The organism is Massilia sp. CT11-137, from assembly GCF_047302885.1.
Classification (GTDB): domain Bacteria; phylum Pseudomonadota; class Gammaproteobacteria; order Burkholderiales; family Burkholderiaceae_D; genus Telluria; species Telluria orientalis.
In genome coordinates, this window is record NZ_JBKYMP010000002.1 from 2,687,861 (window position 1) to 2,795,485 (window position 107,625).

General features: G+C 66.6%; 128 protein-coding genes and 1 tRNA gene (2 of these 129 only partly in view). 71 read left to right on the plus strand and 58 right to left on the minus strand.

Annotated features, from left to right (window positions below; translation table 11 throughout):
- The 29 genes from ACEN98_RS28785 to ACEN98_RS28925 form a co-directional block, all read right to left on the minus strand.
- Nucleotides 1–170 carry the 5' portion of a hypothetical protein gene (locus tag ACEN98_RS28785; RefSeq protein WP_413387712.1) on the minus strand. It extends 127 nt beyond the left edge of the window, so only the first 170 of its 297 coding nucleotides appear in the window; the start codon lies at nt 168–170; its stop codon lies off the left edge, out of view.
- 17 nt (nt 171–187) lie between these two features.
- Complete coding sequence (locus tag ACEN98_RS28790; RefSeq protein ID WP_413387713.1) at nt 188–1,402, minus strand: hypothetical protein; 1,215 nt, start codon at nt 1,400–1,402, stop codon at nt 188–190.
- A gap of 4 nt (nt 1,403–1,406) precedes the next feature.
- Entirely contained in the window at nt 1,407–1,874 is a 468-nt protein-coding gene (locus tag ACEN98_RS28795; protein WP_413387714.1) for a hypothetical protein, read from the minus strand.
- Nucleotides 1,875–1,876: 2 nt separating this feature from the next.
- Entirely contained in the window at nt 1,877–2,176 is a 300-nt protein-coding gene (locus ACEN98_RS28800) for a hypothetical protein (RefSeq protein ID WP_413387716.1), read from the minus strand.
- Complete coding sequence (locus tag ACEN98_RS28805) at nt 2,176–2,574, minus strand: hypothetical protein (protein WP_413387717.1); 399 nt, start codon at nt 2,572–2,574, stop codon at nt 2,176–2,178. Before ACEN98_RS28805 ends, ACEN98_RS28800 begins: the two co-directional genes overlap by 1 nt.
- Nucleotides 2,571–2,870: a hypothetical protein gene (locus ACEN98_RS28810; protein ID WP_413387718.1), complete on the minus strand. Its 300-nt coding sequence runs from the start codon at nt 2,868–2,870 to the stop codon at nt 2,571–2,573. The genes ACEN98_RS28805 and ACEN98_RS28810 overlap by 4 nt, the downstream gene beginning before the upstream one ends.
- Before the next feature lie 76 nt (nt 2,871–2,946).
- A complete protein-coding gene (locus ACEN98_RS28815; protein ID WP_413387719.1) occupies nt 2,947–4,221 on the minus strand; it encodes a P22 phage major capsid protein family protein in 1,275 nt (424 codons plus the stop codon).
- 154 nt (nt 4,222–4,375) lie between these two features.
- Nucleotides 4,376–5,275: a hypothetical protein gene (locus ACEN98_RS28820; protein ID WP_413387720.1), complete on the minus strand. Its 900-nt coding sequence runs from the start codon at nt 5,273–5,275 to the stop codon at nt 4,376–4,378.
- Between the two features lie 93 nt (nt 5,276–5,368).
- Entirely contained in the window at nt 5,369–7,525 is a 2,157-nt protein-coding gene (locus tag ACEN98_RS28825) for a portal protein (protein WP_413387721.1), read from the minus strand.
- 332 nt (nt 7,526–7,857) lie between these two features.
- Entirely contained in the window at nt 7,858–8,172 is a 315-nt protein-coding gene (locus ACEN98_RS28830) for a hypothetical protein (protein WP_413387723.1), read from the minus strand.
- A complete protein-coding gene (locus ACEN98_RS28835) occupies nt 8,169–8,339 on the minus strand; it encodes a hypothetical protein (protein WP_413387724.1) in 171 nt (56 codons plus the stop codon). Before ACEN98_RS28835 ends, ACEN98_RS28830 begins: the two co-directional genes overlap by 4 nt.
- Before the next feature lie 26 nt (nt 8,340–8,365).
- Nucleotides 8,366–9,595 carry a PBSX family phage terminase large subunit gene (locus tag ACEN98_RS28840; RefSeq protein ID WP_413387726.1) on the minus strand — a complete coding sequence of 410 codons (1,230 nt, stop codon included), beginning with the start codon at nt 9,593–9,595 and terminating at the stop codon, nt 8,366–8,368.
- A complete protein-coding gene (locus ACEN98_RS28845) occupies nt 9,592–9,885 on the minus strand; it encodes a hypothetical protein (RefSeq protein ID WP_413387727.1) in 294 nt (97 codons plus the stop codon). Before ACEN98_RS28845 ends, ACEN98_RS28840 begins: the two co-directional genes overlap by 4 nt.
- A 90-nt stretch (nt 9,886–9,975) precedes the next feature.
- Entirely contained in the window at nt 9,976–10,149 is a 174-nt protein-coding gene (locus ACEN98_RS28850) for a hypothetical protein (protein ID WP_413387728.1), read from the minus strand.
- Complete coding sequence (locus tag ACEN98_RS28855) at nt 10,149–10,379, minus strand: hypothetical protein (RefSeq protein ID WP_413387730.1); 231 nt, start codon at nt 10,377–10,379, stop codon at nt 10,149–10,151. The genes ACEN98_RS28850 and ACEN98_RS28855 overlap by 1 nt, the downstream gene beginning before the upstream one ends.
- 109 nt (nt 10,380–10,488) lie before the next feature.
- Nucleotides 10,489–11,067, minus strand: a complete 579-nt coding sequence (locus ACEN98_RS28860) for a recombination protein NinG (protein ID WP_413387731.1) — start codon at nt 11,065–11,067, stop codon at nt 10,489–10,491.
- A 1-nt stretch (nt 11,068) separates the two neighbouring features.
- On the minus strand, nt 11,069–11,311 hold the full coding sequence (locus ACEN98_RS28865; protein WP_413387733.1) for a hypothetical protein: 243 nt from the start codon (nt 11,309–11,311) through the stop codon (nt 11,069–11,071).
- Between the two features lie 50 nt (nt 11,312–11,361).
- Nucleotides 11,362–11,664 (minus strand): hypothetical protein, encoded by a 303-nt coding sequence (locus tag ACEN98_RS28870; protein ID WP_413387734.1) that lies wholly within the window; start codon nt 11,662–11,664, stop codon nt 11,362–11,364.
- A gap of 126 nt (nt 11,665–11,790) precedes the next feature.
- Nucleotides 11,791–11,997, minus strand: a complete 207-nt coding sequence (locus ACEN98_RS28875) for a hypothetical protein (protein WP_413387735.1) — start codon at nt 11,995–11,997, stop codon at nt 11,791–11,793.
- 2 nt (nt 11,998–11,999) lie between these two features.
- Nucleotides 12,000–12,578, minus strand: a complete 579-nt coding sequence (locus tag ACEN98_RS28880) for an endonuclease domain-containing protein (protein ID WP_413387736.1) — start codon at nt 12,576–12,578, stop codon at nt 12,000–12,002.
- The gene (locus ACEN98_RS28885) at nt 12,575–13,348 is read right to left on the minus strand and encodes a hypothetical protein (protein ID WP_413387737.1); all 774 of its coding nucleotides are present in this window, start codon (nt 13,346–13,348) and stop codon (nt 12,575–12,577) included. Before ACEN98_RS28885 ends, ACEN98_RS28880 begins: the two co-directional genes overlap by 4 nt.
- A complete protein-coding gene (locus ACEN98_RS28890; protein ID WP_413387738.1) occupies nt 13,338–14,183 on the minus strand; it encodes a hypothetical protein in 846 nt (281 codons plus the stop codon). The genes ACEN98_RS28885 and ACEN98_RS28890 overlap by 11 nt, the downstream gene beginning before the upstream one ends.
- Nucleotide 14,184: 1 nt before the next feature.
- Complete coding sequence (locus ACEN98_RS28895; RefSeq protein WP_413387739.1) at nt 14,185–14,442, minus strand: hypothetical protein; 258 nt, start codon at nt 14,440–14,442, stop codon at nt 14,185–14,187.
- A complete protein-coding gene (locus ACEN98_RS28900) occupies nt 14,439–14,930 on the minus strand; it encodes a hypothetical protein (RefSeq protein ID WP_413387741.1) in 492 nt (163 codons plus the stop codon). The genes ACEN98_RS28895 and ACEN98_RS28900 overlap by 4 nt, the downstream gene beginning before the upstream one ends.
- A complete protein-coding gene (locus tag ACEN98_RS28905; protein WP_413387742.1) occupies nt 14,927–15,262 on the minus strand; it encodes a hypothetical protein in 336 nt (111 codons plus the stop codon). The genes ACEN98_RS28900 and ACEN98_RS28905 overlap by 4 nt, the downstream gene beginning before the upstream one ends.
- Complete coding sequence (locus tag ACEN98_RS28910) at nt 15,259–15,465, minus strand: hypothetical protein (protein ID WP_413387743.1); 207 nt, start codon at nt 15,463–15,465, stop codon at nt 15,259–15,261. Before ACEN98_RS28910 ends, ACEN98_RS28905 begins: the two co-directional genes overlap by 4 nt.
- A gap of 1 nt (nt 15,466) precedes the next feature.
- Nucleotides 15,467–15,664 (minus strand): hypothetical protein, encoded by a 198-nt coding sequence (locus tag ACEN98_RS28915; protein WP_413387744.1) that lies wholly within the window; start codon nt 15,662–15,664, stop codon nt 15,467–15,469.
- Nucleotides 15,665–15,736: 72 nt separating this feature from the next.
- Nucleotides 15,737–15,991 (minus strand): hypothetical protein, encoded by a 255-nt coding sequence (locus tag ACEN98_RS28920; protein ID WP_413387745.1) that lies wholly within the window; start codon nt 15,989–15,991, stop codon nt 15,737–15,739.
- Nucleotides 15,992–16,108: 117 nt separating this feature from the next.
- Nucleotides 16,109–16,369: a transcriptional regulator gene (locus tag ACEN98_RS28925; RefSeq protein ID WP_413388282.1), complete on the minus strand. Its 261-nt coding sequence runs from the start codon at nt 16,367–16,369 to the stop codon at nt 16,109–16,111.
- A gap of 92 nt (nt 16,370–16,461) precedes the next feature.
- Here ACEN98_RS28925 and ACEN98_RS28930 point away from each other — a divergent pair, with 92 nt between their 5' ends.
- From ACEN98_RS28930 to ACEN98_RS28945, 4 genes are all read left to right on the plus strand, one after another.
- A complete protein-coding gene (locus tag ACEN98_RS28930; protein ID WP_413388283.1) occupies nt 16,462–16,959 on the plus strand; it encodes a hypothetical protein in 498 nt (165 codons plus the stop codon).
- A 271-nt stretch (nt 16,960–17,230) separates the two neighbouring features.
- The gene (locus tag ACEN98_RS28935; protein WP_413388284.1) at nt 17,231–17,608 is read left to right on the plus strand and encodes a hypothetical protein; all 378 of its coding nucleotides are present in this window, start codon (nt 17,231–17,233) and stop codon (nt 17,606–17,608) included.
- A gap of 47 nt (nt 17,609–17,655) precedes the next feature.
- Nucleotides 17,656–17,994: a hypothetical protein gene (locus ACEN98_RS28940; RefSeq protein WP_413388285.1), complete on the plus strand. Its 339-nt coding sequence runs from the start codon at nt 17,656–17,658 to the stop codon at nt 17,992–17,994.
- Nucleotides 17,995–18,026: 32 nt separating this feature from the next.
- Nucleotides 18,027–18,386 (plus strand): hypothetical protein, encoded by a 360-nt coding sequence (locus ACEN98_RS28945; protein ID WP_413388286.1) that lies wholly within the window; start codon nt 18,027–18,029, stop codon nt 18,384–18,386.
- Here the strand turns inward: ACEN98_RS28945 and ACEN98_RS28950 are convergent.
- Complete coding sequence (locus ACEN98_RS28950) at nt 18,376–18,630, minus strand: hypothetical protein (protein ID WP_413388287.1); 255 nt, start codon at nt 18,628–18,630, stop codon at nt 18,376–18,378. The genes ACEN98_RS28945 and ACEN98_RS28950 overlap by 11 nt on opposite strands.
- A gap of 221 nt (nt 18,631–18,851) precedes the next feature.
- Here ACEN98_RS28950 and ACEN98_RS28955 point away from each other — a divergent pair, with 221 nt between their 5' ends.
- The 18 genes from ACEN98_RS28955 (at nt 18,852) to ACEN98_RS29040 (ending at nt 28,688) form a co-directional block, all read left to right on the plus strand.
- Complete coding sequence (locus tag ACEN98_RS28955) at nt 18,852–19,049, plus strand: hypothetical protein (protein ID WP_413388288.1); 198 nt, start codon at nt 18,852–18,854, stop codon at nt 19,047–19,049.
- Between the two features lie 114 nt (nt 19,050–19,163).
- The gene (locus ACEN98_RS28960) at nt 19,164–19,511 is read left to right on the plus strand and encodes a hypothetical protein (RefSeq protein WP_413388289.1); all 348 of its coding nucleotides are present in this window, start codon (nt 19,164–19,166) and stop codon (nt 19,509–19,511) included.
- Entirely contained in the window at nt 19,508–19,984 is a 477-nt protein-coding gene (locus ACEN98_RS28965) for a hypothetical protein (protein WP_413388290.1), read from the plus strand. Before ACEN98_RS28960 ends, ACEN98_RS28965 begins: the two co-directional genes overlap by 4 nt.
- A 40-nt stretch (nt 19,985–20,024) precedes the next feature.
- A complete protein-coding gene (locus ACEN98_RS28970; RefSeq protein ID WP_413388291.1) occupies nt 20,025–20,471 on the plus strand; it encodes a hypothetical protein in 447 nt (148 codons plus the stop codon).
- Complete coding sequence (locus ACEN98_RS28975) at nt 20,468–20,617, plus strand: hypothetical protein (RefSeq protein ID WP_413388292.1); 150 nt, start codon at nt 20,468–20,470, stop codon at nt 20,615–20,617. The genes ACEN98_RS28970 and ACEN98_RS28975 overlap by 4 nt, the downstream gene beginning before the upstream one ends.
- A gap of 158 nt (nt 20,618–20,775) precedes the next feature.
- On the plus strand, nt 20,776–21,285 hold the full coding sequence (locus ACEN98_RS28980; protein WP_413388293.1) for a hypothetical protein: 510 nt from the start codon (nt 20,776–20,778) through the stop codon (nt 21,283–21,285).
- A complete protein-coding gene (locus ACEN98_RS28985; protein WP_413388294.1) occupies nt 21,282–22,025 on the plus strand; it encodes a hypothetical protein in 744 nt (247 codons plus the stop codon). The genes ACEN98_RS28980 and ACEN98_RS28985 overlap by 4 nt, the downstream gene beginning before the upstream one ends.
- Nucleotides 22,022–22,366, plus strand: a complete 345-nt coding sequence (locus ACEN98_RS28990; protein ID WP_413388295.1) for a hypothetical protein — start codon at nt 22,022–22,024, stop codon at nt 22,364–22,366. The genes ACEN98_RS28985 and ACEN98_RS28990 overlap by 4 nt, the downstream gene beginning before the upstream one ends.
- Before the next feature lie 13 nt (nt 22,367–22,379).
- The gene (locus ACEN98_RS28995; RefSeq protein WP_413388296.1) at nt 22,380–23,591 is read left to right on the plus strand and encodes a hypothetical protein; all 1,212 of its coding nucleotides are present in this window, start codon (nt 22,380–22,382) and stop codon (nt 23,589–23,591) included.
- Nucleotides 23,584–23,874, plus strand: a complete 291-nt coding sequence (locus ACEN98_RS29000) for a hypothetical protein (protein WP_413387761.1) — start codon at nt 23,584–23,586, stop codon at nt 23,872–23,874. Before ACEN98_RS28995 ends, ACEN98_RS29000 begins: the two co-directional genes overlap by 8 nt.
- Nucleotides 23,871–25,145: a hypothetical protein gene (locus tag ACEN98_RS29005; protein ID WP_413387762.1), complete on the plus strand. Its 1,275-nt coding sequence runs from the start codon at nt 23,871–23,873 to the stop codon at nt 25,143–25,145. Before ACEN98_RS29000 ends, ACEN98_RS29005 begins: the two co-directional genes overlap by 4 nt.
- Nucleotides 25,142–25,474, plus strand: coding sequence for a hypothetical protein (locus ACEN98_RS29010; RefSeq protein WP_413387763.1), 333 nt, complete (start codon nt 25,142–25,144; stop codon nt 25,472–25,474). Before ACEN98_RS29005 ends, ACEN98_RS29010 begins: the two co-directional genes overlap by 4 nt.
- On the plus strand, nt 25,467–26,111 hold the full coding sequence (locus tag ACEN98_RS29015) for a hypothetical protein (protein ID WP_413388297.1): 645 nt from the start codon (nt 25,467–25,469) through the stop codon (nt 26,109–26,111). Before ACEN98_RS29010 ends, ACEN98_RS29015 begins: the two co-directional genes overlap by 8 nt.
- A complete protein-coding gene (locus tag ACEN98_RS29020) occupies nt 26,112–26,630 on the plus strand; it encodes an HNH endonuclease signature motif containing protein (protein WP_413388298.1) in 519 nt (172 codons plus the stop codon). It begins immediately after the preceding gene.
- The gene (locus ACEN98_RS29025) at nt 26,627–27,046 is read left to right on the plus strand and encodes a hypothetical protein (RefSeq protein WP_413388299.1); all 420 of its coding nucleotides are present in this window, start codon (nt 26,627–26,629) and stop codon (nt 27,044–27,046) included. The genes ACEN98_RS29020 and ACEN98_RS29025 overlap by 4 nt, the downstream gene beginning before the upstream one ends.
- 170 nt (nt 27,047–27,216) lie before the next feature.
- Nucleotides 27,217–27,393, plus strand: coding sequence for a hypothetical protein (locus ACEN98_RS29030; RefSeq protein WP_413388300.1), 177 nt, complete (start codon nt 27,217–27,219; stop codon nt 27,391–27,393).
- Between the two features lie 10 nt (nt 27,394–27,403).
- The gene (locus ACEN98_RS29035; RefSeq protein WP_413388302.1) at nt 27,404–27,586 is read left to right on the plus strand and encodes an excisionase; all 183 of its coding nucleotides are present in this window, start codon (nt 27,404–27,406) and stop codon (nt 27,584–27,586) included.
- A gap of 1 nt (nt 27,587) precedes the next feature.
- Complete coding sequence (locus tag ACEN98_RS29040; protein WP_413388303.1) at nt 27,588–28,688, plus strand: tyrosine-type recombinase/integrase; 1,101 nt, start codon at nt 27,588–27,590, stop codon at nt 28,686–28,688.
- 134 nt (nt 28,689–28,822) lie between these two features.
- Here the strand turns inward: ACEN98_RS29040 and ACEN98_RS29045 are convergent, their stop codons facing one another.
- A complete protein-coding gene (locus ACEN98_RS29045; protein ID WP_413346128.1) occupies nt 28,823–29,041 on the minus strand; it encodes a hypothetical protein in 219 nt (72 codons plus the stop codon).
- Nucleotides 29,042–29,238: 197 nt separating this feature from the next.
- On the opposite strand from ACEN98_RS29045, the gene ACEN98_RS29050 reads away from it, so the two are divergent.
- From ACEN98_RS29050 to ACEN98_RS29090, 9 genes are all read left to right on the plus strand, one after another.
- Nucleotides 29,239–31,161, plus strand: coding sequence for a hypothetical protein (locus ACEN98_RS29050; protein ID WP_413388304.1), 1,923 nt, complete (start codon nt 29,239–29,241; stop codon nt 31,159–31,161).
- Nucleotides 31,149–32,273, plus strand: coding sequence for a penicillin-binding transpeptidase domain-containing protein (locus tag ACEN98_RS29055; protein WP_413388305.1), 1,125 nt, complete (start codon nt 31,149–31,151; stop codon nt 32,271–32,273). Before ACEN98_RS29050 ends, ACEN98_RS29055 begins: the two co-directional genes overlap by 13 nt.
- Before the next feature lie 97 nt (nt 32,274–32,370).
- Complete coding sequence (locus tag ACEN98_RS29060; RefSeq protein ID WP_413388306.1) at nt 32,371–33,603, plus strand: hypothetical protein; 1,233 nt, start codon at nt 32,371–32,373, stop codon at nt 33,601–33,603.
- On the plus strand, nt 33,596–33,880 hold the full coding sequence (locus tag ACEN98_RS29065; protein ID WP_413388307.1) for a hypothetical protein: 285 nt from the start codon (nt 33,596–33,598) through the stop codon (nt 33,878–33,880). The genes ACEN98_RS29060 and ACEN98_RS29065 overlap by 8 nt, the downstream gene beginning before the upstream one ends.
- Nucleotides 33,820–34,158: a hypothetical protein gene (locus ACEN98_RS29070; RefSeq protein ID WP_413388308.1), complete on the plus strand. Its 339-nt coding sequence runs from the start codon at nt 33,820–33,822 to the stop codon at nt 34,156–34,158. Before ACEN98_RS29065 ends, ACEN98_RS29070 begins: the two co-directional genes overlap by 61 nt.
- On the plus strand, nt 34,079–35,125 hold the full coding sequence (locus ACEN98_RS29075; protein ID WP_413388310.1) for a hypothetical protein: 1,047 nt from the start codon (nt 34,079–34,081) through the stop codon (nt 35,123–35,125). The genes ACEN98_RS29070 and ACEN98_RS29075 overlap by 80 nt, the downstream gene beginning before the upstream one ends.
- A complete protein-coding gene (locus ACEN98_RS29080; protein WP_413388311.1) occupies nt 35,122–36,120 on the plus strand; it encodes a hypothetical protein in 999 nt (332 codons plus the stop codon). The genes ACEN98_RS29075 and ACEN98_RS29080 overlap by 4 nt, the downstream gene beginning before the upstream one ends.
- A 35-nt stretch (nt 36,121–36,155) precedes the next feature.
- Nucleotides 36,156–38,123, plus strand: coding sequence for a hypothetical protein (locus ACEN98_RS29085; RefSeq protein WP_413388312.1), 1,968 nt, complete (start codon nt 36,156–36,158; stop codon nt 38,121–38,123).
- Nucleotides 38,120–40,315: a bifunctional serine/threonine-protein kinase/formylglycine-generating enzyme family protein gene (locus ACEN98_RS29090; RefSeq protein ID WP_413388313.1), complete on the plus strand. Its 2,196-nt coding sequence runs from the start codon at nt 38,120–38,122 to the stop codon at nt 40,313–40,315. The genes ACEN98_RS29085 and ACEN98_RS29090 overlap by 4 nt, the downstream gene beginning before the upstream one ends.
- A 188-nt stretch (nt 40,316–40,503) precedes the next feature.
- Here the strand turns inward: ACEN98_RS29090 and ACEN98_RS29095 are convergent, their stop codons facing one another.
- The 3 genes from ACEN98_RS29095 to ACEN98_RS29105 all read right to left on the minus strand — a co-directional run bounded on the left by ACEN98_RS29095 (nt 40,504) and on the right by ACEN98_RS29105 (nt 43,435).
- Nucleotides 40,504–41,997, minus strand: coding sequence for an FHA domain-containing protein (locus ACEN98_RS29095; RefSeq protein ID WP_413388314.1), 1,494 nt, complete (start codon nt 41,995–41,997; stop codon nt 40,504–40,506).
- A gap of 114 nt (nt 41,998–42,111) precedes the next feature.
- Nucleotides 42,112–43,071 carry a PP2C family protein-serine/threonine phosphatase gene (locus ACEN98_RS29100; RefSeq protein ID WP_413388315.1) on the minus strand — a complete coding sequence of 320 codons (960 nt, stop codon included), beginning with the start codon at nt 43,069–43,071 and terminating at the stop codon, nt 42,112–42,114.
- Nucleotides 43,072–43,111: 40 nt separating this feature from the next.
- Complete coding sequence (locus tag ACEN98_RS29105; protein WP_413388316.1) at nt 43,112–43,435, minus strand: MFS transporter; 324 nt, start codon at nt 43,433–43,435, stop codon at nt 43,112–43,114.
- Nucleotides 43,436–43,515: 80 nt separating this feature from the next.
- On the opposite strand from ACEN98_RS29105, the gene ACEN98_RS29110 reads away from it, so the two are divergent.
- The gene (locus ACEN98_RS29110; RefSeq protein WP_413388317.1) at nt 43,516–43,986 is read left to right on the plus strand and encodes a GNAT family N-acetyltransferase; all 471 of its coding nucleotides are present in this window, start codon (nt 43,516–43,518) and stop codon (nt 43,984–43,986) included.
- Here the strand turns inward: ACEN98_RS29110 and ACEN98_RS29115 are convergent.
- Genes ACEN98_RS29115 through ACEN98_RS29130 form a run of 4 tightly spaced genes read right to left on the minus strand, consistent with a single transcriptional unit; the run spans nt 43,960 to nt 49,127 of the window.
- Entirely contained in the window at nt 43,960–44,370 is a 411-nt protein-coding gene (locus ACEN98_RS29115) for an SH3 domain-containing protein (protein ID WP_413388318.1), read from the minus strand. The two genes, ACEN98_RS29110 and ACEN98_RS29115, sit on opposite strands and share 27 nt — an antisense overlap.
- Before the next feature lie 7 nt (nt 44,371–44,377).
- Nucleotides 44,378–45,910 carry a hypothetical protein gene (locus ACEN98_RS29120; RefSeq protein WP_413388319.1) on the minus strand — a complete coding sequence of 511 codons (1,533 nt, stop codon included), beginning with the start codon at nt 45,908–45,910 and terminating at the stop codon, nt 44,378–44,380.
- Nucleotides 45,880–48,195, minus strand: a complete 2,316-nt coding sequence (locus ACEN98_RS29125) for an FtsW/RodA/SpoVE family cell cycle protein (RefSeq protein WP_413388320.1) — start codon at nt 48,193–48,195, stop codon at nt 45,880–45,882. Before ACEN98_RS29125 ends, ACEN98_RS29120 begins: the two co-directional genes overlap by 31 nt.
- Complete coding sequence (locus tag ACEN98_RS29130) at nt 48,192–49,127, minus strand: protein kinase domain-containing protein (RefSeq protein WP_413388321.1); 936 nt, start codon at nt 49,125–49,127, stop codon at nt 48,192–48,194. Before ACEN98_RS29130 ends, ACEN98_RS29125 begins: the two co-directional genes overlap by 4 nt.
- Before the next feature lie 110 nt (nt 49,128–49,237).
- Between ACEN98_RS29130 and ACEN98_RS29135 the strand changes: the two genes are divergently transcribed.
- Nucleotides 49,238–49,633, plus strand: coding sequence for a hypothetical protein (locus tag ACEN98_RS29135; protein WP_413388322.1), 396 nt, complete (start codon nt 49,238–49,240; stop codon nt 49,631–49,633).
- A 42-nt stretch (nt 49,634–49,675) separates the two neighbouring features.
- Here ACEN98_RS29135 and ACEN98_RS29140 read toward each other — a convergent pair whose 3' ends face one another.
- Nucleotides 49,676–50,152, minus strand: coding sequence for a glycine zipper domain-containing protein (locus tag ACEN98_RS29140; RefSeq protein ID WP_413388323.1), 477 nt, complete (start codon nt 50,150–50,152; stop codon nt 49,676–49,678).
- Between the two features lie 206 nt (nt 50,153–50,358).
- Here ACEN98_RS29140 and ACEN98_RS29145 point away from each other — a divergent pair, with 206 nt between their 5' ends.
- Together ACEN98_RS29145 and ACEN98_RS29150 are read left to right on the plus strand one after the other, a co-directional pair.
- The gene (locus ACEN98_RS29145; RefSeq protein WP_413388324.1) at nt 50,359–51,501 is read left to right on the plus strand and encodes a metallophosphoesterase; all 1,143 of its coding nucleotides are present in this window, start codon (nt 50,359–50,361) and stop codon (nt 51,499–51,501) included.
- A gap of 81 nt (nt 51,502–51,582) precedes the next feature.
- Nucleotides 51,583–53,028 (plus strand): M20/M25/M40 family metallo-hydrolase, encoded by a 1,446-nt coding sequence (locus tag ACEN98_RS29150; protein ID WP_413388325.1) that lies wholly within the window; start codon nt 51,583–51,585, stop codon nt 53,026–53,028.
- 44 nt (nt 53,029–53,072) lie between these two features.
- On the opposite strand, the gene ACEN98_RS29155 is transcribed toward ACEN98_RS29150, so the two are convergent.
- The 4 genes from ACEN98_RS29155 to ACEN98_RS29170 form a co-directional block, all read right to left on the minus strand.
- Nucleotides 53,073–53,417 carry a DUF1566 domain-containing protein gene (locus ACEN98_RS29155; RefSeq protein ID WP_413388326.1) on the minus strand — a complete coding sequence of 115 codons (345 nt, stop codon included), beginning with the start codon at nt 53,415–53,417 and terminating at the stop codon, nt 53,073–53,075.
- A 187-nt stretch (nt 53,418–53,604) separates the two neighbouring features.
- Nucleotides 53,605–54,276 carry an SOS response-associated peptidase gene (locus ACEN98_RS29160; protein ID WP_413388327.1) on the minus strand — a complete coding sequence of 224 codons (672 nt, stop codon included), beginning with the start codon at nt 54,274–54,276 and terminating at the stop codon, nt 53,605–53,607.
- Between the two features lie 84 nt (nt 54,277–54,360).
- Nucleotides 54,361–54,948, minus strand: a complete 588-nt coding sequence (locus ACEN98_RS29165) for a hypothetical protein (protein ID WP_413388328.1) — start codon at nt 54,946–54,948, stop codon at nt 54,361–54,363.
- Nucleotides 54,945–55,400 carry an acyltransferase family protein gene (locus ACEN98_RS29170; protein ID WP_413388329.1) on the minus strand — a complete coding sequence of 152 codons (456 nt, stop codon included), beginning with the start codon at nt 55,398–55,400 and terminating at the stop codon, nt 54,945–54,947. Before ACEN98_RS29170 ends, ACEN98_RS29165 begins: the two co-directional genes overlap by 4 nt.
- 221 nt (nt 55,401–55,621) lie before the next feature.
- Between ACEN98_RS29170 and ACEN98_RS29175 the strand changes: the two genes are divergently transcribed.
- The 3 genes from ACEN98_RS29175 to ACEN98_RS29185 all read left to right on the plus strand — a co-directional run bounded on the left by ACEN98_RS29175 (nt 55,622) and on the right by ACEN98_RS29185 (nt 57,981).
- On the plus strand, nt 55,622–56,761 hold the full coding sequence (locus ACEN98_RS29175) for a diguanylate cyclase (protein ID WP_413388330.1): 1,140 nt from the start codon (nt 55,622–55,624) through the stop codon (nt 56,759–56,761).
- 70 nt (nt 56,762–56,831) lie between these two features.
- Complete coding sequence (locus ACEN98_RS29180; protein WP_413388331.1) at nt 56,832–57,821, plus strand: glycosyltransferase family 2 protein; 990 nt, start codon at nt 56,832–56,834, stop codon at nt 57,819–57,821.
- A gap of 73 nt (nt 57,822–57,894) precedes the next feature.
- Nucleotides 57,895–57,981 (plus strand) — tRNA-Leu (locus ACEN98_RS29185).
- Nucleotides 57,982–58,138: 157 nt separating this feature from the next.
- Here ACEN98_RS29185 and ACEN98_RS29190 read toward each other — a convergent pair.
- Nucleotides 58,139–58,396, minus strand: a complete 258-nt coding sequence (locus ACEN98_RS29190; RefSeq protein ID WP_413388332.1) for a hypothetical protein — start codon at nt 58,394–58,396, stop codon at nt 58,139–58,141.
- Between the two features lie 163 nt (nt 58,397–58,559).
- Here ACEN98_RS29190 and ACEN98_RS29195 point away from each other — a divergent pair, with 163 nt between their 5' ends.
- From ACEN98_RS29195 to ACEN98_RS29240, 10 genes are all read left to right on the plus strand, one after another.
- Entirely contained in the window at nt 58,560–59,354 is a 795-nt protein-coding gene (locus tag ACEN98_RS29195; protein ID WP_413388333.1) for a hypothetical protein, read from the plus strand.
- Nucleotides 59,355–59,368: 14 nt separating this feature from the next.
- A complete protein-coding gene (locus ACEN98_RS29200; protein WP_413388334.1) occupies nt 59,369–61,585 on the plus strand; it encodes a penicillin acylase family protein in 2,217 nt (738 codons plus the stop codon).
- A gap of 98 nt (nt 61,586–61,683) precedes the next feature.
- The gene (locus ACEN98_RS29205; RefSeq protein ID WP_413388335.1) at nt 61,684–62,235 is read left to right on the plus strand and encodes a thymidine kinase; all 552 of its coding nucleotides are present in this window, start codon (nt 61,684–61,686) and stop codon (nt 62,233–62,235) included.
- A 12-nt stretch (nt 62,236–62,247) separates the two neighbouring features.
- Complete coding sequence (locus tag ACEN98_RS29210) at nt 62,248–62,808, plus strand: hypothetical protein (RefSeq protein ID WP_413388336.1); 561 nt, start codon at nt 62,248–62,250, stop codon at nt 62,806–62,808.
- 165 nt (nt 62,809–62,973) lie between these two features.
- Nucleotides 62,974–65,238, plus strand: coding sequence for a carboxy terminal-processing peptidase (locus ACEN98_RS29215; protein ID WP_413388337.1), 2,265 nt, complete (start codon nt 62,974–62,976; stop codon nt 65,236–65,238).
- 189 nt (nt 65,239–65,427) lie between these two features.
- Nucleotides 65,428–66,315, plus strand: coding sequence for a PEP-CTERM sorting domain-containing protein (locus ACEN98_RS29220; protein WP_413388338.1), 888 nt, complete (start codon nt 65,428–65,430; stop codon nt 66,313–66,315).
- A 141-nt stretch (nt 66,316–66,456) separates the two neighbouring features.
- Complete coding sequence (locus ACEN98_RS29225) at nt 66,457–67,647, plus strand: acyl-CoA dehydrogenase family protein (RefSeq protein WP_413388339.1); 1,191 nt, start codon at nt 66,457–66,459, stop codon at nt 67,645–67,647.
- An 8-nt stretch (nt 67,648–67,655) separates the two neighbouring features.
- Nucleotides 67,656–68,816 carry an acyl-CoA dehydrogenase family protein gene (locus ACEN98_RS29230; protein ID WP_413388340.1) on the plus strand — a complete coding sequence of 387 codons (1,161 nt, stop codon included), beginning with the start codon at nt 67,656–67,658 and terminating at the stop codon, nt 68,814–68,816.
- Complete coding sequence (locus tag ACEN98_RS29235; protein WP_413388341.1) at nt 68,813–69,283, plus strand: MaoC family dehydratase; 471 nt, start codon at nt 68,813–68,815, stop codon at nt 69,281–69,283. The genes ACEN98_RS29230 and ACEN98_RS29235 overlap by 4 nt, the downstream gene beginning before the upstream one ends.
- Nucleotides 69,276–69,743: a MaoC family dehydratase gene (locus ACEN98_RS29240; RefSeq protein ID WP_413344260.1), complete on the plus strand. Its 468-nt coding sequence runs from the start codon at nt 69,276–69,278 to the stop codon at nt 69,741–69,743. Before ACEN98_RS29235 ends, ACEN98_RS29240 begins: the two co-directional genes overlap by 8 nt.
- Before the next feature lie 4 nt (nt 69,744–69,747).
- On the opposite strand, the gene ACEN98_RS29245 is transcribed toward ACEN98_RS29240, so the two are convergent.
- On the minus strand, nt 69,748–70,680 hold the full coding sequence (locus ACEN98_RS29245) for a diguanylate cyclase domain-containing protein (protein ID WP_413388342.1): 933 nt from the start codon (nt 70,678–70,680) through the stop codon (nt 69,748–69,750).
- The gene (locus ACEN98_RS29250) at nt 70,677–75,050 is read right to left on the minus strand and encodes a PAS domain-containing protein (protein ID WP_413388343.1); all 4,374 of its coding nucleotides are present in this window, start codon (nt 75,048–75,050) and stop codon (nt 70,677–70,679) included. The genes ACEN98_RS29245 and ACEN98_RS29250 overlap by 4 nt, the downstream gene beginning before the upstream one ends.
- A gap of 377 nt (nt 75,051–75,427) precedes the next feature.
- On the opposite strand from ACEN98_RS29250, the gene ACEN98_RS29255 reads away from it, so the two are divergent.
- The 11 genes from ACEN98_RS29255 to ACEN98_RS29305 all read left to right on the plus strand — a co-directional run bounded on the left by ACEN98_RS29255 (nt 75,428) and on the right by ACEN98_RS29305 (nt 86,343).
- Nucleotides 75,428–77,134 carry a GspE/PulE family protein gene (locus ACEN98_RS29255; protein ID WP_160409818.1) on the plus strand — a complete coding sequence of 569 codons (1,707 nt, stop codon included), beginning with the start codon at nt 75,428–75,430 and terminating at the stop codon, nt 77,132–77,134.
- 9 nt (nt 77,135–77,143) lie between these two features.
- A complete protein-coding gene (locus ACEN98_RS29260) occupies nt 77,144–78,391 on the plus strand; it encodes a type II secretion system F family protein (RefSeq protein WP_413388344.1) in 1,248 nt (415 codons plus the stop codon).
- Between the two features lie 10 nt (nt 78,392–78,401).
- Nucleotides 78,402–78,887 (plus strand): hypothetical protein, encoded by a 486-nt coding sequence (locus tag ACEN98_RS29265; RefSeq protein WP_413388345.1) that lies wholly within the window; start codon nt 78,402–78,404, stop codon nt 78,885–78,887.
- Nucleotides 78,888–78,933: 46 nt separating this feature from the next.
- Nucleotides 78,934–79,449, plus strand: coding sequence for a type II secretion system protein (locus tag ACEN98_RS29270; RefSeq protein ID WP_413388346.1), 516 nt, complete (start codon nt 78,934–78,936; stop codon nt 79,447–79,449).
- 217 nt (nt 79,450–79,666) lie between these two features.
- On the plus strand, nt 79,667–80,614 hold the full coding sequence (gene pilM, locus ACEN98_RS29275) for a type IV pilus biogenesis protein PilM (protein ID WP_413388347.1): 948 nt from the start codon (nt 79,667–79,669) through the stop codon (nt 80,612–80,614).
- A complete protein-coding gene (locus ACEN98_RS29280) occupies nt 80,611–81,282 on the plus strand; it encodes a hypothetical protein (protein WP_413388348.1) in 672 nt (223 codons plus the stop codon). The genes pilM and ACEN98_RS29280 overlap by 4 nt, the downstream gene beginning before the upstream one ends.
- Nucleotides 81,279–81,986: a hypothetical protein gene (locus tag ACEN98_RS29285; RefSeq protein ID WP_413388349.1), complete on the plus strand. Its 708-nt coding sequence runs from the start codon at nt 81,279–81,281 to the stop codon at nt 81,984–81,986. The genes ACEN98_RS29280 and ACEN98_RS29285 overlap by 4 nt, the downstream gene beginning before the upstream one ends.
- Complete coding sequence (locus tag ACEN98_RS29290) at nt 81,971–82,369, plus strand: hypothetical protein (protein WP_413388350.1); 399 nt, start codon at nt 81,971–81,973, stop codon at nt 82,367–82,369. The genes ACEN98_RS29285 and ACEN98_RS29290 overlap by 16 nt, the downstream gene beginning before the upstream one ends.
- A gap of 12 nt (nt 82,370–82,381) precedes the next feature.
- Nucleotides 82,382–84,208 carry a pilus (MSHA type) biogenesis protein MshL gene (gene mshL / locus ACEN98_RS29295; RefSeq protein ID WP_413388351.1) on the plus strand — a complete coding sequence of 609 codons (1,827 nt, stop codon included), beginning with the start codon at nt 82,382–82,384 and terminating at the stop codon, nt 84,206–84,208.
- Nucleotides 84,209–85,102, plus strand: a complete 894-nt coding sequence (locus ACEN98_RS29300) for an ExeA family protein (protein ID WP_413388352.1) — start codon at nt 84,209–84,211, stop codon at nt 85,100–85,102.
- 11 nt (nt 85,103–85,113) lie between these two features.
- The gene (locus ACEN98_RS29305) at nt 85,114–86,343 is read left to right on the plus strand and encodes a tetratricopeptide repeat protein (RefSeq protein WP_413388353.1); all 1,230 of its coding nucleotides are present in this window, start codon (nt 85,114–85,116) and stop codon (nt 86,341–86,343) included.
- Nucleotides 86,344–86,469: 126 nt separating this feature from the next.
- On the opposite strand, the gene ACEN98_RS29310 is transcribed toward ACEN98_RS29305, so the two are convergent.
- Nucleotides 86,470–87,627 carry a pyridoxal phosphate-dependent aminotransferase gene (locus tag ACEN98_RS29310; protein ID WP_413388354.1) on the minus strand — a complete coding sequence of 386 codons (1,158 nt, stop codon included), beginning with the start codon at nt 87,625–87,627 and terminating at the stop codon, nt 86,470–86,472.
- The gene (locus tag ACEN98_RS29315; RefSeq protein ID WP_413388355.1) at nt 87,624–88,094 is read right to left on the minus strand and encodes a putative toxin-antitoxin system toxin component, PIN family; all 471 of its coding nucleotides are present in this window, start codon (nt 88,092–88,094) and stop codon (nt 87,624–87,626) included. Before ACEN98_RS29315 ends, ACEN98_RS29310 begins: the two co-directional genes overlap by 4 nt.
- Before the next feature lie 38 nt (nt 88,095–88,132).
- Here ACEN98_RS29315 and yaaA point away from each other — a divergent pair, with 38 nt between their 5' ends.
- Entirely contained in the window at nt 88,133–88,903 is a 771-nt protein-coding gene (yaaA, locus tag ACEN98_RS29320) for a peroxide stress protein YaaA (RefSeq protein ID WP_413388356.1), read from the plus strand.
- 215 nt (nt 88,904–89,118) lie between these two features.
- On the opposite strand, the gene ACEN98_RS29325 is transcribed toward yaaA, so the two are convergent.
- Nucleotides 89,119–89,958 carry an outer membrane protein assembly factor BamD gene (locus tag ACEN98_RS29325; RefSeq protein ID WP_413343494.1) on the minus strand — a complete coding sequence of 280 codons (840 nt, stop codon included), beginning with the start codon at nt 89,956–89,958 and terminating at the stop codon, nt 89,119–89,121.
- Between the two features lie 67 nt (nt 89,959–90,025).
- On the opposite strand from ACEN98_RS29325, the gene ACEN98_RS29330 reads away from it, so the two are divergent.
- Both ACEN98_RS29330 and pgeF read left to right on the plus strand, forming a co-directional pair.
- Nucleotides 90,026–91,063: an RluA family pseudouridine synthase gene (locus ACEN98_RS29330; protein WP_413388357.1), complete on the plus strand. Its 1,038-nt coding sequence runs from the start codon at nt 90,026–90,028 to the stop codon at nt 91,061–91,063.
- A complete protein-coding gene (pgeF, locus tag ACEN98_RS29335) occupies nt 91,063–91,857 on the plus strand; it encodes a peptidoglycan editing factor PgeF (protein WP_413388358.1) in 795 nt (264 codons plus the stop codon). The genes ACEN98_RS29330 and pgeF overlap by 1 nt, the downstream gene beginning before the upstream one ends.
- An 11-nt stretch (nt 91,858–91,868) precedes the next feature.
- Here the strand turns inward: pgeF and ACEN98_RS29340 are convergent, their stop codons facing one another.
- Entirely contained in the window at nt 91,869–92,138 is a 270-nt protein-coding gene (locus ACEN98_RS29340) for a hypothetical protein (RefSeq protein ID WP_413388359.1), read from the minus strand.
- 50 nt (nt 92,139–92,188) lie between these two features.
- Between ACEN98_RS29340 and phaC the strand changes: the two genes are divergently transcribed.
- From phaC to ACEN98_RS29360, 4 genes are all read left to right on the plus strand, one after another.
- Nucleotides 92,189–93,943, plus strand: a complete 1,755-nt coding sequence (phaC, locus tag ACEN98_RS29345) for a class I poly(R)-hydroxyalkanoic acid synthase (protein WP_413388360.1) — start codon at nt 92,189–92,191, stop codon at nt 93,941–93,943.
- Between the two features lie 175 nt (nt 93,944–94,118).
- Nucleotides 94,119–94,673 carry a polyhydroxyalkanoate synthesis repressor PhaR gene (gene phaR / locus ACEN98_RS29350; protein ID WP_056131689.1) on the plus strand — a complete coding sequence of 185 codons (555 nt, stop codon included), beginning with the start codon at nt 94,119–94,121 and terminating at the stop codon, nt 94,671–94,673.
- A 211-nt stretch (nt 94,674–94,884) separates the two neighbouring features.
- A complete protein-coding gene (gene rimO, locus ACEN98_RS29355) occupies nt 94,885–96,288 on the plus strand; it encodes a 30S ribosomal protein S12 methylthiotransferase RimO (protein WP_413388361.1) in 1,404 nt (467 codons plus the stop codon).
- Between the two features lie 104 nt (nt 96,289–96,392).
- A complete protein-coding gene (locus tag ACEN98_RS29360; RefSeq protein WP_413388362.1) occupies nt 96,393–97,559 on the plus strand; it encodes a cystathionine beta-lyase in 1,167 nt (388 codons plus the stop codon).
- A 78-nt stretch (nt 97,560–97,637) separates the two neighbouring features.
- Here ACEN98_RS29360 and ACEN98_RS29365 read toward each other — a convergent pair whose 3' ends face one another.
- Nucleotides 97,638–97,991: a DUF4870 family protein gene (locus ACEN98_RS29365; RefSeq protein WP_413342687.1), complete on the minus strand. Its 354-nt coding sequence runs from the start codon at nt 97,989–97,991 to the stop codon at nt 97,638–97,640.
- A 46-nt stretch (nt 97,992–98,037) separates the two neighbouring features.
- A complete protein-coding gene (trxC, locus tag ACEN98_RS29370; protein ID WP_413388363.1) occupies nt 98,038–98,481 on the minus strand; it encodes a thioredoxin TrxC in 444 nt (147 codons plus the stop codon).
- Nucleotides 98,482–98,598: 117 nt separating this feature from the next.
- Here trxC and ACEN98_RS29375 point away from each other — a divergent pair, with 117 nt between their 5' ends.
- The 3 genes from ACEN98_RS29375 to ACEN98_RS29385 are packed head-to-tail and all read left to right on the plus strand — an operon-like array spanning nt 98,599 to nt 100,526.
- Nucleotides 98,599–99,384: a DUF72 domain-containing protein gene (locus ACEN98_RS29375; protein WP_413388364.1), complete on the plus strand. Its 786-nt coding sequence runs from the start codon at nt 98,599–98,601 to the stop codon at nt 99,382–99,384.
- Complete coding sequence (locus ACEN98_RS29380) at nt 99,348–100,106, plus strand: Mut7-C RNAse domain-containing protein (protein ID WP_413388365.1); 759 nt, start codon at nt 99,348–99,350, stop codon at nt 100,104–100,106. Before ACEN98_RS29375 ends, ACEN98_RS29380 begins: the two co-directional genes overlap by 37 nt.
- A 12-nt stretch (nt 100,107–100,118) precedes the next feature.
- Entirely contained in the window at nt 100,119–100,526 is a 408-nt protein-coding gene (locus tag ACEN98_RS29385) for a hypothetical protein (RefSeq protein ID WP_413345765.1), read from the plus strand.
- A 1-nt stretch (nt 100,527) separates the two neighbouring features.
- Here ACEN98_RS29385 and ACEN98_RS29390 read toward each other — a convergent pair whose 3' ends face one another.
- The 6 genes from ACEN98_RS29390 to ACEN98_RS29415 all read right to left on the minus strand — a co-directional run bounded on the left by ACEN98_RS29390 (nt 100,528) and on the right by ACEN98_RS29415 (nt 104,951).
- Nucleotides 100,528–101,283: a hypothetical protein gene (locus ACEN98_RS29390; protein WP_413388366.1), complete on the minus strand. Its 756-nt coding sequence runs from the start codon at nt 101,281–101,283 to the stop codon at nt 100,528–100,530.
- On the minus strand, nt 101,283–101,630 hold the full coding sequence (locus ACEN98_RS29395) for a hypothetical protein (RefSeq protein ID WP_413388367.1): 348 nt from the start codon (nt 101,628–101,630) through the stop codon (nt 101,283–101,285). Before ACEN98_RS29395 ends, ACEN98_RS29390 begins: the two co-directional genes overlap by 1 nt.
- Before the next feature lie 123 nt (nt 101,631–101,753).
- Complete coding sequence (locus ACEN98_RS29400; protein WP_413388368.1) at nt 101,754–102,329, minus strand: hypothetical protein; 576 nt, start codon at nt 102,327–102,329, stop codon at nt 101,754–101,756.
- 4 nt (nt 102,330–102,333) lie between these two features.
- Nucleotides 102,334–103,137 (minus strand): lipid II flippase Amj family protein, encoded by an 804-nt coding sequence (locus ACEN98_RS29405; RefSeq protein WP_413388369.1) that lies wholly within the window; start codon nt 103,135–103,137, stop codon nt 102,334–102,336.
- Nucleotides 103,138–103,153: 16 nt separating this feature from the next.
- A complete protein-coding gene (locus ACEN98_RS29410) occupies nt 103,154–103,573 on the minus strand; it encodes a DUF4019 domain-containing protein (protein ID WP_413388370.1) in 420 nt (139 codons plus the stop codon).
- Nucleotides 103,574–103,802: 229 nt separating this feature from the next.
- Complete coding sequence (locus tag ACEN98_RS29415) at nt 103,803–104,951, minus strand: sugar diacid recognition domain-containing protein (RefSeq protein ID WP_413388371.1); 1,149 nt, start codon at nt 104,949–104,951, stop codon at nt 103,803–103,805.
- A gap of 210 nt (nt 104,952–105,161) precedes the next feature.
- Between ACEN98_RS29415 and ACEN98_RS29420 the strand changes: the two genes are divergently transcribed.
- Nucleotides 105,162–106,499 carry an MFS transporter gene (locus tag ACEN98_RS29420; protein WP_413388372.1) on the plus strand — a complete coding sequence of 446 codons (1,338 nt, stop codon included), beginning with the start codon at nt 105,162–105,164 and terminating at the stop codon, nt 106,497–106,499.
- 9 nt (nt 106,500–106,508) lie between these two features.
- Nucleotides 106,509–107,625, plus strand: partial view of a glycerate kinase gene (locus tag ACEN98_RS29425; protein ID WP_413388373.1) — the 5' portion only. 23 nt of this gene lie beyond the right edge of the window; 1,117 of the gene's 1,140 nt are visible here — the first part of the coding sequence; the start codon lies at nt 106,509–106,511; its stop codon lies beyond the right edge, outside the window.

Here is a 107,625-nt window from a genome sequence, read left to right on the forward strand (position 1 = left end):
GCATCCTGCAATGCAGCCTCGTGCGCGGCCTTCGCTTCGGTCGTGGTCAGGTACCAGCCGGCGGCGAGCGTCGCCTCGATCTGGTCGTCATTGACGATCGTGTAGTCGAAGCGGCCGCCGTGGATTTCGTGCGGACCCGGGGCTTTGTACAGCATGGTCGTGTTGGACATGGTTCCTCCTGTGGTGATCAGTGTCGAAGCAAATGCCTCGGGTTCTTGGGTAATCGGATGAAGAAATCGGGTGCGGCGGGCGGCGTGCCAACGTAACCGCCGGCCGCGAACGTGGCACCGTCGAGAGTGCTGGCAAAGGAGCCGGATGCATTCGCATTGACGGCGCCTGACGCGGCCAGCGTCGCCCCGTCCAGCGTCGAAGCCAAGGCGCCACGGTTCGTGACTGCACCGCTCGCGACCATGCTTGCGCCCCCTAACGTGCTGGCGAAAGCACCGACGTTCGTGACGTTTCCTGTGGCCGCCATCGATGCGCCAGCCAGCATGCTCGCGATCGTGCCGGATGGAGCATTGCCGACGGTTCCCGATGCAGTGAACGCGGCGCCGCTCATGGTCGAGGCGAACGCACCTTGCGCGATGATCTGCCCAGTGGCGACGAAAGTCGCGCCATCCAATGTTGCGGCCAGGGATCCGGTCGCATCGGACGCCGAAGTGGTGGCGTACCAGAGGCGCCGCGAAGGAAGCTTCCAGAGTTGCCATGGATTGGCGCACAGGGACAGCATTTCGGCATCGGCCAACGTGCGTGACCAGCCGAGCACCATGGCCAGCCCACCGGTAGTCCATCCGCCGGCTGTGCCGCTTGCTCGCGCGCCTATGCCGACTGGCAACGCTGTAGTCGGCGCGATTAAGTTCGTTGGGGTGGCCGTTGCAATCTGGCCGTTCTGGAATGCTGCCGTGCGCGTCGCACTTGCGGTCGCACCCATTCGCACGCCACACATCAGTTCTGCCGTCGTCAGGGAATTCGGCATCACCGGCTGACCGGTAACCGCTGCACTGGTGTTGAACGGGATGAAATCAACTTTGTTTCCGCTGAGGCGGAATTGGAAATAGCGCGGGCCGCCATTGTCCATGTCGATCGCGTTTTGGGTAACGCCGGCCGACGCGGTCGCTACCGCGAATAGGCTGTAATTCGTTGTCGTCAGACCATGATTGCCGATGATCTGATATGCACGGCTCGTGCTGGAGTTGGACTTCGCTCCGATCCCTGCGGCCGTTGCCACCGGCGTCGCGCCAGCATATGGAATGTTAGATTGCCCATTGACGCAGAAACCAAATGCAAGCGCGCCGTGCACAAACGCGAACGCAAGAGACTGGGCGATTTGGTTCGACCAGTCGATCTGCACAGCCCCCTGAGGCTGTTGCGTGTAGCAGGATGACACGAGCAGGGACAGCATCGGCTTACGTGAGGTCGCCGCTCAGGTCGAGCGTGTACACGTCGTTGCCCGACGAGGCGAATGCGGCGCCGCTGTCGTTCTTCACGATCAGCTTCGTCGCATAGGGCAGCACGCCGCCGTGAGCATTCGCCAACGAGAACTTCTTGCGCTGCAGCGTAGCGTTCGAGTTGAGCGGCAGCACGCCGACGAAAATCAGGTTCGGCTCGTCCGTCGTGGTCGTGCCGCTGGTCGGGCCGGTGTCGAAGTTCGTGCCGTCGAGTGATGCCTGCGCGAACAGCACGGCCTGCTTGTTGCCGGACACGGTGCCGGGTGTGACAGCCAGTTCAACGAAGCATTCCAGCGGCACCTTGCCGCCGCTGTTGTGCGTTATCGTGCCAACGGCGACATAGGTCGCGCTGGCAAGGCTGTTGAGTGCGGCAGCGGCGCCGGAGAGCTGAGTGCGAGAGCCTTGAGAGATTTTCGCGGTCGTCATGGTCAGCTCGCGAACACGTCAACCGCAGCATCCACCGCAGTCTGTACGGTGGCATCCGTAGCACCGATGATCTGCGCAAGGGTCACACCCGCGTTCTGCGCGAGCACCGCCCATACCATCCGGTTGCCCTCGGCCTCGGGGTTGGCATAAACGGCTTTTGCCCAAGCCATGCGGGCCGCATGGTTCGTCGTGCCAGTGGCTTCGGTGCGCACCTTCTCGGCCGCGATGACGCACGCCACGCGCACCTTCTGGCGCAGCATGTCGTTAGCCGATGCGTTCAAGAGTTCTACATAGGTGGCCATTACGGATTCCCTTCCGTGAGAACAGCGCTCGTGCACGAGACCTGCACGCCGGACGTGATCGTGGTGGTATTGAGGATGTAGTCGGCGCCGGACGTGCCCACGCTGCAGTCCGCGACGAATGCGCCAGTGGAGTCGACGATGCGCCCCCACGTTGCCGTGCCGGTCGCGCCGGCAGTGGCCGATGTGATGGCGGAGAAGGTCAGCGTGCCGCCGGATGCTGACGGAGCGGACGGATACGACAGCGTGAGCTGCGCGAGCAGGTTGGTAGCGGTGCCGCCTGTCGCCGGCCGCGTGCCGTCGTAGACACGCAGGAAGCCAGCAGCGCCGCCGGCATCGATCGCCGTCTTGATCTGGTTGAGACGGTTGTTCCGCGTCGTGGTGTTGAGGCCGAGCGTCATGCTTCACCTCCCAGCTGCGCCTTGACGCGGGCGCACCACGTCAGCGCGGCATTGCGTGCCAGTTCTCGCGAATCAGCACGACCGCGCTCTTCGTTGACGGCGCCATTGTCGGCGTACACACGTGCGTGCCACGACCATTTGCCGTCGGCGTCCGGCGCGTCACCGACGAAGTACTCGTGATGCACGCGGCTACCTGGCGCCAGATTGGTATCGATCCGCACCGGCTCCGGCGCAGCTTCGGTCGCGGCCTTAGCCTGGCCGGCGAACATGTTCTTGAAAGTGCCGAGGATTCCCATGGCGATCCTAAAAAAACGACCCGCACGAGGCGGGCCGCAAAGCCCGGATAAACCGGACGGAGGAGACAACGGAGAATTACGTCTGCGAAAAAAGTTCGATCCCCGACATTTGGGGTTGCAAGTTGCAAAGGCCGTAAAAAACGTCCCAGCGGTACTTGGTCGACAGATCACCGATCGCACCCTGGCGCGCCATGGTCACGGTAATGCCGTTGTCGGTGGTGGCCGACATGACCGACATGCCCGAGTCCTGCGCCGGCTGGTACTTGCCCGGGATGATCTCGAAGGCTTCGTCTTGCCAGAACGGCGCGACGACGCTCGACACGGTGTTCAACCACGTGATGGCGGCGCCGCTGGCCGGCGTGGCGGTCACGTTCTTGTACTGCAGTTCCGGATCGGTCGGCGACGAGTCGGCAGCGATGATCGGCGGCGAGATGGTGACGACGCCCGAGCCACCCGCACCGGACACGATGGCCGTGACGCGGAAGGTCTTCAGGTTGCCGGTATCCTGCTTGGTGATGTGGTGAACTTCGTTGACGCCCGCGATGGTGAACGCGTCGCCCACCTTCACGGTGCCGCTGGTGACGGCGATGGTCAGGTTCTGGAAACGGTTGTCGACGTTGCTGATCTCGCCGGTAGCCGCGGTGCTCGTGGCCTTCGGGACGTAACGCTGGTTCGCGCCGTTGACGGTCACGGTCACGCCGGCAGCAGCGGTCAGGCGGTAGCCGTAGTCCAGCTTGAACGTGTCGAAGTTGGCGATCTGGCCGACAGCGGCCTTTTCGTACGCCGTCAGAGTCTTGCCCGACAGGGTTTGACGGCCGGCGAGGTTCGACGCCATGCTGTTGTAGTGGTTCGACGGCAGGCACAGCTTGCGGCCGTCCATCTGCACGCCCACGCGGTTGAACGCGTCGTCGATGGCCGCGACGTCGTCGTAGCCGGATGCGGCGGTCGTGCGCTTGATCACGACGGTGCCGGTCAGGGCCGCGAGGTTCGAGCAGTCGACGTTGATGTCCGATGCCAGGCGCTGCATTGCGGCCTTGCCCAGCCGCTGCTCTTGCAGCATGTCGCGCAGTTCGGTCGCGGACAGCGTCAGCGGGACCGAGTGGCTGTAGCCCAGCGTCGCCGGGACGGACAGTTGCGTGTAGTTTCGGTTGAAGTTGGCCGACTGGTCGATGCCGGTGAACGATTGCGCGACGTACGGCATCGGGCGCCAGAACGTATTGCCGGTGCGCTCGGCTTCGGTGCCGTCGAAGGTCTGCTTCTTGAACAGCTTGGAGATGATGCCGGCGTCCTGAAAGCCCTCCAGGGCCATGTCGAACGCTACCTTTTCCTCTTTCGAGAACGAATTTGCCATGATGGCTCCATGAAAACGGTTGAGTGAATTGCGCTCTGTGCGCGTGCTACTTCGCTCATCCGTTTCCGGCCGGACGGGGGCCTTTCATGTGCTGCAACTGCCCGTAGGTGGGCGAATCCTTGGTGACGCGCTGACGTGCGCGGCTTACGGCTGCTTACGCGGCTTGTGCTGCTTTACGGCGCTGCTCATCCTTGTACGCGATGATCTTCGTACGGTCGCCGGTACGATCTGCCTCGGCTTCGAGGCGTGCCAGCGTGCTATCGATGGCGGTTGCGGCGCCTGCGGTACTGCGCACCTTGTTTTCCGGTGCCGGCGGGGCGTTGCGGGGCTGAACTTTCAATTGCGTCTCCAGTTTTGCGACGGCGAACGCGAAATCGATCGGATCCTTGATGGCCGCCAGTTCCTTCGCCTTCGCCGGGTTCTTGCCGACGGCGTAGACCATCAGTTCCGGCTTCGGCAGTTTCAGGATGATCGCCTGTTGCGTTGCGCTCATCGTCGACGTCACCAGATGTTCGGCGTCGTCGAAGTCGGAGACCTTGAGCGATGCCTTGGCCGTCTGGTACGAGGTCAGCTTCGAATTCCATGCGGCCTGTGCTGCTTCCTGTTCTTCGCGCTGCTTGGCGGCCATCTCGTCCGCTTTGCGCTTCGCGTCGTTCCAGGCGAGCAGCTTTTCGCCGTAGGCTTCGGCGTCGAAATCGCAGGATTCCAGAGTCGGCTTTTCGCCAACCGGATCCACTTTCGGCGCCTCGGCCGCTTGTCGTGCTGCGACGGCCTGCTCCAGTTCGCGGTTGCGCTTCTTCAGCTCGCGAGCCTCCTTGCGCAGTTCCTTCACCCATGCGGGCGCCGGCTTGCCGTCCACTTCATCCTCGGGCGCGGGCGGCGCTTCGTCGCCAATGGTGATGACGACTTCGCCATCATCTTCGGCTTGGGCAGCGAGCTCGGCCTGCTGCTCACCTTCGGGCGTCTCGCCCTCGGCTTGCTGTTCGTCGGCCTGTGCCTGCGTGTCGTCCAGTTGCTCGTCCTGCACTACCTCGCCTGCGTTGTCGATGTCCATCAGAATCCTCGTTACTCACCGATAGGCCCGGTGGATGCCATTGGGCAAAATGATAGGCAGAAACTATCCTATCTGCAACGAAGATCAAAGGATTCAGGAAGGTTGTTGCGCATCTGGCGTTTCGCTCTGCTGTGCCGCCTGCTGGGCGGCCTGCTGCGCCGCTTGCTGGACCTGATGGGCAAGCTGAGCCTGCGCCATCTGCTGGCCGTCCACGTGCTGCACGATCGACAACGCGTGCGCTGCCTGATCCTGACCGATGCCGGCGAGAACCGCGATTGCGTCGGCGCGCGCCTTCTCGGTCTGTGCTTCGGTGAGCGCGGTCTTGGCCTGCGAGGTCTGCGCATCGGCTGCGGCCTTCTGCGCGGACGCCAACAGGAACTGGCTTTGCGGGTCCGGCGGCGCGCTGGCGGCTTGCTGCTGCTCGGCCATCAGTTCCTGCTTCTCGTCGTCGGTCGGCGCGATGACGCCCATCTTGACCAGCTTGCGACGGTAATACGTGCGGATGTCGCTCATCCCTTCGCCTTCGAGGTTCATCAGGATCATCGACGTCACGATGGTCATCGTCTCGGGGTCTTGCGTCATGCCGAGGATGCCGGTCAACTCGCGCACGAGTGCAGCCTTGCGGCTCACCGACGACGGGCCGACGTCCGGAACCACATCGAACTTGGCCTTGCTGAGATCGTTGGCGAGGTAGCGCTCGCCCGTCTCCTTGTTGATCATCGGCTTCATCAGCTCGACCGTGCCGGTCTGGTCGCCGTGGTCGATGGTCTTCATCTTGCGGCCTGGCTCGTGCAGCAGTTCGGATGCCATCGATTGCCAGATCTCGCCCATGCGCTTGACCGACTTCTTGAAGTTGTCGAGGTAGATGAACACTTGCATATCCAGGCGCTGCTGGATGAGCTCGACGGCTTTGCCCGACTGGTTCGGCTGCAACTGCTCGCCGGCCTGCTGGTTGCCGAGCATGTCTTCGAGCGCCTGCGCGGCCAGCTGGGCGAGGGCGGCCATTGCCGGCGGCATGTTCGGCGCCTTGGTGTAGCCGATCGGTGCGATGATCTGCTGGCCGCTCACCGTGTCCACGATGGGGTTGATCAGCAGGTAGGGATACTTCTCGATTGCGTCCTGTGCCCACATTTCCGCGTGGCCGTTGATCTGCTCGGGCGTGAGAATCGGCTTCTCGATGTCGAACCGGCTCGCCATCTCGGCAAGCCACGACTTGATCATGTTGTCCAGCACCTGAGCGTCGCGAGCCAGGCGCACATGACCCTGGCAACGCTCGATGCCATCGACGAACCAGCGCTTGCCGTAGAACGGAACGACAGGAATGCACGTGCCGGCGATGTAGCCCTCGTCCGACAGGATCCGCGCGCCGTTCATGATGTACTTGTGGACCTTGCGCACCTTGCGGCGCTTCTCGCGCATCCAGCGGAAACCGCGTGCCTCCAATTCGGCGCGCTTGTTCGGTTCGTCGTCAAGCTCCTTTTGCGTGACCTCCATCTCGTCAGGCTCGTCGTCACCGAGTGCCAGCCCACGGAAGAAGTGCACGAGCTCCGATTTCTCCTCGACCTCGTAGACCTCAGCGATCCACACGACGTCGGGCGTCACCCAGTCGAACATGTTGCGCGTGATGAACTGCGGCATGCTCGTTGGCGATTCGTCATACTCGTTCTCGTAGTCGTCCCGCGTCATCGACGACAGCACGTAGCAGCGGCGCGCGTCGGCTTTGTCGTACCGCTTGCCGTCCAGGCTGAAGAACACACACGAGTCCGCCTCGTAGATCGGCTCGATAGCGATGCGCTGGCGGTCGTCGTCGTCGTCAAGCTCGTCCTCATACCGCGCGCGCAGCCGGATCGCACCCATGCCGCCGCTCGTTCCTTCCTCGAAACAGTTGTCATAGGCTTCCTGCGCGCCCGAGTCCTGCTCGTCGGCGCGGAACAGCCCGTCGCACGTGTCGGCCAGTTCATCAGCCTGCGAACCGTCCTTCGGCACGAAGTCCACCGTGATCCGGTTGTTGCGGTACTCGTTGATAATCCGCAACACAGCAAGGTGAGTCTTGTTGAACTCGAAGCGCGGCTTGTTGGCAAACTGATCACCAACCGGGCCTTCCCACTGTGCGCCCGGAATCGAGTAGAAGCGGCGGTCGCTCAGGCATTGGATGCGCGTGTCCCGCGTCGCACACTGTATGGCGTCGAAGTCGCGCAGGAAGAAGTCGTGCTTCGCGCTCAGGCGCTCGGCGTTGCTGGGTCGGCTCATAGCTGATGCCTCTCGGAATGAATTTCCGATAGTCTACAGCTATGGATTGCGGAGGAGAAATAGAACTGAAAGGATTGGCGGAGTGTTTTTCAACTCACCGGCCGTGGCATACACCTGCGACCGACTACATCGCCACACGACTGCCGACTGCGGTTTGACCCGCAAACCCACGTAATTCCGTGGTGACAATCAGCATGCGTGTGGCGCCTGAACTTACATCAGGCTCCCGATTGACGGTCGGGTAGCTCGGGGTGGCAATCCGAGCAGTTGGCGGCCTCGCCAGCGTGCAGTCAACAGTATGCAGTGATTGCGCCGCGTTTACAAGCAATGGATTACATGGCCTTCCCGGTCTTGGCTGCGGCCTCGATGATGATAGGCGGAGGCGGCTTCATCGCCTCAATGTCGACTAGCGCCTTGATTATTGGTGCGGCAAGCATTTGGTATTCTTGTTGCAAGTTTTCCAGCATCTCACGCAACTGACGCTCGCTCTTCATGGCCATCTCATCGACGCCCAGTTGCCGTGAGGTGACCTGTCGCTGGCGTGCGGCCTGCTCTGCCTCGGTCGAGCCCATGTCGGCCTGACTCTTGTATGGGTAGAAGTTGCCGTCTCGCCACTCACCCTTGCGGAATGGATTCTCGTCGTTCATCGTGCGGCCTCGAACAATTCGCGCTGGAACTCCATGCTCCGCTCAACGGCCTCCACGTAAGCGCGCGTAATGCGTTCATTTCGCAGCTCTACCTGCCGCAGCACATGCCAGCGGTATAGCAAAGCCATCGCGACCACCAAGAGCGGCCAGATCATCAGAAATCCCATCATCCCTCCGTTGTAATCCAGCCATTCTACCGGCGCCTGAACGGCGAGGCTACTGGGATGGGCGTGGATGCTTGCGGCTTCTTCAGCGCCTGTGCTCGGCGTGCTCCCTCGCACGCGTAGCGCAGCGCGTCGATCACGTGGTTGTCTTTGTCGGCCAGCTTCGGCAGAACGAGGCCGGTCAGCTTATCCGTCTCGTACTTGTACAGCGTCAGCTCGTCGATCAGGTGCTGGCAGCGAGGGTGCACAACGATATCGAACGACTTCAGCCACTCGATGCCGTCTTCGAGGCTGCCCGGGCCTTTCACGGCCGGCATGATCTTCGGGAAGCCGTTCTTGCGCATGTGGCTGATCGTCTCCGGGCGCGCGCTGTCCGCAGTTAGTGGCCACTTCTCGCTGTCGGGAACGGTCATAAACAGTTCCGGCGTATCGACGATCTCGCAGCCGACGCGATATGCCTCGTATGGCACGTACAGCTTTCGGCCGATGATGTAGCACTGAATCAGCACGGTCGGGTCGACAGAGAACCCCCAGTCGGCGCCTTGGCGCAGCACGGCGGTCGGATCGACGTCGAATTCCTCGATGCTCCAGTTCTTGAATACGCGGGCCTCGCTGTTCTGCTCGTACTTGCCAAGCCACACGTGCGCGTACTTGTCCGGGTCGCGCCGCTTGTCGTACTCCATCTCGTCGCGCAGCACGTCGGGGAACCACGGATTCTCGGTGTAGTTGACCTCAACGACGGTCGAGTTCGGCGGCGGGTTCGCGCAGCGAAGCAGGGCGTCGACAGGATCAGTTGCCTCGCGCGGGTTCCACGTGAACCAGATTTCCGAGCCGGGCTTACGGATCGTAGGGCGCAGCAGGTCGAGTGAGCGCTGACTGAGCGACTGAGCCTCTTCTACCCATGCGACGTCGAACCCTTCCAGCGACTTGATCGAGTCGGCCGTGTGATTCTGCATGCCCTGGAAGATGATCTGCCCACCGTTGCGCGACTTGATCTTTGCGTCCTGCACCTCGAAGTAGGCGCCGGCATTCAGCGATTCGATCTTGCCTTCCAAGAGCTTCTTGACCGATTGCGCGAGCGACTTCTGGACCTCACGCACGCAGACAGCATCCGTCTTGGTCATCAGCGACCGCTCAATCAGCATCTCGCCGAAGAAGTGGGACTTGCCCGAACCTCGGCCACCGTGCGCGCCCTTGTATCGCGCCGGCTCAAGGAATGGCAGGTAGATGCGCGGGGTCTGTATGTCGAGAACGGTCATTTCTTGGGGACGTCGACAACCACACGGCGAATCTCGGCGATCTGGACCGGGCCACCGTCCTCGCCGGTCACCTGCAACGGCAGTAGCTTCGGATAGATCGTGCCCCAAAACACGCGCTCGTTCTGCGGTTCTTCCTGCGCCCATGCGACGAGACGATCAGCGCCGCCCAGCTTCTCAGCGGCGAGCGCGATCGCCTCCTTGGCGGTACGCGTTGTCTTATTGGGCATACCTTTTGGGCGACCCGGGCCGGGAGGCAGGTTTTTTCCCGTTTTTTTAACTGGATCGCTCATGTGTATGAATCTGACAAAAGGTGTGGAATGTGTCTCAATTTTGCCGCCAGTCAACGCGCGTAGGAAGTTTCATGAGCTTGCCGTCGTCGGTCATAGTCCGAGCGCGGCGAACGGGTTGGCAACAGGGCGCGGCGGAACGGGCTGGCCTTTGCGGCGATGCCACTCGACGCGGTATTTCTCCTTGCGCTTGCCATAACGCATCGGGTCGGCCTGGATGCGCGCGTAGACCTCGGCCGGCGTCTTGGTGAAGGTGCTCTTGGCCATTACGCGTCCTCCCGTTGCATGTTGGTCATGTCTGAGCGGATACGCAACAAGCTGCCCATAAGTTCAAGACTACGGCGCCCATCGTCGATCGAACGATGATAGGAGGCCCAGCCATGTGCAGCGACAGCTAGCAGTTCATCACGCGAGAGAGTTTCAACTGGAACGCCGAGCACCGACAGGGCGGCGGCTAATTCGAGGCCTTCATTCACGAAGTCTGCCGGAAGGTTCACGCTACGTCCTCCCGTTGCAGATCGACCATCCCTACGCGGATGAAGCTGCCGGCGAGCCAGCCGACGAGCACGGAGGCGGCGAGCCAGAGGATGCCGATTACGATTGGTTTCATGCTTGCTCCTTCAGTGCGCGCAGCTTGGCTGCGTAATGCGCCTTGATTGCCTTGGAGTCCTCTATGGTGTACTTGGCCGGCGCGTGCTCTTGCTCGAGAAACGCGACGCGCTCGGCGCCGATGCGAGCGATCAAGCCGAGGCGGTACTCGACCACGTTGCCGCTCTTGTGCTGATTGCAGGGGACGCATTGCTTGTGACAATTGTCTTCGTGGAAACGCAGCGCTGGCTGTGCACCGACCGAGCGGTAATGCCCCGCGTCATAGGCGCCCGTATGGAATCGGCCGCAGCTGATGCACGGCAGATGCGCGTCCCGTTCCCGAATGAATTTGTTGAATGCGGCCTGCGCGGACTTGAGATGGTCGCTACGCGTCTTCATGGCCTGCTTGCGGTCGCGGGTCTGCTTCGCGTCCAGGCGCTGGCGTTCGGCCGCTGCGTGGATGGCGGCGCATTCCGGGCCGCAGACCTTGTGACCCATGTTCCGGGGCTGGAAGCGGTTGGCGCAGCCCTTCACGGCGCATTTGCGCATGCGCTTGGGGGAAATGGTGCCGGAGCGGTTAAGGGCGGATCTCAGCATGTCACGCTCCCTTGCAGCCCATGTGCGTCTTACCGTCAGCGGCGATGCGCGGGACCATCGCATGACGACGGTACAGGTACTGGCAGCCCGTGGCGTTGTCCGTGATCGGATCGACGCCGCTGATTCCGTTCGGCGGGTCGGTGTCATCACGCATGCCACAGCCGCCGATCATCATCGGCACCATGCCTAGGGCGACGATCCAGCCCCACGAAGTCTTGTTCATCAGGTCGCGTATCTTGTTCATCTCAGGTTCTCCCTATCGTTGTTGTGCCGCCCGGCGGCCGGGCGGGGTGGTTAAGCTTTCGCCTCAGCCTTGTCGAGCTTGATGCGGCGGACGTCGAGCAGGGCATGCTGCTTTGCCAAGTACTCACCACGCGCCGCGATCTGAGCGCGACCCCATGCGATTGCGTCCTCCTTGCTGGCATGCATCGCTTCGGGGCGGTAGATCTTTCCCGCCTCCGTGACATCGCCGTAATCCGTGATCGTGGACCAGCCACATTTCCTCACGACCGTGACTTGCTTCACGATGTAGGCCGGCGACAGCACCCACACATCGCGGGGATATTGGCGTTGCTGGGCTTTGGATTTGGACTTCATGTGTTCTCCTTGTGGTTATCTGCGCTCTCGCGCGAAATGGTCTCTATGCCCTCATCCCCACGCCCAGCCGGGGCATGAGCATGGAGAAGTGCAGGGCGGCGATGCGTTCGTAGGCTTGCTGTTTTGTCATGTCGTCGTCTCCTTTTGTTGTTCCGCCCACCGCTTCCTGCTCGCCTCGTCCTTCGCCCGGTTGAACAGAGGGCATGCCTCGTTGGTGTCGTCGTGTCGCCTGAACTTCTCGAAGCCGTCGCAGTAGCCGTGGCCTTGAGGTGCGTTGCGGCCGGTGACGGTGAAGCGCTGGCACAGGGGGCAGGGGGTGGGAGGGCGGTTCATGGTTAGCTCGCGATCGGCCGCACGAACATGCCGGCGTCGACGAACGGACATGACTGGCCGTAGTGGATTACGCCGATAGCCTTGACGATCCCTTCAGACGTGTTGGCATACCAGTCGCGCGCGTGCGGGCCGACGATGCGAAGCGCCTCTTCCATCGAATAGTCCCGCTCGCACTTCTCGTGCAGTAGATCCAGCGGCGGTGTCACGAGGCGCTTGCATACGCGGCCGGGAATGCGGTAGATCGTCCAGCCGATTTCCTTCAGGCGGGCATCACGCTTCGCATCCTTTTCCGCGTCGTGCCACTGAGCCCCGTCGCACTCGATCGCGATCTTCTTAAACGGGTCAGCAAAGTCCAGGAAGTACTGCAGCGCCGGGATCTGCGGGTAGAAGGGCAGACAGGTGCCGCGAATGTCGCACCAGACCGAATACTCGATGGGTGTCATATCGGTGGTGAAGTCCAGACGATATGGGTCGAAGTGACAGCGTCCGGTTTCCTCGTAGACGGCCATCATGCGCGGCAGTTCGGTCTTGTAGTGCTCACGGATGCGCGCGAAACGCTGGCCCAGGGATTCGTTTTTCATGCTTTCTCCTGCGTGTTCAACAGTTGGCCGTAACGAGCCTCGGGATGTGCGGCCAGGTAGTCGCGCACCTTCTGGTCAAGCGCTTCGCGGCGCGCACGCTCGGCCTTCTCTTCTTCAGCCAATTGGGCTTCGTACTGCTCGGCCGCTTGCCGGTTCTTGTCTTCCATCTGCGCGAGGGCTTCATGGAGCTTTTTCAGTCCCTCGGGCTTTTCAGCGGGCAGGCCAGATTCGTTCGGCAGGGCCAGATGTGGCTGCGGCCCTGCGAGCAGGCCGGCGACGATTGCCTTCTTGACGGCGATCGCACGGCGCGAAGCGTCCCACCCGGCCGACACGGACCACTGCGCCGGCTTGTTGGCCGCGCGGGCATCGTCGACGAGGCGCTTGTAGGCATCCTTGAACGCCATGCGCGCGCCGATCTCGTCACCGGTGGCCAGCAGCGGGCGGGCCAGATTGAACGCCTCGGCCATCTCGCTCGTCCAAACGACGGTTTCGTGCTCGTCCTGGCTGGTGATTGCCACGGCCCACGCTTCGTTTTCGTCCGGGCGGCCGTCCAGCAGCTTGCAGCGGGCGACGATCCCGTTCGGCACAGGCGCGAAGTCCGGGCGGTCCATGCGGTAGGCTTCGAACGCTTTGCGGACAACGGCTGGTTCGAACGGCGAAAGCTGCTTGAACCAGGTGCCGATTTCGGCCTTCTCGGGCAGCGGCTTGCCGTACCCGGCCAGCACGTCGGCCAGCAGCTTGGCGAACTGGGGCAGGTCTTCAGGACGCATGGTCCACCTCCGGCATTTCGACGTCGATCACGTCGGGGTCTGTGTGCACGTCCTTGGCCATCAGCTCGGCAAGGATGCGGGCGTTACGGTCCTCGATGCTCTCCGGCCCAGTGGTCCGCTTGCTGGCCAGTTCGATGAACATGTCGATGTGCTCGGCGTCGCGCAGGATCAAGTCGAGCCCGTTGAACTTCCGGTGGCGGTCGTTCTGCCCCATGTGCCAGATGCTGCGAGAACAGCCCAGGATCGCTTCGCAGACCTGACGAGGCTCGTAGAGCTTCAGGGCGTTGACGATCGCCTTGCGGCGCTTGTCGTCCAGCTTGGAGCCAGGCGAGTTCATCGTTTTTTGCCAGTAGGCGAACACCTCACCGACGACATCGCGGTCGGGCGACGCAACGCGACGCTCGACATGGGTTTGTTCCTCCGGTTCTTTCCCTTCCTCTCCTTGATCCTTGATCCCTTCCTCCGACGACACTTCGAGAGGCTTCGCGACGATTCGCGAGGATTCGTCGAATGGTGGGATTTTCGACTTGGAAGGCTTGTCGATCTTCTGGTGAATCAACCAGTTACAGAGCTGCACGTAGCTCTGCGTGCCCGACTTGTAGCGGACGATGCACCCTTCGTCTTCGAGCTCCTTCAGCCAGCCATCGATCAGTGCCGGTGCGTCGTCGTCGTAGGGAAAAAGAAGGCTCGCGAGCATTCGCGAATTTCCGCGAAGCCTCCCCTCATCGTCGGCAATTGTCCAAAGCTGGATGAAGGTCAGGCGCGCATCCCTCGATACGTTTCCCATACTCTCCGACTGCGGGAACTCAGGTTTGATAGAACGGATACGGGCCACGTCAGTGCTCCTTGTCCAACAGGTTTGCCTGGCGCGGGTCGATTTCCTTTGCCACGTACACGACGCCGTCGTCTTCGCAGTGGGGCATATCGGCCCGCAGGGCGATTTCTACGGCACGGTTGCATGCGGACAGGGGCTGGCCGTCAAAGAGGCAGCCACGGCACGTTTTGCCGGCGCGGGTGGTGAATTGGATGCTCTCGACAGTCAGCGGATCGCCACGACGGCCGAGCCACTTCTGGACGCTGATCAGACCGTTCATGCAGCCTCCTGATACACGTTGCCCTCAGCGAGGCGCTTGTAGATCGTGTTCATCGCCGCGGTGACTTCCCAGCTCTTGGCGATCACCATCTGCTGGTCGTGGATCTGCAGGGCGGTTTCGATCTCGCGCAGCGCCTGGCCATCGAGGCGGAAGTTGCCGGACTTGGCGCTTCGGATCTTGGCGCGGAAAGCACCGTCGAGGGCGGCGACCAACTGCTGCTCGTATTCGGCGCCGATACCTTTCTCGCACAGGACGAGGCCGACGTTCAGCGCGCAGGCGACGCATGACCACGATTCCTCGTTGGCGTCACCAGCACGCAGGTTCTCGAACGAGAGCCAGTAGGCGACGCCGAGGTCCGTGACCTGATCCGGCTTGAGGGTGGATGCGTTCTCGCCGCGTGCGTGGCACATGGCGATGGCGACGAGGCCACCATGGTGCGAGACCGGGCGCGGACGATATTGCTTACGGGGGTTCTTCGAGCGACTCATTTGGATTCCCCTGCTTGGCCGAACAGGGCCGCGACGAGGTAATCGCGACGGTTGTTCGGCTCGTGCTTGGTGATGGGTTGTTGTGCAGCGGTGGCGTCAGTCTTCGGCGCGGGGCCGGAATGCCAGAGGTAGTAGTAGCCGGCAGCGCGCTTGATGCCGATGCGCTCGCGGTGGACCAACTGTTCCTCTTCCAGGCGCGCGAGACAGACACGGATGGAAGAGGACGGGTAGCCGGTAAGACGCTCCAGTTCGTCGACGACGCGCGGAGCGGTAGACAGGCAGTCTTGCACTGCCCGCTGGATATCGGTGACAGGGAAGCGGCGCGCTGTCATGGCGGCGTCATCCCAAGAGCAGCGATCAGCATCTGTTCGGCGCAGACCTGCGCGCGGCGCTGCAGCCAGCCCTCGCGCCAGTCGGCAATGGCCAGGGCGCTCGGGTTCATGTTGTGGTCGTCGATGGTCAGGCCACGATCGTACGCATCAGCTCCGCGCTCGCGCATGACCGAGGGGGTGACAGGTTGGATTGATTCATCCATGTCAGCGCCCCTTCTCGCCGGCCTTGCGGTAGTGCTCGACCGCTTCGGTCAACTCGTTGATGCTGACCTTGTACCGGCCAGCTGCACGTGCCACCTTGTCCGCCGGCGCAGCCTGCATGGCCTTGCGACGATCCGCCCAGGTGCACGCTTTCGCGATTACCTTGGTTGCTGCCTTGTTTTCAGGTGATAATGTGTCCATTCGTTTATCCTTTTCAGGCCCGGTCTCCCTCCGGGCTATTTTTTTGCCTCTTCGTGGCGCAGACGGAAGCCATTAAAGATTTCTCCGTACGCCACCCTTTGCGCCACCCGCACGACTGGCCGGGCGCCCCATACCCCGACAACCTCCGGATTCTTTCGGCTTGCCCGGGGGCATACCATGGCGTTGCAATTCGGCATTGCCGAGGTTCCGGTACCACGTCGAGACTCCGATTCCGAGCGCCTTGCAGAGCGCCTTCGCGGCGTTCTTTTCGGCCTCGTTCACGCAGACCTCAATCGTGTCGATGCGGGCTTCAGGGTTGTAAAACATGGTGTTTCTCCTTGGTGTTGCGGGTTACGTTGGTCAGCCTTGCGGCCGGCGGGTACTGCTGTTGCTAAATGGCTTCTTCCTGCGGGCAACTTTTTGAGCGCAGAAAAACCGCAGGGGTTACTGCGGCTGGGATTCAGGGTGCGGCGCGGGAGGGTGCTGAGCGGCCAGGTCGGGCCAAGTCTGGCGCCAGTCCTTTGGACGAAGTTCTTGCCGTGTCACTTTGCCGTCTGACGCTCGCTCAATAGCTGGGCAGTACTTGGGTGGCACGGGGCGGATGCCTTTCTCAAACTGGTACAGCATCGCATTCGAGACGCCAATCTCACGCGCGAAAGCCGCTTTGTTGAGTCCCGGGGTCTGGAGATAGGTTGGCAGGTTCATGCCTCAATACTAGCAAAGCTATTCAACGACCGCAAGTGCTATTCGTAGCATTGCTCGTTGATGGCATTTATAACACCGTTATGCTTGCAAAGATGAAAGAAAAGAAGCCTTTAGAGGACTGGCAGATTGAGGACGCGCGGAGCTTGCGTCGCCTCTTCGACGCCAGGACAGAGACTGTTGCCGAGGGCAAGCTGATCTCTCAAATGGAGTTTGGCGCCAAGTACGGGATCGGCAGCCAAGGCATGGTGTGGCAGTATCTGAACGCGCATCGGCCACTAAATTTGAAAGCGGCGGTTGCTTTTGCTAAGGGCCTGAACGTTAAGGTGTTGGACTTCAGTCCAACACTGGCCGCTCAAATTGACGATGCATCGAAGCATGAGCTAGAGAGGCCAGCCTTGCAGTTGACCACCTATGTAGATGAGCCACAGTTGCAATGGGTATCGAGCGCGGAAGCGGCGTTGCTCAGCGTATTCCGGGCATGCTCACCTGCTCAGCAGCAAGGCTTACTCGCTATCGCCACCAACTTTTCCTCCGCCACCGGGAATGAGTCGCAGACTGACGGGCGACCTGCGCGGAAAGACTCGCGATAGTGCCTCTAATGCAAGTAAGGCGTTGGCTTGTCCATCTTCGCTAATGTTATCGAACACCCGCAACACAGTCGTCCTGCGGTCCGTTTGTTGTTGTTTTTGCTGTTCCAAGTTGTCCTCCGTCTAGACCAGTCTCAGCGTTACATGGTTTAGAACACTGTACACCTATACAGTGGTTTTTGCCAGTGATCGACGGTGGGGGGGCTCGATAGTTACATGTGTGTATTGCCTGATGATCTTAATTTAATGGTGGTACTGAGAATCGTGAGATGAGATGAGAAAACCGATGGTATTGATATTGCTCGCGTTCATTGCGAATGGCGTGTCTGCTCAGCAGGATATGCCGTTGGAGCAGCGGCAGAAATTGGCGGACATTGAGAAAGCTGTTGCTGCCATGAATAAACTTAAGGCTATGAGCGAAGAGATAAGCCAAGAGAAGCGGCAGGCATGTCTTAAGGCATTCGGTCACACGAAATTTTGTGGCTGCCTGGCTGATAATGCCCCGATTGCACTGAGCTTTCAGCAATACATTTCCGTAGTGACTCATTCCAAGGAGGAGAATAAATACTCAACTCTGAATTCGGAAAATAAAAAGATATACGACCTTGCCCTAACTGCGCGCGATCAATGTGTTAAGCAGTTCTTAAAATAATCCCTGCTCTAGCGGGAATTATCATTAACGAAACTTGCGAGGCTTATTTGAATTCCTTCGACGAGAGCATTTACGAAAAGCTAGGCGAGGGCTTGGCTTATCAGGTATTTTGGTCTGATTTTGGCGAAGCACCTCTACTATCCCTTCTGTCGCGGCACGGATGCGCTGCCGAGCATCCCGAACAAAGTCGGGCTCTTCTGTGCTATGCGTTTTCGCAAACCCTGCGCGTGCTTCGCGCAGAAACTCAATTTCCTTTTCAGCCCGATATGCCGCCAGACGCTGCGAAGATTGCTGGGGCTGCTTTTCATAAGACATTTCGTCACCTTGAAGAAGAGTTTTGGAGAAAGGCGGCAGTGTTGTCGCCTGAATTAGTGCCGGCTAAATAATCCCCGCTCGCGGCGGGGAATGGAGAATAAACATGGATATGGGTAGCTACGTTCTTGCTGACAATGTGCTTGGATTTTCGTTTTCATACGATAGTCAGGGCAATTTATTTAATTTTAATTTCGATATTGGATCGAAACAACGCAAGATGTGGATTCAGGCGGAATTATTGATCCAAATCGGGGCCCTGTCGAAGTCGTGGAAAAATGTTGGGCAGCATTCGCCTGCGAGGATGAACTCAGAACATGAAGATCCCGTCATGACGAAGTTAAAGGCCGAAGCAACGGCTGATGACGGCGCAATACTTTATCCAGAATTTCCGAATGGCAAAAGCGTTGGGCTGGTCTTCTCGCCAATAGTATGGAGAGAATTTTTGACAGCACTTAGAAAATGACCAGCACACGCCCATTTGGCAAAGGAATCGGAATGGCCTTCTTTTCGGGGTTAGCGTCAAGCGCAGCCATCGCTTGATCCCAATGCTTCTGTCGCGTCTCTTCTGGAAGCTCATCTAGTACAGCACACAACTGCTGCTTTTCTTCATCGGTATTGACTGGGAAGCGCTGCACATCACCGTTCGGCATTTCCAGCAGCAGCGCCAAGTCATCGCTGTCCCGTGCGTCCTGTACCAACTCTTCCATCTCATTCCCCCTGCCGCGCAAGACGCGGCTTTTTCACGCCCTGACGCCGGGCCGGCGCGCCCGAGGTGTTCGGGCAGACACATCCTATCAAAAAAATAGCACTACGTACTAGCAAAGCTATTGCGCTTGTAAAATAGCGGTGCTATTATGAACTCCATCGCAACCGGCCCGCAGGCAACAGCCTCAGGGCACTGAGCCCAACGGGGCAGATGGAGAACACGATGGCATTCGGACTGTACAACGAGAGCAGCACTGCCCAAGAGCTCGCTGATGAGCGCTTCCTTGCCCGCGTCCAGGGCTTTTTCGGCCGCCCGCTGACGTTCGAAGAAGAAGAGATAGCGTTCAGCGTACGGGATCAGGGCGGCTACACCGCTGCCGAGGCAGCTGTCGAAGTGTTGGCCTGCGCTGCCGAGGCCTGACATGGACCGCACCCACAACCGCGTGACGGCCGCTGACATCGTGGTCGTCATCCTCACCGCCGCGTGCGCCGTCGGCGCCGTCTACTGCGTGCTGGCCGCGCTGGGGAGCCTGTGATGAACGCCCGCATGTCCCTCGAAGAAGCCCGCGACGCGAAGATCGCCGAGCGCACGGCCAAGAACGCTGCCTACACCAAAGCCCTGATCGCAGCTGGCGACAAGTCAGCGATCCGCGAAGTTGGCGACTGCGTTACCGACTACCTCGCGTTTGCCTACGACGACCTGAACAAGCTCGTGACCGGCGAACTGACCTTCGTGCAGCTGCGCGACAAGGTGATCGAGTCGGATGCGGAAAACCTCGCGATCAAGCAGGTCGAGCGCATGGAGCAGGTGCGCGAAGAGCAGGCGCAGTGGGCGCGTATCGAGCGTATGGCGTGGGATCGGACGATCGGGGTGCTGCTGTGAATACGGTCACCGTCGCCGGGCGCCTCGAAGCCCTCCAGCGCTCGCTGGAAGCCGCTCGCAGCACGCCGCACTCCCAAGTCCCGGCCAGCATCCGCCAGCAGCACGACCTGTACATGCAGGGCCTGAACGACGGCGTGCAGCTCGCCATCGACGCGATTACGTGGGAACTGCGCACGATCGCGGCCGGGGAGGCAACAGCGGTGGTCGCACAGACGCATGCACCGGAACCGAGAACTGCTCGCGTACCTCAGCCGCGCATGGTCGAGCAGAAATGCAAATGGTGCAAAGAGCCATTTCAGGCACGAGCTGCCGACGTCAAACGGGGCTGGGGTCTCTACTGCTCGAAGTCTTGCAAGGCAATGCGGCAGGAGAAGCGAACCGGCCAATACCGCGCTTTGCAAGACCGCGACGGCGATGACGCTGAGTGCGGTCACATTTTCCAGTCGGGCTATTTCGGCCACGGCCAGGAGTAATAAACCAACCGCCGGCGGCGCCGGCTGAACAGGAGCAGGAATGAGTAACTTGCGCAAACACGCAGAAGCTGAACTGAAAGCCGCCGGCTACAAGCTTGACGGAACCGATGAGCCTTACAACAAGGCGGCGGCCGATTCCATCTTGGAGTTGATTGACGTGTTCAGTGGCCAGGGCCACTCCGGCTTCTCGGCGAGCTACTGTCTTCAGACCTTCACCAAGCTGGCAGCATTTGAACCGCTCGGACCACTTACCGGCGCCGATGATGAGTGGGTCGAAGTTGGTGACGGAATGTTCCAGAACAAGCGCTGCTCGCACGTGTTCAAGTCCGCCGACCGGTTCAATGGCCAAGCTTATGACTTGGATGGCCGTATCTTCCGCGAGCCTGATGGCGGCTGTTATTCGAGCAGCGACAGCCTTGTGCCGATCGTCTTCCCATACACGCCAACCCGTAAGTACGTCGATGTCCCGGCACGAGGTGCCGCATGATCGCCGCCCGCATCGCGCGCCGCAGCGTAATGGACCGCCTGTTCCTGGACTGGATGTCGTGGACGGACGCAAACCCGTGGTTCGGCTTCGTTGGGCTGGGCGCCCTGATCGTGCTGGCCGGCGTGCTGGAGGCTCAGTTCCCATGATCCGCCACACCGCCGCAGCCCTCGTGTTCCTGCTGGCCTTCCTGTTCATCTTGGCGGAAGTGCAGCAGCTGGATGAGATCGTCGCAACCGAAATTCAGAAGTAACCCGCGCCGACCGGCCGTCGGCAACCCCATTTAGCTCCGAGCGAAAGGCTAAAAATGGACACCCAAGCAGCAGCAACCGAAGAAACCCGCACCCACTGGAAGAAGTTGGTGGACCCGCGCTATATCGGCGCCTACGCACTGCCGAACGGGAACGACCTGATCGTGACCATCGAATGCGTGCGCTCGGAAGAGATCACGATGATGGGCGGGAAGAAGGAAGTGCACAGCATCATGTATCTCAAGGGGCAGAAGCCCATGATCTTGAATGCGACGAACTCGAAGTCGATCCACAAGCTGTACGGCCCTTACATCGAGGACTGGGCCGGGAAGCAGATCACGCTGTATGGCAGCACGGCAAAGCTGGGTGGCGAATTGGTCGAGTGCCTGCGCATTCGTCCGAGCATCCCGGTGCGCGAGAAGCCTCCCATTACCGGGAAGCGCCTGGATGCAGCGATTGAACAGATTCGCGCCGGCGCCTACACGGTTGCCAAGCTGCGCGCAAATTTCAACCTTACCGACGATCAACAAACGATTGTCGCTGACCTTGAAAAGGAACTGGCATGAGCAACAATTTCCGTTTCCGCTGCTCGTCGCTGGGCCTGATCATGACCGATGCCCAGTCTATCGACGAGCAGTTCGTCACCGAAGAAGTCGCGGCGATCCAGCGCAAGACCAAGCGCACTGACGACGAGAAAGCGATTCTTCAGGCACTAAAGGACAAGAGCCTGTCCGCCGGCGCAAAGACGTTCATCGAAGGGTTGGCGAAAGAGTTCCTGTACGGCTTTCATGAAGTCGTCACGGGCAAGTACATGGACAAAGGTCTGATCGTTGAGGACGAATCGATCGAGCTTTACAACGCAGTGCACTTCACCGACTACAAGAAGAACACTGAGCGCCGCACCGACGACTTCATCACCGGCGAGTGCGACATCATCGTCCCGGGCGTGAAGGGTATCGACATCAAGTCGTCATGGTCGCTGGCCACGTTCCCGGCTACCGCTGCGGCCGGCGCCGACAAGATGTACGAGTGGCAGTGCCGTGGCTACATGCGCCTGTGGAACGTCCCAAGCTGGGAAGTGGCGTACTGCATGGTCAACACGCCCGACGAACTGATCAAGTACGAGCAGGAAGATCTGCACTACGTCGACCACATTGACGAAGCCCTGCGCGTGACCGTGGTGCGCTACGAGCGTGACATGGAGCTTGAGGCAAAAATCGTCTCCAAGGTACGGCAAGCACGCCATTACCTCGATCGCATCGTTGCCGAGATTCGCCGGCAGCACGGGATTCTGGAGGCAGCGTGAACGCGGACGCCGAACTTAACGTCTTTGCCTGCCTGAACTTCATCCGCGACAACGCACCGGCCTATGCCAAAGCAAAGTCGGAACGCGTCTACCTGGAGGAGTTCCGCAAGACCAAGAAGGCCCTGTGCATGAGGGCGGCGGAATCGAGCGGCGTGAATGCAATCAGCGCCCAGGAACGCGACGCCTACGCCGATCCCGAGTACGCGCAGCTACTGGACGGACTGCGCGCCGCCGTCGAAGAAGAGGAGCGGTTGCGATGGATGATCGTCGCCGCGCAAGCAAAGATCGAAGTGTGGCGAACCATCGAAGCCAATCGCCGCGCCGAAGCCAAAACCCTATAACGAGAGAGACAGCATGAGCAACCGAGAATTCACCGCTACGCGCACGATGCTCGCCAACGCGTTTGCGACGGCCGGCGCAGAACTTTTAGAGTACATGGGCGTGTCGAGCGCACTGGCCGCGATCCCGAACACCGAGCCGCCGCAGTACGTGGTCGCGGGCACGTTGCAGATGATCGCAAAGGTGCTGCCTCCAGTCTCCGCAGCAGAGAAGCAGACCGCCGATCTGACGGATGAGCGCGCGATTTACGATCTGGCCGCCGAGCATGAGGCGAACCGCAACGGCTTGTACGGCCCGGTCACTTTCGACGCAACCGGACTCGTTGACTTTGCTCGTGACATCGAGCGCGCTGCGATTGCCGCGTACCTCGCTCGCCAGGCGCAGGCCGCTCCAGCAGTACCGGAACAGGTGCCCGCGATTGGCCGGCTGCTGGATGAGTTCTCCGCGCTGCCGGTCCTGTGGGGACTGAACGAGCCGGGCGCACTGGTGCGCCACTCGGACGTGTTCAAGATGCTCGTGGCGGCTGGCAAGACCTACCTCGCCGCTCCCAGCGCAGCAGCACCCGCTGCGCCCGAGCAGGTGCAGGACTCGCAAGGCAACCGGACCTACATGGACGACAAGCAGGCGCACGGCTGGGCGTGGGGACAGGTCAAGCGTGATGTCGGCACCAATGGATGGACCGTCGGTGAGCACTTCAACTACTTCGGCTTCTTCCTGCACGGCTGGCGGTACGGCAGGCAATACGAGCGCCAAGGCACGACCGCCGCCCCCGCATCGCAGGAAGGCGCCCATGCAGCGCTTGAGGCGCAGGCCGAGGAATGGTCGTATAGCACCGACGAGGAACGCTACCACGACCCGGAGCCGTCGCGGCTGGCAATCCTTCAGCACGCGTTGGCTGAGGTTGAGGCGGCCGATGATGGCGCGAGCCAGTTCTGGATCGGACGAAATGTGCGGTTCACCGGCAAAGGCAATGCAGGCGTGATCATCGATGGCCTGAAGGAACAGGCATACGACGAGTGCGGCGAGTTCGCCGAGACGTACCTTGAGGACGTCACCCCGGCAGAGGAAGCGGAACTTGAATCGCTCGTGACGGACTGGGCGCGGCGCGTCGACCGCTCCAACTTCTGGACCGTCTCAAACACGGAGTGTTTCACCATCGAATCGGCAAAAGCCGAGATCGAGCGACTGACCCCGGCCAGCGCAGAGAGGAGCGGCGATCATGAGTAAGCGCCAATACCCGCGCCAAGCTTGGGTGCTGCTGCCGTCCTTCAAGCCGAAGGAACTCACGATCACCCAGCGGTCCCATCCATACAGCTCCATGTTCGAGAGTTGGGATTTGGCTTCGGACGGCAAGTCTTATCACTTTGAAAAGCTGCATCCGAATAAAGACGCCGCTATCGCAGCGGGCCGTGACCTGATCGAGAAGGCGCGTGCCAACATCGCCAAGCGTCAGGAAACCATGAACAAACGCATCGCCGCGCTCGACAAAGCCGAGAAGGGATCGAAATGAACCAGACCACTACCGCAGGCATCGACCTGGACAAGCTGGAAGCACTGGCGCGCGAGCTACGTGGCGTGAACGTGTTCACGAAAGAGCATTTCGCGCTGGCAGATAAAGTCACGTCAGGCGCGCTCCAACTGATCGACCTCGCCCGCCGCGCAGAGCCGAGCGTTACCGAAGCGACGAACGAGCGCGCACTTGATAAAACTGTTGATGAACCGAGTAAGTTTGTGTTGGGCTTCTGGATTGAGGATGGCTGTATCGAATTCACCAAGGGCGACTTTAGTACGCTCAAGGACGGCACATACCACGTCGTTACAGCGCCGGTTCTCGCATCGCCCGCAGTCAGCCAGAAGGACGGGGCGGCTGTCGAGCCGATTGGCTATGTGTCGCGTGAGCAGATGGAGTGGCTGGAGCGCAAGGGTGAAATTAACAGCCCGAGTGTGCAGCTTTGGAAGGGTAAAGTACCGCTTGATGCCATGCCTGTTTACGCATCCCCTGCGGCCACCACGGCAAGCTCACAGCAAAGATGCTACGGCGCGACGAGGGCGGACCAGCAGTGCCCGTGCGCGACCTGTAGCGCCGAGAAGGACGCCACGGCAAGCGTTAGCTTCGCCAGTGATGGGAAGTTTCTCAACCTGCTTTCGGCGCACCAAGCAGCCGAACTGGCGTGCGATCAGGACGGCAGCGATAACAACCGAGAGGCGTCGAACGAAGCGTGGGAGGCGCTGATTGCCTATCTCGATAGCTGCGCCCCAGCACCCAGCCGGGATGCTGCGCTGGATAGATTGGTTTGCAAAGTGGCACGAGAGAACGGACCCGCAATCCCTATCGAAGCCGCCCGCGCTATTGTCGCAGCCCTCGCCCGCGCACCGCTGCCCGCTCAAGAGAACTCGAACGAAGCGCTTGCGGGTAGAACCGTATCCGTCGACGTCAGCACCTGCGACGATGACGCCGGCAATCGGATTTTTGCGGAATTGACCGGCGAGACCGGATCGGACGGCACGACCCTGATCGCCATCGAGACGTCCCGGAACTTCGCCGCTCCAGCGCAAGCAGGCGATGCGCGGGATGCTGCGCTGTTTCGCAAAGTCGTAGAGCTTGGCATACAGCTTCATTTCGAGGGCGGCGACGGTGAGGATGACGCCGTGTGGGTCAATTGCCTGATGAAGTGGGCCGATGGCGACAGGCTCGGCGCGACCCGCGAGTTGGTCGAGCAGGAAGCCAAGAATCTCGCCGCCATGTCCGCATCCCAAGGCAAGAAAGGAGGTGTCGCGTGAACCTGATCCCAATCACTGGCTACGGCCAGATCCGTACCGGCGACGTATTGTTGGTCAAGCGCAGCAACGAATTCATCGCGCCGGTAGAGGTCAAGGACGTGCTGGAGCCCGGCACCGAGCAGGAGGAAATCATCTTGTCGAAGACGAAGAACGTCTACTTCATCGTGCGCAAATTCCTCGCTGGCGAATCGTGGATCAAACAGTGCGCCAAGCTTGTCGACGGGCGCCTGTACTCGATCACCAACAACCACCGCGACATTACGTGCTACAGCGATGACCGCGCAGCCAAGGCGGCATCTCACGACACGCAAGGAGAGAAGAATGGTTGATTTGAAGATGGAAACCGAGCGCGCTGCGCCGTGCCCGTGGTGCGGAGAAGTGCCGGACGTGAGCAACGACGCTTCATTCCGCCTCACCGATGGCGTGAAGTACGGTGCTCTGCAATGCTGCATAGTCGGGCCGGAAGTGCGCACCGATTACAAGGATGTGCCCCACTGGAAAGCGAAAGCCATCGCTGCATGGAACGATCGCCGCGCCTCCCCTGTAGTGGGAGATGACGGCCTGCCGCCGCCGAAGTACCCGCAGATGAAGGTACTCATCAATGGCGTGGAGTCCGAACAATGCGGCTACACCGCCGAGCAGGTACGCCAGGCCCAGCGTGCCGCCTACGAAGCCGGGAAGCTGGCGACCATTGCCGAATCGCAGCGCGAAGTGGTGGGCGACCTTGCGGCTATGAAGGAACGACTTGCGCGCGCCCAGCAGCAGGCGTGGACCGAGCGCGAATTGAGCCTTCTGAAGTTCGCAACGTACCGGTTCATCAACCATGCGCATGCCGCCGCCGACGAGGCGGCCCAGGACAAGCGTCACAAGCCAGGAACGGCGTCGCGCCTATTGAAAGATGCCAAGGACGCGGAAGCGCTCGTTGCAAAGCTCATGAAAATGCGCGCCACCAAGGAGACAGCATAAATGGACACCGACAAGCTGAAGGCGCTGGCACTGGCGGCAACGATTTATCCAGGCTATTCGGTGGATCGCGACGGCAATGTGTGGTCGGAGTCAAATTGGCGTGGCTATGGTCGTCGGATGCTTACCCAATTCCCAAACTCGCACGGTTATCCATCTGTGAAGGTCAAGTTTGAAGGTCGTATGAAAAAGGCGCTGGTGCATGTCATGGTTTGCAGGGCGTTCCACGGTCCGAAACCGTCAGATGCTCATCAAGTCCGTCATCTGAACGGGATTCGGTCTAATTGCCGCGCGGATAACCTTGCATGGGGTACGCCAAAGGAAAACGCCGAAGACCGTGAACGACATGGCACTGGCAAGGCGGCAGAGAACGGAAGAACCTCAGCATGGAAACTGGTAGGCAGGGGAAGGCCGACTTGCATACGCGGGCATGACAAACGTGGCAAGCCGAATTGCTCTCAATGCCGTCGCGAGCGGCGACATGCACAGAGGGCTTTGGCGGCAACAGAAGGAGTGAAATGATGGTCGATATCGAAAAACTGAAAAGTCTTGCGCTTGCCGCCACCCCGGGTCCGTGGGACTACCGAGAAGTTGAAGGACTTTCCGCAATCGCACACCCACTTGGATGGGTTCTTGAGTCCGGCGACGAACAAGAATGTGCTGACAAACGTTTCATCGCAGCGTCGAACCCCGCTACTGTGCTTGAACTGATCGCCGAAGTCGAGCGGTTGCGGGCGGCTACTGCTGCGGGAACGGCGAAGGTTGCGGAACGGCCGGACTTCTTTAAGTGGTGGGCCTCCGTCGAACCGCGCAGCCGTAAAGCAATGCTGGCCAGCGCGCACCGTGATACGGAAAAGTTGCACGCGCTGTTGCGTATGGCATTCGACGCTGCTATCGAAGCGCACAACAAAGCCGAGAGCACACCATGTGGCTCGTGACCATCTGGCGCCTGATGTGGGAGATAGCGGCGGCGCAATGCACCCGCTGCGGCGGCCATCACACGCTGAGCCGCTGCCCGTGGCCAGCAGCAGAACACGAACGGCGTCGCCGCGCAAGGATGCGGTGGAGCATGCAATCAGGGAAGGAGTAGGTGCACATGCAGGAAGCAATGAATCAGCGCGGTACCGATCGACGACGAAGCGTGTCGTCGTACTTCACCAGCCCGGCACACGACCGGCGCCGGCTGGACTACGAGCGCCGCAACAGGACGACCGTGCGACCGATGCCGCTGGCGATGATGTTCCGAGGCGACGCGCGCAGGTTCGAGGAATCGGGGATGGAATAGGGGAGGGATTATGCAAGAGCAGAAAATTCAATCGCGTTATGTAACGTTGCAAGAGTGGGCAGCCATGATGTTCTCGAAGATCCCGCACAGAAACACGTTGCAGAAATGGGTCAACGAGGGCCACATTCAGCCGCAGCCCAAGAAGATCGGGCGCGCGTATCAGGTGAAGCGAGATGCGCGGTACGTGGACTAATATGGGCAGACAGAGACTAGCTAAGAACCGAGCCTTCCCGGCCAATCTGTATCAGAACTCGAAAGGGTATTTCTACTACCGGAACCCACAGACCAAAAAGCAGAAAGGACTAGGGCGCGAGAAAGCCTTTGCCTTTCAGGAGGCGCGCAAGGCAAACGCCGCACTAGCTACGCGCGAGCCATCGTCGCTCGTCGACTGGGTTCTGGGAAGGAAGGATTACACGCTGATCGAATGGCTGCCGGTGTACCGTGAGCTTTGGGAAGCCAAGACGAATCCGGCGGCGAATACCCGATACGGCGCCAACAGCTTACTCAAGAAATTGGCCGAATCCGAGTTGGCAAAGATGCGTATGAGGAACATCGAGACCATGCATGTATCGACGTACTTGGAGTCGTTTGAGAAGACAACAGGAGCCGGGCACGCCCGCAACATGAGGTCGAAGCTGCGCGATATCTTTCGCTGGGCTGAGACACAAGGCGTAATCGACGTTGCCAAGAATCCGGTACCTGCGACGTTCAATGCGCCCTACAAGGTGAAGCGCGAACGATTGAGCCTGGAGCAGTTCTGGCTCATCCACGCAAAGGCAACGACATGGGCGAAGAACGCAATGATGCTCGCCCTTGTTACCGGCCAGCGACGAGATGACATCGCCAATATGAAGTTTGCCGACTACAAGGATGGCCTCCTCCATGTAGCTCAGGGGAAATCAGGAGGACAAACGCGACTTCAGATTGATGGGTCGATCAAGCTCGCAAAGGTTGGCATGTCGATTGGGGACGTAATCGCTGGCTGTCGAGACCTGATCATAAGCCGGTATCTGGTGCACCATACCGAGCGCGTATCGTCAATCAAGCCCGGCGATAAGGTGCGAGCAAACGGCCTGTCGGATGCGTTCAAGCAGGCCCGTGAGTTGGCAAAAATCGAGGCGTCGGATGGCCGCACACCTCCCTCATTCCACGAGATCCGCAGCCTGTCGGAGCGGCTTTACCGGGAGGAATTTGGGCCAGATTTCGCGCAATCGATCCTTGGACATAAGAGCGTTCAGATGACCGACAAGTACGACGATCTGCGAGGCGGCTGGAAGACAGTCAAGGCGAAGTGATTCTGTAATTTTTTAAACGGATTTCTGTAAAAATTGCAGACCGCCTTTAGATACGGGCGCAATTTCAAGTGCGGACATTTACATCTGAAACAGATTGTGTGCGGGGGCGGCGGTGACCGTCCCCGCCGCGAACATCATGCGCGGCTCCGCACGCGTTCCAGCGCCAGCATCTGTTGCTTCTCGACCGGCGTCAGGCGCTTGGCGGTGACGTGCACGACGGGGATGCCAGCGGTCGTCGCGAGGACGGGTGCGGTCGCCTGTGCGGGCTTGGCGCTGTCGAGTGCCATGCTGCCGGCGGCGGCCAGGCTCAGGGCGACGATGAAGGCGGCTTCCATGTGCTTGATGACGTTCATGATGCTCTCCTCGGGGTTGGATGCGGGGTTGGGTGATGAAGCGTTTCTCGATGTGTGTACTGTAGCCACAAGGGTTCCCGGTCTCCACCCGCGTGCGACGAACCGCACGAAACGCAGGACGAAGCGCAGATAAGCGGGACCGGCTTTCATCGTCCCCCGGCTAGGCGCACGCGAACACAACGAGGGAGAACCCAGCGATGATCGGAACGCTCGTCGAGGCCGTCGCGGCCAACCGGACGCGCTTGCGGCGCGCGCGCAACCTGCGCGCCGGCACGCGCACGCACGTGGCCGCCCAGCCGCGCGCACGCGGGCCCGCGCCGCTGCGCTGGCTGACGGCAGGCTGCGTGCTGCTGGCCGTCGCGGGCGCCGCGCTCATCGTCGTGCACGCGCGCTGGCTGGCCGCTGCCGGCGCGACGCCGCCGGGCGACGGCGCTTCCCGCCTGACGGCCGTGCTGCCCGGCGTCGCGTTCACGGTGCCCGACGGTCCCGGCGTGACGGTGCGCACGCACGGCGGCGCGGCGCTGCTGATCCTGTCCGGCATGCGCGCCGCGCCGGTGCAGCGTGTCGACCTGTGCGACCAGCTCGCCGACCGCACGCGTCCCGGCCGCCTGCTGCCGCTGCGGATCGGCTGGACGTTCGCCGACGCGGCAGGCCTGGCTTCCCCGCGCAACGTGCTGCTGGCGGATGGCCCGATGCCGCGTGTGCGCGTCGACGGCCGCGCCGGGGCGCCGCTGGACGTGCGCTGGGACGGGCAGGCGCAGTGGGTCGGCGCCGCGGCACGGGTCGCACCAGGCAGCGAGGGCTGGCTGACGTGGCGCGACGGCGCGTTGCGGCTGCGCCAACGGCCGAGCAGCGCCTGCCCGGCGGCCGGCGAACTCCTCGTGCAGCTGTACCGTCCCGCACCGACGCCACGCGCGTTGGTCGTCGCCGTGCCGGCGCACGGCGAACCGGTCGAGGCGCTGCTGGCGCCGGGCGACTACCGCGTGCCGGCGTCGCCCGCGGCCACGCTGGAAGACGAGCAGCTGTTCGCCCAGCTGCAGGCCCGCGGCCTCGTGCGCCTGGGTGCGAACGGCCTCGCCGAACTGGCCCCGCCGGACCTTGCCGCATGGCGCGCGGCCGGCAAGACGCCGTGGGATGGCGTGAACCTCGACGGCGACGCGCTGCGGCTGCTGGAGCGGTTGTATCGTCGCGCCGACGGCGATTTCGTGCGCGAACAGGTCCGCGTCTTCAATGCCGAGCGGCGGCTGCTCGCGTGGCGCCTGCCGGGCGGCGCGACCGCCAGGTGGCGCGCGGAAGTCGTGCAAGGAACGGCCACGGTCCCCGTGCCGCTGGCCGACGACATGCCCCCGGCCAGCGCCCGCCTGTTCGCCCGGCTGCCGCAGGGCTGGGCGCCGTGGCAGCGCGTCGGCGCGTGGCCGGCGGACGGCGGCGTGGCCCGTCTGCGCCTGACCGTACCCGACGGGACGGCGAGTCTCCGGCTGATGCTGGCAGGCCGCCTGCGCCACGTCACCGGCGCCCGGTTGCGCACCGATCCGCTGCCCGGCTGCGACGGCCGCGCGTGCACGGCGCCGGACGCGGTGCAGATAATCGACCTGCTGCCCGACGCCGGCGAGATCGTGATCGACGCGGAACCGCTGGCGCAGGGCGCCCTGGCCACGCCGGGCGATGCGCGCTACCGCCACCTCGCCGTGCGCGACGGCCGCCTCGCGTGGCAGGCGCTGGGCCCGGCCACGTCGCGTCCGTCGGCGCCGCTGGCGGATGTGGTGCTGGCCGACCGCAACGGCGTCACGCTGTGGCGCGACGGTGCGCCGACGGCGGCGGCCCGCGCGGCCGGCCTCGCGACGATGCTGGGCGTGCGCGCGGGCCAGGCGGGCAGCGTCGCCACCTTGCTCGGCCGCGTGCCGGGCGGCCGTCACACGGCGCGGATGACCCTGGACCTGCGCCTGCAGGCGGCCGCGCAGGCGGCGCTCGACTGCATCGCGATGCGGCGCGGGCACTGGGATGGCCGCGGCTGCACGGGGGCGGGGCCGTCCCGGCGGGCCGGCAGGCGGGCGTCGTCCTGCTCGACACGGAGACGGGCGCGATCCTCGCCGCGGCCGGGGCGGGGATGCCGGCCGTGACGCCGGACAACTGGCGCGAGGCGCGCGACTTCGACCGCGTCGACCCGGCCGCGAGCCCGCTGCGCCTGCCCGCGCTGCAGCACGACGGCGGCGCCGAGCGGGCGCCGGGATCGACGTTCAAGATCGTCAGCGCCCTCGGGCTGGAACTGGCCGCGCAGTCCGACCGCCAGCTGGATGCCCTGCTGGACGGCCTGCCGCTCGCCGCCATCAACGCCGCCGCGCACGAACGGGGCTTCGCCTTCCGCACGGAGGCGCCGACGTATCCGGTCGACGGCCGCGCGCGCATCACGAACTTCCGCGACCAGGGCCTGGACCGGCGCGCCAGGGATGGCCGGCTGGGCCTCGCGCAGGCGCTGACCTACAGCCTGAACACGTGGTTCGCGTGGACGGGAGAACTGTCCGACCGGAGCCTGCTCGGCCGGCCCGACGGCGGCGTGCCCGACCTGCAGCCGCTGGAACCGGGCGCACTGGACCCGGTCCGGCCGATCGTCGCCATGGCGCGCCGGCTCGGCTTCGGCCAGGCGCTGCGGCTCGACGGCGGCCTGCTGCCGGCGGATTTCGCCTGGTCGGCGTGGGACGCGCTGCAGGCGACGCCGGCCGCCATCGACCCCATCCACACGCGTCACGAACTGCGCCAGATGGCGATCGGCCTGCGCATGCAGGCGACGCCGCTGCAGATGGCGCTCGTCGCCGGTGCCGTCGGGCAGGGGCGGCCTATCGTGCCGCACCTGCTGGCGGAACTCGACGGCAAACCGGCCGCGCCGTCGAACGGGCCGGCCCTGGGCGTGCGCCTCGACCGTGTGCGCGCGGGCATGAAGGGCGTCGTCGACGTGGGCACGGCGGCCGGCGCCTTCCGGGCGCCCGCGCTGGCCGGCATCCGGCGCGGCCTGTCCGGCAAGACGGGGACGGCGCCGGTGGGCGACGGAGCGCTGGCGACGGTCTGGTTCACGGGCTGGCTGGAGCCGCACAGCGTGGCGGGGCAGGAGCACCGGCTCGCCGTCGCCGTCTTCGCCAGCCGCTCGGAGGCGACGGGCGGCGGGCATGCGGCGCCCGTCGCTGCCGCCGTCCTGGGGGCGCTGGCCGATCGTATGCAACCCAAGGGGGCGAAATAGGGGGTATTTCCCACTCATCTGCGCGCCTACGAGATGTGGTTCTGTGGCATGATCTATTACGGTCCTGCTATTCGTGGCCGAACATCGAAGAGGATTTATGCGTTTGCCGGGAACCCGGTACCAGGAACCGGGCTGGGAAGAAGTGCGCAAGTTGCTGGGACAGTGCTCGCTCGCCGCGCTGCGCGGTCTCGATGCCGCACATCCGGACCTGGAGGCCCGGTTGGAACATTATGTGGAACGCATGATGGACCAGCTGACGGCCCAGCGCCACAGCGCCCGCGCCCGGGCGGCCGGCAACGGCTACGGCGACACCGTCCACGAGCTGGCGGTGACGCTCGTCGTCGAGCTGCGCGCCCGTCCGGCCGACTGGGACGCCCTGTGCGCCGCGCTGGCGGACGGTCCCTCCGGCGACGCACTCCTGCGCAAGAAGGTGAACGACATGTACGCCGTGCTGCGCGACCGCGTCGATGCCGACAACTACCAGGCCGCCTGCGGCCGTCCGTGCAGCCCGAATCGTATGTACGCTTACCGGATGCTGGACACCGCCTACCACGACGTGGCCCGCCTGTTCGCCAACTGGCGCGCGCACCGGGCGCAGGTCGGCGCGATCCTCGGCCGCGAGATCGCGGACGGCGCCGACCCCATCGAAGTGCGCCAGCTGCGCACCATCCACGACTGCCGCGCGGAGTGGATCCTGCGCTGGAGCGCATCGATGGAGCACTTCGGCGGCGGTCCCGGCCCGCTGCACACGCGCTCCAAGCGCTGCGCGAGCCTGAAGACGAGCCCGGACCGCATCGCCGCCATGCTGCGCGAGATCGGCGATTACGAACAGCTGTCGGCCAACCGCGACGAGGACTGGCTGCAGGACCTGGACGACGCGTCGGTCTGGGTGGAAGATTACTGGCGCGTGCTGCAGGAATCCGAAAGCGCGGCGACGCCCGGCCCCGACCGGATCCTGGAAGCGCAGCAGGATGCGCTCGACGCCGCGGCACCGGAACCCGATCCGGTGCCGGAGGAAGCCGACCCGCGCCTCGAGACGCTCGCGCTGAGCGTTTCACTGCCCCCCGGCTATGTGGCGCAAGCGGTGCCGGACGGTCTGCTGGCGGCGGAGGGCCTGCCGGTGGGACTGGCCGTGTACGCGAAGCTGCTGGGCCCCGACGACGCGTCCTACCCGGACGCGTGGCGCGACCCGGCCACCGGCGCGCTGCCGACGATGCAGCAGCTGGCGGCGCTGGCCGAGGTGTCGCTGCCGACGTTGCGCAAGCGGCGCGACGCGGCGATCGCCCGGATGAATGCCGCCTTTGACACGAAGCGAGGACGCGATGCATAGCAACGACACGAGCTCACGCCGGCTGCAGGAAGCCCTGCTGCTGGCCCGCCGCAAGGACGGCGACCGCCTGATGCTGGACGATGCCACGCTGGCCGCGGCGCTGGACGGCAGCCGGCCGCTGACGTCGGGCGAGCGGGCCGCGCTGCGGGCATCGCCGCTGACCGCGCGCCGGCTGCGCCATCTCGCGCTGGCGCGGCGCGCGGCCGCATCGGCCGCGTGGCGCGGCAGCCGCGCGCGCTGCGGGCCGCGAGCACCGGCACACCGGAAGCGGTCGTGACGGACGACGGCTGGTGGACCCTGCATTTCATGTCCGCCGGCGCCGGGTGGCGCACCGTCCTGCAGTTGGCGCCGCAGGCGCCGTTCGCTGAAGCGCTGCTCGTGGCGCGCGCGCCGCTGCGCGTCGTGGACGGCGCCGGCGCCGTGGTGCTCGCCGGCCAGCTCGATGCGGACGGCGAGTGCGAGGCCGCCTGGCCGTTTGCCGCCGCACCCTCGGACCATTTGCAGGCGCACGGCGCCCGTTTCACCGTCGAACCGCTGGAGGCGGACACACCATGATCCCATTCTTCAAGCGCGCGGCGCGCCGCAGCCGGGCTGCCCCGTCGTCATCGTCGACGCGGACGGCCGCCCGCGCCGCGCCACGACGCCGGCCGGGAAAAAGGTCGAGCTGCGTCCCGGCGAACTCGCGTGGGCGTTCCACCCGGGGCCGTACACGATAACCGTGGTCCCGTACGCGCAGGCGCCCGAGATCGGCCTGCGCACGACCTTCGCCATCGACCCGCAGGACCCCGCCGCCGCGGGCAAGCGCTTCGACCTGTACCTGGCCGCGGAAGCGGATGGCCGCGTCGACCTGGCCGCGCTGCGCATGAAAGTGGAAAGTGCGGTGCGCAGCGCGCTGGAGCAGGGCGTGCTCGAGCTGCCGCCGTGCGTGGACATCGACGAGTGGAACGCGTTCCGCCAGGGCCTGAACCGCTTGCTGTACCTGCGCTTCGGCCTGACCGTGGACGATTGCGTGCCCGTCGAACTGGAAGGCGTCGACTACGCGGCGCAACTCGCCGCGCGCGCAGCCGGCAGCACAGCGGCCGCGGCGCCCGCGCCCGTGGCGGAGAAGGTCGTGCCGGACCTGGCCGACGCGAAGGCCATGCGCCGGCTGTTCCTGGAGCTGCCTTGCCTGATGTGCGGCCTGCGCTTCGGCGCGCTGCCGAACGGGCAGGAACAGTTCCGCCAGCAGCAGGCCTTGCTGCAGCGGCTGGACCGGCTGTCCGTCGAGATCACGACGATGCCGGCCCTCGTGCTGGCCGCGCCGGGACAGCCGCTCGCGCTGGACGAGCAGCTGCGCCGCATGCGCCACAGCCGCCGCGCGACCGTCGCGCTGGACGAGGCGTGGGCGCTGCTGGCGCGCCTCGAAGGCGCGCAAGGGGGGCGCCTGGCCGCGCTGTACGACGAAGCCGAGCGCATCGTCGCCAACCTCGAAGCCGATTGCGCCGGCCGGCGCGCGGCGAAACACGTCGCGGAGGCGGCATGAACGTACCCCAACAGGCCGTGTGCCGCACCCGCCAGCCCGACGGCACGCTGCTCACCGTGACGGCCACGCGGCGCGAGCGCGCGGGCCGCGCGGACGTCAAGTGCACCGTGCCGGGCGACGCGGCATTGGCCGAACGCCTGCAGCAGGTGGTCCGCCTCGCGCGCCACACGGAAGCGAAGATCGACAGCCGCGACCAGGTCGTGCTCGGCGTCGACCGCGCGCCCGTGGGGCGCGACTGCGAACTGGCCTTCGTGCTGGCCGACCGTATCGTGCGCGGCGTGTGGCATGGACGGGAGGTGGTCGCCAACGGCTGGTCCGATGCGTGGCAGCTGGGCCGTGTGGACGGCCACGACGTCGCGGACGCGTCGCCGGACGCGCTGCTGGGCGGGCCGGACGGCCTGTCGCACCTGGGTCAGCTGGACGGCCATCCGGATCCCGGCGCGCGCGTGTCCGGCGCCCGCGCGTGGTTCCCGCTGCACAGCGGAGGAGACGGCGACGGCCTCGGCTGGGTCGAGGTGAGCGTGCACCCGCTGGAGGGCGAACGCCTCGACGAGGAACAGACGATCGCCGTGGCGGGCGCGGGCGCGGACGCGGCACGGCAGCTGGCGGTGCGCCAGGTGCTGGCCGGTGCGCGCCACTTCGATGGCCGCGGTCTCGGACGCTGGCGCACGACGGTGCGCTTCAGCGACGCCGCATTCGCCGGCCGTTCCTACGAGCTGGCCCTCGTGCTGGCCGACCGCATCGCGCGCGGCCGCGAATTCGTCCCGCGTGCGCGGCTGCTGGCGACGGGCTGCTCGGACGCGTGGCATGCGGGCCGCGTGGACACGGTCGACGGGATCGCGCCGAAATGCGCGCTGCTCCTGCGCGAGGCGGGGCCGGGCGACCGCATCGTGCTGCCGCATGCGTGGCGCGATGCGCTGCCGGCGGGCTACGCGGACGACGTCCGCGCGCGCGGCGCGAGCGTGGCGTGCGTGGAGCGGATCGGAATCATTTGATGTAGGCTTGCAGGGTGAGCCGGAAGGAGTCGACGATGTTGCGGATGTTTGGATTGGGTGGGGCAAAGTGCCCGCGCTGTTCGCAAGGGACGGGCGCGGCGGACGGCTATTGCGCCGCCTGCGGCCTGATGCTCGGCACGCCGCGCAACGAACCCGTGCTGGTGGAGAACCGCTGGGTGCCCGGCCCGGACGAACTGGCCGTGTTCTTCGGCGTGCGCGCGCTGTCCGGCGTATTCGTCAAGACCCTGCGCGTGCCCGCCACGGCACGTGCCTACATCCTGCAGGGCGATCAGGCCACCGAAGTGCCGCAGGGCGAATACGAGATCGAAGGCTTCTTTACGCGCCTGAACCACCTGCTGCGCGACCAGCATGCGGAGATCCTCGTCACGAGGAGCGGCGCGCTGCCGGTCGAGTTCGAACTGGATGGCCTGGTCAGCGCCGAACATCTGGAGGTGTCCGCGCGGTTGGCGCTGTCAGTCCGGATCGAGAGCGTGCCAGCGTTCGCGCGCCATTTCATGACGATGCCCGGCACCGTGAAGGCCGACCACCTGCGCGAACTGCTGCAGCAGCCGGTGCGCCAGCTGGCGGGCGAATTCGTCGCCGCCCGTTCGCTGCGCGAGATGGCGGGGCAGCGCGAACTGCGCCCGGAACTCGACCAGCACCTGCAGGGCGGCCTCGCCACCCTGCTCGCCGATTACGGGCTGGCCATCGTCCGCGTGGAGACGCTGGCGCTGCGCCACGACCGCTTCGACGCCAACCGCGCCCGCATCGGCAGCCTGTGGCTGGCCGTCGACGAGCAGCGCGTGAAGGTCGAGCATGCGCGCCAGCTCGACGAGCTGTATACCGACGACGAGTGGCGCCGCATCGCGCGCGAGGAAAGCCAGGCGCGCCTGGCGCACCGGCGCGCGGAACTGCGCCAGGGCGCCGGCATCGAACGCGCGGAGATGAGCCTGCGGAACGCCGAGCGCGCGCAGGCGATCCGCGCCCGCGAGATCGAGCTGTATGGCCGGATCGTCGAGTCCCGCTCGCGCAAGCACGCGATCGAACGGGGCGCGCAGGATCTCGTCGCGGAGCTGGAACACGAGCTGGCGCAGAAACGCGGCGCGCGCGCGGACCAGGAAACGGAATGGGCGCATTTGCGCGAGCTGGCCGCCGTGCGCATGCGCGAAGAGGTCGCGCTCGCGCGCCAGGACGCGGCGCAGGCCCGCACGGTCGCCGCGCAGCGCTTCTCGCACCAGTTGCTGCAACAGCAGATCCGCAACAAGATCGAGCAGGCGCGCGGCATCGAGGACGCGGCGCGCCAGCGCGCGGAACTGGCGCGCCTGCACGCGGCCGAGGAAGATGCGGCACGGCGCGCGCGCGAGATCGACGCGCAAGACCATGCGGCGCGGCTGCGCGCGGCGGAGCGCGCGGAGTCCATCGAGGTGGAAGCCGTGCGCCAGCGCGTGGAAGCGTTGCGCCGCGACGGGACGCAGGCCGACGCCTTGGCCCAGCACGAAAAGCTGCTGCGCACGATCGAAGCGGATGCCGCTCTGCAGCGGGTGGCGATCGATGGCGAGGAAGCCCGCGCGGTGCTGCAGGCCGAGCTGCTCGCGGCCGAGCGCACGCACGAGCTGCGCCGCATGGAGACGCTGGGCGCCGTGGACGACACGACGAAACTGGTGCTGGCGGGCGAGACCAATGCCGCGTTGCTGGCCGACGTGCTGAAGGCGCGCACGCAGGCCGGCATGAGCGCGGAGCAGCTGGCGGCGCTGACGTCGTCGCGCCTCGCCGATGAACAGGTCGAACGCGAGCGCACGCGCCGCAACGACGAACTGGAACGCGAACGGCGCCACCAGCTGGAACTGCTCGCGCTGCAGAACGACGTCAACAAGACGGCGCTCGCCACGCAGGCGCAACTGGGCGGCGCGCTGATCGCGGGTACGGCCTGCCGCCACGCGGGCGCCCAGCCCGGCGACCGGTTCTGCGGTACGTGCGGCGCGCCGCTGCCGGCGCGGGGATGATGCAGACGGCGATCGACAAGCTGCGCGAACTGCGCGCGCTGCACGAGGACGGCCTGTTGAGCCGCCAGGAATTCGACAGCCGCAAGAACGCGATCCTCGACGCTGCCTATCCGGCCGATTCTTCCGCCGATCCGCCGCCGGCCGCATCCGTGCGCGCCGGCACCGAGATCGGCCTGATGGCCACGCAGGAAGTGGGGCCGGTGAACCGCCGCTACCGGCTGGAGCGCCTGATCGCGCAGGGCGGCATGGGCGAGGTATGGCAGGCGACGGACCTCGCCACGCACGCGGAACTGGGCCACAGCGCCCAGGTCGCGCTGAAGATCCTGCCGCCCCGGCTCACGGAAAACTCGCTGCACGCGAAGCTGCTGATCGAGGAAGCGGCACGCGCGCGCCAGCTCGCGCACCAGCACATCGTGCGCGTGTACGACTGGGCCCAGGACCCGGCCACGGGCAGTTATTTCATCATCATGGAGTGCCTGGACGGCGAGGACCTCGACACGCTGCTGGCGCGCGTGGGCCGGCTCGACCCGGCGCGCGCGCTGGAGGTGCTGGCGCCCGTCGCCGCCGCGCTGGATTACGCGTGGGAGCGGCACCACCTCGTCCACCGCGACATCAAGCCCGCCAACGTGTTTATCGCCCGCGGCGGCGACGTCAAGCTGCTCGACTTCGGCATCGCGGCGCGCGCCCGCGCGGACGGCCTCGCGCTGGAAGCCCCGGCCAGCTCCGGCACGGCCGGCTATCGCGCGCCCGAGGCCACCGGCACCGGCGGTGAGCCGGACCGTGGGCTGGACGTGTATGCCGTCGCCGTCATGCTGTACCGGATGCTGGCCGGCGCGTTGCCCACCGGCGCCGATCCGGCCCGGCCGGCGGCATTGAACGATGCGCAGTGGGCCGTGCTGCGCGCCGGCTTCGCGCGGGACCCGGCCCGGCGTCCGCCCAGCGTGACGGATCTGCTCGCCCGGTTGCAGGCCGCGCCGGTCGTCGACGGGGCGGCGCAGGCCGCGGCGGACGCCATCGACAGGGAGCGCGCCGCGCGCGAACTGGCGGCGCGCAAGCTGGCGCAGGCCCAGGCGGAAGCCGCGGCAAAAGCGCAGCTCGACCGCCAGCGCCGCGCACAGGAACGGGCCGCGAAACAGGCGGCGGAAGCGGCGCGCGCGGCGCGCAAGGAAGCGCTGCGCCAGCAGCTGCTGGAACGGCGCGCGGCGGAAGCGGAAAAGGCGCGACTGGAGCGCGAGGAGGCGCAGCGCAAGCTCGTGCAGGCCAAGGCGGCCGCGGCATACATCGCGGACCAGAAGCGCGCCCGGCTCGAGGAGGCGGCGCGAGCCCAGGCCGTGCTGACGCAGCTGATGCCCACGCCGGCCAGCCCCGTCGCCGACACCGAAGGCGTGCTGCGCGACCGCTTCCTCGGCGGCGACGCCAGGGGGCCGGAACTCGTGCTGCTGCCGACGGGCCGCTTCCAGATGGGCTCTCCCGAGCACGAACGGAAGGTCGCGATGGAAGCCGGCTCGCAACCGGGCTGGCTGGCGCGCGAACTGCCGCAGCACTGGGTCGGCATCGAGAAGCCGATCGCCATGGGCCGCTATCCGGTGACGGTCGGCGAGTGGCGCGTGTTCGTGGCCAGCTCCGGCTGGCGGCCGAGCGGGGAAACCGATTGGGACGCGCCGGGCTTCGCGCAGACGGACCGCCATCCCGTCGTCGGCGTGAACTGGTTCGACGCGATCCGCTACGTGCGCTGGCTGTCCGAAGCGACCGGTAAATCGTACCGGCTGCCGAGCGAGGCGGAATGGGAGTACGCGTGCCGCGCCGGGACGAAGACGGCGTTCTCGTTCGGCGACAGGATCACGACGGACCAGGCGAATTACGACGGCAACTTCACGTACAACGGCGGGCCGCGCGGCGAGTACCGGCGCGGCACGACGCCGGTCGGCATGTTCCCCGCCAATCCCTGGGGCCTGTTCGACATGCACGGCAACGTGTGGGAATGGGTGCAGGACGTGGTCCACGACAATTACGACGGCGCCCCGCTCGACGGCAGCGCGTGGGAAGAGGGCGGCGACCAGGCCCGCCGCATCCTGCGCGGCGGCTCCTGGCTGTACAACCCGCGCTACCTGCGCGCGGCGCTGCGCAACGGCTTTTCGGCCGCCCTGTCGAACGACATCGTGGGTTTTCGTATCGTACGCGACCTGATGTAGCCAACACGATACGCAGCGGAAATTCGCGGTGTCTCACCCTTGAGCGCATAATGAATCGCACTCTGCAAACGAGGAGGCGATCATGCGAATTCCCAAGGATATCCAGATCCCGTTCATCGTGCTGTCGCTGGAAGCCGTGCTGCTGACCGGCGCGGCGTTGATTTTCCTGATCCTGCGGCCGGGCTGATCTACGCGCGGCCGGCGTAGGCGTCGACCAGGCGTGCGTAAGTGCGCCGGCGGTCGCCTGTGTGTTCGGCGTGGTCTTCCGGACGTGGGCTGGCCGCGAACCGCACGCGGCCCGTGAACCGGGCGAGGCGGTCCAGCACCGTGGCCGGGCCGATCGGCGTTTCCTGGCCGCTGGCCGGGTCGAGGTGCCAGAAGCCGCCGTCGCGGTGGAACAGGACCGGCATGCCCGCCGCGCGCGGCAGGGCGCCGGACCCCAGCGCCGCCGGCTCGGGCACGACGCCGGGCGCCAGCAGCACGAAGCACTCGGACGCACCGCCGCCATCCACGCGGTGCAGGGTCAGCGCATGCGCGTGCAGCGCCGTCACGACGAACGTCACCACGCCGCGTATGCTGGCCGTCAATTCGATGCGCATCCCGAGGCGCAGGGGGACGGGCGCGTGCTTGCCCGGCCAGGTGCCGTCCAGTAACAGGCCGTAGCGCGACACGTCCTCGATCTCGAACCCGCCGCGCGCGGGGCGGATGACGGCGTGGCGCGCGGACAGCCGGCGCGTGAGGCCATCCCGTTCGGGCCCTTGCGCGCCATGGTGTTCCAGCAGCAGGTCGGCCTCGGCGCCGACGGTGTCGCAGCGGCCCAGCACGCATTCGTCCAGCGCGAACAGCCGCACGTGGCGCTGGGCGCCGGCGTCCGGTTCCGCGTACACGAGGCAGCCGGTGCTTGCCGGGCATGGATGCGCCGCGCGCTCGGCGGGCAGGTCGATCTCGATCAGGTCTTCGTCCCACGCGATGGTCGGCAGGCCGACCGCCACCTTGCCGCCGCCACTCCCCTCGAGGTTCAGCTGGGCGATGGAGGCGTTGCGGGCATGGATGTCGATGTCCATCGCGCCGCCGCCGGCCAGGCCCTGTACGCGGGCGATGGCGGCATCGTCGGCGCTGATGCGCACGTTCTTATGCGTGGACAGATAGGTCTGGTGGATCTCGCCCAGCGATGCGTCCGGCCGCGGCACGAGCAGCACGAGCGTCGCGACCCACGTGCGCGCCGGGTGGCGCGCATGGATTTCCAGGTCGACGCGGTACTGGCCGTGTTCCCGTCCGCGCGACGAGAATTCCACGAACACGGGCCGCCAGTCGCCGCGCAGGGTGCGCGCAAACTGCAGCTGGCCGGCGCCCATCGGCAGCAGCTTCGATTCGAGCAGCAGGGTCAGTTGCGCCGGCGCGTCGTCCGGCATGCCCCGCAGCTCCAGCTTGATGGCCTGGCGGCCGCCGGCCGCGCGCGGGTCGAAGCCGCTCACGTGCAGGTGCGGCCGGGGTGGCGGCGCATGGATCGCCGCCGGCATGCGCGCCGGTCCTTCGGTGCGTACGCGTTTCAGCATCTCGAAACTCGAGCCGAGCACATCGACGGCGCCTGACGGCTGGCGGTGGCCGTGCGCGCACTGCGCCTCGCCCGGGGCGACCCAGACGGTGCAATGCGGGTGATCGGGACTGCTGCAACGCTTCATGGGCGATTATCGGTTCGGGGGATGGGGACCCAGCTTACGCGATTGTAGCGTAGCGCGGCGCGCGGATTTCATGGTTGAGCAAGACTTTTTTCCAAGATGCACTATTTACCACAGTCATGCTCCCGGCAATGCGGTCTCGTCGCGCGCCGCGCCAGGGACGCGTACGAGGATGGCGCTGACGTTGTCCGGATAAAAGAATGCGGCCGGATGGGCATCGTAGGCTTCCATCAGCGCGTGCAGCATCGTGGCTGCGTCCGCGGTGCCGGCCAGCAGCTGAGGCCATTGTCCGGCCCAGCCGACCGGGTCCGAGCACGACCACAGGCCGTCCGTCGCCAGCAGGTAGGAGGCACCGGGACGCAGCTCGAGCGGACGGCGGTCGGCCAGCCCGGACAGCCACGACGGCAGGTTCAGCGGCGACAATTCGTACAGCGGGTCGTTCAGCCGCGTCGGGTCGGCGAACGCGTTCCCGAGCAGGAAGGCCTGGGCGATCTGCGGCCGGTGTTCGCCATGCACCTGGCGCCACCAGTCGGCTTCGCCCAGCAGGCCCGCCATCGCATAGGCGGTGGCGGGGACGTGGTCGACCGTCAGCGGCGCCGCGCGCGAAGGCGTGATTTCGTACAGGCGCGAATCGCCCACGTGGTACAGCAGCGGCGTGTCGTCCGCGCGCAGTTCCAGCAGGGTGAGCGTGGTGCCGGGGCGGGGGCCGGGCGCGTCGGCGAAATGGCGCTGCAGGTCGGCGTGCAGCGCGTCCAGGCGGCGCGCCAGCCCGGCGCCGGTTGCACACGGAGGCAGGGCGAGCAGGCCGGCCACGACGGCTTCCGCGGCTTCGCGGCCGTGGCCATGGCCGCCCATGCCGTCCAGCACGGCGAGGCGCGCGTGGCCGGGACGCCAGCCGGGGAGTCTCCGGCGCTGCACGGCCTGGTCCTGCAGCCAGGCGGCGTGGCCTTCCACGTCGATCAGCAGCAGGTTGTCCTGGTTTTCCGCGCGCAGGCGCGGCCCGGCGCCCAGGCGCGAGCACGCCGCAACGTCCAGGGGGCCGAAGCGCAGCCCGGCAGTGAAGGGAGAAATTGGCATCCTTTACTCTAACCGCAAATGCCAAACGACCAAGCTTCGATTAGATGGGGTTTTGCCGTCTACCTGTCAGCAACACGGCCGCGTTGACGAGCACGCACGCGCCGGCCGCCGCCATCGCGTACCGCACGCCGCAGGCGTCCGCCACGCGGCCCCAGAACAGGCTGCCCAGCGTGTAGCCGCTCGCCATCACGACGACATAGATCGCCAGGGTGCGCGCCCGCACCTCCGCCGGGAACGACAGCTGGGCGGCTGCGTTCAGCGTGGACACGACGGCCGACCAGGCCATGCCGCCGACCACGATCAGAGGGATGAGCAGCGCCAGCGTATGCAGGAAGGGCATGACGGCCAGCATCGCGCCGTACACCGCCAGCGCGGCGGTGGGGCGGCCTGCGTGGTTTTCCCAACGTGACGTTTCGACAAGACGGCTGTGTTATCTTGTAACGCATGCAAATACGTTTACTGGAACCCGCCGACATCCCGGCGGCCGCCGCCGTCCTGCGCCGCGCCGCCGAGACGTTCTTCCTGCACGAATCCGCGCCGGAAGACGCCGCCGGCTTCCTCGCCCAGCACGACGCCGCGGGCCTGCGCCGCAATCTCGATGCCGGCTTCGTCTACCACGTGGCCGTCGTCGACGGCGTACTGGCCGGCTTCATCGGCGTGCGCGGCGGCACGCACGTCTTCCACCTGTTCGTCGACGCCGCGTACCAGCGGCGCGGCATCGCGCGGGCACTGTGGGACGCGGGACGCGCGGCGGCGCTCGTGCCCGGGCATCCCGGTGTCTTCACCGTGAACTCGTCGAATTTCGCCGTGCCGTTCTACGCGTCGCTCGGCTTCGAACGCACGGCGCCCATGCAGGTCGACAAGGTGCACTACAACCCGATGCGCCTGTCAATGCCGCTCGTCGGTGCGGCGTAGCCACAGGCTGCTCGCCCAGCCTTCCACGCCGCTGCCTTCCACGCGCACGCGCCACCAGTCGCCGTCGGTCGCCCCCGTCGCGCTGACGACCGTACCGGGACGGAGCACGCGCATGCGGGGGGCGCGCACGCCGCGGTCCTCGCGCAGGTTCAGGTCGTCGACGACAAGGTAGCGCGCGCCGGCGGCCGGGCCGGCTGCCACGGCCACGGGTACCGGCGCGGCCGGCAGCAGCGCGGAGAACAGCAGGCCGACACCGAGCGTGCCGCCGGCAACGACGGCCAGCGCCCGCAGGTTGGGCCGGCGCCACCATGCGCGCGGCGTGCACCACGCGGCCAGCACGAGCGTCGTCGCCAGCGCGCCGGCCCACACGAGCCACGAAGCCATGGCCGCCTCACGCATCGAAGCGCAGCACGTAATGGCCCGCGACGAGGTGGTGCCCGGCCGGCAGGCGGTACGGCTGTTCCGGCGTCGCGGCGTCGATCGCGGCGACGAATGCCAGCTTGTCATCGAGGTGGTACAAGGCCTGCGTGGGCGACAGGCGCGCGATCCGCCAGCCGTCCGGCCCCGCTTCGAAGCTGAACGCGTCGCGCGACAGGCCCAGGCGGTCGGCGCTCGACGGCGGCGTGCCGGCGGCATTCTTGAGGAAGGCCGGCGAATCCAGCACGCGCAGCGCCGCGAGCATGGGCGCGCCCCGGCCGAACGTGAAGCGCGCACCCGGCGCCACCGGCAGCGCCGGCGGCTGCGGCAGCACGAGCAGGGCGCAGTAGCGGTCGGCCAGCGCCGGCGCGCAGGCGGCCAGTTCCACGCGCGTGCCGTCGACGGGGCTGAACGCGGCCGGCGCGGCGATCCGTTCGCGGCCGGCCTGGGTGATCGCCTGCAGCTGGTCCTGGTCGTCGACGGCGAAGCCGATGACGGTGTCCGACGGTTGCGCCGACGGAATCAACGCGCGGTTCAGGTTGATCTCGAGCGCCTGCGCGCCCGTTTCGCGATAGCGCGACAGCCGCGGCAGCGCCAGCGCGGCCAGCGTGACGCGCTGGCGCGACACGGGCGCGTACGTTGCGTCGACCGTTGGCGGTGCCGGGGTGCGTGCCACCGGCACCGCGGTCAGTTCGGGATCGGGTGCGGCGCGCGGTTTCCAGACGGCGGGGCGGGCGGAGGCGGGTTTGACCGGCGCCGGCGCGCGGCTCGCCGCGGTCGGCGTCACGCGCAGCAGCAGGCGCAGCGCCGCGCCGGTGGCGTCGACGGCGCCGCGGCGCGACTTGATCGTCCAGTAGCCTGCGGCCGCGTCGTAGCCGCACTCGAAGGCGTCCTTCGGGCGCACCTGCACTTCGAGCGGCGAGTCCGGTCCGTCGTTGATGAGGAGGACGGCGCCTTCCGCGCCGAACGGCCAGCCCGGCGCGGCGTACGTGGCCTCGTGCGCATCGTGGCCGATCAGGGTCAGTCTCTGGTTCGGGTAGATGGGGCAGACGGTCTTCCACACGGCGCTGTCGCGCGACACGCTGACGGTGTACTGCACGGCCTCGCTCGGCGCGGGCAGGTACACCGCATGGCCGAATTTCACTTCGACCTCGCCCGGCTCCAGGCGGTCGGCGCCGACGACGTGGTAACGGACGTCGTCGCCCTGCAGCAGGTCGCCGAAATCCTTGCGGTGCAGCGCGGACAGCGACTCGGCGAGGTCGCGCACGCGGGCGCCGCGCGTGAGGTGGCGGTCGTCGTCGACCTCTTCCTGCGGCAGCATCAGCGTGATGTGGGAAAAGCAGCGCGTCGCCGCGCGTCCGCGCTGTTCGCGCGGCGAGCGTTCCAGCAGGTCGCGCAGCAGCGGACGGCGCGCGAACAGCGCGAGCCCGGGCGCCTGCCAGATGGCGTGTGCGTCGAAGACGTCGTTGATCTTGCCTAGGGCTTCATGTTGGACGTAGACCGGCATGATTCGTTCTCCTCTAAAGTTTGGCTGCTGGCGGCAGCGGCACCTAGCAGGGGGCAGATGAAAAACAGCAGGTGCGAGCCGCCCGCCGACAGGAAGCTCATCGGCTGGCCCATCACCGGGAAGATCGCGAGGTTCGTGCCCCACGAGAGCAGGAAGTGGCCGAACGCGAACGCGGCGCCGCCGGCCAGGAAGAAGCAGCGCAGGCGCGCGAGCCACGCCACGCGGAAGTCGCGCGCGTTCGCCCCGGCCAGCCAGCAGCGCATGGCAAGGCGCAGCAGCGCGGCGAGGAACAGCGCCTGCAGCAGCCACAGGCCGACGGCGGCCGCGAGCCCGTGGCGCGCGAGGTAGAACGACGCGGCGAAATCGTCCTGCACGGCCGGAATGCGCAGCGCGAAGCCCGGATCGCGGCCCAGCGCCGTGACGCCGAACGCGCCGTCGGCGCCCACCCAGCCGCCGTGCGCGATGGCGCGGGCGCCCAGCAGCAACTGCTGTCCCGTGTGCGGATGCGTGCCCGGGTCGAGCCAGACGAGGAAGCGGTCCGCATAAAAATCCCAGCGGGCGATGCCGTCCGCGCCCGCGCCGCGCAGCAGGGCCACCGTCGCGACGGCGGCCAGCGCGACGCACGCCAGCGCCAGCGCGGTGCCGCGGCGGCGCGTGGCCAGCGCCTGTGCCAGCATCATCGTGCCGCCCCACAGCGCGAGCAGCACGAGCGGAGAGTAATCGTCGACCTGTACGAGCGCGACGCCCAGCAGCAGCATGAACAGCAGCGCGGGCGCGCCGACCCGAAGGGCACGACGCCACGCGCCGCCCGGTGCGGGACCGTCCGCGCAGGCGAGCGCCAGGCAGTGGGCGGACAGCGCGGCCAGCGCCAGCTTGGCGAATTCCACCGGCTGCAGGTCGAACACGCCCGTCTCGTCGCCGTACGCCACCTGCAGGAGCAGCGCGAGCAGCGCGGCACCGGTCAGCAGCAACAGCGCCAGCTCGATGCGCGCCTGCGGCAGCGGCCGCGCCGGACGCACGACGCTTGCCAATGTCGCGGCGCCGGCGCCCAGCGCGAACAGCGCCGCCGTCTTGTGGAAATGGCGCAGCCAGGCGGTGTCCGGTGCGCCGAGTCCCAGGTCCAGCTGGGCGAGCAGGCCCACGGCCAGCAGCGGCAGCGCGGCGGCGAGGACGGGTTCGAGCCTTCGCGGCGCCAGCAGCGCGAACGCGAGCGCGGCCCACGCCGCGAGCAGGCCGACGCCCGCGCCCGCCGGCGTGCCGGTGCGCTGCAGCCAGAACAGGACGGCGCCGCTGCCGGCCAGCAGCAGCGCGACGCCGATCGCCGCGCCCGCGCGCAGGCGGTTGGCCGGGTTCAGGACGAGCGCCGTCAGCGCGCCGGTCAGGGCCAGGCCGAGGACGGCCAGCAGCGGCAGCGCGGCGTGTGCCGGCAGGTCCCACGGGCCGCGCCGCGTCCACGTCCACGCGACGCCGGCCGGCAGGCGCTTCCGTGTGTCGGCATACAGCGCGACGTGGCCGCCGGGATGCAGCCGCAGCACGTCGCCGCCCGGGGCGAGCAGCAGGCGGGTGCGGCCCGCGACGAGCGTCTGCCCGGCCGCCAGCCGCAGCGGACGGCCGGCCAGTAATGCCGCGCCGCGCTCGTCTTCCAGCAGCAGTGGCACGGCGGGTGCGGCGCCCAGCAGGAAACCGTCGTCGTTGCGCGCGATGCCGCCGGCGTGCAGGGGCAGGCCCGCGATCGCGATGCGGTTGCCGCAGTCGAGGTTGCCGCCGAAGACGAGCGGGCGGCCGAACGCCAGCGCGTGCGGGGCGATCCGGTTCCACGCATCCGCGAAGCGCGTGTCGGGGCAGGCCGGTTGCGGCTTGCCGTCGCGGCGCAGCAGGGCACCGTCGTAGCGCCAGCGGGTGCCGCCTGCCGCCAGGTCGACGGCGTCCGCGCCGGCCGCGTCGACGCGCATGCGCAGCACGCCCAACTGGAATTGCTGGCCGGCCCCCAGGACCACGCTGCCGCTGCGGCGCTGGCGACTGCCGTCCTGGACGCGCAGCGGGGCGCCCGTGCCGTCGTCCGCCGCCCACCACGTGCCATCCTGGTCGCGCCCCAGCCGCAGGCGGCCGGCATCCGCCGCGGGGGCGCCGAGGGCGGCGTGGTCGACGTCGAGCGTCGCGCCCGGCGCCAACGTCAGTGCGACCTGCGCGGGCAGCCACGCGGCTGGCGCGCGCAGCAGCGCGAGCATCTGCAGCGCGCACAGGGCGGCGACCAGCGTGCCGGCGGCGAGGCGGGTGCGGCTCATGCGGCGCTCCGCAGCGGGTTCGCGCCGGCTGCGGCGCGGGCGATCAGGCGGCTGATGTCCAGCGCATGGCGGGGCCGCGCTTCCGGACGCGGTGCCAGCAGCGCGCGCAGCAGCGCCACGGGCGCGTCGCCACCGTGGCCGGCGAACAGCGCGGCCTCGTCCGGCGCGAGGATCGCGGGTGCGCGCAGTGCCGCGGCGCCCGCCGTGCCCTGGGCCCGGTAGGCGTCCGCGCAGGCGGCGCAAAAGCGCAGCGGGATGCCGGCGACGAGCCAGTAGAGCAGGGCGCCCAGTGCAAAATAGTCGCTGCGCGCGTCGGTCCGGTAGCGGCCGGCATCATCGGGAAAAAATTGTTCCGGCGCCTGCCACGCCGCAGTGCCGGCATACGAATGCGCGGCGCTGTCCCGCAGGGGGCGATTGGTGCCGAAGTCCGCCAGCTTGAGCGTGCCGGTGTGCGCATCGACGAGCAGGTTGGCCGGCTTCAGGTCCAGGTAGCGCCAGCCGTATTGGTGGACTTTCGCCAGCGCGGTATTCACTTGCGCCGTCCACGCGAGTGCCTGGTCCATGCGAGGGCCGTCGCCGCGGCTGCGCAACGCCGCCACGTGGGCGGCGAGGTCGCCGTCCAGCAATTCGAGCGCGAGCGCCGGCTGGCCGTCATGTTCGCCGCTGTCGAGCAGGCGCACGATGTGGCGCTGGTCCCATGGCTGCAGGCTGCGCAGGAAGGCGATCTCCGCCTCGAAGCACGCGCGCCAGACGGTCCGCTGGGGCGGCAGTGCGAGCTCCATCTGCGCGCGGTTGACGAGTTTCACCGCGGCCGGCGTGCCGTCCAGCACCGACGCCGCGCGCCACACCTGGCCGTAGCTGGAACCACCCAGCGGCGCCTGCAGGCGCCAGGCGCCCGCCGTCAACGTGATGATGTCGCCTGCCTCGACCATGTAGCCTCCCGAACGGCGGCCGGTGCCGCCTCGGCGGGGAATAGCGGGGGGAGGGAGAAAACGTGTTAAAGTCGACAAGATTGCCGTGATCGCAACTAGTCGAGGAAGCCATGTCCAAAGCCACGTTCAGTGCCCGGGTATTCGCCGGCTACGTCTTCGTCGTCAGTACCGTGCTCGTCGTCGCGCCGAACGTGCTGCTTGGGATCTTCGGCATCACTTCCACGTCCGAGGTGTGGATCCGCGTTGCGGGTGTACTCGCATTCAATATCGGCATTTACGCGTGGATCGGCGCCAGGCACCGGCCGTTCCTGGAAGCGTCGGTCTACACGCGTGCGCTCGTGTGCGCCGCGTTCGTCGTCTTTGCACTGCTCGGCTTGGTCAGCCCGATGATCGTGCTGTTCGGCCTTGTCGACCTCGCGGGCGGCATCTGGACGTGGGCCGCGCTGAAAGCCGACGCGCGTGCCGTGGCGTCCGCGCCGCCCGGGCTGCGCGCGAACGCGCAATAAAAAACCGCGCACGAGGCGCGGTTCCCGGATCCGGTGCTGCGATCAGCGGTGCCAGCCACGGTCATGGCCGCGGTCCCAGCCGCCGCGGTCGCGGTCGTAGCCGCCGCGGTCGCGGTCCCAGCCGCGATGACCGCCGCGGTCGTGGTCGTAGCCGCGGCCCCGTTCGACGACGACGACGTCCGGGCGCGAGTTGTAGTAATAGCGGGGCGATTCCACATACACCGGACGCGACTCGACGTAGGCCGGTGCCGACTGGTAATAGCCACCGGAATAGCCGCCCGAGTAGGCGTAGCCGCGGTTGCGATAGTAATAGTCGTCGTTGGTGCGGACCGAATTGCCGACCGCGGCGCCGATGGCACCCCCGACGAGCGCGCCGTCGCGACCACCCACGCTGCCGCCGATGGCGGCGCCAGCCAGTGCGCCCACGACCGTGTTCACCCCCCGATCGCCAGCCATTGCCGAGGTGGACACGGCAGCCGCGGCCAGGAGCATGGCACCAATGCATTTTTTCTTCAACATGGTTAGTTCCTTGCGCCTCAACGGGGATCGGGATGATCGCAACTACGCCAGGCATGCAATCATCATAGATACATCCGTGTATGCTGCCACGCGTTAATACAGATTATTACATCTGCTTCCGCCGCGGTAACATCGGTTACAGGCAGGCCTTGCAGTCGGCGTTCGCCGCCCCATCTTGGAAGCGTCATCGACTGTACGAACCTACCATGGCGCGCCGGCGTTCTTTCGTTTCCATTCTTGCCATCCTCCTGCTGTTGCACGCCTATATCGGCCTGCGGCTGTTGCCTGCGCTGGACGCCGGTGTCTTCGGCATGCTGGCGGGGGCCGTGCTGCTCGCCGTGTCGGCCGCGCTCGTGCGCATCGGCCTCGTCGCGCCGAGCCTGCGCCGCACGCGCTGGACCGAACCGCTCACCTGGGCCGGACTGCTCGCGATGGGTCTGTTTTCCTCGCTGTTCGTGCTGACCCTGCTGCGCGACGTCTTGCTGCTGGCGCTCGCGCTCGGCGGCGCGGGCGGGCGCGGCTTCACCCACGACAGCGCCGTCGCGGTCCCGCTGCTTGCACTGGCCATCACCTGCATCGGGTTCGTCAACGCCCGCCGCGTGGCGCGCGTCGTCAAGGTCGAGGTGCCGATCGACGGCCTGCCGGAAGACCTGCACGGGTATTCGATCGCGCAGATTTCCGACATCCACGTGGGCCCGACCATCCGCCGGCCTTACCTGAACGCCATCGTCACGAAGGTCAACGCGCTCAGGCCGGATGCCATCGCCATCACGGGCGACCTCGTCGACGGCAGCGTGCAGCGCCTGGCCCTGCACACGGAACCGCTGGCGCGCCTGTCTGCGCCGGACGGTACGTTCTTCGTCACCGGCAACCATGAATATTATTCCGGCGCCGAGCAATGGATCGCGGAAGTGCGCCGCCTGGGCCTGCGCGTGCTGCTGAACGAGCACGTGATCCGGTGCCGCGGCGGAGCCAAGCTCATGATTGCCGGCGTCACGGATTACACGGCGCAGCATTTCAACCCCGCCCACAAGAGCGACCCGCACCTCGCCGCCGCGGGCGCGCCGGACGACGTCGCCGTGCGCATCCTGCTGGCCCACCAGCCGCGTACGGCGCCGGCCGCGGCCGACGCCGGCTTCGACCTGCAATTGTCCGGCCATACCCACGGCGGCCAGTTCTTCCCGTGGAATTTGTTCGTGCCGCTGCAGCAACCATTCGTCGCCGGCCTGAACCGCGTGCGCTCCCTGTGGGTGTACACGAGCCGCGGCACCGGGTACTGGGGGCCGCCGAAACGCTTTGGCGCGCCGTCCGAGATCACCCTCGTGCGCCTGGTGCCCGGCCGCGTGTGACTGAGTACGCCAATATATTTCCCCAAAAACAAGCGGATGCGTTATCGTTTTGGTTTTTCCCCCGACCAAAGGATTGCAAGCATGAATCGCCTCCGTCTCCCCGCCTTGAGCCTGCTCGCCGCCTGCCTGATGGGCACTACCGCGAACGCCGCCACTCCCGGTAATGACCCGGCCGCGCTCGCCAAGGTGCGCGATACGGCCTTGCAAAGCGATTACGCCTACCAGCGGCTGGAAGACCTGACGGACCTCGTCGGCCCGCGCCTGTCGGGTTCGCCCGGCGCCGCCGCCGCCGTGACGCAGGTCGCCGACGAGTTGCGCAAGCTGGGCGCCAAGGTCACGCTGCAACCGGTCAAGGTGCCGCACTGGGTGCGCGGCGAAGAGAAGGGGGCGCTCGTGGACTACCAGGGCCGTCCGGCCGGCGTCACGCAAAAGATCGTGCTGACCGCGCTGGGCGGATCGGGCGCGACCCCGGCCGCCGGCATCACGGCCCAGGTGATCGTCGTGCGCACGTTCGAAGAACTGAAGGCGCGCGCGGCCGAAGTGAAGGGCCGCATCGTCCTGTTCGACGTGCCGTTCGACCAGAACATGGCGGACCGCGGCCTGGCAGGCACCGCGTATGGCCAGGCCGTCGCGTTCCGCGGGGCCGGCCCGCGCATGGCGGCCGAGATGGGTGCCGCGGCGGCCCTCGTGCGTGCCGTCGGCGGTGCCGCTTACCGCATCCCGCACACAGGCGCCACGCTCCTCAAAGACGATGCGCGCATCCCGGCGGCCGCCGTCACGATCGAAGACTCGCTGCTGATTTCGCGCCTGTCGAAGCGCGGCCCCGTCACGATGCACCTGACCCTGACGCCGCAGATCCTGCCGGACGCCGACAGCTACAACGTGATCGCCGACTGGCCGGGCACGGACAAGGCCGACGAGGTCGTGATCGTGTCGGGCCACCTGGATTCGTGGGACCTCGCCACCGGCGCCAACGACGACGCGTCCGGCGTCGTCAGCGCGATGGAAGTGATCAACACGCTGCGCAAGCTGGATTACCGGCCGCGCCGCACGATCCGCGTCGTCGCCTGGATGAACGAGGAGAACGGCGGCCGCGGCGGGCACACGTACGACGCCGTCAACAAGAAGCTCGCCGAGAAGCATTTCGCCGCGTACGAGGACGACGGCGGCTCGGGCCGTCCGTTCGGCCTGCACGCGGGCATCGGCGTGGCCGGCGCGAAGCTGCTCGCGCCGCTGCAGGCGGCCCTGTATCCGATGGGCGCGGGCGCATTCCGGCGCGACGACGTCGTCGGTGCCGGCGACCTGCACGACCTGGAAGATTCGGGCGTGCCGACCTTCGAACCGTGGATCGATTCGTCCGATTACTTCAATTATCACCATACCCCCGCCGATACCTTCGATAAGGTGGATCCGGAAAACCTGCGCCGCCACGCCGCCGTCATGGCGACGACGGCCTGGTTCCTGGCCAACATGGATCAGCCCATTGGCCGCTCCAACGTCTTCACCGAGGCGAACACGACGAAGTAAGAGCAGCAGCGCTGCGGCAGGCGGCGCACCGCCTGCCGTGGCCGTCATCCGGCGTCGATGCGCCGGATCGCGCGGGCATGCCCGCGGAATGGACGGCCATACACGGTCTGGATGCCGCTGGCAAAATTCTGCCCCCAGACCAGTTGCGGCCGTGTGTCGTGGGACTCGTTCGACCAGTACCAGACGCGGTCGAAACCTTCCCGCAGGTTGGCGAACAGCAGGGCGAGTTCGCGCCGTGTCGGCAGCTCGCCGTGCTGCGCGCCAGCCCATTCGCGCGCGGCAGGCCAGCTGACGTCGGACGCTTCGTCCGGCAACAGCACCAGGTGGTAGTCGGACTCGCCGTTCTTGCCGAGTATCAGGCCGGCATAGGCTTCGCCTTCCTTCAACATTTCTTGGATCCTCAGGTAGTCACCCATTGCGCAACCCTTTCGTCATGTCTTGCGGTCTCGTATGACCATCGATCGCCGCGCTTGGTTGCGACATTCGATACGACCTAGCTCATAACGGCGTTTGCAATAATGGTTCTCAACTATCGTTGTGAAGGTGACTTGCTGCAATTGTTGACTTCGGGATACGTCAGTCGTCGAGCGGACGGGTGATATCCGGCCCGTCGGCGCCGGCCCGGTTGACGGCCGTGCTGACCTTGTACCATTCGAAGGCGTCCGCCGGCACCGCCGCATGGCGCGCCAGTTCGATGGCCTGCTGGGGCGACAGGCCCGGATCGAGCCAGAGTTTCGCGTCTTCCGCCTCCAGCACGACGGGGCGGCGGTCGTGGATGTCCAGCATGCCGCCGGACGCGTCGTCCGTGACGATGACGAAACCGGCCTCGGCGCGGTTCCCCTCGAATGGGCCGAAGTTGGCGACGGCCAGCATGAACAGCGGGGCGTGGTCCTTGCGGTGGATGTGCCACGGCTGCTTGTGGCCTTTTTCTCCCGTCCACTCGTACCATCCCTCGGCGGGCACGATGCCGCGCCCGTTCTTGACGAGCCGCGACCAGTAGCGGTTGGCCAGCTTTTCCAGCCGGGCGTTGATGACGATGGGCACCTTGCCTTCAGCCCATTTCGCGCGGTAACTCCAGAACACGTCGTCCACGCGCTGCTCGCCGTCCTGCACGTGCATGACGGGGCGGTAGGTGCCGGGCGCCGCGTTCGTCGTCGGTCTCGACTCGCTGTCGAACACGGCGTCGGTCCAGCCGATCAGGTTGGCGTAATGGCGCGCGGTCTGGCTTTGGTCAAATCGTCCACACATGGGACGATGGTAGCGCAGATGGGAAACGGCAGTCGTCCGTTAGGGCGCGCCGTGCCGGTCGGTCCGTACATGGTGGCGCCGGATTCATGCGACGAGGCGGCGCGTGGGCGCGAACCGCCACAACAATCCCGTCAGCGCCAGCGACAGCGCGAAGACGAGGGCGACGACGATGATATCCCAGCCGGGGATGGCGCGCAGCGGGGCATCCGGGCCGGCAAGCAGGTCGACGAACAGGAAGTGCGACGCATAGATGCCCAGCACCAGCGGCCCGAGCCCGGCGAGGCGGGGACAGCGCAGCGGCGCCGGATCGGACAGGGCCAGCATCGTCATGCCCAGACCATAGAAATAGGTGCCGAGCACGAAATCCTGTGCCATGTTCGTCCCCCAATGTGCGTGCAGCCAGGCGACCTCCGCCAGCTGGAGGGCCAGTCCGCCCAGCGCCAGCGCGGGACCGAGCCGGCGCCATGCGGGCCGCGGACCCAGGCGCTGCAGACGGACGCCGGTGACGAACATGATCAGGCTGAAGCACAGCCCGTTGCGCATGTTGACGGGCGTGTGAAAACCGATGGGCGTGTCGGCATACGCCTTGGCTGCGAGGCCGAGCGCGTACAGCGCCAGCGCCAGGACGACGAGCGTGCGCTCCATGCCGCGCGCGAGCAGGGCGCTGGTCACGATGGCCGCCAGTGCAAGTGCCGGCAGGAACCACAGGTGGGCCTTGGTGCCTTGCAGCAGCAGGGTGGGCAGGCCGGGGAGGGGCGCGTGGCGGCTTCCCAGCCCACCGCCGCGACCGTGATGAGGAAATAGATCGCGGACCAGGCGACGAACAGCACGAGGACGCGCCGGGCGAGCGCCACGCCGGCCGTCCGGCATGCGGCACCGTCCTGGCAGCGGCCGGCCCAGAAATAGCCGGACAACATGAAGAACAGCGGCACGGCGAAGCGTTCCAGCTGGTCGCACACCGTGCGCGCGTCGAAGCGCAGTCCGACCGCGTCGAGGCCTGCGCGCGGCGCGGTGTGCAGCGCGATGACGGCGGCGATCGCCAGGACCCGGAAGACGTCGACGGCCTGGATGCGCGCCGCGGCGGACCGGCTGCCCTGTTGTTTCTGCATCATCGTGGTGGGCATTTGTTCAACGATTTTGCCGAAAACCGCATGAATAGTTCCTTCTCAGCAAGATCATTCGACTCGAATTTGCTAAACTCATGGATTATTGCTATCGCGCAAGTTCGCGCGCTTGTCCCGGGACTCGTGCCAGTCTCGACAGTGTTGCACGTCCAGCCCATCCAGCCCGTTTCGATTTGAGCGCCTTACTCCTATTATTCGTCACCATCGCACTGTCGGCGATCATGCTGATGGTCCTGCGCTCGCTGGCAAGTAGCGGGGTGCCCGGCATGCGCGAGTGGACGGTCGCGAACGTCCTGGCCATCGCGGCGCTGCTGCTGTTCGCCGGCCGCGGGCGGATCGCGGACGTGCTGTCGATCGACATCGCGAACCTGCTGTTCCTGTGCGCGCCGGCGCTGATGCATGCCGGCTTCCAGCGCCACCTCGGCCGCCCGGCGCCGTACGGTGCGCTGGCCGTGCTGGTGGCCGCGTCGACCGCGGCGCTGGGCACATTCCACTATGTCGTGGATGTGATGGCGGTGCGCGTCGCGCTGTCGTCCCTGTTTCACGGCATCGTGTGCGTCGCCATGGCCTGGGGGCTGCGGCCCTGGGCGCAGCCCGGCCGGGCCGGTTATCCGATCCGGTTCGCGTTCGGCGCCGCGCTGACCCTGGCGGCGGCCCACGCGGTGCGCGCGCTGATGTACGCGACCCACCATGACGCCCAGGTCGCGCTGTTCGACGCTTCGCCGGTCAACCTGGTCTGCTTTGCCCTCGGCACGCTGGCGCTGCCGGGCCTGACCCTGGGCGCCGTGATGATGGCGAACGCCGGCCTGATCGGCCAGGCCCGGTATGCGGCGGAACACGACCACCTGACCGGCGCCTGGTCGCGCCGCGCCTTCTTTGGCCGCGCCGGGCGCGCCCACGCGGATGCCGTGCGCGCGGGCAGGACACTGTCGGTGCTGATCTTCGACGTCGACCATTTCAAGTCCATCAACGATACCCACGGCCATGCCGTCGGCGACCTTGTGCTGGCCGACCTCGTCGCGCGGACGGGCGCCGTGCTGCGCGGCGACACCTGCGCCCGGCTGGGCGGGGAGGAATTCGGCGTCCTGCTGCCGGATTCCGATGCGGACGCGGCCATGTCGCTCGCCGACGAATTGCGGCGCACGCTCGAACAGGCCGCCGTGGCCGGACCAGGGGGCGTGGCCGTACGCTACACGGTCAGCGTGGGGGTGGGCAGTCTCGATGACGGGGAGTCGCTGGCGAGCCTGTTGCAGCGGGCGGATGCGGCGCTGTATGCGGCCAAGCGGGGCGGGCGGAACCGGGTGGCGGATGCACGGCTCGTGGACGGCGAGCGATGTAAGTACGCAACGCCGGGCAGTTAGCGAGTAGGAATTTTCCTACAGCTGAGCTACTATCTGGCAATCGTTCTTATATTTAGAGCATTGGCAATCCATGCACACCCCTACCGTCACCGTCACCGTCATCGCCCTTTGCTATAACCACGAGCGTTTCGTGCTGGACTGCCTGGAGAACATTCGCGCCCAGACGTTCCAGGACTTCGAATTGATCGTGATCGACGACTGCTCGCGCGATCATTCGCCGCAGGTCATCGCGAATTGGCTGGCCCAACATTATCCGGCGGCCCGTTTCATCCGCCACGAGGTCAACCGCGGTATCTGCGCCTCGCTGAACGAAGCGCTGGCGCTGGCACAAGGTGCGTACGTCAGCATGACCGCCACCGACGACACCTGGCTGCCGCACAAGCTGGAATCGCAGGTGGCGCTGGCGCAATCGCTCGACGCCGACACGGCCGTCATCTATGCCGATGCCGGGCAGATGGATGAGGCGGGGGAATTGCTCCCCAAACCGTTCATCGAGGCGCATGGCGTCACCGAACCGCCGCAGGGACGGATCTTCAGCATGCTGGCCAACGGCAATTTCATCCCCGCCATGGCCACGCTGATCCGGCGCGACGCACTGGAGGCCGTCGGCGGTTACGACGAACGCCTGAACTACGAAGACTACGACATGTGGTTGCGGCTGGCGGACCGTTATGCCTTCGCTTTCCAGCCCGAGGTCGTGGCGCACTACCGTATCGTGGCCACGTCCGTGGTGCGTACCGTGTTTGCCCAGCCGAGCGCCTGGTATCACCACTCGAATTTCCTGATCCGCCAGAAATGGTTGCGCTCGGGCCGCCTGACGCGGCAACAGCGCACGCTGTGGGTCGACAAGATGTGGTGGGCGGCGTATGGATTGTTCGTCCTCGACGACCGGCGCGCCGCCTCCTGCCTGTGGCTGGCGTTCCGCCACTCTGGCCGGCCGCGCGCGGCGGTGCTGGCCCTGGCGTCCCGGCTCGGGGTGTCGCGCGCGCGGCTCATGCGGTTGCGCCGGGCCGTCACCGGGATGACCCGGAGCGCGCGACCTGATTTCAAGCCGGAATGACACCCGCGCCAGCGCGGTCAATATTGTAATTTCGACCCTGATCGGGTCTGGCTGTGCTAGAATTCGGCGCGCTGCCCGGATGGTGAAACTGGTAGACACCCGGGACTTAAAATCCCGTGCCAGCGATGGCGTGCCGGTTCGATCCCGGCTCCGGGCACCAGGTGCCTCTGCGCATTTGGCAGCTAGCCGTCACTCCTTTTTCCGACTGCGATCGTTCCGCAAAATGCGAGGCATTCCGCAATGATCGTCTTGCCTTGAATCTGCCTGACCAGAGCGCGGTCAGTATCAACAGATAGTTATCGAGCATGGTGCAAACCTCAACCGTTGGTTTGTAAATTGTCTCGACGGTGAGGATGCGCCGCCCCGAACGGCCGCACGACGGCCGCCGCCGCCGCCACCAGCACATGCGGCGGACGCGGCGCCAGCCGTCGCCCCCCTGGCCGCGTCAGCACGCGCAACGCGACGTCGAACGACACGCCGTCCTCGTGCAGGAGGCGGGCGGTGCCATGGTGCCGGCTGGCGTCCAGCACGGCCTCGATGAACATGGCGGAGATGCGGTCATGGCGTCGATTCATCGTTCGCTCCCGGAAGGCTGAGTCCACATCATTGTGCGCCGATCCGGCCGCTGCTGCCATTCAACATGCATGACGCGTGCCGGCCGGCGGCGCATGGTGTAGCATGCGGGGCGATACGCCCGCGGCCGCCATCGCCGCGGCAGGAAACATGCAAGGATACATTTTGAATATCACGATCAACGAGGAACTCCGCTCTTTCATCGATCCCCTCACTCCCGTCGAATACGCCGCACTCGAACGCAGCCTGCTGGCCGACGGCTGCCGCGACGCGCTCGTGCTGTGGCGCGACGTGCTGATCGACGGGCATAACCGCTACGACATCTGCACGAAGCACGGCATTCCGTTCCGGACGGTCAACAACGACAAGTTCGACTCGCTGGAAGACGTCATGCTGTGGGTGATCGACAATAACCTCGCGCGCCGCAGCGTGTCCGACTTCCAGCGCGGCATGCTCGCGCTGCGCAAGAAGGAAATCGTCGCCGCGCGCGCCGCCCAGCGTGCCGCCGAGGCACCGCCGGACCAGCCGGCGCCGGAACCTGCCGACGATCCGGTCGACCCACCCTGGAGCACGCGCGAGGACGTGGCCAAGGCCGCGCGCGTGTCGGCCAACACGCTGAGCCAGATCGAGCGCATCCGCAAGACGGCGGCGCCGGAACTGGTCGACGCCGTGCGCAGCGGGACGATTTCCGTCAGCGCCGCCGCCAGCGTCGCGTCGCTGCCGCCGGAAGCGCAGGTCGCCGCCGTCGCCGGCGGGCGCAAGGAGCTGCAGCAGGCGGCGCGCCAGGTGCGCGAACAGAAGGCGGGCGCCAAGCCGAAGAAGGAAGTCGTGCCGGATTCGCCGGAAGACCAGGTGAAGGCCTTGCGGGCCCAGGTCGGCGAATTGAAGGACCGCGTCGCCACCTTGATGACGGAAAACGAAGTGCTGCGCCAGAAGCTCGCCGCGCTCGGCGGCGCCTGATCGGGGAGAACCCCATGACGCCGTCCCGCGCGACCCCGGTCGCCATCGCCTGCGCCGCGCTGTTCGCGCTCGCCCAGCCCGTGGCCGCGCATGCCGCCACGCAGCCGCATGCCGCCGCCGCATCCTCCGAGCGCGCGCGCATGCGGGCCCAGGCACGGCGTGTGGCGATCCTGCGCGACAAATGGGGCATCCCGCACGTCTTCGGCAAGACCGATGCGGACGCCGTGTTCGGCATGCTGTACGCGCAGGCCGAGGACGATTTCAACCGCGTCGAGCTCAATTACATCAACGCGCTGGGGCGGCTGGCCGAGGTCGAGGGCGAGAAGGCGATCTGGCGCGACCTGCGCATGAAGCTGTACATCGACCCGGCCGAGCTGAAGGCGAAGTATGCGGAGAGCCCGGCATGGCTCAGGAAGCTGATGGATGCGTACGCGGATGGCCTGAACTGGTATCTCGCGACGCATCCGCAGGTCAAGCCCACGCTGATCACGCGTTTCGAGCCGTGGATGGCGCTCGCGTTCAGCGAGGGCAGCATCGGCGGCGACATCGAGACCATCGACCTGAAGGCATTGCAGGCGTTCTACGGGGCGGCACCGGCGCCCGCCGTGGCGCTCGCCGACAAGGGCTTCGATCCGGAGCCGCGCGGCTCCAACGGCTTCGCCATCGCGCCGCGCCTGACGGCCGGCGGCCACGCGCTGCTGCTGATCAATCCGCACACGTCCTTCTATTTCCGGCCCGAGATCCACATGGCGAGCGGGGAGGGACTGAACGCGTACGGTGCCGTCACATGGGGCCAGTTCTTCATCTACCAGGGCTTCAACGACCGCGTGGGCTGGATGCACACGTCGGGCGGCGGCGACGTCATCGACGAGTACCTGGAAACGGTGGAGCGGCGCGACGGCGGTTTCGTCTACAAGTACGGCGCCGGCGAACGGCCCGTGCGCGCGAAGACCATCGAGTTGCCCTATAAAACCGCGAATGGCATGGCGACGCGCACCGTCACGGCGTACTTCACGCACCACGGTCCCGTGATCCGCGCGCAGGACGGCAAGTGGGTCGCGGTGCGCATGATGGACGACCCGATGCACGCGCTGATGCAGTCGTACGGCCGCACGAAGGCGCGCGACTACGCGGCGTTCCGCAAGGTGATGGACCTGCGCACGAATTCGTCGAACAACACGGTCTACGCGGATGCCGACGGCAATATCGCCTACTTCCACGGCAATTTCATCCCGCGCCGCGACCCGCGCTTCGACTGGACGAAGCCCGTCGACGGCAGCGACCCGGCCACGGAGTGGAAGGGCCTGCACGACGTCGGCGAGACGATCACGGTGTTCAATCCGGCGAGCGGCTATATCTCCAACACGAACAACTGGCCGTGCACGGGCTTCGGCGCGAGCAGCCCGGATTGCTCGAAATATCCGGCCTACATGTGGTCGCTGCCGCAGAATCCGCGCGGCGTGCACGCCGAGCGCGTGCTGCACGATGCGCGCGACCTCACGCTCGACGGGCTCATCGCGAAGGCCTACGACAGCTACCTGACGGCGTTCGAACCGCTCGTCCCGGCCGTGGTGAAGGACTGGGATGCGCTGCCGGACGGGGATCCGCTGAAGGCACGCCTGGCCGACCAGGTGGCGCTGCTGCGCGGCTGGGATCTGCGCTCCTCGACGGCGTCCGTGCCGACGTCGCTCGCCGTGTACTGGGGCCAGGCCATGGTCGCGCAGGCATCGAGCCGTGCGAAGGCGCAGCATGTCCCCGTCATCGATTTCGTGCAGACGCGGCTGACGCCGCAGGAACGCCTGGATGCATTGGGGCGCGCGCGCGACAGGCTGCAGGCCGACTTCGGCAGCTGGAAGACGCCGTGGGGCGAGCTCAACCGCTTCCAGCGCCTGTCCGGCGCCGTCGACCAGCAGTACGACGACAACAGGCCGAGCCTGCCCGTCGGCTTCACGTCCGCCAACTGGGGCTCGCTCGCGTCGTTCGGCATGACGGCGCAGCAGACGACGAAGCGCATCTACGGCGACCGGGGCAACAGTTTTGTTGCCGCGGTCGAGTTCGGCCCGCGCCTGCGCGCGAAGAGCATCCTGGCCGGTGGCGAGAGCGGGGATCCGGCGTCTCCCCATTTCGTCGACCAGGCCGCGATGTACAGCCGCGGCGAATTCAAGGACGTGCTGTACTACAGGGAAGACATCGAAAAACAGCTCGAGCGCAAATACCATCCGGGCGAGTGACGGCGGCCCGCTGCGCTGGCGCCGCGCGATGCCGGATTGCCGGCGGGATTGTTATAATCCTCGGATCGTACAACGGCTTTCCAGGGCGGGACAGGGCAGTGGCAAAACTCTATTTCAGGTATTCGGCAATGAACGCGGGCAAGTCGACGTCGTTGCTGCAGGTGGCGCACAACTATGAGGAGCAGGGCCAGAAGGTCCAGCTGTACACGGCCGCCATCGACGACCGCTACGGCGTCGGCCAGATCACCTCGCGCCTGGGGCCGCAGCGCCAGACCGACGTGTTCGACAAGACCACGAATTTCCTGGACAAGGCCCCGGCCGTGTCCTGCGTGCTCGTCGACGAAGCCCAGTTCCTGACGAAGGAGCAGGTCGTGCAGCTGCACCAGCTGGCGCAGGTGCGCGGCGTGCCCGTCATCTGCTACGGCCTGCGCAGCGATTTCCGCGGCGAGCCGTTCCCCGGCTCCGCGCACCTGCTGGCGCTGGCCGACGATATCGAGGAAATCAAGAACATCTGCACGTGCGGCAAGAAGGCGACGATGAACATCCGGGTCGATCCGGAAGGACGCCGCATCCGCGAAGGCGAGCAGGTCAGCATCGGCGGCAACGAGAGCTACCGCCAGGCCTGCGCCCGCTGTTTCTACTTGGGCTGACGCGCCGCGGCCATGTCCTGGCTTGCGGGCTGCGCTCCCCATCTGCCCGCCTGGGCCTGCGGCCTGGGCGAGATGCTGCTCTATCTCGTGCCGTCGCTCGCGCTCGCGTTCCTGATCTGGATGGTGACGCGGGCGCACCCCGCCTTCTTCCTGTTCAGCGCGGTCGGCACGTTCTGCCACGAGCTGGCGCATTTCTCGGTCGGGCTGCTGCTGGGCGCCGAGCCTGTCGGTTTTACCATCATCCCGCGCCGCAACGGGCGCGTGTGGGAGCTCGGGTCCGTCTCGTTCGCCAACCTGCGCTGGTACAACGCCGCGCCCGCGGCGCTGGCGCCTTTCCTCGTACTGCTCGTACCCGTCACCGTGGCCTGGTGGCGCACCCGCGCCCCGTGGCACTTCGGTCCGGCCGACCTGGCGCTGACCCTGCTGCTGGCGCCGCAGTTCCTGTCGTTCTGGCCATCGCCCGTCGACTGGAAACTGAGCGCGCGCAGCTGGCCTTATCTGTTGATCATCGCGGCGGGCGGCCTGGCTTACTGTTGGTTTCAAACCAGTTTGTTTCGATTTGTAAAAACGTAGGCCGGCGGGCGCCGTGAAGACTTAAGCTCGGCTGAAGACGCGTACAAGCCGGCTCTGCGCCGCCGCGCTATCCTGTAGAATGGGTTGCATCCGCCGCTGCGTCGGCGCGACTGACGGCCCGCCCGCCAGACAGTCGCATGAATATTCCCGTCCGGAGAACCAAGAATGAAGAAGCAGTTGTTGACGGTCGCGCTGGCGTTTGCCATGTCGGCCCACGTGGTCACGGCGCAGCCCGAGAAGGTTGCCGCGGTCAAGACCGACACGGCCCCCATCGTCCAGATCAAGCCAGCCCCCGCCCAGACCCAGGCCGCCCTGTGGGCCTCGCGCGTGCTCGCGCGCTACCACTACAAGGCGACGCCGCTGGACGACGCGATGTCCGCGAAGATCTTCGACGCTTACTTCAAGGCGCTCGACAGCGAGAAACTCTACTTCACCCAGGCCGACATCGACAGCTTCGCGCCCGTGCGCACCAAGCTGGACGATGCGATCAACAATGAAGACCTGACGGTCCCTTTCCAGATCTACAACGTCTACCAGCAGCGCTTCTTCGACCGCATGACGTATGCGCGCGAGCTGTTGAAGGGCAAGTTCGATTTCAGCACGGACGAATCGCTGCAGATCGACCGCGAGAAGGCGCCGTGGGCCAAGAACGAGGACGAGGCGAAGGACCTGTGGCGCAAGCGCGTCAAGAACGACTGGCTGCGCCTGAAGCTCGCCGGCAAGGACGAGAAGGCGATCCGCGAGACGCTGGACAAGCGCTACGAGGGCTACCAGAACCGCCTCAAGAAGCTGAACAACGAAGACGTGTTCCAGATGTTCATGAACGCGTACGCGATGGCCATCGAGCCGCACACGAACTACCTGGGCCCGCGCTCGGCCGAGAACTTCGACATCGCCATGCGCCTGTCGCTGGACGGCATCGGCGCCGTGCTGCAGTCGCGCGAGGACTACACCGTGATCCGCGAGATCGTCCCGGGCGGCCCGGCCGACAAATCCGGCAAGCTGAAGGTGGGCGACCGCATCGTCGGCGTCGCGCAGGGCAATGGCCCGTTCACGGACGTGATGGGCTGGCGCATCGACGACGTCGTGCAGCTCGTGCGCGGCGAACGCAACTCGACGGTCCGCCTGGACGTGCTGCCGGCCGACGCCGGCCAGGACGGCAAGCACACGACCATCTCCCTCGTGCGCCAGAAGATCAGCATGGAAGAGCAGTCGGCCAAGAAGAAGATCATCGAGGTCACGGATAACGGCGTGAAGCGCCGCATCGGCGTGATCCAGCTGCCGACCTTCTACCAGGACTTCGAGGCGCGCCGCAAGGGCGACAAGGACTTCAAGAGCGCCACGCGCGACGTCAAGCGCATCCTGGGCGAACTGAAGAAAGAGAAGGTCGACAACGTGCTGATCGACCTGCGCAACAACGGCGGCGGTTCGCTGATCGAGGCCGTCGAGCTGACGGGCCTGTTCATCGACAAGGGTCCGGTCGTGCAGCAGCGCAGCGCGGAAGGCCGCGTCGAAGTCGAAAGCGACACGGATGCCGGCCTGGCCTGGGACGGCCCGATGGGCGTGCTGATCAACCGTGGTTCGGCATCGGCGTCGGAAATCTTCGCCGCCGCGATCCAGGATTACGGCCGCGGCATCATCATCGGCGAGCCGAGCTTCGGCAAGGGCACCGTGCAGACGCTGATCAACCTCGACCGTTTCTCGCAGAACGACAAGATGAAGTACGGCGAGCTCAAGATGACGATCGCCCAGTTCTTCCGCATCAACGGCGGCACCACGCAGCTGCGCGGCGTCACCCCCGACATCAAGTTCCCGGTTACGTCGGATGACGACAACTTCGGCGAAGCGTCCTACGACAACGCGCTGCCGTGGGTCCAGATCAAGCCGGCGACGTACATGCCGTCCGGCGACCTGAAGGAGCTGTTCAACCCGCTGCAGAAGAAGCACGATTCCCGCGTCGCGAAGGACCGCGACTTCCTGGACATCGAGCAGGACATCGCGGAAGCGCTGAAGGTCCGCAAGGACAACGTCATCTCGCTGAACGAGACCGTGCGCCGCAAGGAGCGTGAGAACCAGGAAGCGAAGGCCCGCCTGCGCGAATCGCGCCTGGCCGGCAAGGACAATCCGGACGAGCCGGTGTCCGGTCCGGGCAGCAAGGAGCAGCGCGGCAAGGTGCCGACGCCGACCAGCCCGAAGAAGACGAATGTCGTGCTGAAAGGCGCGGCGAGCGCGGACGACGGGCTGCAGGGCGACGAGCGCAGCCTGACGGCGGAACTGGCCGCCGAGAAGGCCGCCAAGAACGCCAAGGACGTGTATCTGCAGGAGGCTGCCCACATCCTGGCCGACGAGGCCGGCATGTTGAAGGCCGACACCCGCATGGCGTCGCGTGCGATGCCCTACATGTCGATGTTGAAACAACCTGGGAACTGATTGGTTGTTAAATGTGAAATAGCCGCCGGTTAGGCGCTCATCCTTACCGGATGGCCGAAGGCGAGGCTCCCCTGGGAGTCTCGCCTTTTTTTATGCCGTTCAATTGAAAATTGGATTTTTTACAGGTGTGCTACAGTCACTCAGCAGTTAATTTAAAAATAACTTTATGAACTGAGCAAGGAGTGCAATATGACAACTCGTTACCTCATCGCGGCGGCTCTGCTGGTCGGGAGCGCATGCGGAGCCCAGGCAGAAGTGGTCTCGGGGAACCAATCGGGCTTCCTGTCCGGATGGACCGGCGGGAACGGCGCGGACGTGGTCAGTTCGGGCGTGCTGGCGAACGGCACAAGCCTGGTCGGCGGCGCCGCCTACGGCAGCGGCAACCTGGCCGAAACCCTGTACCAGAAGGCCAGCGCCAACGTCGGCCAGAGCGGTGCCCCGGTCAAATTGACGTATTCGCAGGGCATCGAAGGCACGTATCTGCTGAGCACGAGCAATGCGAGGCTGGCGGCGATGCTGGGTAACGGCATGGCGGTGGTGTCCACGAGCGACGGCAAGGTCGTCACGGTCGGCCAATCGGGCAGCGTGACGGTGGGCAACGGTGGCGGCTTCGGCGGCGGCTTCGGCAACGGCGCGATCGGGGGCGGCGCGCCGGGCGGCGGCAATGCGTCCGGCGGCGGCAGCGCATCCAATGGCGGCGGCGCGTCCGGCGGCGGCACGGCGGTGGCCGGCGGTGGTTCCACCAAGGGCGGCGGCTCGACGAATGCGGGCAACGGCGTCGACGGCGCCCCGTCCGGCAATTACAACAACGGGAACGGCGCGACGGTGATCACGCCGGCGGCCGGCGGCCAGGAGGGCGGCGCCATCGTCCAACTGCCGATCCCGGCGCAGAACAGCCATGCCGGCGGCAGCGCCGGCAACGGCGGCGGCATCGGCGGCATCGGCGGCATCAGTGACGATGTCGGCGTGGGCCTGCCGGCCGCGCCCGCGGCGGCCGTGCCGGAACCGTCGTCGATCGCCCTGATGATGGCGGGCATGCTGGGCGCGATGGGCATCGTCCGTCGCCGCAAGCGCTGATCGACACGCTACGCGGCAGCACGAACGCCCCCGCCCGCGCGGGGGCGTTTGCATTTGGGCCGCGCGCTTCTTGCCGGATGATTTCGGGTACAATCTTTGGAACGGTCGTGCTTTTTTGGCCGGCATAACAAAGGAGACAACATGGACCTGACCTATACCGGCGACGACCTGGCCTTCCGCGACCAGGTGCGTGCCTTCCTCGCGGCCGAGCTGCCGGCCGACCTGCGCCACAAGGTGGCCAACCACCTGCGCCTGCACAAGGACGACTACGTGCGCTGGCACCGCATCCTCGCGCGCCGGGGCTGGGCCGCGCCCGGCTGGCCGCGCGAGTACGGCGGCCCGGGATGGACGCCCGTGCAGCGCCACATCTTCGAGGAAGAATGCGCCCGCGCCGGTACGCCGCCCGTGCTGCCGTTCGGCGTGAACATGGTCGCGCCCGTCATCATGGCGTTCGGCAGCGAGGAACAGAAAGCGTATTACCTGCCGCGCATCCTGGCGTGCGAGGACTGGTGGTGCCAGGGCTATTCCGAGCCGGGCGCCGGGTCCGACCTCGCGTCGCTGAAGACGACGGCGGTGCGCGACGGGGATCACTACATCGTCAACGGCCAGAAGACGTGGACGACGCTGGCCCAGCACGCCGACATGATCTTCTGCCTCGTGCGTACCGACCCGGCCGTGCGCAAGCAGGAGGGCATCTCGTTCCTGCTGGTCGACATGCACGCCCCCGGCGTCACCGTGCGCCCCATCGTCATGCTCGACGAGGACCACGAGGTGAACGAGGTCTTCTTCGACAACGTGCGCGTGCCCGTGGCGAACCTCGTCGGCCAGGAAAACCGCGGCTGGACGTATGCGAAATATCTGCTGGGCCACGAGCGCACGGGGATCGCGGCCGTGGGCCGGTCCAAGCGCGAGCTGGCCCGGCTCAAGGCGCTCGCCCGGCGCGAGCGGAAGGACGGCGCGCCGCTGCTGCGCGATCCGCTGTTCGCGGCGAAAGTGGCGGACCTCGAGATCGAGCTGATGGCCCTCGAGATGACGGTGCTGCGCGTGCTGGCGCAAGCCGACAAGGCGCCGGGGCCGGAAGCGTCCGTGCTGAAGGTGCGCGGCACCGAGATCCAGCAGCGGCTGTCGGAACTGATGGTCGAGGCGGCCGGCCCGCTGGCGCTGCCGTTCGACCCGGCCTACCTGGAAGGCGAGCAGGCGCACAGCGCCATCGACGACGACATCGCCGCGCCGCTGCTGCCGCATTACTTCAATTTCCGCAAGACGTCGATCTACGGCGGCTCGAACGAGATCCAACGCAACATCATCTCCCAGATGATCCTGGGCCTGTGAGGAAAGACATGGACTTCAACTTCAAGGAAGAGCAGCTGCAACTGGCGGATGCGCTCAAGCGCTGGATCGCGCGCGACTACACGTTCGAGGCGCGCCGCGCCATCGTCGGGTCGGCGGCCGGCGTATCGGATGCCGCCTGGGCCACGCTCGCCGAGCTCGGCCTCACGGCACTGCCGCTGCCGGAAGCGCAGGGCGGCTTCGATGGCGATGCCGTCGACATGTTCGTCGTGATGCAGGAACTCGGCCGCGGCCTCGTGGTCGAACCGTATTTCGCGACGATGTTCGGCGCCGAGTTCCTGCGTCGCGGGCGTGCGCATGAAGCGCTGCTCGAACGCGTGGCCGCGGGCGACCTGAAGCTGGCTTGTGCGCTGGGCGAGCGCCAGTCGCGCCACGACCTGCGCGACATCGCAACGCGTGCCGCCCCGGATGGCGCCGGCTGGCGCCTGAACGGCGAAAAGAAGGTCGTGCTGCACGGCGCGCAGGCGGGCGTGCTGATCGTGTCGGCCAGGACGGCCGGCGCGCAGCGCGACGAGGACGGCATCACGCTGTTCGCGGTGCCGGCGGACGCGGCGGGCGTGGTCATGCGCGACGTGCGCATGCTGGACGGCCAGCGTGCGGCCGACGTGCTGCTGCGCGACGTGACGGTCGGCGCGGATGCCGTGATCGGCACCGCGGGCGAGGGCTGGACCATCCTGGAAGCGGCGGCCGACCATGGCGCCGGCCTGCTGTGCGCGGAAGCGTTGGGTGCGATGGATGCGCTGTTCGGCGCGACGCTCGACTACCTCAAGACGCGCCAGCAGTTCGGCGTGCCGATCGGTAAGTTCCAGGCCTTGCAGCACCGCATGGCCGACATGTACGTGCATCTGGAGCAGGCCCGTTCGATGGCGCTGCTGGCCGCCGTGCGCCTTGCCAATGATGCGCGCACGGGCAATGTCGCCGAGCGCCGCCGCGCGGTCGCGGCCGCCAAGTACCGCGTGGGCCAGGCCGCCCGCTTCGTGGGCCAGCAGGCGATCCAGCTGCACGGCGGGATGGGCGTGACGGACGAGTTGCCGGCGTCGCATTATTTCAAGCGCCTGTCGACGATCGAGCTGACGCTGGGCGATTGTGACCATCACCTGGCCCGCTTCATCGCGCAGCCGGGCTTTTACGATGACGAGGAGGCGGCATGAAGGCGTACTGGTACTTCGAGGATTTCGAACCCGGCCAGGACATCGACCTGGGCACGCGCACCGTCACGGAAGACGAGATCGTCGCGTTCGCGCGGGAGTTCGATCCGCAGCCGTTCCACCTCGATCGCGGCGCGGCGGCGGAGTCGATCTTCGGCGGCGTGATCGCCAGCGGCTGGCACACGTGCAGCATGATGATGCGCATGGTCGTCGACGGGCTGCTGAACCGCTCGGCCAGCATGGGCTCGCCCGGCCTGGACGGCGTGCGCTGGCTCGCGCCGGTGCGCGCGGGGGACACGCTGAACGTGCATTACCGGACCACGCGGGTGAAGGCGTCCGCGTCGAAGCCCGACCGCGGCGTCGTCTGGTCCACATGGGTCGCGCTCAACCAGCATGGCGAGACCGTGTGCACGGTCGAAGGCATGGGCATGTTCGGGCGCCGGTCCGGCGCGGAGGCTCGCCATGGCTAGCGCCCTGCACGAAGTGACGGGGCTCGACGCGCTGCGCGGCCTCGTCGGCACGGAGCTGGGCCGGTCGCGCTGGTTCGAGATCGGCCAGGACCGCATCGCCACGTTCGCCGACGCCACCGACGACCACCAGTGGATCCACATCGATCCCGCACGCGCGGCACGCGAATCGCCGTTCGGCGGGACCGTGGCGCACGGCTTTCTCACCCTGTCGCTGCTGCCGTCGATGCTGTCCGACGTGCTCGTCATGGCCGACGCGAAGCTGGTCGTGAACTACGGCTTGAACAAGGTGCGGTTTCCCGCGCCGGTGCCGGCCGGCAGCCGCGTGCGCGCGGCGATCGTGCTGGCGGCATTGGACGATGAACATGGATCGAGCCAGCTGACGCTCGACGTCACGGTCGAACGCGAGGGCGGCACGAAGCCCGTGTGCGTGGCCGAATTCCTCGTGCGGCGCTACGCGTGAAAAACTAGGCGACGCAGTCGGCGCCGCCCAGCCGGTAGCGGTTGCGGCCCTCGGCCTTGGCCTGGTACAGCAGGGCGTCGGCCACCTGGATCAGGTCGGCCGGGATACTGTGCTCGCCCGGCACCATGCAGGCGATGCCCATGCTGGCGGTGAGGCGGGAGGACGTGGGCGACGCGGCGTGCGGGATCGCCATCTGCTCCAGCTCCGTCATCAGGCGGTGCGCCACGCCGGTGGCGCCACGGCCGTCCAGCTGCGGCAGCAGGATCGCGAATTCCTCGCCGCCATAGCGCGCCACGAGGTCCTGCGTACGCGCGGCGGCGCGCCGCATCGCGGTCGCGAACTGCACGAGCGTCGCGTCGCCGGCCTGGTGGCCGTAGTGGTCGTTGTACAGTTTGAAGTGGTCGATGTCCACGAGGATCAGCGCCACCGGCAGGCCCGCGCGGCCGCAGCGGCGCCATTCGGCATCGAGGCGCTCGTCGAAGGCGCGGCGGTTCGCGACGCCGGTCAGGGCGTCCGTGAGGATCAGCGCGCGCAGGGCGTCGCGCTGGCGCTTGACGGTCAGTTGCGTGCGCACGCGGGCGCGCACGACGGCGGCGTTCACCGGCTTGCTGATGAAGTCGGCCGCGCCGGCGCCCAGTGCGCGCGTCTCGTCCTCGGGCGACTTCAGCGCCGTCACGAAGATCACGGGGATGTCGCTCGTCTCGGGCGCCGCCAGCAATTCCTTGCAGACGGCATACCCGTCCATGCCGGGCATGACGGCGTCCAGCAGGATCAGGTCGGGCTGCTGGGTACGGGCGATCTCGAGCGCGCGTGGACCGTCCATCGCGAACAATACCTCGTGCTCGTCCTGCAGGGCGCCGTGCAGGATCTGGATGTTTTCCATTGCATCGTCGACCACCAGGATGCGGCCGTTGACGGCCATGTCGGTCCAGCTCATGCATCTTCCTTCGTATCCAGTAGCGTCCGCACCAGCTGCCCCGCCTCTTCGAAGCGCAGGGTCGCCACGGCATCCGCCAGCGGGGCCACCTGGCATGGTTCGAGGCGGGCGAGGGCGGGGCGCAGCGTCTCGAACTGCGCGATCGCTTTCATGTTGTTATTGTGGAGCAAATCGAGGAGCTGCGCCAACTCGCGCTGCAGGATAGCGCTATCTTCCGGCACCGCGGCCGGCGCGGGCCTGGCCTCCGGCGCGGGAAGGTCGCGTGCCGCCTCCAGCACGATGGACAGCGCGGCGCCGAGACGGGCGAGGCGCAGCGCGAGCGCCGCCTCGTCCTCGCTGCGCAGCGCCTGTTCCAGCTCCAGCGCCTGGCTCGCCACGTCCGTCGCGCCCAGGTTGGCGGCCACGCCGCGCAGGCGGTGCGCGGCCTGGCCCGCCCTGGCGCGGTCGCCGGCGTCGAGCAGGGCGCGGATGTCGGCCACGGCGCCGCCCTGCGAGCTTTCGAAGCGCCTGAACAACGCGGCGAAGTTGGCGAAATTGCCGCCGAAGCGGGGCAGCGTTGCCTTGAGGTCGATGCCGGGCAGGTAAGCCGGCACGGCCAGCCCGGCGGCGAGCGCCGACTGCGCCGCTTCGGACCGTGACGCCGCCGGCCGGCCGGTGACGCGGACCAGCATGTTCACCAGTTCGTCCACGTCGATCGGCTTGGCGAGGTAATCGTTCATGCCCGCGGCCAGCGCGCGGCGGCGGTCCTCTTCCAGTGCGTTGGCCGTCATCGCGATGATCGGCAGCCGGTCGAGCCCCATCGCGCGGATCGCGTGGGTCGCCTCGAAGCCGTCCATCACGGGCATCTGCAGGTCCATCAACGCCGCGTCGTAGTGCGCCGCGCAGTTGGCCGAATGTTCGGCGAGCATGCTGACGGCAACGCGGCCGTTGGCGGCGAAATCGACGCTGGCGCCCGCGTGCACGAGCACGTAGTTCGCCACTTCCTGGTTGAGCAGGTTGTCCTCGACGACGAGCACGCGCATGCCGGCCAGGCGCCCGGCCAGCGGCGTCGGGCGTCCGCTCGCCGGCGCGGGCGCGCCGCTGTGCAGTTCCGCCAGCGCGTCGGCCACCGCGCCCGGCGTGAACGGCTTCGCGAGCACGGCGTCGATGCGCAGGTCGGCCGCCACGGCGTCGAGGCGCTCCCGTTCCGGATCGGCCGCGAGCAGCGCGCAGCGGGGCAGGGCAATCGCCTGGTCGGCGCGCGCGAAGGCGATGACGGACGCGCCGTCCAGGTCCGCCAGGACGCTGTCGATGAACGCGACGTCGAACGGGCCGGCGGTGCGCAGCAGCGCGAGCGTGTCCGCGCCGCTCGCGGCCGTCTCGACGTGCCAGCCGCGGCCCGCGAGCAGGGCGGCCAGCGCGGCGCGGCTGCTCGCGTTGTCGTCGGCGACGCGGAACGGCGCGCTGAAGCGGAACGTGGCGCCCCGCCCGGGCACGCTGTCCACGCGCAGGTCGCCGCCCATCAGGCGCACGAGGCGGCGGCTGATGGCGAGGCCCAGCCCCGTGCCGCCGTACTTGCGGCTCGTGGACGTGTCGGCCTGCGAGAAGGCCTCGAACATGCGCTGCTGCTGCTCGGGCGGGATGCCGATGCCGGTGTCGCGCACGGTGAACGCCAGCGCATCCGGACCGGCCGGTTCGATGGTGAGCACGACTTCTCCATGTTCCGTGAACTTGATCGCGTTGCTGACGAGGTTGAGCAGCACCTGGCCGAGGCGCATCGGGTCGCCCACGAGGCGCGCCGGCACGTCGGGGTGGACCGCGAACACGGGTTCGATGCCCTTGTTCCACGCGCTCGTGGCGGACATCGCGGCGACGCTGGCGAGGACGTCGTCCAGCGCGAACGGCGTCTGTTCGAGCACGAGCTGGCCCGCTTCGACCTTCGAATAATCGAGGACGTCGTTCAGCATCGACAGCAGCGATTTCGCGGCCATCTGCATGCGCGCGACGTAGCCCCGCTCGCGCCGGCCCAGGTCGGCCTCCTCGAGCAGGCGCGCGAGGCCGATGACGGCGTTCATCGGCGTGCGGATCTCGTGGCTCATGTTGGCGAGGAACTCGCCCTTGGCGCTGCTGGCCGCTTCGGCCGCGCGCAGCGCTTCCTCCAGGCGCGACTGGGTGCGTTTGAGTTCCGTGATGTCCGCGTGCAGCATGTAGAAGCCCTGCACGCGGCCGTCGGCGTCGAAGTCGGGGATGTAGCTGCTCCACGCCTGGATCACCTTGCCGGAGCCCTTGCGGTGCAGCCTGCGCTCGAAGAACTGGCGCTCGCCGCGCAGCACGGCTTCCATGTGCGGCATCACTTCGCGGACCTGGTCTTCGTCCACGAGTTCGAGCATCGTGTGGCCGATGACGTCGGCGGCGTCGCGCTCCAGCCAGTCGAGATAAGGCTTGTTGGCGAAGCGGCAGCGCAGGTCCGCGTCCCAGTAGCCGACGAGCGCGGGCAGGTGGTCCGTCACGGTGCGGATCATGCGCTCGCTCTCTTCCAGGCGGCGGCTGGCGGCCCGGAGGGCGGCGGACGTCTCCACGCGCGCGGTGATGTCGCGGATGGTGCCCTGCACGATGCCGCGGCCGCCGATGTCGACGCTGTTCAGCAGCACGTCGGCGTGGAACAGCGAGCCGTCGCGGCGGCGGTAGATCCACTCGAAGCGGTTGCCGCCCGTGTCGAGCGTGCGCCGCATCGCCTCGTGCCACAGCTCGTCCGAGCGGCGGCCGTTCGGCTGGCATTCGGGCGAGCTGCTGGCCGGCGCCATCGCGAGGAATTCGTCCGCGCCCGCGCAGCCGAACAGGTCGATCGCCGCCTGGTTGGCGCTGATGAAGCCGGCCCCGTGGGCGATCAGCACGTGGGCGTCGCCCGAGCCTTCGAACAGCGCGCGGAACATCACCTCGTTGTCGCGGTTGCGCTGTTCCTGGCGCTTGCGCTCCGTGATGTCGAGGACGACGGCGTTGATGCCGACCAGGTCGCGATCCCGTCCGTACACCGGGTAGTAGCTGCAGATCCAGTGGCGCATGGTGCCCGGCTCCGCGGGCGATTCCCCGCTGTCCTCGACATCGATCAGCGGCCTCCCCGTCGTCAGCACGTGGCGGTAGGGCCGTTCGATGTGGACGCCCCGTTCGCCCAGCAGGTCGGGCAGGGTGTGCCCGATGTGGGCGCTGGCCGGGAGCGCGTTCACGGCCGCCAGGTAGTCGTTGATCATCACGACCTTCAGGCTGCGGTCGAGGAACGCGAGGCCGACCGGTGCCGTCGCGTACACGGTCGCCAGCATGGCGGAGGAACGCTGCAGTGCGTCGGTGCGCTCGGCCACGAGCGATTCCAGGCCGGCGCGGTATTGTTGCAGCTCGCCTTCGACCTTGCCGAGCGCGCGCGCGACGGTCGCCGCCTCGCGGATCGCCAGCGGCGGGATCACGAGCGCCTCGCCGCGGCCGAGGGCCGCTGCCGGCTCGGTCAGGGCGCGCACCGAGCGCGCGATCGAATCGCCGATGCGCCAGGCCAGGCCCAGGCTGACGGCCAGCATGACGGCGATCCACGCGAGCGTCGTGGCGGGATCGGGGCCGAGGATCTCGCGCGCGGCGTGGCGCGGGAAACCGATCGCCACGGCCCAGTCGTGGCCCAGCGTGCGCGCATAGGCCGAGTACATCGCCTGCGGACCATGCGCCGTCAGCTCGACGATGCCGACCGGCCTCTTGGCCACCGCCTTGATCAGATCCGGATGCATCCTGTCGCCGATCCCGTGCGGTGTGTGGCCGCGGTAGGCGACCAGCCTGCGGTTGTTGTCGAACACGAGCGCGCTCCAGCGCGCCGGCAGGTTCTGGTTCGCGAGCAGTTCCTGCAGGCGGCGCGGGCGCAGTTCGACCGTCACCGCATACGCGACCTTGCCCTCGCGCCAGACCGGCACGGTGATCGAGATCACCCACGGCTGCGTGGCGTCGCCCCGGTGCAGGCCGGACGTGACGGCGTCGCCTTTGGCGAAGACGGCGCGGATGTCGGCCTCGTTGCCGCGGGGCGGGAGTACGCTGCCGACGGCGTGGCGCGTGTCGAGGAGGACTTTGCCGTCCGGCGCGCTGACTGCGACCGCATAGGCGGGGAATTCGGGGCGCAGCAGCCGGCGCGCGGCCGTGTGGAACGCGGCCAGGTCGCCTCTGGCGAGATTCGCCTGGTTGGCCAGGGTGCGCGCCGCCGTTTCGCCGTTGGCGAGGTCGCGGTCGACGGCCGCGGCCAGCGCGCGCGCGATCATCTCGGCATCCTCGGCGACGTGGACCCGTTCGCGCTGGTCGGCGTCCCTGGCGAACACGATGTAGCCGATCAGGATCGGCAGGGCGCACGCCAGGACGAGCGTCACGAGCTTGGCGCGTATGGAAGGGAGAGAACGACGTTGTAACAGCTGCACAGCAAGCTCCGCGGATAATGCGCAGCCCAGGCGCCTTGCCAGCATGGTAGCCCAGCAGCCACCTCGTGTAAATTCGGGGTCGGAGCACATTTTGGGCAGGCGCCGCAGCCGCAAGTGCCTGTTTTATCGGACATTTAACGCCGCGCGTCGGGGAAAAAGTGGACCTGGCCCCGAATCTTGGCAACATTTGTTTCTTGCATGGCATGCAGGAGTGACATGAAGTCGCGCGGACGATACGTTTTGCCTTACGTAAAGTCATTCTCCATGTTAATTTTTCGTTCCTCTGGAATACAATGAAGGACTAGTCCTACATTGATCGAAGAGGTGGTATGGCCCGGCCCGAAAAAGTCCGACTTGGCGAAATCCTGGTGCAACAAAAGCTGCTGTCGGAAGACCAGCTGAACCAGGCGCTTGCCGACCAGAAGCGCACAGGCCGCAAGCTCGGCCGTGTGTTCGTCGAGAGCGGTTTCGTCACGGAAGAACAGATCTCGGGCGCACTGGCACGCCAGCTGGGCATCCCTTACCTCAACCTCAAGTTCTACAACATCAACCAGGACGTCGTGCGCCTGCTGCCGGAAACGCAGGCGCGCCGCTTCCGCGCGCTCGTGCTGGAAGACCGCGGCGAGACGATGCTCGTCGGCGTCTCCGACCCGACCGACCTGTTTGCCTACGACGAGATCGCGCGCCTGCTCAAAAAGGGCGTCGAGCTGGCCGTCGTCAACGAGACGGAAGTGCTGCAGGCGATCGACCGCATCTACCGCCGCACGGGCGAGATCACGGGCCTGGCGCGCGAGCTCGAACAGGACCTGGGCGACACGACCTCCGTCGACTTCAACGCGCTGTCCGCCAACTCCGGCCTCGAAGAAGCGCCGGTGGTGAAACTGCTGCAGTCGGTGTTCGACGACGCGGCCCAGGTGCGCGCGTCCGACATCCACATCGAGCCGCAGGACGGCCGCCTGCAGATCCGCTTCCGCATCGACGGCGTGCTGCACCTGCAGACGGAAGCCGACATCAAGATCGCGACGCCGCTGGCGCTGCGCCTGAAGCTGATGGCGGACCTGGACATCTCGGAAAAACGCCTGCCGCAGGACGGCCGCTTCGCCGTCAAGGTGCGCGGCCAGCGCATCGACGTCCGTATCTCGACGATGCCCACGCAGTACGGCGAATCCGTCGTCATGCGTCTGCTGAGCCAGGTGGGCATGAACTTGCGGCTGGATGCGATCGGCATGCCGGCCGCGCTGGTGGAACGCTTCCGCGCCATCGTCCAGCGGCCGAACGGCCTCGTGCTCGTGACGGGACCGACGGGTTCCGGCAAGACGACCACGCTGTACAGCGCCCTGGCCGAGCTGAACTCCGTCGAGAAAAAGCTCATCACGGTCGAGGACCCGATCGAATACCGGCTGTCCGGTATCAACCAGGTGCAGGTCAACGACAAGATCGAGCTGAATTTCGCGCGCGTGCTGCGTTCCGCGCTGCGCCAGGACCCGGACATCGTGCTTGTCGGCGAGATGCGCGACCAGGAGACGGCGCAGATCGGCCTGCGCGCCGCCATGACGGGCCACCTCGTGCTGTCCACGTTGCACACGAACGATGCGGCATCGACCCCGCTGCGCCTGATGGACATGGGCGTGCCGCGCTACATGGTGAGCGGCTCGCTGCAGGCCGTGCTGGCGCAGCGTCTCGTGCGCGTGATCTGCGAAAGCTGCTCCGAGCCGTACCAGCTGCCGGCGCCGGAACGCGCCTGGCTGCGCGCCGAACTGGGCGACCGCGCCGAAACCGTGCCGTTCTTCCACGGGCGCGGCTGCTCGCACTGCAACGGCACGGGCTACCGCGGCCGCACGGGCGTGTATGAACTGCTGGAGATGACGCGCGCCGTCAACGAAGCCGCCAACCACCCGGACCCGTCGCACTTCCTGAAGGTGGCGCATGCCGAGATGCGCGGCGAGACCTTGCGCCGCAGCGGTGTGCGCCTCGCGATCCAGGGCCGCACGACGGTGGCGGAAGCCATGCGGATCAGCAACCAGATGGAAGACTGATAGACATTCATGCCGTTCTTCGCCTACAAGGGCCGCAACGCGCGCGGCGAATTGATGCAGGGGGTGCTCGAAGGCGCCGACAGCAGCGCCATCGCCGACCAGTTGTTCGGCACCGGCGTCACGCCGCTCGACATCACCCCGACCACCCGCAAGGCGACCACGCCGGGCAACGCCGCCGGCGCGAACGACAGCGTGTGGGAGCGCCTGACGCGCAAGAAGGTCACGTCGATCGACGTGCAGCTGTTCAGCCGCCAGATCTACACGCTGCTGAAATCCGGCGTGCCGATCATGCGCGGTCTGGCGGGGTTGCAGGAATCGGCGACGAATAAAAGCTTCGCGCGCGTGATCCAGGACCTGCGCGAATCGCTGGACGCGGGCCGCGAACTGTCGACCGCGATGCGCCGCCACACGGAATGCTTCACGCCGTTCTACCTCTCGATGGTGCGCGTGGGCGAGATGACGGGACGCCTGGAAGAAGTCTTCCTGCGCCTGTTCGACCACCTGGAATTCGACCGCGACATGCGCGACCGCGTGAAGACGGCGATGCGCTATCCCACGTTCGTCATCATCGCGATGATCGCGGCGATGGTCGTGGTGAACGTGTTCGTGATCCCGCAGTTCGAAAAGGTCTTCCAGAGCTTCCACGCCGAGCTGCCGCTGATGACGCGCATCCTGATCGCGACGTCGCGCTTCACCGTCGAGTACTGGCCCGTGATGCTCGGCGCCGCCCTGGCGGCCTTCTTCGGTGTGCGGGCGTGGACGCGGACCGTGTCCGGCCGCCTGGCGTGGGACCGCTGGAAGCTGCGCTTCCCCGTCGCCGGCAAGATCATCCACAAGGCCACGATGGCCCGCTTCGCGCGCAGCTTCGCGCTGTCGATCCGCAGCGGCGTGCCGATCGTGCAAGCCCTGTCGGTCGTCGCGCAGACGGCCGACAATGCCTACCTGACCATGCGCCTGGACCAGATGCGCGACGGCGTCGAGCGGGGCGAAAGCATCCTGCGCACGGCGACCAACGCCCAGGTGTTCACGCCGATCGTGCTGCAGATGATCGCCGTGGGCGAGGAATCCGGCTCGCTCGACGACCTGATGGACGAGATCGCGCAGATGTACGAACGCGAGGTCGACTACGAACTCAAGACGCTGTCCAGCCAGATCGAGCCGATCCTGATCACCTTCCTCGGTGCGATGGTGCTCGTGCTGGCGCTGGGCATCTTCCTGCCGATCTGGGACCTGGGTAAGGCAGCCCTGCATCATTGACGAGGCATCCATGATACGTGTGAAGACAACCCGCGGTTTCACCCTGTACGAATTCGCGATCGTCGCCGCCATCACGGCGGCACTTTCCACGGTGCTGCTGCACCGCCTGGACGGCTACCGCCGCGCGGCCGAGGACGCGGCGGCGCGCCAGACCGTGGCCGCGCTGCGCACGGCACTGCAGGTCGAGGCGGCCCGCCATCCCGATACGCTCGCGGCGCTGGCCGGACAGAATCCGATGCGCCTGCTGGCCCGTCCGCCGGCGGATTATCTTGGCGAATTCGCACTATCCGGGCAGGGTAGTGTGGCACGAAACGGGTGGGTGTTTGACCCACGCGACAAAACCCTTGTCTATCTCACCTCGGAACGAGAAAGATTTGCTTCGGGCAAATCGAAATTGCCCACGTTCAAGGTAGAATTCACTCATACACCTGCTGACGCGGGGGAACAAATGATGAGCCTTGCATTGAATGAAATCGATACGCAAGGCGGTCGTTAATCAAAACCCATGCGGCCGGGAACGCCGCACCTACATCGGAGAGAGCATGAAAGTAAGTATCAAGAACAATGCGCAGGGCGGCTTCACCTTGATCGAATTGATCGTCGTGATCGTTATTCTGGGCATTCTGGCTGCGACGGCACTGCCGAAGTTTGCCAGCCTCGGTGGCGATGCGCGCATGGCCAGCCTGAATGCTGCCAAAGGTGCGCTGAGTGCCACTGCGGCGATGGCACGTGGCAAGTTCCTGGTGGATCCGTCGGTCGCCAAAGCCCTGAAGCTGACGGTCGAAGGCACGGAAATGACCCTGCTTGCCAATGGCTATCCGCAGGCGGACAAGGCCACTGCAGAAGCCGCTGGCCTGAAGGACGGTACGGACTATACCGTCTACACGGCCACCGTGACTGGCGGCCCGACGGTTCCGGCTAGCTCGATTGCTCTCGTGCCGAACAGCCTGGTCGGGACGACGAATGCGGGTAATTGCTTCGTCACCTATACCGTGACGTCGACGACCGCACCGGTTGTGCAGTTGGCGAGCACGGCAACGGCAGCAAACTGCAACTGATCCACTTCGCTTGGATCGATCGGGACCGCACGCGGTCCCGATTGTCGTTTACAGACCGAATGCAGCGTATAGACCACACCCCATTAGTAGTTCCGCACGGAAAACCAAATATATTCTCCCAGAGTAAAAATTTGGTATCGGAATTTCCTACCGCTTGAATATAATCAAGCCTCTATCGCACTTATCTCGACCAAGTCACGGATAACCATCGCCACGCATGGGTTTTTTCAGTAAAGCACAGAACAATGCAGCCTGGCTGGCCATGGTGCCGCAGCGCGACGGGATCGCGGCGGCCAGCGTGCGCCGTGGCGCGGGCGATGGCGCGAAGCCGGCCGTGACGCATGCCGTCTTCTTTCTCGGCGCCCCGTCCGCGGACAGCCTCGACAAGGCCGCGAAGGAGATGCACAGCGCGAGCTACCGCTGCACGACGGTGCTGGCTGGGGGCGACTACCAGTTCATGTCGGTCGAATCGCCGAACGTGCCGCGCGAGGAACTGAAAAGCGCCATGCGCTGGCGCCTCAAGGACATCCTCGATTTCCCCGTCGACGACGCCACGTTCGACGTCCTCGACGTCCCGCTCGATCCGAACGCCGTCGTGCGCCCGCAGCAGAGCGTGTTCGCGATCGCGGCGCGCAACAGCATCGTGTCCGCGCGCCAGAAGATGTTCAACGCGGCCAAGGTGAAACTGCGCGCGATCGACATTCCCGAGATGGCACAGCGTAACGTGTCCGCGCTGCTGGAGCAGGACGGCCGCGGCATCGCGCTGCTGTCGTTCGGCGAGGACGGCGGCCTGCTGACCGTGTCGTGGCGCGGCGAGCTGTATCTGTCGCGCCGTATCGACGTCACGCTGGCCCTGCTGCTCGACGACGACCACGACCGCAAGCACCAGGCCTTCGACAAGATCACGCTCGAACTGCAGCGCTCCCTCGACAACTTCGAGCGCCAGTTCTCGTTCATCAGCGTGGCCAAGCTCGTGCTGGCGCCGACCGGCGCCGCGGGCCTCGACGAATACCTGTCGGGCAACCTGTACACGCGCGTCGAGACGCTCGACCTGGCCGACGTGCTCGACCTCGAACGCGTGCCGGACCTGGCCGACCCGGGCCGCCAGCAGCGCTTCTTCGTGCCCATCGGCGCCGCGCTGCGCGAGGAGGAGGGCGCGGCATGAGCCAGCAGATCAACCTGTTCAATCCCGCGTTCCAGCCGCAGAAGAAGATCTTCTCCGTCAATGCGATGGCCGGCGCGCTCGGCGTGCTGGTGCTGCTCGTCGTCGGCACGGGCGTGTACGCCAAGGTGCGCGTCGCGCAGCTGGAAGCGAGGGTCGCGCGCGGCGAGGAGCAGGTGCAGGCCGCGCAGAAGCGCCTGGAAGCCGCCACCGCCGAATTCGCACCGCGCACGAAGGACGGCCGCCTCGAAGCGGATGTGGCCGCGGCCCAGGCCGAGCACGATGCGCTGCGGCGCGTGGCCGACGTCATCCAGCGCGGTGACCTGGGCAATACCGAAGGCTATGCCGAATACTTCCGCGCGCTGGCGCGGCAAAGCGTCGACGGCCTGTGGCTGACGGGCGTGACCATCACCGGCGCCGGCACGGAGATCGGCGTGCGCGGGCGCGCGCTCGACCCCGCCCTCGTGCCGGGCTACCTCGCGCGCCTGCGCAATGAACGCGTCCTGCAGGGCAAGCCGGTGGGCAGCATGCAGATCGGCCAGGCGGCCACCGTCAAGGTGCGCGATGCCGACGGCAAGGAGTCCGACGCGCCCGCGCCGTACGTCGAATTCAGCCTGCAGTCGGCGGCCGCCGGTGCGGCCTCGACGCCGGCCACCGGAGGCCAGCCATGAAGCGCCGCTGGCTCCAGTTCGCGGCGCGCGTGGAAGCGCTGCAGCCGCGCGAACGCATCATGGCGTTCGCCGCCGCCGTCGTCGTGCTCGTGTTCCTCGCGAATACGTTCGTGTTTGCGCCGATGTCGCGCAAGGAAGCGGCGCTGCGCTCGACGCTGCAGCAGCAGACCATCACCATCGGCGGCATCGCGGCCGACATCGAGGGCAAGGCGCGCGCCTACGGCAACGATCCGAACGAGGCGCTGCGCAAGCATCTGGGCGAATTGCGGGCCGAGACGGCGCGCACCAGCGACGAGCTGCGCACGATGCAGAAAGGCCTCGTGCCGCCGGAACGCATCGCGCCGCTGCTGGAAGCGATCCTGCGCGCGAACGGGCGCCTGAAGCTCGTGTCGCTGAAGACGCTGCCCGTGTCGACGCTGACCGACGGCGCGGCGCCGGCACCGGCGGCCGTGCCGGCAGCGGCTCCGGCCGCACCGGCGCCGCCGCCCGCCGTGAAATCGCCCGACCTACTGTACCGGCACGGCGTCGAACTGACGGTGCGCGGCAGCTATCTCGACATGGTCGACTACATGCAGGCGCTGGAAACGCTGCCCACCCAGCTGTTCTGGGGCAAGGCGCAGCTGGATGCGGAAGCGTACCCGAACGTGCGCCTGACCCTGACGCTGTACACCCTGAGCCTGGACCCGAAATGGATGAAGCTGTGATTCCGACGACGATGAAGCCGGCCCTGCGCGCCGCATTCCTTGCGCTGCTGCTGGCGGGCGGCGCCCACGCGCAGCCGCTGCAGGACCCGACGAAACCGCCCGCGGCGGCGACGCCGGTCGCGCTGGGTCCGCAGGCCATGAGCAGCGGCCCGCAGCTGCAATCGATCCTGATCGGGCGCGCGGCGGGCGGGCGCCACGTGGCCGTCATCGACGGCGAGACGGTGCGCCTGGGCGAGAGCTTCCGCGGCGCGAAGGTCGTGCGCATCCGCGAGAACGAGGTGGAACTGGTGCGCGGCGGCGAACGCCAGGTGCTGCGCCTGTACGCCGAAGCCGAAGGCGGCATCAAGGGCGACCACGCCGCCACGGTCACCGTGCGGCGCTGACAGAGGATGAGGATGAACGACAAGCGTATTCCGATGCGTTCCATGGCGACGGGCGCCGCCGCGCTGTTGACGCTCATTGCGCTGGGCGGCTGCCAGACGACGCCCAGCGTGACGACCTACGACAACATCAAGGGCGAGGTGGCGAGCGGCGCGAGCAAGCGCCCGGCCGCCGCGCCGACGGTCGACGCGGCCGTCGCCGACGCGCTGCTGCCGCCGGCCGCCGCGCTGGCGACGCAACTGCCGAAGGCGCGGCCCGCGCTGGAGGAGCGTTTCAACGTCTCCTTCAACAACGTGCCGGCGCAGCAGTTCTTCCGCTCGATCGTCGCTGGCACGCGCTACAACATCCTCGTGCATCCGGACGTTGCCGGCACCATCACGGCGAACCTGAAGGACGTGACCTTGCCGGAGACGCTCGACGCGATCCGCGAGATGTACGGCTACGACTACCGGATCGACGGCACGCGCATCTCGATCAAGCCGCTGACAATGCAGACCAAGATGTTCCATGTGAACTACCTGGTCGGCAAGCGCTCAGGGACGTCGAGCACGCGCGTGACGTCGACGTCGGTCGCGAACGCGGTCAACAACCAGAACGGCAACGGCTACGGCAACAACGGCAGCAACCAGGGCCAGAACCAGAACGGCAACAACGGTAACAACCAGAACAACAACGGCAACAACCCGAACGGGCAGAACGGCGGGCAGATGGACAGCACGGACGTCGCCACGACGTCCGCCAACGATTTCTGGGGCGACCTGAAACTGGCCATCGAGGCCATCGTGGGATCGAAGGAGGGCGGCCGCAGCGTCGTCGTCAGCCCGCAGTCGGGCGTGCTCGTGATCCGCGCGATGCCGGACGAGCTGCGCAACGTCGACGCTTATTTGAAGGCCACGCAACTCGCCGTCGACCGCCAGGTGATCCTGGAAGCGAAGATCCTCGAAGTGGAGCTGAACGACAGCTACCAGAGCGGCGTCAACTGGGCGTCGTTCGCGTCGATCAAGAGCGGCCACGACAACCGCGTCTCGGGCGGCATGATCGCGCCGGGCGCCACGCTCACACCGCTGCCGTTCGGCGGCGGCCAGCCTGCGGTGATCACGGATCCGAGCACCGGCCTGTCGGCCAGCAGCGGCTTCTCGCTGTCGAATGCGGCGGGTGCGGCCGGCTCGATGTTCGGCCTGGCCGTGCAGACCGCGAACTTCGCGGCGCTGATCTCGTTCCTCGAAACGCAGGGCACCGTGCACGTGCTGTCGAGCCCCCGCGTGGCGGCCGTCAACAACCAGAAGGCCGTGCTGAAGATCGGTACCGACGAGTTCTACGTCACCGGCGTGCAGACGACCACGAACTCCACGACGACCGGCAACACGGTGTCGCCGAGCGTCACGCTGCAGCCGTTCTTCTCCGGCGTCGTCCTCGACGTCACGCCGCAGATCGACGAGAAGGGCAACATCCTGCTGCACGTGCACCCGTCCGTGAGCCAGGTCTCGACGATCAACAAGTCCGTCAACCTGGGCACGGCCGGCAGCCTGAACCTGCCGCTCGCGGCATCGGCGACGTCGGAACTGGACAGCATCGTGCGCGGCCAGAACGGCCAGGTCGTCGCCATCGGCGGCTTGATGCGCCAGTCGTCGACGGCGGACGATTCGCAGCTGCCTGGGACCGGCAGGGTGCCGGTGCTGTCGGCGCTGTTCGGCGCGAAGAAGCGCGTGAACCAGAAGCGCGAACTCGTCGTGCTGATCAAGCCGACCATCGTCGAAGGCATCAACAACTGGAACGACGACCTGCTCGACACGAACCGCCGCATCGAGCAGCTCGACCCGCGCACCCGGGGGAGCCGCTGAATGTACACGGCCCACTTCGGCCTGCGCGAACTGCCGTTCGGGATCACGCCGGACACCAGCTTCTTCTTCGGCGCCCCGCATTCGCAGGAAGCCCTGAACACGCTGCTCGTCGCGGCGCGCGGCGGCGAGGGCTTCATCAAGATCACGGGCGAAGTCGGCACCGGCAAGACCCTGTTGTGCCGCAAGTTCATGGCGACGTTGGGCCCGGAATTCGTCACGGCGTACATCCCGAATCCGTACCTCGAGCCGCGTACGCTGATGCTGGCGCTCGCGGACGAGCTGGAAGTCGGCTACGACAAGGACGCCGACCAGCACCAGGTCCTGAAAGCCATCACGCACCGGCTGCTGCATCTGGCGGGCGGGGACAAGCGCGTGCTGCTGTGCCTCGACGAGGCGCAGGCGATGCCCGTCGAGACGCTCGAGGCGCTGCGCCTGCTGACGAACCTGGAGACGGAAAAGCGCAAGCTGCTGCAGATCGTCCTGTTCGGCCAGCCGGAGCTGAACCGCAAGCTGGAGCTGCAATCGATCCGTCAGCTCGCCCAGCGCATCACGTTCCACTATCATCTCGGTCCGTTGAGCCGCGACGACCTCGATTACTATGTGGCGCACCGCCTGCGCGTCGCCGGGTATGATGGGGCGCGCCTGTTCTCGCGCGGTGCGGTGGCCCGCCTGTACGCCGCCAGCGGCGGCGTGCCGCGCCTCGTCAACATCCTCGCGCACAAGGCCATGATGCTGTGCTACGGCCAGGGACGCCAGCAGGTCGCGCGCGCGCACGTGAACCTGGCCGCACGCGACACGCTCGCGACGCGCAGGCGCCGCGTGTGGCCCTGGGCCGCATCCGCCGCCGCGCTGGCCGCCGCGGGCGCGGGCCTGGTCTGGGCGCTGAGCCATTGACGGGAGCCGGAATGAGCCTGATTAACAAGATGCTGCAAGACCTGGACGCGCGCGGCACGCCCAAGGACGGCGAACTGCCGGGCCAGGTGAAGCCGGTGGCGCGCGGGCCGTACCGGCCGAACCGGCGCGCGATCGCGGCTGCCGTCGGCGGTGCGCTCGCCGCAAGCGCACTCGGCTGGCTGGCCTTGTCCCAACTGCACCGCACGCCGGCGCCGGCACCGGCCGCGCCGGCGCCCGTCGCTGCCGTCCGCGTGGCGCCGGTGGTCACGGGTCCCGTGCAGGCTTCTCCGGTCGTGGCCGTGCCGGTGCAGGCGCCCGCCGCGCCGGCGGCGACGCCGCCCGCCGTGGAAAAGACCGTAGACGCGCCGGCAACGAAGCACATGACGCGGGCGGAGCGCCGCGCGGAACGCAAGCGCCTCGCGGAAGAAAAAGCCGCGGCGCGCAAGGCGGAGCAGGCGGCGCGGACGCCGTTCGTGCGCGCGCAGGACGTGGCGCCGATGGAGCCGGACAGCGCGGAAGCGCGCGAGGCGCGTCGCGCCATGGCGCAGGCGCTGGCCGCAAGGGGCAAGTCCCCGAAGAAGACGTCCGCCGCGATGGTGGCCGCCGCGCGCGCGGCCGCGCACGACGACGCGCCGCCGAGGGGCAAACGCAACGTCCAGGGCCGCCACGAGACGGGCGCCCAGCGCGCGGAAGGCGAATACCGGCGCGCGCTGGCGAGCCTGCAGGAAGGCCGCATGATCGAGACCGTCGCGGCGCTCGAGCAGGCGCTGAAATACGAACCGACGCACGAAGCGGCGCGCCAGACCCTGGTCGGCCTGCTGATCGAGGCGAACCGCAACGACGAGGCGATGCGCCAGCTGCAGCTGGGCCTCACCCTGGACCCGCGCCAGCCCGCGATGGCGATGCTGCTGGCGCGCTTGCAGATCGAGCGTGGCGGCAACGGCATCGACACCCTGATGCGCACCTTGCCGTACGCGGGCAACGACGCCGACTACCACGCCTTCCTGGCGGCCGCGCTGGCACGCCAGCAGCGTCACCGCGAGGCGGCCGAGCAGTATCACCAGGCCGTGCGCGCGGTGCCGTCGAACGGCGTGTGGTGGATGGGCCTCGGCATCTCGCTGCAGGCCGAGAAACGCAACGGCGAGGCGCTCGACGCGTTCCAGCGGGCGCGCGCCGGCGGCGGGTTGTCGCAGGAATTGCAGGGGTTCGTGGAGCGCCGCATCCAGCAGCTCGCCCATTGACATCGCGTGGGCAAGGGGTGCCACCCTCCGGAATTCGTCGACGGCCGTAGGGTGGGCACCCTGTGCCCACCATCGCATGCCGTCGACGGCCGTAGGGTGGGCACCCTGTGCCCACCATCGCATGCGTCACACCTTCGCGAGGCGCTCCAGGGCCACGCTCAGCGTCTCGTCCCTTTTCGCAAAGCAGAACCGCACGATGCGGGACTCCGTCGGCTTGCTGTAAAAGGCCGACACCGGAATCGCGGCCACCTTGATCTCGCGCGTGAGCCACTGCGCGAATTCCGATTCGCCCAGGTCCGAAATCCCGTCGTAGCGCACGCACTGGAAGTACGTGCCGTCCGCCGGCAGCAGCGTGAACCGCGTGCGCGCCAGCCCCGCGCGGAACAGGTCGCGCTTGCGCTGGTAGAACGCGGGCAGGTCGCGCCACGGCGCCGGGTCGCGCATGAAGGCGGCCAGGCCGGCCTGCATCGGCGTGTTCACGCTGAAGACATTGTACTGGTGGACCTTGCGGAATTCCGCCATCAAAGGCGCCGGCGCGGCCACGTAGCCCACCTTCCAGCCCGTCACGTGGTACGTCTTGCCGAAGCTCGACACGACGAACGCGCGCTCCGCCAGCATGGGATGGCGGCTCACCGACGCGTGCGGCTGGCCGTCGTAGACCATGTGCTCGTACACCTCGTCCGACAGGATCAGGATATCGGTCCCTTCGACGATGGCGGCCAGCGCATCGAGGTCGGCCTGGCGCAGGATCGTGCCCGTGGGGTTGTGCGGCGTGTTCACGACGATCATTCGGGTCCTGGGCGTGACGGCCGCCGCGACGGCGTCCCACGGCACGCTGTAGCCGCCGGCGTCCACGCGCATCGCGACGGGCACCGGCACGCCGCCGGCCAGGGTGATCGACGGCTGGTAGCTGTCGTAGCACGGCTCGATGACGATGACTTCGTCGCCCGGATGCACGGCGCACAGGATCGCCGTGATGATGCCTTGCGTGGCGCCGGCCGTGACCGTGATCTCGGCGCTGGCATCGTAGGCGTGGCCGTACAGTGCGGCCAGCTTGGCCGCGATGGCCTCGCGCAGCACGGGCAGGCCGGTCATCGGCGCGTACTGGTTGTGACCCGCGCGCATGGCGGCATCGACCGCGTCCAGCAGGCGCGGATCGCAGTCGAAGTCGGGGAAGCCCTGGCCCAGGTTGACGGCGCCGTGCTCGCCCGCGAGCGCGGACATCAGGGTGAACACGGTGGTGCCGACGGCCGGCAGGCGCGATTGCAGGACGGGTGTGGTCATGGTGCGTACGGGTTGGATGGGGCTGCCGGGGCCTCGGTCTTGACCCAGGCGTCGGGCGTCATGATGCGGAAGAGGTTCTCGCGCGCGGCGCGGCGGGCCAGTTTCAGCAACGCCTTGTCCTTCGTGACGAGGACGGCGGCATCGGCGTCGCGCGCGATCTCGAGGAATTTCTGGTCGTCGCGGTCCGTGCAGACGGGCAGGCGCAGCGCGCGCGACGTCGGCGCCACGACCTCGATCAGGGCGTCGAAGGCGGCCTCCGCCTGCGGCCGGGTGCTGTCGTCGAGCGGCAGGTGCGAATAATGCAGCACGATCCGGTATTCGTCGCGGCAATCGGCGCGGGTGACGGCGCGCACCTTGCCGGATTCGAGGGCGGCGAGCAGGGGCGCCCAGCGCGGGTCGCGGAAAACGAACAGGTCGAGGCAGACGTTGGTGTCGATGACGATGGGTTTCGCTGAAGCAGGTATCATGTCAGCAATTTTACCCGCTGTACGTGTTTTATAACTAAATGCTGATCGTTCTCTCGCCCGCCAAGTCCCTCGACCTCGAATCGCCACCCACCACGCAGGAGCGCTCGACGCCCCGCTTCATCGACGATGCCGCCGAATTGATCCGCGTTCTCAAGCCGAAATCGCCGGCCGAGATCGGCGCGCTGATGGCGATCTCGGACCAGCTGTCGGTGCTCAACGTGACCCGTTACGCCGACTGGCATCCGGACCACGCCGCCGCGCGCCAGGCCATCATGTCGTTCGACGGCGACGTCTATACGGGCCTGGCTGCGCGCACGCTCGGCAAGCAGGCGCTCGGCTATGTGCGCGACCGCGTGCGCATCCTGTCGGGCCTGTACGGCGTGCTGCGACCGCTGGACGCCATGCATCCGTACCGCCTGGAGATGGGCACGCGCCTCGCGAACCCGCGCGGCAAGGACTTGTATGCCTTCTGGGGCGAGCGCGTGACGGCCGCGCTGAACGCGGACCTGAAGGACGCGGGATCGTCCGTCCTCGTCAATCTCGCCTCGGAAGAGTACTTCAAGTCCGTCAAGCCGAAGCTGCTGGACGTGCCCGTGGTCACGCCCGTGTTCGAAGACTGGAAGAACGGCAAGTACAAGATCATCTCGTTCTTCGCCAAGCGGGCGCGCGGGATGATGGCGCGCCATGCGGCCGAGCAGGGCATCACGGACGTCGAGCGCCTGAAGGACTTCGACGTGGACGGGTATGCGTACGACGAGGCCGTGTCGACGGACAAATCCTGGGTGTTCCGCCGGCGCATCGAAGGCTGACGACGTCGAAAAATTCGGGGTCAGAGCACTTTTTTGCGCAAGGTCCACGAAGCAAGTTCTGCGCGTGGCGCCGGGCGCGAACGTCCATGGAGGGCGTGCACGCGCGCAGAGCGTTGCCAGAGCAACTGGTCGCCGGACATTGATCGGAAATGTGCTCTGACCCCGAATTTTGGGTCAGGGGCGCGAAAAAAAGCCCGCTTCCGCGGGCACTGTTGTTACTGCACGGCGTCTTTCGGCGCCGGCTTCGGGCCGGCCTTGGCCCAGAACTTCCACCACGGCGCGTCGCCCGAACCCTTGCCGCCCATGAAGCGGCTGTTCGGGTAGTTCATGGTGAAGATGCGCTGCGTGTCGTCGCGCAGGTCGAACATGCCCAGCTTGTCGTAGGCGCGAATCATGATGAACAGTGCTTCCTCGCGCGCCGGGGCTTCGCTGAACTGGGTCACGGCGCCCTGGGCGCGGTTCAGCGCGGCCAGGTAGGCGCCGCGGCGGTAGTAGTAGTTCGCCACGTGCACTTCGTACTGCGCCATCGCATTGATCAGGTAGTTCATGCGGGCGACCGAATCCGGCGCGTATTTGCTGTTCGGGAACTTGTCGACGAGTTCCTTGAACGCGGCAAACGCTTCGCGCGTCGCCTTCGGGTCGCGCTCGGTCGGGTCCTGGGCGTAGATGAAGCTGAGGAAGCCGATCTGGTCGTTGAAATTGATCAGGCCGCGCAGGTAGTACATATAGTCGACCTGCGGGTGGTTCGGGTGCAGCTTGATGAAGCGCTCGACGGCCGCCAGCGCCTCGGCCTGGTCCTGCGCCTTGTAGTGCGCATAGGCGATTTCCATCTGCGCCTGGGCGGCGTAGGTGCCGAACGGATAGTTGGATTCGAGGCGTTCGAACAGCTTGATCGCGGCTTCGTAGTGGCCGCCCGCCATTTCCTCCTGCGCGTCAGCGTATAATTTCGATGCTGACACGTTCTTGTTTTCGTCGGATCTTTCCGGTAACAAACCGCAAGCTGACAAACTGAGCAGAACGCTAGTCACGACTATTACAGACAATTTTTTTTGCATAAGCTCTTAGTGCAAGAAAGTTTTACCGAGATTCAACGAACGGCTGATTATAGCCGATGGGACTGACGTGATATTAACTGCTGCGCCGAATTCGGCGGAAAACCTTTTCGACCCCGACCTGGATGAGGACCTCGACGCCGAGCTCGATGCCGGCACCGGTGGCCCTGATTACGCCCCGATCACCCTGGAGCTGGTCCCCGAACACTGCGGCCAGCGGTTGGACAAGGTCGTGGCCGGGTTGGTGCCCCAGTTCTCGCGCAGCCGCCTGCAGCAATGGTTCGACGAAGGCCACATCACCGTCGACGGCAAGCCGGCGAAGGGCAAGAGCACGGCCTATGGCGACGAGACGGTCACCGTCGTGCCGCAGCCGGCGCCCGAGGACACGGCCTACACGCCGGAACCGATGGCGCTGAACATCGTCCACGAGGACGACGCCATCATCGTCATCAACAAGCCTGCCGGCCTCGTCGTGCATCCGGGCTCGGGCAACTGGTCGGGCACCCTGCTTAACGGGCTGCTGCATCACTGCCCGCAACTGGTGTCCGTGCCGCGTGCCGGCATCGTGCACCGCCTCGACAAGGACACGAGTGGCCTGATGGTCGTCGGCAAGACGCTGGAGGCGCAGACGGACCTCGTGCGCCAGTTGCAGGCGCGCACGGTGAAACGCGAATATTTCGCGCTCGTGTGGGGCACGCCGCGCGCCTCCGGCACCATCGACTCCCCCATCAGCCGCGACGCGAAGGACCGGGTCAAGATGGCCGTGTCGAACAGCCCGTCGGCGAAGCCGGCCATCACGCACTACGAACTGCTGGAGACGGGCGAGCTCGACCGTCGCCCGGTCAGCCTCGTGCAGTGCCGCCTGGAGACGGGCCGCACGCACCAGATCCGCGTGCACATGCAGTCGCTGGGCTACAGCCTCGTCGGCGACACCGTGTACGGCAAGCAGCACCTGCGTTCGTTCTTCCACCGCCAGGCGCTGCAGGCGCGCCGCCTGGGCCTCACGCACCCGGCCACCGGCGAGCACATGGAATGGGTCGTGCCGCTGGCCGACGATTTCGCGGAACTTCTGGAACAGGCCGGGATCGAAGAACCGGAAGCGATCTGATGGTGGAATCCGATCTGCAGGACGCCGATCTGATCCACCCCGCGACCCAGTGGCCCGATCTGCCTGACGCGTTCGGTGCCTTGGCCACGACGCGGCGCGGTGGCGTCAGCATGGGCCCGTACGGCGATGGGCGGGACGGTGGCGGCCTGAACCTGGGCCGGCACGTGAACGACGATCCGGAGGCCGTGCAGGCCAACCGGATGCGTCTGCGCGCGCGCCTACCGGGCCCGCCCGCGTGGATCGCGCAGGTGCACGGCCCCGACGTCGTCGACGCGGCGACCGTCCAGCCGGGCGGTCCCGTGCTGACGGGCGACGCGAGCATCGCGACGGTGCCGGGCGTCGTCTGCGCCATCCTCACGGCCGACTGCCTGCCCGTGCTGTTCGCGGACCTGGGCGGCAAGGTCGCGGGCGCCGCGCATGCGGGCTGGCGTGGGCTGGCCGGCGGCGTGCTTGGTCAGACGGTCGCGGCCATGCGCGCGGCCGGTGCGGGCGAGGTCACGGCCTGGCTGGGGCCGGCGATCGGCAGGGATGCGTTCGAAGTGGGCAGCGACGTGCTGGCCGCCTTCGAGGCCGCGTTGCCGGGGCAGGTGGCCGATGCTTTCCGGCCGTATGCGGGGCGTCCGGGCAAGTATCTGGCGGACATGTATTTGTTGGCGCGTCGCATGCTGGCCCGCGACGGGATCACGCGCGTCCATGGCGGCGACCGCTGCACGGCGACCGAGACCGACTGGTTTTATTCGTATCGCCGCGACGGCGTGACTGGCCGGCAGGCCAGCCTCATCTGGTTGAAATAAGGGCGGGCCGTTCAGCGGCCTCCATCGTGGCCGTGCCCGGCCGCAGCGCCATCGGCGCCGGCCGCATGGCCGGCCGCGGGCACGACCGGTGTCCCGTCAGCCGTCCGCAAGGCCGCCTGTGCCGCGCGGGCGCGCCGCCGTCTTGATCCCGCAAGGTAAAAAACGATTGAGAATGGCAACACGCCATAGCCGAAAAAAGTCATAATGCCGCCAACCACAGTCGGCTCCGTCGCCGCCATCAGGGTTACGACGTACATCCATCCTATGGCTACGATCCACATGCGATGCTCCGGTTGCTGTCGATAAAACGATTCTACACAATGGACGCCTTATGAATACGCCTGATGCTACCCCGCAGATGCTTGCCGCACCCTGGATGGCGCCGTTTGCGCAATTCACCGATCCCTCCGCCTGGCAGTCCTGGATGAAACTCCCCGACGGTGCCGACGGCTCGGCAGCGTTCGCACCCGTGGCCAAGATGCTGGGCGATATCGGCGCCGGGCTGTCGCAGGGCAGGCTGGAAGCGCTGCGCAACGATTACCTGCAAAAGGCGATGAAGCTGTGGCAGGAGTTTGTCACCGGCAAGCTGCCGTCGTTCAGCGACCGCCGCTTTTCCGCGCCCGAGTGGACGGCCAACGCGATGTCCGCGTACAGCGTCGCGTCCTACCTGCTGAATTCCGAATTCCTCATGGCCCTGGCCGAGGCCGTCGAAGCGCCGCCGCGCGACAAGCAGAAGATCCGCTTCGCCGTCCAGCAGATCGTCGATGCGATGTCGCCCGCGAACTTCCTCGCGACGAATCCGGAAGCCCAGCAGAAAATCATCGAGACCAAGGGCGAGAGTCTCACGAAGGGTCTGCAGAACATGCTGGCCGACCTGCAGAAGGGCCGAATCTCCCAATCGGACGAGTCCGCATTCGAGGTGGGCCGCAACGTCGGCATCACGCCGGGCACGGTCGTGTTCGAGAATCACTTGTTCCAACTGATCCAGTACACGCCGACGACGCCGACCGTGCACGAGGTGCCGCTGCTGATGGTGCCGCCGTGCATCAACAAGTACTACATCCTCGACCTGCAGCCGGAGAATTCCCTCGTCCGCTACCTGGTGGAGCAGGGCAATACGGTGTTCATGCTGTCCTGGCGTAATCCGGACCAGAGCCTGGCCGGCACGACGTGGGACGATTACGTGGAGCAGGGCGCGATCCGCGCGCTGGACGCCACCCGCGCCATCACGGGCCAGGACAAGGTGAACGTGTTCGGCTTCTGCGTGGGCGGCACGATCGCCGCGACGGCGCTGGCCGTGCTGGCCGCCCGCGGCCAGAAGCCGGCCGCCAGCCTGTCGCTGTTCACGACGCTGCTCGATTTCTCGGACACGGGCGTGCTCGACGTGTTCGTCGACGAAACCCAGGTCAAGTTGCGCGAACAGCAGCTTTCCCGCGGCGGCCTGATGCCGGGACGCGACCTGGCGACGACGTTCTCCGCGCTGCGTCCGAACGATCTCGTGTGGAACTATGTCCAGCAAAACTACCTGAAAGGCAAGACGCCGCCCGCGTTCGACCTGCTGTACTGGAATGCGGACAGCACGAACCTGCCGGGTCCGATGTATTGCTGGTACCTGCGCAATACCTACCTCGAGGACAAGCTGAAGGTGCCGGGTGCGCTGACGGTGGCGGGCGTCAAGGTCGACCTGGGCGCCATCGATTGCCCGACCTTCCTGTACGGGTCGAAGGAAGACCACATCGTGCCCTGGGAGGCGGCGTTCGCGTCGATGGGGCTGCTGAACCCGAAAAAGCCGAAGAACAACCGTTACGTGCTGGGCGCGTCGGGCCACATTGCCGGTGTGATCAATCCCGCGTCGAAGAACAAGCGCAGCTACTGGGTCAACGAGGGCGGCAAGACGCGGCCGAAGACGGCGGCCGACTGGATGGCCGGCGCCGTCGAGAAGAAGGGCAGCTGGTGGCCGGAATGGGCGAAGTTCCTGGTCGAACACGGCGGCAAGGAGGTCGCGCCGCCCGCACAGCCGGGCAATGCGCAGTATCCGGCGATCGAGCCGGCGCCGGGCCGGTACGTCAAGGCCAGGGCCGATTGAAGGGACCGCTAACACATTGCGAAAGAAATCATTCAGTTGCTCAGCGAATAATTGCTGCACCTGCGTTCGCAACGTGGTATTTTTAGCGGATATCCTCTTGGAATCGGAGACGCCGCGGGCGATCCCCGCGGTCGCCGCATAATAAATGCGCTTCGGCGCTGTACATGGAAATGAGATGAGTAGTGTCAAAAAAAGCACTGAACGCCTGATCAAGAAGTATCCGAACCGCCGGCTGTACGACACCCAGACCAGTTCTTACATCACCTTGTCCGACGTGAAGCAACTCGTCCTCGATTCCGACGAGTTCACGGTCGTGGATGCCAAGACGAACGAAGACCTGACCCGCAGCATCCTCCTGCAGATCATTCTCGAAGAGGAAGCGCACGGCGTGCCGATGTTCTCCAGCGGCGTGCTGTCCCAGATCATCCGCTACTATGGCCACGCGATGCAGGGCATGATGGGCTCGTATCTGGAAAAGAACGTGCAGGCGTTCACCGACATCCAGAACAAATTCGTCGGCTCGGCCACGGGCGCGATGGAAGGCAAGCCGTTCAGCACCGAGATGTGGACCCAGTTCATGAACATCCAGGGTCCGATGATGCAGGGCATGATGAACAACTACATCGACCAGAGCAAGAACCTGTTCCTGCAGATGCAGGAGCAGATGCAGAGCCAGAGCAAGGCGATGTTCGGCGCGTTCCCGTTCGGGGTGCCGCCGGAGAAGAAGTAAGGTTTGCACGTCGTCCCCGCGGAGGCGGGGATCCAATGCTGCCCGCATTGCGGCAACGCATGAAAATTTCGACCCCTGCCTTTGCAGGGGCGGCGTACAGACGGCGCGGGCTGCAAAGACATTCCCTGTATGCGACATGCTCGTCGATTTCCCTCCGCCCCCGCTTCCTGTACAATCGCGGATTGCCCTGAATTTTTGCCGCAATCCGACAATGCAAGAACTCCGCCGTAACCCTCTTCCCGCCACCTCCGACGCTGCCGGCACCGCCGTGCCGCCGAAGGTCGGTTTCGTCTCGCTCGGCTGCCCGAAGGCGCTCGTCGACTCCGAACAGATCCTCACGCAGCTGCGCGCGGAGGGTTACGAGACCGCCAAGTCGTATGCCGGCGCCGATCTCGTGATCGTCAACACCTGCGGCTTCATCGACGCGGCCGTGCAGGAATCGCTGGATGCGATCGGCGAGGCGCTGGCCGAAAACGGTAAAGTGATCGTCACGGGCTGCCTCGGCGCCAAGAAGGATGCATCGGGCAGCGATATCATCACCAAGGTGCACCCGAAGGTGCTCGCGGTGACCGGTCCGCACGCCGTCGCCGAAGTGATGGAGTCCGTGCACACGCACCTGCCCAAGCCGCACGATCCGTTCATCGACCTCGTGCCGGACCACGGCGTCAAGCTCACGCCCAAGCACTACGCCTACCTGAAGATTTCCGAAGGCTGCAACCACCGCTGCAGCTTCTGCATCATCCCGTCGATGCGCGGCGACCTCGTGTCGCGCCCGATCCACGATGTGCTGCAGGAAGCGGAGAACCTGTTCAAGGCGGGCGTCAAGGAACTGCTGGTGATCTCGCAGGACACGAGCGCATACGGCGTGGACGTCAAGTTCCGCACCGGCTTCTGGAACGGCCGCCCGGTCAAGACGCACATGACGCAGCTGACGGAAGCCCTGGGCCAGATGGCGAAGCAGTACGGCGCGTGGGTGCGCCTGCACTACGTGTACCCGTACCCGCACGTGGACCAGGTGATCCCGTTCATGGGCGAGAACGTCGTGCCTTACCTCGACATCCCGCTGCAGCACGCGCATCCGGACGTCCTGAAGCGCATGAAGCGCCCGGCCAGCGGCGAGAAGAACCTCGACCGTATCCAGGCATGGCGCAAGATGAATCCCGACCTCACGATCCGCTCGACGTTCATCGCCGGGTTCCCGGGCGAGACGGACGCGGAATTCGAATACCTGCTGGACTTCCTGAAGGAAGCGCAGATCGACCGCCTGGGCTGCTTTGCGTACTCGCCGGTCGAAGGCGCGACGGCGAACGAGATCGCGAACCCGGTGCCGGACGAAGTCAAGGAAGAGCGCCGCGCACGCGTGATGCTGCTGCAGGAAGAGATCTCGGCGCAGCGCCTGCAGGCGAAGGTCGGCAAGACGATCCGCGTCCTCGTCGACGCAGTGGGCCCGCGCGAAGCGGTCGGCCGCTCGGCAGCGGATGCGCCGGAAATCGACGGCGTCGTCCACATCAAGCGCGCCCTCACGCCGGGCAAGGCCAAGCCGGCCGTGGGGGAATTCATCGACGTGGTCGTGACGAAGGCGGATGCGCACGACCTGTGGGCGACGGTCGCCTGATGACCCGTCATTCCCGCGCACGCGGGAAACCATACTGAGCCGGCTGAAGTGACTCGGCATGGGTTACCGCTTTCGCGGAAACGACGACGCATGGAGTATCCGACGTGACGAAGACAAAGTCCATCCAGACCACGCTCACGCACAGCGACTACCACCCGCCGGCCGGCTTCGCCGCGTACCCGACGCCGATCCATCACGCGTCCACGGTCCTGTTCAAGGACGTGGCCAGCCTGCGCTCGGGCGACTGGCGCAGCAAGCAGGCCTATACCTACGGCCTGCACGGCACGCCGACGACGTTCACGCTGGAAGCACGCCTGGCCGCCATCGAAGGCGGCTGCTACGCCCTGCTGGCGCCGTCCGGTCTCGCCGCGATCTCGATGATCCTGCTGGCGCTGCTGAAGTCGGGCGACGACGTCCTGCTGCCCGATAACGTCTACAACCCCACGCGCGAGCTGGGACGCTGGCTCGCGAGCGACTTCGGTGTCTCCGCGCGCTTCTACGATCCGCTCGTGGGCGCGGGCATCGCGGACCTGATCCAGCCGAACACGAAGCTGATCTGGACCGAGGCGCCGGGCTCCGTGTCGATGGAAGTGCCGGACCTGCCCGCGATCTGCGCGGCGGCGCACGACAAGGGCATCCTGGTCGCGCTGGACAACACATGGGCCGCGGGCCTCGCGCTGCGCGGCTTCGACGTCGGCGCCGATATCGTCATGCAGGCGCTCACCAAATACCAGTCGGGCGGCTCGGACGTGCTGATGGGCGCCGTGATCACGCGCGACACCGCCATCAACGACCGCATCGCGACGTCGCACATGCGCCTCGGCATGGGCGTGGGCGGCGACGATGTCTACCTGGTGCTGCGCAGCCTGGAAACGATGAAGCTGCGCTTCGACGCGCACGATGCGTCCGCGCGCAAGGTGGCGGCGTGGTTGAAAGGCCGTCCCGAAATCGCGAAGGTGCTGCACCCGGCATTCGAGGACTGCCCCGGCCACGACGTGTGGAAGCGCGATTTCACGGGCGCGGGCGGCTTGTTCTCCGTCGTGTTCGATGCACGCTATGCGGGCGAGCAGGTGGACCGCTTCGTCGACGCACTCGAGTTGTTCGGCATCGGGTACAGCTGGGGCGGAACGCACAGTCTCGCCGTGCCGTACCGGATGCAGGGCATGCGGCGCGACTGGCCCGACACGGGCCCGCTCGTGCGCTTCAACATCGGCCTCGAAGGCACCGACGACCTGATCGCGGACATCGAGCAGGCCCTCGGCAAACTGTAAGCACGCTTGGTGGGCTCGGGGAGCCCACCCTACGGACCCGATCGCGTAGGGTGTGCACCCTGTGCCCACCGATCGATTCTAGACCGGCATCGCGCGGTTGTTGTTCAGGTCGAGGAACCCGCGGATGATCCGGTACGCCATCCACACCCACGCAATCCCCCAGATAACGAAGGGGAAGACGACGGTAAACCACAATAACGCGCCCAGGACCATCCACAGCGCGTAAAACCAGAACGACCGGATCATCCACGTGTGGTGGCTGTAGACCATCGTCCCGGCCGTGTCCGGCCGCCGGATGTAGTTGACGATCAGCACCAGGATCGACAGCGTGCCGAGCGAAAAGAAAAACGTGAGCGCATGGGCGACGTACAGGATGCGGGCGAACTGCTTGGCATCCTCGAGGCCGCGTTCGTAGACGAGTTCCTGGGCCATGACCTCTCCTGGTTCTAGATTGCCATTACGATAACCGATCGGCCGCTCAGGCGGCGCGCGCGTTCTGCTGCACCCAGGCGACGAGGCGGTTCGCATCCATCGCCCCGGCCTGGCGTGCGATCTCGCGCCCGCCCTGGAACAAGGCGATCGTCGGGATGCTGCGGATGTTGTAGCGCGCCGCGAGATCCTGCGACGCTTCCGTATCGACCTTCAGCAGTCGCACGTGCGGCTCCAGCCGGCCGGCGGCCTGCGCATACGCGGGCGCCATCATGCGGCACGGGCCGCACCACGCGGCCCAGAAATCGACGAGCACCGGAATGTCGTTGCGCCCGACGTGCTTGTCGAAGCGGGCGGACGACACGTCCGTGGGCTGGCCGGTGAACAGCGCCTTCGCGCATTTGCCGCAGACGGGCTGGTCGGCCAGGCGCGCGCCGGCGACGCGGTTGACGGCGTCGCAGTGCGGACAGACGATGTGCAGGGACTCGGCCATGGTGGTGTTTCCTCCTGATTGCGATTGATATTGTATGCCCGGTGGCGCGTGCGCCGTCGATCATGCCGTTCGACTTAGAATCGGATGCCGGGCGGATGCCCTCCAACATGGGTCCAGATGAGCGAATTGCAATCCACGGCAGTCAATCGGCCCCTGATCGGCTGCGCCGGCTGGGGCCTCAACAAGGACGTGGCGGCCGACTTCCCCGTCGAAGGAAGCCACCTCGAGCGCTACGCGACCGTGTTCCCAGCGGTCGAGATCAACTCGTCGTTCTACCGGCCGCACCAGCCGCGGACGTACGCCCGCTGGGCCGCCAGCGTGCCCGACGCCTTTCGTTTCTCCGTCAAGCTGCCGAAGGCGATCACGCACGAGGCGAAGCTGCGCGACGCGGACGAGCTGCTCGACCGCTTCGTCCGCGAAGCCGGCGAACTGGGGCCGAAACTGGGCTGCGTCCTCGTCCAGCTGCCGCCCAGCGGCGTGTTCGATGCGGAGACCGTCGCCGGTTTCCTGCCGCGCCTGCGCGCACGCTTCCCCTGCATGCTGGCGATCGAGGGACGCCATCCGACGTGGTTCGGCGACACGGCGACCGCGCTGCTGCGCGAGCACGGCGTCACGCGCGTGATGGCCGATCCGCCCGCCGGCCAGCCCGGCCCGCACGCGCCGACGACGGCGTCGACCTACATCCGCCTGCACGGCGCGCCGCGCATCTACTACTCGTCCTATCCGCCCGAATTCCTGCGCGAGGTCGAGCAGCGCATCGTCGCGATGACGCAGCCCGGCGCGGACCTCTGGTGCATCTTCGATAACACGGCCGAGGGCCATTCGGTGCCGAACGCACTGGAGGTGCTGCGCGGCGTGGACGAATCATGGTCAGCGCGACGTTCCGCTTCTACGGCGAACTGAACGACTTCCTCGCGCGCGCGCGGCGCGGACGCTCCTTCGCGACGCCGTGCGCGCGTGCCGCCACGGCCAAGCACATGATCGAGGCGCTCGGCGTGCCGCACACGGAGGTGGAGCTGGTGCTCCTGAACGGCGAGCCGCGGGGACTGGACGACATCCTGGAAGAGGGCGACCGCATCGCCGTCTACCCGCGCTTCACTGCCTTCGATGTGGCCGACGTGGCGCGGCTGGACCAGCGTCCGCCGGGCCGCGTGCGCTTCGTCGCGGATGCGCATCTCGGCGGTCTCGCGCGGCTGTTGAGAATGGCGGGGTTCGACACCGTTTACCGCAATACGTTGAACGACGCCGAAGTCGAAGCGATCGCGCTCGATGACGGACGCGCCGTGCTGACGCGCGACCGCGAACTGCTGAAGCGCCGCGGCATCGCGTACGGCTGCTACGTGCGGGCGTTGAAGGGGGAAGCGCAGTTGCGTGAAGTGGTCGAGCGCTTCGGCCTGGCCGAGCGCATGCGCCCGTTCACGCTGTGCCTGTCGTGCAATGCGCCGTTGCGGCCCATCGCGAAGGCGGAGGTGAGGGACCGGCTGCCGCCGCGTGTGGCCGCCACGCTGGACGAGTTCAGCACATGCGACTGCTGCCACGGCGTGTTCTGGAAGGGCTCGCACTGGCAGCGTATGGCGGGCGTATTAAATGAGATACACTGCTTTCCCGGACGAGCCATCCGTTGACAGCGTGACCCCATGTTGCAACAAGTACCGATACCCATCCGCACCGAATGCCCCCCCGGCGCCTGCGTCTGCGAGCGCGAGATCCTGCTCGCCGATCCGGAGGCGGACCTGCGCCCGTTGCGCCTCACGCGCACGGAAGAGCAGAAACTGCTCGAGCGCATCGGCGCCGTCGCCAGCTACGACGAACTCAAACGGCTGCAGGAGCGCATCCGCGCCAACCTCGGCGTCGAACTGAAGATCGCGCCCGGCCCGAACGAGGTGCGCACGTTGCGCGGCATCCTCATCGTGCTGGAAGACCGGCCGGGCCTGTGCAAGAAGGTGCGCCAGTCCGTGCCGGCGGCCGTGCGCAGGGTGCTGGAACGCCATCCCGAGATCACGTACGCGATCCTCGATGCGCACGATTTGTTCGGGGCGCCGTGACTTATTGTGACGACGCGCGCGCGTCGACCTCGTGCTCCAGCCGCTCGAGATAGCCGCGCCCATGCCTGGCCTCGAGCGCGGCGACCGTGGTGCGGTTGAACCGGTCGCGGTACGCTTCGAACGCCGGGTCGTACACGTCGCCCGTGACCGACAGCGTGATGCCGTGGCGCGCGTAGGCGCGGATGCGCCTGACGGTCTCCGGGCCGGGCGGAGGACCCGGTTCGAGCAGGGTGGGTGTGCCGGTGGCGACGCAGATCCGTGCCGCGTCCGCGCCGTCGAGCGGGCGGCCGTCTGCCCTGGCGATGGGGAGGTCGCCGCATCCGAGCCGTGCTTTCGGGTCGCGGAATTCGGTAAGGCGGACGCACGCGAGGCGGGCATCGAACGTAGCGGGCAGTTGCGCCCAGCAGCGGGCGGCGTCGGGCCGCTTGCGCAGACCCAAGGCGCCCTTGTCCAGCGCATCCGCGAGCCGCAGCACGGCGCCGCGGCGCCCACGCAGGGCCGCCCAATAGAGATTGTGGACGCCCTCGAACGGCCGCGCCTTCGCGGCCCGCGCATGCGGACCGAGGAACAGGTCGGCCAGGCGTTCCTGTTGCGCGCCGTCGCCGCTGTCCGTATCCGCCCGCCAGACGTTGGCGAGCGTTTCGTAGTCGCCCATGCGCAGCAGCCAGCCTTCGTACGCGGGGTCGGCGTACGCGGACGCCGCGCATGAGAGGCCGACGGCAAGCGCCCCCGCGAGCAGTGCGGGGCGCCGTGCCATCAGCTGTCGAAGTCTTCGGCCAGGTTCTTCCACCCCTTGCTTTTCGCGAACGGCGCGAATTCCTCGGGTGCCTCGAGCACGATGAGACGGCTCTCCTGCAGGCCCGGATCGCTGTGGCCGAAGTCCGGCCCCTTGTAGCCGACGGCACGCAGCCGGTCGATGATGGCGCGCACGAGGACGGTGTCCTTGTAGGCGCCGGGCTCGAGACGGTCCTTGAATTTCACGTACACGTCGATGATCCCGTAGCCCTCGTCGAAAATGCGGATCGACTTGACGTCGAGGGTACGGCCATGGGCGTCCTTGGCCTGGAACGGGCCGGACAGTTCAATATCGGAATCGGTAGTCATGGCGCCAAGGATACCACCGGGCGTGCCAGCGTGTACGCGATCTCGCTGGCGCCGACGGGCGCGCGGCGCCAGCCCTGGGCGGCACGGAAGCGGTCGGCGCGGGTTGCGCGTCGCAACTGCAAATTATCGGCGTGTGGCATCGGATCTGAAGCGTGAAAGGACCCGGGCGCCCGGATAGTCGGCCCGATCCGGAAACGCCGGCCGATGATAGCAGTTCCAGTAGCTCGTCACGCGCCGCGCCAGGGTTGCGAGCCAGGCCGGGTTGGCGCGTGCGAAAGACGCGAGGGACGACGCGTCGCGCGTCCCGATCCAGCGCGCGACGTCCTCGACGATCTCGATCACGTACTCGCTGGCCAGCTGAACGATGTAGGGCAGGAGCCAAGGTTCGTCGCTGTCGAGAATCTGCGCGAGGCATGCCTGCCGCACGTAACCGTCGTAATGCCGCGTCCCCAGGCAGGCGACGATGCGCCGGTCGACGCCCCGCGCATCCTCCAACGCGCGGAGCAGGCGGGCTGGGTCGTAGTACAGCCGATAGGGAATGTGCAGCGTTGCGCCATCCACGTCGACGTCGAAGGCGCCGTGCGGGGGCGCGAGCTCGTCCTGCGCGACGACGGCAACGGCCGCGCGTACGGAAGCGCGCAGCGCGGATGGGAATCCAAGCGATTCGTCGGGCCTGGCCTGGCGAGAAGGGGTCAGCATGGCATCATATGACGCGGGCGACGGACGCGATCAGCAGCGACGCCGGTACCAGCAACGCTTGCGCGGCAACGGTGCCCGCCAGCCGGCTGCCGACCAGCCAGACGATGGCCTTCCTGAACTGGCTTTCCGTGACGTTGCCTTCGACGACATCGTCCGTCATCCCCGACATGTGCGGGTCGATGAACACGGCCATCACGATGGTCGCGCCGCCGTTGATGATCGAGGAGAGCGTGCTGGACGTGACGCGCACCGACGGGTCCAGCACGCCGGCGTACAGGGCCGCGAACACGCCGACGGTCCAGAGCGCGGTGGCGCCGACGTTCAGCAGCGTGATCCGGCCCGATACGCCGTGTCCCGACCGGAATCCGGTCATGTGGCGCGCGGCGGGCATGCGGGCGACGTCCCGGACGTACGACAGGCCACCCTTGAAGAAGCCGTGGAGGATCAGCTTCGGGATCGAGCGATGTGCCTGGAAATGCAGGACCGCACGGCAGAATACACGCTGGAACGTCGGGATCAGCAGGGCGCCCGCCACCGTCGCAAGACTTGCGGACACGAGCAGCCAGCGAAAATCGGCGAGCAGCGCACCGCCCGCGAGCGGGGCCAGGTGGGTCTCGACGCGCTTCGCCAGGAACGGGCCCAGGAACGAATTCGACGTCCGCGACACGAGCATGAGAATGCCGAACAGGGCCAGCGACACGGCGATCCGCCTGGTCCGTACGCCGGCGATCCGTACCGAGTACGCCAGGGTCCCGATCAGGTGGATCACGAACGTCAGGAAGCAGATGAAGAGAAGTTGGGTATCCACGTCTATGTATCTACGTCTATTTCACGAAATATCCGGAGACCTTCCAACTGCCGTCGCGCTCGCGCATCGGCACCACGGTCTCCACCGCATGCGCCTTGTGCGCGAACTGCGTGTCGTACTGGATCACGACGTATTCCCCGTCCGGGGCGCCCGGCAGCGAACGCTTGAATTCGGACGACACCAGCTTGCGCGACGTGACCGCGCCGAGCGGTTGCCGGACCCGCTCGAGCGCGCCGGTCCAGTCGGCCTTGGACACGCCGGCCTGGAACGCGGCCGCCGCCTGGTCCCACGTCGCGGCGGCGTCGCCGGCGTCGGCGGGCACGAGCCAGCGGTTGGCTGCATCGACCGCGCCCCGCACCGCGTCCGGCCGCTGGCCATGCGCCTGCGGCGCCGCCAGCGCGGCGGCCAGTACGAACAGTGAAGCAAGCTGTTTCATGGCGACTCCCTGATCGGTTATCCGTGAGTGTTTCGAATGCCACGACCGCCGCGCCGATCGCATCCGCGAATGCCTTGTCGTGCGTGGACATGAAGACGACGGACGTCTCCCGTTGCTGATGGCGTACCAACGCAGGCGCAGGCGGACGAGCGGTGAGGGGATGGCGTTCTCCTGGGTCGGGTCGCAGGATTATGAACGCCTTTTTGTCGATAAGGCAATGCTTTCTGACTTAATCCTGGCTTAGCAGGGCCGACACGTACAGCAGCAAACGGTCTTCCGCACGCGCGAGAAGCAGGCCGGTCAGTTCCTCGACGCGGCGCAGCCGGTAATCCAGGGTGTTCCGGTGGATGTGCAGCGCGGCGGCGGTGGCGGCCGCGCTTTCGTTGTGGGCGAACCAGGCGTCCAGCGTGCGCCGCAGCGTGGCGCCGCTGCGGTCGCGGGCCAGGCACGCGACCGGCTGGCGCAGCTGCGCCGCCTGCCAGCCGGCGTCCAGGCCGGACAGCAGCACCGGCAGCGCGAGGTCGTAATGGCTCCATGCCGTGCGCGCCGGGTCGCGCCGGCGTCCGATGCGCGCGGCGGTGCGTGCGCTCTGCCAGGACACGGCCGCCGCCTCGACGCCGCGCGCGGCCAGTCCCATCGTCAGCGTGAAGGGCAGGGCGCACAATTCCCGCACCAGCGCGACCAGGGCCGCGTGGCGCCGCCGCGCCGCCGTGTCGACCGGGGCGGCGTCGGGGTCGAACGCATCCAGGATCACCATGTCGTATGGGCCGGTCGTGGCGGACAGCAGCGCCGGCTGGCGCGCCAGCAGGGCCAGTTGCAAGCGCTGGAGCTCGCTGATCGTCCGTTCGGCGTCGGCGGCACCGGCACGCAGCTCGAGCAGGAACACCGCCTGTACGCGCCCGAAATCCAGGCCCAGGCGCCGCGCCCAGGTCTCCAGTTCCGGCCGGCCGCCGGCATCCCCCCGGATCAGGTTCAGCACGAAGGTCTCGCGATAGCGGCTGTCGCGCTGCAGTTCGCCGGCCAGGCTGGCCTGTTCCAGGATCATCTCGGCCGTCAGGCGCACCAGCTCGCCGAATTGCCGGACGGCGTCGGGTGCGCCGCTCAGGCCGACGGCGCCGCACATCTGGCCATCCACGACGAGCGGCAGGTTGATGCCTGGCCGCGCGCCGTGCATGTGCGGCGCCGACGCCGCGTCCACCTCGACCGTCGCACGCCGCGCCAGGGCGAGCAGGGCGCCATCGTGCAGCTCCCCGACCCGGGCGGCGTCGCCGCTGGCCAGGATCACGCCGCGCGCATCCATCACGTTGACGTTGAACGGGATGATGCGCATGGTGCGGCTGACGATGTCCTGGGCGAGGCGGGTGCTGAGTTCGAGCATGCCAGCCACTCTAGCCGATCGTGGTCACTGTGCCAAGTGCCAACGCCGGGCGTGTCGATCTTGTGTTTATGTGAACGATTTTGTGAAGATGCACAATCGGCACGCGCAAGAAGCCCGCGCGTCTCGTGCCGCGTGCCGAGGACTTGCAGTGACGATTTGGTCATAATGCGGTCTGCCGCCCCGACTGATGGCGGACATCACGGAGACACCATGAGAAACAGCATGAGCACGGGCGCGGCCCAGCCGGCGGGCGTTGCCGATCCCGCCATCCTCGAGCGCGGTTACCGCAAGGCGACCTGGCGCCTGATCCCCTTCATCTTCATCTGCTACCTGTTCAACTACCTGGACCGGGTCAACGTCGGCTTCGCCAAGCTGGAAATGCTCGACGCCCTGAAGCTCAGCGAGACCGTGTACGGACTCGGCGCCGGCATCTTCTTCATCGGCTACGTCACCAGCGGCGTGCCGAGCAACCTGATCCTGCATAAACTCGGCGCGCGCCGCTGGATCGCCGCCATGATGATCATGTGGGGCGGCCTGTCCGCGGCGATGATGTTCGTCACGAGCCCCGTCTCGTTCTACGCGCTGCGCTTCCTCACCGGCGTCGCCGAGGCCGGGTTCTTCCCGGGCATGGTGTTCTACTTCACGAACTGGTTCCCGGCGCAGAAACGCGGCCAGGTGATGGCGCTGTTCATGTCGGCGATTCCCGTCTCCGGCCTGGTCGGCGGTCCGCTGTCGGGCTGGATGCTGAGCCATTTCGCGACGTGCCAGGGCGGCCTGGCCGGCTGGCAGTGGCTGTTCCTGCTCCAGGGGCTGCCGACGATGATCCTCGGCGTGGCCGTGCTGTTCTTCCTGTCCGACGGCCTGCGGCATGCCCGTTGGCTGACGCCGGAAGAAAAGTCCGCGATGAAGCAGGCGCTCGACGCCGACGAGCAGGGCCGCCGCGCCAGCAGCCATGCGGTGCACTCGTTCTCCAGCGTGCTGCGCAACGGCCACGTGTGGATGCTGGGCCTGATCTATTTCAGCATCCAGATGGGCGTGTACGCGATCAACTTCTGGCTGCCGTCGATCATCAAGGCACTGGGCTTCGACAACCCGACGACGGTCGGCTGGCTGAGCGCCCTGCCGTATCTGTTCGCGGGTATCTTCATGGTGATCGTGGGCCGCTCGGCCGATGCCCGCCGCGAGCGCCGCTGGCATTTGTCCGTGCCGATGGCGATGGCGCTCGCCGGCCTGCTGCTGGCCGCGAATTTCTCGCACAACGTCGTGCTCGTGATGATCGGGCTCACGCTCGCCACGATGGGGGCGCTGACCGGACTGCCGATGTTCTGGCCGCTGCCCGCCGCCTTCCTGGGCAGCGCCGCCGCGGCCGGCGGCCTCGCCCTGATCAATTCGCTGGGCCAGGTGGCCGGCTTCGTCAGCCCGTTCCTGGTCGGCTGGATCAAGGACGCCACCGGCAGCACGGACGTCGCCCTGTATATCCTGTCGACCGTGCTGCTGGTCGGCGCGGTGCTGGTCATGACCGTGCCGGCGCGCCTGGTCAACCGCTGAGGAGAGCCCATGAAGATCGTCATTGCCCCCGATTCGTTCAAGGAAAGCCTGACGGCGCTGCAGGTGGCCGACGCCATCGAGGCCGGCATGCGCGAGGTCTGGCCCGACGCGACATACGTGAAAGTGCCCGTGGCCGACGGCGGCGAAGGCACCGTGCAGGCCATGATCGACGCGACGGGCGGCCGGCGCGTGGACGTGCGCGTGACCGGACCGCTGGGCCAGGCGGTGGACGCGTTCTACGGCGAGGCCGGCGGCGTCGCCGTGATCGAGATGGCGGCGGCCAGCGGCCTGGAAGGGGTGCCGCCCGACCTGCGCGATCCGCGCACGGCCACGAGCCGCGGCACGGGTGAACTCATTTGCGCGGCGCTCGATGCCGGCGCGCGCAGGATCGTGCTGGGCGTCGGCGGCAGCGCGACGAACGACGGTGGCGCCGGCATGCTGCAGGCGCTGGGCGTGCGCCTGCTCGATGCCGACGGCAAGGACATCGGCCCGGGCGGCGCGGAACTGGCGCGCCTCGACCGCATCGACGCGTCCGGGCTCGATCCCCGAGTGCGCGCGACTGAATTCCGGATCGCGTGCGACGTCGACAACCCGCTCACCGGCCCGCGCGGCGCGTCCGCCGTGTTCGGCCCGCAGAAGGGCGCAACGCCGGCAATGGTCGCGCAGCTCGACGCCGCGCTTGCGCATTACGCCGACGTGATCCGGCGCGACCTCGGCCAGGATATCGCGCAAAGCCCGGGCGCGGGCGCCGGCGGCGGCATCGCGGCGGCGATGGTCGTGTTCCTCGAAGGGCAGCTGAAACCCGGAATCGAGATCGTGCTCGATGCCGTCGGGCTCGATGCGGCCGTGCGCGACGCGGACCTCGTCGTGACGGGAGAGGGCCGCATCGACGGCCAGACCGTGCACGGCAAGACGCCGATGGGCGTGGCCAACGTCGCGCGCCGCCACGGCAAGCCCGTCGTCGCCATCGGCGGCAGCCTCGCCGTCGATGCGGGCGCCGTGCACGCGCACGGCATCGAGGTCGTGGTCGCCGCGGTGGCGCGGCCGTGTTCCGTCGCCGAGGCGCTGGCCGCGGGCGCGGACAACCTGCGCCGCGCGGCGCGCAATCTCGCGGCGGCGCTGGCGC

Excerpts from the sequence above, each read along its gene's own strand:
- ACEN98_RS28790 (WP_413387713.1), bottom strand. The coding sequence starts at position 1,402 with ATGCTGTCCCTGCTCGTGTCATCCTGCTACACGCAACAGCCTCAGGGG.
- ACEN98_RS28795 (WP_413387714.1), bottom strand. The coding sequence starts at position 1,874 with ATGACGACCGCGAAAATCTCTCAAGGCTCTCGCACTCAGCTCTCCGGC.
- ACEN98_RS28800 (WP_413387716.1), bottom strand. The coding sequence starts at position 2,176 with ATGGCCACCTATGTAGAACTCTTGAACGCATCGGCTAACGACATGCTG.
- ACEN98_RS28805 (WP_413387717.1), bottom strand. The coding sequence starts at position 2,574 with ATGACGCTCGGCCTCAACACCACGACGCGGAACAACCGTCTCAACCAG.
- ACEN98_RS28810 (WP_413387718.1), bottom strand. The coding sequence starts at position 2,870 with ATGGGAATCCTCGGCACTTTCAAGAACATGTTCGCCGGCCAGGCTAAG.
- ACEN98_RS28815 (WP_413387719.1), bottom strand. The coding sequence starts at position 4,221 with ATGGCAAATTCGTTCTCGAAAGAGGAAAAGGTAGCGTTCGACATGGCC.
- ACEN98_RS28820 (WP_413387720.1), bottom strand. The coding sequence starts at position 5,275 with ATGGACATCGACAACGCAGGCGAGGTAGTGCAGGACGAGCAACTGGAC.
- ACEN98_RS28825 (WP_413387721.1), bottom strand. The coding sequence starts at position 7,525 with ATGAGCCGACCCAGCAACGCCGAGCGCCTGAGCGCGAAGCACGACTTC.
- ACEN98_RS28830 (WP_413387723.1), bottom strand. The coding sequence starts at position 8,172 with ATGAACGACGAGAATCCATTCCGCAAGGGTGAGTGGCGAGACGGCAAC.
- ACEN98_RS28835 (WP_413387724.1), bottom strand. The coding sequence starts at position 8,339 with ATGGGATTTCTGATGATCTGGCCGCTCTTGGTGGTCGCGATGGCTTTG.
- ACEN98_RS28840 (WP_413387726.1), bottom strand. The coding sequence starts at position 9,595 with ATGACCGTTCTCGACATACAGACCCCGCGCATCTACCTGCCATTCCTT.
- ACEN98_RS28845 (WP_413387727.1), bottom strand. The coding sequence starts at position 9,885 with ATGAGCGATCCAGTTAAAAAAACGGGAAAAAACCTGCCTCCCGGCCCG.
- ACEN98_RS28850 (WP_413387728.1), bottom strand. The coding sequence starts at position 10,149 with ATGGCCAAGAGCACCTTCACCAAGACGCCGGCCGAGGTCTACGCGCGC.
- ACEN98_RS28860 (WP_413387731.1), bottom strand. The coding sequence starts at position 11,067 with ATGCTGAGATCCGCCCTTAACCGCTCCGGCACCATTTCCCCCAAGCGC.
- ACEN98_RS28865 (WP_413387733.1), bottom strand. The coding sequence starts at position 11,311 with ATGAACAAGATACGCGACCTGATGAACAAGACTTCGTGGGGCTGGATC.
- ACEN98_RS28870 (WP_413387734.1), bottom strand. The coding sequence starts at position 11,664 with ATGAAGTCCAAATCCAAAGCCCAGCAACGCCAATATCCCCGCGATGTG.
- ACEN98_RS28875 (WP_413387735.1), bottom strand. The coding sequence starts at position 11,997 with ATGAACCGCCCTCCCACCCCCTGCCCCCTGTGCCAGCGCTTCACCGTC.
- ACEN98_RS28880 (WP_413387736.1), bottom strand. The coding sequence starts at position 12,578 with ATGAAAAACGAATCCCTGGGCCAGCGTTTCGCGCGCATCCGTGAGCAC.
- ACEN98_RS28885 (WP_413387737.1), bottom strand. The coding sequence starts at position 13,348 with ATGCGTCCTGAAGACCTGCCCCAGTTCGCCAAGCTGCTGGCCGACGTG.
- ACEN98_RS28895 (WP_413387739.1), bottom strand. The coding sequence starts at position 14,442 with ATGAACGGTCTGATCAGCGTCCAGAAGTGGCTCGGCCGTCGTGGCGAT.
- ACEN98_RS28900 (WP_413387741.1), bottom strand. The coding sequence starts at position 14,930 with ATGAGTCGCTCGAAGAACCCCCGTAAGCAATATCGTCCGCGCCCGGTC.
- ACEN98_RS28905 (WP_413387742.1), bottom strand. The coding sequence starts at position 15,262 with ATGACAGCGCGCCGCTTCCCTGTCACCGATATCCAGCGGGCAGTGCAA.
- ACEN98_RS28910 (WP_413387743.1), bottom strand. The coding sequence starts at position 15,465 with ATGGATGAATCAATCCAACCTGTCACCCCCTCGGTCATGCGCGAGCGC.
- ACEN98_RS28915 (WP_413387744.1), bottom strand. The coding sequence starts at position 15,664 with ATGGACACATTATCACCTGAAAACAAGGCAGCAACCAAGGTAATCGCG.
- ACEN98_RS28920 (WP_413387745.1), bottom strand. The coding sequence starts at position 15,991 with ATGTTTTACAACCCTGAAGCCCGCATCGACACGATTGAGGTCTGCGTG.
- ACEN98_RS28925 (WP_413388282.1), bottom strand. The coding sequence starts at position 16,369 with ATGAACCTGCCAACCTATCTCCAGACCCCGGGACTCAACAAAGCGGCT.
- ACEN98_RS28930 (WP_413388283.1), top strand. The coding sequence starts at position 16,462 with ATGAAAGAAAAGAAGCCTTTAGAGGACTGGCAGATTGAGGACGCGCGG.
- ACEN98_RS28935 (WP_413388284.1), top strand. The coding sequence starts at position 17,231 with ATGAGAAAACCGATGGTATTGATATTGCTCGCGTTCATTGCGAATGGC.
- ACEN98_RS28945 (WP_413388286.1), top strand. The coding sequence starts at position 18,027 with ATGGATATGGGTAGCTACGTTCTTGCTGACAATGTGCTTGGATTTTCG.
- ACEN98_RS28950 (WP_413388287.1), bottom strand. The coding sequence starts at position 18,630 with ATGGAAGAGTTGGTACAGGACGCACGGGACAGCGATGACTTGGCGCTG.
- ACEN98_RS28955 (WP_413388288.1), top strand. The coding sequence starts at position 18,852 with ATGGCATTCGGACTGTACAACGAGAGCAGCACTGCCCAAGAGCTCGCT.
- ACEN98_RS28960 (WP_413388289.1), top strand. The coding sequence starts at position 19,164 with ATGAACGCCCGCATGTCCCTCGAAGAAGCCCGCGACGCGAAGATCGCC.
- ACEN98_RS28970 (WP_413388291.1), top strand. The coding sequence starts at position 20,025 with ATGAGTAACTTGCGCAAACACGCAGAAGCTGAACTGAAAGCCGCCGGC.
- ACEN98_RS28975 (WP_413388292.1), top strand. The coding sequence starts at position 20,468 with ATGATCGCCGCCCGCATCGCGCGCCGCAGCGTAATGGACCGCCTGTTC.
- ACEN98_RS28980 (WP_413388293.1), top strand. The coding sequence starts at position 20,776 with ATGGACACCCAAGCAGCAGCAACCGAAGAAACCCGCACCCACTGGAAG.
- ACEN98_RS28985 (WP_413388294.1), top strand. The coding sequence starts at position 21,282 with ATGAGCAACAATTTCCGTTTCCGCTGCTCGTCGCTGGGCCTGATCATG.
- ACEN98_RS28995 (WP_413388296.1), top strand. The coding sequence starts at position 22,380 with ATGAGCAACCGAGAATTCACCGCTACGCGCACGATGCTCGCCAACGCG.
- ACEN98_RS29000 (WP_413387761.1), top strand. The coding sequence starts at position 23,584 with ATGAGTAAGCGCCAATACCCGCGCCAAGCTTGGGTGCTGCTGCCGTCC.
- ACEN98_RS29005 (WP_413387762.1), top strand. The coding sequence starts at position 23,871 with ATGAACCAGACCACTACCGCAGGCATCGACCTGGACAAGCTGGAAGCA.
- ACEN98_RS29015 (WP_413388297.1), top strand. The coding sequence starts at position 25,467 with ATGGTTGATTTGAAGATGGAAACCGAGCGCGCTGCGCCGTGCCCGTGG.
- ACEN98_RS29020 (WP_413388298.1), top strand. The coding sequence starts at position 26,112 with ATGGACACCGACAAGCTGAAGGCGCTGGCACTGGCGGCAACGATTTAT.
- ACEN98_RS29025 (WP_413388299.1), top strand. The coding sequence starts at position 26,627 with ATGATGGTCGATATCGAAAAACTGAAAAGTCTTGCGCTTGCCGCCACC.
- ACEN98_RS29030 (WP_413388300.1), top strand. The coding sequence starts at position 27,217 with ATGAATCAGCGCGGTACCGATCGACGACGAAGCGTGTCGTCGTACTTC.
- ACEN98_RS29035 (WP_413388302.1), top strand. The coding sequence starts at position 27,404 with ATGCAAGAGCAGAAAATTCAATCGCGTTATGTAACGTTGCAAGAGTGG.
- ACEN98_RS29040 (WP_413388303.1), top strand. The coding sequence starts at position 27,588 with ATGGGCAGACAGAGACTAGCTAAGAACCGAGCCTTCCCGGCCAATCTG.
- ACEN98_RS29045 (WP_413346128.1), bottom strand. The coding sequence starts at position 29,041 with ATGAACGTCATCAAGCACATGGAAGCCGCCTTCATCGTCGCCCTGAGC.
- ACEN98_RS29050 (WP_413388304.1), top strand. The coding sequence starts at position 29,239 with ATGATCGGAACGCTCGTCGAGGCCGTCGCGGCCAACCGGACGCGCTTG.
- ACEN98_RS29055 (WP_413388305.1), top strand. The coding sequence starts at position 31,149 with ATGCCGGCCGTGACGCCGGACAACTGGCGCGAGGCGCGCGACTTCGAC.
- ACEN98_RS29060 (WP_413388306.1), top strand. The coding sequence starts at position 32,371 with ATGCGTTTGCCGGGAACCCGGTACCAGGAACCGGGCTGGGAAGAAGTG.
- ACEN98_RS29065 (WP_413388307.1), top strand. The coding sequence starts at position 33,596 with ATGCATAGCAACGACACGAGCTCACGCCGGCTGCAGGAAGCCCTGCTG.
- ACEN98_RS29080 (WP_413388311.1), top strand. The coding sequence starts at position 35,122 with ATGAACGTACCCCAACAGGCCGTGTGCCGCACCCGCCAGCCCGACGGC.
- ACEN98_RS29085 (WP_413388312.1), top strand. The coding sequence starts at position 36,156 with ATGTTGCGGATGTTTGGATTGGGTGGGGCAAAGTGCCCGCGCTGTTCG.
- ACEN98_RS29090 (WP_413388313.1), top strand. The coding sequence starts at position 38,120 with ATGATGCAGACGGCGATCGACAAGCTGCGCGAACTGCGCGCGCTGCAC.
- ACEN98_RS29095 (WP_413388314.1), bottom strand. The coding sequence starts at position 41,997 with ATGAAGCGTTGCAGCAGTCCCGATCACCCGCATTGCACCGTCTGGGTC.
- ACEN98_RS29100 (WP_413388315.1), bottom strand. The coding sequence starts at position 43,071 with ATGCCAATTTCTCCCTTCACTGCCGGGCTGCGCTTCGGCCCCCTGGAC.
- ACEN98_RS29110 (WP_413388317.1), top strand. The coding sequence starts at position 43,516 with ATGCAAATACGTTTACTGGAACCCGCCGACATCCCGGCGGCCGCCGCC.
- ACEN98_RS29115 (WP_413388318.1), bottom strand. The coding sequence starts at position 44,370 with ATGGCTTCGTGGCTCGTGTGGGCCGGCGCGCTGGCGACGACGCTCGTG.
- ACEN98_RS29120 (WP_413388319.1), bottom strand. The coding sequence starts at position 45,910 with ATGCCGGTCTACGTCCAACATGAAGCCCTAGGCAAGATCAACGACGTC.
- ACEN98_RS29125 (WP_413388320.1), bottom strand. The coding sequence starts at position 48,195 with ATGAGCCGCACCCGCCTCGCCGCCGGCACGCTGGTCGCCGCCCTGTGC.
- ACEN98_RS29130 (WP_413388321.1), bottom strand. The coding sequence starts at position 49,127 with ATGGTCGAGGCAGGCGACATCATCACGTTGACGGCGGGCGCCTGGCGC.
- ACEN98_RS29135 (WP_413388322.1), top strand. The coding sequence starts at position 49,238 with ATGTCCAAAGCCACGTTCAGTGCCCGGGTATTCGCCGGCTACGTCTTC.
- ACEN98_RS29140 (WP_413388323.1), bottom strand. The coding sequence starts at position 50,152 with ATGTTGAAGAAAAAATGCATTGGTGCCATGCTCCTGGCCGCGGCTGCC.
- ACEN98_RS29145 (WP_413388324.1), top strand. The coding sequence starts at position 50,359 with ATGGCGCGCCGGCGTTCTTTCGTTTCCATTCTTGCCATCCTCCTGCTG.
- ACEN98_RS29150 (WP_413388325.1), top strand. The coding sequence starts at position 51,583 with ATGAATCGCCTCCGTCTCCCCGCCTTGAGCCTGCTCGCCGCCTGCCTG.
- ACEN98_RS29155 (WP_413388326.1), bottom strand. The coding sequence starts at position 53,417 with ATGTTGAAGGAAGGCGAAGCCTATGCCGGCCTGATACTCGGCAAGAAC.
- ACEN98_RS29160 (WP_413388327.1), bottom strand. The coding sequence starts at position 54,276 with ATGTGTGGACGATTTGACCAAAGCCAGACCGCGCGCCATTACGCCAAC.
- ACEN98_RS29170 (WP_413388329.1), bottom strand. The coding sequence starts at position 55,400 with ATGCCCACCACGATGATGCAGAAACAACAGGGCAGCCGGTCCGCCGCG.
- ACEN98_RS29175 (WP_413388330.1), top strand. The coding sequence starts at position 55,622 with ATGCTGATGGTCCTGCGCTCGCTGGCAAGTAGCGGGGTGCCCGGCATG.
- ACEN98_RS29180 (WP_413388331.1), top strand. The coding sequence starts at position 56,832 with ATGCACACCCCTACCGTCACCGTCACCGTCATCGCCCTTTGCTATAAC.
- ACEN98_RS29190 (WP_413388332.1), bottom strand. The coding sequence starts at position 58,396 with ATGAATCGACGCCATGACCGCATCTCCGCCATGTTCATCGAGGCCGTG.
- ACEN98_RS29200 (WP_413388334.1), top strand. The coding sequence starts at position 59,369 with ATGACGCCGTCCCGCGCGACCCCGGTCGCCATCGCCTGCGCCGCGCTG.
- ACEN98_RS29210 (WP_413388336.1), top strand. The coding sequence starts at position 62,248 with ATGTCCTGGCTTGCGGGCTGCGCTCCCCATCTGCCCGCCTGGGCCTGC.
- ACEN98_RS29215 (WP_413388337.1), top strand. The coding sequence starts at position 62,974 with ATGAAGAAGCAGTTGTTGACGGTCGCGCTGGCGTTTGCCATGTCGGCC.
- ACEN98_RS29220 (WP_413388338.1), top strand. The coding sequence starts at position 65,428 with ATGACAACTCGTTACCTCATCGCGGCGGCTCTGCTGGTCGGGAGCGCA.
- ACEN98_RS29225 (WP_413388339.1), top strand. The coding sequence starts at position 66,457 with ATGGACCTGACCTATACCGGCGACGACCTGGCCTTCCGCGACCAGGTG.
- ACEN98_RS29230 (WP_413388340.1), top strand. The coding sequence starts at position 67,656 with ATGGACTTCAACTTCAAGGAAGAGCAGCTGCAACTGGCGGATGCGCTC.
- ACEN98_RS29235 (WP_413388341.1), top strand. The coding sequence starts at position 68,813 with ATGAAGGCGTACTGGTACTTCGAGGATTTCGAACCCGGCCAGGACATC.
- ACEN98_RS29240 (WP_413344260.1), top strand. The coding sequence starts at position 69,276 with ATGGCTAGCGCCCTGCACGAAGTGACGGGGCTCGACGCGCTGCGCGGC.
- ACEN98_RS29245 (WP_413388342.1), bottom strand. The coding sequence starts at position 70,680 with ATGAGCTGGACCGACATGGCCGTCAACGGCCGCATCCTGGTGGTCGAC.
- ACEN98_RS29255 (WP_160409818.1), top strand. The coding sequence starts at position 75,428 with ATGGCCCGGCCCGAAAAAGTCCGACTTGGCGAAATCCTGGTGCAACAA.
- ACEN98_RS29260 (WP_413388344.1), top strand. The coding sequence starts at position 77,144 with ATGCCGTTCTTCGCCTACAAGGGCCGCAACGCGCGCGGCGAATTGATG.
- ACEN98_RS29265 (WP_413388345.1), top strand. The coding sequence starts at position 78,402 with ATGATACGTGTGAAGACAACCCGCGGTTTCACCCTGTACGAATTCGCG.
- ACEN98_RS29270 (WP_413388346.1), top strand. The coding sequence starts at position 78,934 with ATGAAAGTAAGTATCAAGAACAATGCGCAGGGCGGCTTCACCTTGATC.
- pilM (WP_413388347.1), top strand. The coding sequence starts at position 79,667 with ATGGGTTTTTTCAGTAAAGCACAGAACAATGCAGCCTGGCTGGCCATG.
- ACEN98_RS29280 (WP_413388348.1), top strand. The coding sequence starts at position 80,611 with ATGAGCCAGCAGATCAACCTGTTCAATCCCGCGTTCCAGCCGCAGAAG.
- ACEN98_RS29285 (WP_413388349.1), top strand. The coding sequence starts at position 81,279 with ATGAAGCGCCGCTGGCTCCAGTTCGCGGCGCGCGTGGAAGCGCTGCAG.
- ACEN98_RS29290 (WP_413388350.1), top strand. The coding sequence starts at position 81,971 with ATGGATGAAGCTGTGATTCCGACGACGATGAAGCCGGCCCTGCGCGCC.
- mshL (WP_413388351.1), top strand. The coding sequence starts at position 82,382 with ATGAACGACAAGCGTATTCCGATGCGTTCCATGGCGACGGGCGCCGCC.
- ACEN98_RS29300 (WP_413388352.1), top strand. The coding sequence starts at position 84,209 with ATGTACACGGCCCACTTCGGCCTGCGCGAACTGCCGTTCGGGATCACG.
- ACEN98_RS29305 (WP_413388353.1), top strand. The coding sequence starts at position 85,114 with ATGAGCCTGATTAACAAGATGCTGCAAGACCTGGACGCGCGCGGCACG.
- ACEN98_RS29310 (WP_413388354.1), bottom strand. The coding sequence starts at position 87,627 with ATGACCACACCCGTCCTGCAATCGCGCCTGCCGGCCGTCGGCACCACC.
- ACEN98_RS29315 (WP_413388355.1), bottom strand. The coding sequence starts at position 88,094 with ATGATACCTGCTTCAGCGAAACCCATCGTCATCGACACCAACGTCTGC.
- yaaA (WP_413388356.1), top strand. The coding sequence starts at position 88,133 with ATGCTGATCGTTCTCTCGCCCGCCAAGTCCCTCGACCTCGAATCGCCA.
- ACEN98_RS29325 (WP_413343494.1), bottom strand. The coding sequence starts at position 89,958 with ATGCAAAAAAAATTGTCTGTAATAGTCGTGACTAGCGTTCTGCTCAGT.
- pgeF (WP_413388358.1), top strand. The coding sequence starts at position 91,063 with ATGGTGGAATCCGATCTGCAGGACGCCGATCTGATCCACCCCGCGACC.
- ACEN98_RS29340 (WP_413388359.1), bottom strand. The coding sequence starts at position 92,138 with ATGTGGATCGTAGCCATAGGATGGATGTACGTCGTAACCCTGATGGCG.
- phaC (WP_413388360.1), top strand. The coding sequence starts at position 92,189 with ATGAATACGCCTGATGCTACCCCGCAGATGCTTGCCGCACCCTGGATG.
- phaR (WP_056131689.1), top strand. The coding sequence starts at position 94,119 with ATGAGTAGTGTCAAAAAAAGCACTGAACGCCTGATCAAGAAGTATCCG.
- rimO (WP_413388361.1), top strand. The coding sequence starts at position 94,885 with ATGCAAGAACTCCGCCGTAACCCTCTTCCCGCCACCTCCGACGCTGCC.
- ACEN98_RS29365 (WP_413342687.1), bottom strand. The coding sequence starts at position 97,991 with ATGGCCCAGGAACTCGTCTACGAACGCGGCCTCGAGGATGCCAAGCAG.
- trxC (WP_413388363.1), bottom strand. The coding sequence starts at position 98,481 with ATGGCCGAGTCCCTGCACATCGTCTGTCCGCACTGCGACGCCGTCAAC.
- ACEN98_RS29375 (WP_413388364.1), top strand. The coding sequence starts at position 98,599 with ATGAGCGAATTGCAATCCACGGCAGTCAATCGGCCCCTGATCGGCTGC.
- ACEN98_RS29380 (WP_413388365.1), top strand. The coding sequence starts at position 99,348 with ATGGTCAGCGCGACGTTCCGCTTCTACGGCGAACTGAACGACTTCCTC.
- ACEN98_RS29385 (WP_413345765.1), top strand. The coding sequence starts at position 100,119 with ATGTTGCAACAAGTACCGATACCCATCCGCACCGAATGCCCCCCCGGC.
- ACEN98_RS29390 (WP_413388366.1), bottom strand. The coding sequence starts at position 101,283 with ATGGCACGGCGCCCCGCACTGCTCGCGGGGGCGCTTGCCGTCGGCCTC.
- ACEN98_RS29395 (WP_413388367.1), bottom strand. The coding sequence starts at position 101,630 with ATGACTACCGATTCCGATATTGAACTGTCCGGCCCGTTCCAGGCCAAG.
- ACEN98_RS29400 (WP_413388368.1), bottom strand. The coding sequence starts at position 102,329 with ATGCTGACCCCTTCTCGCCAGGCCAGGCCCGACGAATCGCTTGGATTC.
- ACEN98_RS29410 (WP_413388370.1), bottom strand. The coding sequence starts at position 103,573 with ATGAAACAGCTTGCTTCACTGTTCGTACTGGCCGCCGCGCTGGCGGCG.
- ACEN98_RS29415 (WP_413388371.1), bottom strand. The coding sequence starts at position 104,951 with ATGCTCGAACTCAGCACCCGCCTCGCCCAGGACATCGTCAGCCGCACC.
- ACEN98_RS29420 (WP_413388372.1), top strand. The coding sequence starts at position 105,162 with ATGAGAAACAGCATGAGCACGGGCGCGGCCCAGCCGGCGGGCGTTGCC.